Source organism: Hyphomicrobiales bacterium (assembly GCA_016125495.1).
Classification (GTDB): domain Bacteria; phylum Pseudomonadota; class Alphaproteobacteria; order Rhizobiales; family RI-29; genus RI-29.
Window position 1 is genome coordinate 1 of sequence record WGLQ01000011.1, and the last position, 114,242, is coordinate 114,242.

Annotated in this window: 101 protein-coding genes; 49 read left to right on the top strand and 52 right to left on the bottom strand. The window is 67.5% G+C overall.

Annotation, left to right across the window (positions count from 1 at the left end):
- Together GC150_09965 and GC150_09970 are read right to left on the bottom strand one after the other, a co-directional pair.
- Positions 1–374 (bottom strand): ectoine hydrolase DoeA (locus GC150_09965; GenBank protein ID MBI1385224.1); only part of this gene is annotated, 374 nt, incomplete at its 3' end.
- A gap of 113 nt (positions 375–487) precedes the next feature.
- Positions 488–2,146, bottom strand: coding sequence for a choline dehydrogenase (locus tag GC150_09970; protein MBI1385225.1), 1,659 nt, complete (start codon positions 2,144–2,146; stop codon positions 488–490).
- 355 nt (positions 2,147–2,501) lie between these two features.
- Here GC150_09970 and GC150_09975 point away from each other — a divergent pair, with 355 nt between their 5' ends.
- The 3 genes from GC150_09975 to GC150_09985 all read left to right on the top strand — a co-directional run bounded on the left by GC150_09975 (position 2,502) and on the right by GC150_09985 (position 5,743).
- On the top strand, positions 2,502–3,617 hold the full coding sequence (locus GC150_09975) for a C4-dicarboxylate ABC transporter substrate-binding protein (protein ID MBI1385226.1): 1,116 nt from the start codon (positions 2,502–2,504) through the stop codon (positions 3,615–3,617).
- Positions 3,618–3,794: 177 nt separating this feature from the next.
- The gene (locus tag GC150_09980; GenBank protein MBI1385227.1) at positions 3,795–4,394 is read left to right on the top strand and encodes a TRAP transporter small permease subunit; all 600 of its coding nucleotides are present in this window, start codon (positions 3,795–3,797) and stop codon (positions 4,392–4,394) included.
- Positions 4,391–5,743 (top strand): TRAP transporter large permease subunit, encoded by a 1,353-nt coding sequence (locus tag GC150_09985; GenBank protein MBI1385228.1) that lies wholly within the window; start codon positions 4,391–4,393, stop codon positions 5,741–5,743. Before GC150_09980 ends, GC150_09985 begins: the two co-directional genes overlap by 4 nt.
- A gap of 116 nt (positions 5,744–5,859) precedes the next feature.
- Here the strand turns inward: GC150_09985 and GC150_09990 are convergent, their stop codons facing one another.
- Positions 5,860–7,197 carry a VWA domain-containing protein gene (locus GC150_09990; protein ID MBI1385229.1) on the bottom strand — a complete coding sequence of 446 codons (1,338 nt, stop codon included), beginning with the start codon at positions 7,195–7,197 and terminating at the stop codon, positions 5,860–5,862.
- Positions 7,198–7,272: 75 nt separating this feature from the next.
- On the bottom strand, positions 7,273–11,238 hold the full coding sequence (locus GC150_09995; protein ID MBI1385230.1) for a hypothetical protein: 3,966 nt from the start codon (positions 11,236–11,238) through the stop codon (positions 7,273–7,275).
- Positions 11,239–11,556: 318 nt separating this feature from the next.
- On the opposite strand from GC150_09995, the gene ispG reads away from it, so the two are divergent.
- Positions 11,557–12,837 carry a flavodoxin-dependent (E)-4-hydroxy-3-methylbut-2-enyl-diphosphate synthase gene (gene ispG / locus GC150_10000; protein MBI1385231.1) on the top strand — a complete coding sequence of 427 codons (1,281 nt, stop codon included), beginning with the start codon at positions 11,557–11,559 and terminating at the stop codon, positions 12,835–12,837.
- On the opposite strand, the gene GC150_10005 is transcribed toward ispG, so the two are convergent.
- The 3 genes from GC150_10005 to GC150_10015 form a co-directional block, all read right to left on the bottom strand.
- Complete coding sequence (locus GC150_10005) at positions 12,789–13,760, bottom strand: calcium/sodium antiporter (GenBank protein ID MBI1385232.1); 972 nt, start codon at positions 13,758–13,760, stop codon at positions 12,789–12,791. The two genes, ispG and GC150_10005, sit on opposite strands and share 49 nt — an antisense overlap.
- 280 nt (positions 13,761–14,040) lie before the next feature.
- Complete coding sequence (locus tag GC150_10010) at positions 14,041–14,364, bottom strand: hypothetical protein (protein MBI1385233.1); 324 nt, start codon at positions 14,362–14,364, stop codon at positions 14,041–14,043.
- A gap of 107 nt (positions 14,365–14,471) precedes the next feature.
- Positions 14,472–14,774: a hypothetical protein gene (locus tag GC150_10015; GenBank protein MBI1385234.1), complete on the bottom strand. Its 303-nt coding sequence runs from the start codon at positions 14,772–14,774 to the stop codon at positions 14,472–14,474.
- Positions 14,775–15,165: 391 nt separating this feature from the next.
- Here GC150_10015 and GC150_10020 point away from each other — a divergent pair, with 391 nt between their 5' ends.
- Positions 15,166–15,993 (top strand): hypothetical protein, encoded by an 828-nt coding sequence (locus GC150_10020; protein ID MBI1385235.1) that lies wholly within the window; start codon positions 15,166–15,168, stop codon positions 15,991–15,993.
- Between the two features lie 807 nt (positions 15,994–16,800).
- On the opposite strand, the gene GC150_10025 is transcribed toward GC150_10020, so the two are convergent.
- Positions 16,801–17,691 (bottom strand): polyprenyl synthetase family protein, encoded by an 891-nt coding sequence (locus GC150_10025; GenBank protein ID MBI1385236.1) that lies wholly within the window; start codon positions 17,689–17,691, stop codon positions 16,801–16,803.
- Positions 17,692–17,967: 276 nt separating this feature from the next.
- On the opposite strand from GC150_10025, the gene mtgA reads away from it, so the two are divergent.
- The 4 genes from mtgA to GC150_10045 all read left to right on the top strand — a co-directional run bounded on the left by mtgA (position 17,968) and on the right by GC150_10045 (position 21,933).
- Positions 17,968–18,714, top strand: coding sequence for a monofunctional biosynthetic peptidoglycan transglycosylase (mtgA, locus tag GC150_10030; protein MBI1385237.1), 747 nt, complete (start codon positions 17,968–17,970; stop codon positions 18,712–18,714).
- Between the two features lie 288 nt (positions 18,715–19,002).
- A complete protein-coding gene (locus tag GC150_10035) occupies positions 19,003–19,191 on the top strand; it encodes a 50S ribosomal protein L32 (GenBank protein MBI1385238.1) in 189 nt (62 codons plus the stop codon).
- A gap of 119 nt (positions 19,192–19,310) precedes the next feature.
- Positions 19,311–19,769, top strand: a complete 459-nt coding sequence (locus GC150_10040) for a hypothetical protein (GenBank protein ID MBI1385239.1) — start codon at positions 19,311–19,313, stop codon at positions 19,767–19,769.
- 172 nt (positions 19,770–19,941) lie between these two features.
- Positions 19,942–21,933 (top strand): EAL domain-containing protein, encoded by a 1,992-nt coding sequence (locus GC150_10045; protein MBI1385240.1) that lies wholly within the window; start codon positions 19,942–19,944, stop codon positions 21,931–21,933.
- A 31-nt stretch (positions 21,934–21,964) separates the two neighbouring features.
- Here the strand turns inward: GC150_10045 and phaR are convergent, their stop codons facing one another.
- Positions 21,965–22,699, bottom strand: coding sequence for a polyhydroxyalkanoate synthesis repressor PhaR (gene phaR / locus GC150_10050; GenBank protein ID MBI1385241.1), 735 nt, complete (start codon positions 22,697–22,699; stop codon positions 21,965–21,967).
- 286 nt (positions 22,700–22,985) lie between these two features.
- Here phaR and GC150_10055 point away from each other — a divergent pair, with 286 nt between their 5' ends.
- Both GC150_10055 and phbB read left to right on the top strand, forming a co-directional pair.
- Positions 22,986–24,170, top strand: a complete 1,185-nt coding sequence (locus GC150_10055; GenBank protein ID MBI1385242.1) for an acetyl-CoA C-acyltransferase — start codon at positions 22,986–22,988, stop codon at positions 24,168–24,170.
- 45 nt (positions 24,171–24,215) lie between these two features.
- On the top strand, positions 24,216–24,941 hold the full coding sequence (phbB, locus tag GC150_10060) for an acetoacetyl-CoA reductase (GenBank protein ID MBI1385243.1): 726 nt from the start codon (positions 24,216–24,218) through the stop codon (positions 24,939–24,941).
- Positions 24,942–25,040: 99 nt separating this feature from the next.
- Here phbB and GC150_10065 read toward each other — a convergent pair whose 3' ends face one another.
- Together GC150_10065 and GC150_10070 are read right to left on the bottom strand one after the other, a co-directional pair.
- Positions 25,041–25,445 (bottom strand): hypothetical protein, encoded by a 405-nt coding sequence (locus GC150_10065; GenBank protein ID MBI1385244.1) that lies wholly within the window; start codon positions 25,443–25,445, stop codon positions 25,041–25,043.
- 29 nt (positions 25,446–25,474) lie between these two features.
- Positions 25,475–26,245 carry a redoxin family protein gene (locus GC150_10070; GenBank protein ID MBI1385245.1) on the bottom strand — a complete coding sequence of 257 codons (771 nt, stop codon included), beginning with the start codon at positions 26,243–26,245 and terminating at the stop codon, positions 25,475–25,477.
- 17 nt (positions 26,246–26,262) lie between these two features.
- Here GC150_10070 and argH point away from each other — a divergent pair, with 17 nt between their 5' ends.
- The 4 genes from argH to GC150_10090 all read left to right on the top strand — a co-directional run bounded on the left by argH (position 26,263) and on the right by GC150_10090 (position 32,391).
- The gene (gene argH / locus GC150_10075; GenBank protein MBI1385246.1) at positions 26,263–27,747 is read left to right on the top strand and encodes an argininosuccinate lyase; all 1,485 of its coding nucleotides are present in this window, start codon (positions 26,263–26,265) and stop codon (positions 27,745–27,747) included.
- 100 nt (positions 27,748–27,847) lie between these two features.
- Positions 27,848–28,030: a hypothetical protein gene (locus GC150_10080; protein ID MBI1385247.1), complete on the top strand. Its 183-nt coding sequence runs from the start codon at positions 27,848–27,850 to the stop codon at positions 28,028–28,030.
- A gap of 173 nt (positions 28,031–28,203) precedes the next feature.
- Positions 28,204–29,478: a diaminopimelate decarboxylase gene (gene lysA / locus GC150_10085; GenBank protein ID MBI1385248.1), complete on the top strand. Its 1,275-nt coding sequence runs from the start codon at positions 28,204–28,206 to the stop codon at positions 29,476–29,478.
- A gap of 162 nt (positions 29,479–29,640) precedes the next feature.
- Positions 29,641–32,391: a DUF4175 family protein gene (locus GC150_10090; GenBank protein MBI1385249.1), complete on the top strand. Its 2,751-nt coding sequence runs from the start codon at positions 29,641–29,643 to the stop codon at positions 32,389–32,391.
- A 48-nt stretch (positions 32,392–32,439) separates the two neighbouring features.
- On the opposite strand, the gene GC150_10095 is transcribed toward GC150_10090, so the two are convergent.
- On the bottom strand, positions 32,440–34,065 hold the full coding sequence (locus tag GC150_10095; GenBank protein MBI1385250.1) for a hypothetical protein: 1,626 nt from the start codon (positions 34,063–34,065) through the stop codon (positions 32,440–32,442).
- Positions 34,066–34,255: 190 nt separating this feature from the next.
- Here GC150_10095 and GC150_10100 point away from each other — a divergent pair, with 190 nt between their 5' ends.
- Entirely contained in the window at positions 34,256–35,362 is a 1,107-nt protein-coding gene (locus tag GC150_10100) for a hypothetical protein (protein ID MBI1385251.1), read from the top strand.
- A 71-nt stretch (positions 35,363–35,433) separates the two neighbouring features.
- Here the strand turns inward: GC150_10100 and GC150_10105 are convergent, their stop codons facing one another.
- The 3 genes from GC150_10105 to GC150_10115 all read right to left on the bottom strand — a co-directional run bounded on the left by GC150_10105 (position 35,434) and on the right by GC150_10115 (position 39,204).
- Positions 35,434–36,408 carry a hypothetical protein gene (locus tag GC150_10105; protein ID MBI1385252.1) on the bottom strand — a complete coding sequence of 325 codons (975 nt, stop codon included), beginning with the start codon at positions 36,406–36,408 and terminating at the stop codon, positions 35,434–35,436.
- Between the two features lie 178 nt (positions 36,409–36,586).
- Complete coding sequence (gene hpt, locus GC150_10110; GenBank protein MBI1385253.1) at positions 36,587–37,162, bottom strand: hypoxanthine phosphoribosyltransferase; 576 nt, start codon at positions 37,160–37,162, stop codon at positions 36,587–36,589.
- 89 nt (positions 37,163–37,251) lie between these two features.
- The gene (locus tag GC150_10115) at positions 37,252–39,204 is read right to left on the bottom strand and encodes a DUF3426 domain-containing protein (protein ID MBI1385254.1); all 1,953 of its coding nucleotides are present in this window, start codon (positions 39,202–39,204) and stop codon (positions 37,252–37,254) included.
- A 219-nt stretch (positions 39,205–39,423) separates the two neighbouring features.
- On the opposite strand from GC150_10115, the gene ftsE reads away from it, so the two are divergent.
- The 6 genes from ftsE (at position 39,424) to GC150_10145 (ending at position 45,816) form a co-directional block, all read left to right on the top strand.
- Entirely contained in the window at positions 39,424–40,080 is a 657-nt protein-coding gene (gene ftsE / locus GC150_10120; protein MBI1385255.1) for a cell division ATP-binding protein FtsE, read from the top strand.
- Positions 40,081–40,324: 244 nt separating this feature from the next.
- Positions 40,325–41,176, top strand: a complete 852-nt coding sequence (locus GC150_10125; protein MBI1385256.1) for an ABC transporter permease — start codon at positions 40,325–40,327, stop codon at positions 41,174–41,176.
- A 104-nt stretch (positions 41,177–41,280) separates the two neighbouring features.
- Complete coding sequence (locus tag GC150_10130) at positions 41,281–41,940, top strand: YdcF family protein (GenBank protein MBI1385257.1); 660 nt, start codon at positions 41,281–41,283, stop codon at positions 41,938–41,940.
- 118 nt (positions 41,941–42,058) lie between these two features.
- Positions 42,059–42,850: a 1-acyl-sn-glycerol-3-phosphate acyltransferase gene (locus GC150_10135; GenBank protein ID MBI1385258.1), complete on the top strand. Its 792-nt coding sequence runs from the start codon at positions 42,059–42,061 to the stop codon at positions 42,848–42,850.
- Between the two features lie 123 nt (positions 42,851–42,973).
- Positions 42,974–45,118 (top strand): adenosylcobalamin-dependent ribonucleoside-diphosphate reductase, encoded by a 2,145-nt coding sequence (locus GC150_10140; protein ID MBI1385259.1) that lies wholly within the window; start codon positions 42,974–42,976, stop codon positions 45,116–45,118.
- A 203-nt stretch (positions 45,119–45,321) separates the two neighbouring features.
- Complete coding sequence (locus tag GC150_10145; GenBank protein MBI1385260.1) at positions 45,322–45,816, top strand: hypothetical protein; 495 nt, start codon at positions 45,322–45,324, stop codon at positions 45,814–45,816.
- A 56-nt stretch (positions 45,817–45,872) separates the two neighbouring features.
- On the opposite strand, the gene GC150_10150 is transcribed toward GC150_10145, so the two are convergent.
- Genes GC150_10150 through GC150_10160 form a run of 3 tightly spaced genes read right to left on the bottom strand, consistent with a single transcriptional unit; the run spans position 45,873 to position 48,647 of the window.
- Complete coding sequence (locus GC150_10150; protein MBI1385261.1) at positions 45,873–46,601, bottom strand: gamma-glutamylcyclotransferase; 729 nt, start codon at positions 46,599–46,601, stop codon at positions 45,873–45,875.
- Positions 46,561–47,550, bottom strand: a complete 990-nt coding sequence (locus tag GC150_10155) for a prephenate/arogenate dehydrogenase family protein (GenBank protein ID MBI1385262.1) — start codon at positions 47,548–47,550, stop codon at positions 46,561–46,563. Before GC150_10155 ends, GC150_10150 begins: the two co-directional genes overlap by 41 nt.
- Positions 47,547–48,647, bottom strand: coding sequence for a histidinol-phosphate transaminase (locus tag GC150_10160; GenBank protein MBI1385263.1), 1,101 nt, complete (start codon positions 48,645–48,647; stop codon positions 47,547–47,549). The genes GC150_10155 and GC150_10160 overlap by 4 nt, the downstream gene beginning before the upstream one ends.
- 256 nt (positions 48,648–48,903) lie before the next feature.
- On the opposite strand from GC150_10160, the gene GC150_10165 reads away from it, so the two are divergent.
- Together GC150_10165 and metW are read left to right on the top strand one after the other, a co-directional pair.
- Entirely contained in the window at positions 48,904–50,091 is a 1,188-nt protein-coding gene (locus tag GC150_10165) for a homoserine O-acetyltransferase (protein MBI1385264.1), read from the top strand.
- Positions 50,088–50,765, top strand: coding sequence for a methionine biosynthesis protein MetW (gene metW / locus GC150_10170; protein MBI1385265.1), 678 nt, complete (start codon positions 50,088–50,090; stop codon positions 50,763–50,765). Before GC150_10165 ends, metW begins: the two co-directional genes overlap by 4 nt.
- Here the strand turns inward: metW and GC150_10175 are convergent.
- Positions 50,749–51,540 (bottom strand): methyltransferase domain-containing protein, encoded by a 792-nt coding sequence (locus GC150_10175; GenBank protein ID MBI1385266.1) that lies wholly within the window; start codon positions 51,538–51,540, stop codon positions 50,749–50,751. The genes metW and GC150_10175 overlap by 17 nt on opposite strands.
- A gap of 112 nt (positions 51,541–51,652) precedes the next feature.
- Here GC150_10175 and gloB point away from each other — a divergent pair, with 112 nt between their 5' ends.
- Complete coding sequence (gloB, locus tag GC150_10180) at positions 51,653–52,474, top strand: hydroxyacylglutathione hydrolase (GenBank protein MBI1385267.1); 822 nt, start codon at positions 51,653–51,655, stop codon at positions 52,472–52,474.
- 260 nt (positions 52,475–52,734) lie between these two features.
- Positions 52,735–54,666 (top strand): NYN domain-containing protein, encoded by a 1,932-nt coding sequence (locus GC150_10185; GenBank protein ID MBI1385268.1) that lies wholly within the window; start codon positions 52,735–52,737, stop codon positions 54,664–54,666.
- A gap of 233 nt (positions 54,667–54,899) precedes the next feature.
- Here GC150_10185 and GC150_10190 read toward each other — a convergent pair whose 3' ends face one another.
- The 7 genes from GC150_10190 to GC150_10220 all read right to left on the bottom strand — a co-directional run bounded on the left by GC150_10190 (position 54,900) and on the right by GC150_10220 (position 60,403).
- The gene (locus GC150_10190) at positions 54,900–55,799 is read right to left on the bottom strand and encodes a 3-hydroxybutyryl-CoA dehydrogenase (GenBank protein ID MBI1385269.1); all 900 of its coding nucleotides are present in this window, start codon (positions 55,797–55,799) and stop codon (positions 54,900–54,902) included.
- A gap of 76 nt (positions 55,800–55,875) precedes the next feature.
- On the bottom strand, positions 55,876–56,814 hold the full coding sequence (locus GC150_10195) for an electron transfer flavoprotein subunit alpha/FixB family protein (protein MBI1385270.1): 939 nt from the start codon (positions 56,812–56,814) through the stop codon (positions 55,876–55,878).
- Between the two features lie 2 nt (positions 56,815–56,816).
- Positions 56,817–57,566 (bottom strand): electron transfer flavoprotein subunit beta/FixA family protein, encoded by a 750-nt coding sequence (locus GC150_10200; GenBank protein ID MBI1385271.1) that lies wholly within the window; start codon positions 57,564–57,566, stop codon positions 56,817–56,819.
- Between the two features lie 228 nt (positions 57,567–57,794).
- Complete coding sequence (locus GC150_10205) at positions 57,795–58,517, bottom strand: rhomboid family intramembrane serine protease (GenBank protein ID MBI1385272.1); 723 nt, start codon at positions 58,515–58,517, stop codon at positions 57,795–57,797.
- 100 nt (positions 58,518–58,617) lie between these two features.
- On the bottom strand, positions 58,618–59,211 hold the full coding sequence (locus GC150_10210) for a cob(I)yrinic acid a,c-diamide adenosyltransferase (protein MBI1385273.1): 594 nt from the start codon (positions 59,209–59,211) through the stop codon (positions 58,618–58,620).
- 91 nt (positions 59,212–59,302) lie between these two features.
- On the bottom strand, positions 59,303–59,482 hold the full coding sequence (locus GC150_10215; GenBank protein MBI1385274.1) for a twin transmembrane helix small protein: 180 nt from the start codon (positions 59,480–59,482) through the stop codon (positions 59,303–59,305).
- Positions 59,483–59,569: 87 nt separating this feature from the next.
- Positions 59,570–60,403: an SDR family NAD(P)-dependent oxidoreductase gene (locus GC150_10220; GenBank protein MBI1385275.1), complete on the bottom strand. Its 834-nt coding sequence runs from the start codon at positions 60,401–60,403 to the stop codon at positions 59,570–59,572.
- A gap of 74 nt (positions 60,404–60,477) precedes the next feature.
- Here GC150_10220 and GC150_10225 point away from each other — a divergent pair, with 74 nt between their 5' ends.
- The 4 genes from GC150_10225 (at position 60,478) to GC150_10240 (ending at position 63,849) form a co-directional block, all read left to right on the top strand.
- Complete coding sequence (locus GC150_10225; protein MBI1385276.1) at positions 60,478–61,641, top strand: cystathionine gamma-synthase; 1,164 nt, start codon at positions 60,478–60,480, stop codon at positions 61,639–61,641.
- 76 nt (positions 61,642–61,717) lie between these two features.
- On the top strand, positions 61,718–62,434 hold the full coding sequence (locus GC150_10230; GenBank protein ID MBI1385277.1) for a hypothetical protein: 717 nt from the start codon (positions 61,718–61,720) through the stop codon (positions 62,432–62,434).
- Between the two features lie 96 nt (positions 62,435–62,530).
- Positions 62,531–63,031, top strand: coding sequence for a hypothetical protein (locus GC150_10235; protein ID MBI1385278.1), 501 nt, complete (start codon positions 62,531–62,533; stop codon positions 63,029–63,031).
- An 11-nt stretch (positions 63,032–63,042) separates the two neighbouring features.
- A complete protein-coding gene (locus GC150_10240; GenBank protein ID MBI1385279.1) occupies positions 63,043–63,849 on the top strand; it encodes an SDR family oxidoreductase in 807 nt (268 codons plus the stop codon).
- 35 nt (positions 63,850–63,884) lie between these two features.
- On the opposite strand, the gene betA is transcribed toward GC150_10240, so the two are convergent.
- The gene (gene betA / locus GC150_10245; protein MBI1385280.1) at positions 63,885–65,543 is read right to left on the bottom strand and encodes a choline dehydrogenase; all 1,659 of its coding nucleotides are present in this window, start codon (positions 65,541–65,543) and stop codon (positions 63,885–63,887) included.
- Between the two features lie 110 nt (positions 65,544–65,653).
- A complete protein-coding gene (locus GC150_10250; GenBank protein MBI1385281.1) occupies positions 65,654–66,940 on the bottom strand; it encodes a hypothetical protein in 1,287 nt (428 codons plus the stop codon).
- A gap of 125 nt (positions 66,941–67,065) precedes the next feature.
- On the opposite strand from GC150_10250, the gene GC150_10255 reads away from it, so the two are divergent.
- Entirely contained in the window at positions 67,066–67,542 is a 477-nt protein-coding gene (locus tag GC150_10255; GenBank protein MBI1385282.1) for a hotdog fold thioesterase, read from the top strand.
- A 33-nt stretch (positions 67,543–67,575) separates the two neighbouring features.
- Positions 67,576–68,748, top strand: a complete 1,173-nt coding sequence (locus GC150_10260; protein MBI1385283.1) for an isovaleryl-CoA dehydrogenase — start codon at positions 67,576–67,578, stop codon at positions 68,746–68,748.
- A 49-nt stretch (positions 68,749–68,797) separates the two neighbouring features.
- On the opposite strand, the gene GC150_10265 is transcribed toward GC150_10260, so the two are convergent.
- From GC150_10265 to GC150_10275, 3 genes are all read right to left on the bottom strand, one after another.
- Entirely contained in the window at positions 68,798–69,229 is a 432-nt protein-coding gene (locus GC150_10265; GenBank protein ID MBI1385284.1) for a GNAT family N-acetyltransferase, read from the bottom strand.
- 126 nt (positions 69,230–69,355) lie between these two features.
- Positions 69,356–69,559: a hypothetical protein gene (locus GC150_10270; GenBank protein MBI1385285.1), complete on the bottom strand. Its 204-nt coding sequence runs from the start codon at positions 69,557–69,559 to the stop codon at positions 69,356–69,358.
- A gap of 20 nt (positions 69,560–69,579) precedes the next feature.
- Positions 69,580–70,746 carry a hypothetical protein gene (locus GC150_10275; GenBank protein MBI1385286.1) on the bottom strand — a complete coding sequence of 389 codons (1,167 nt, stop codon included), beginning with the start codon at positions 70,744–70,746 and terminating at the stop codon, positions 69,580–69,582.
- 290 nt (positions 70,747–71,036) lie between these two features.
- Here GC150_10275 and GC150_10280 point away from each other — a divergent pair, with 290 nt between their 5' ends.
- The 4 genes from GC150_10280 to GC150_10295 all read left to right on the top strand — a co-directional run bounded on the left by GC150_10280 (position 71,037) and on the right by GC150_10295 (position 75,420).
- Positions 71,037–71,378, top strand: coding sequence for a hypothetical protein (locus tag GC150_10280; GenBank protein ID MBI1385287.1), 342 nt, complete (start codon positions 71,037–71,039; stop codon positions 71,376–71,378).
- 162 nt (positions 71,379–71,540) lie between these two features.
- Positions 71,541–71,942, top strand: coding sequence for a rhodanese-like domain-containing protein (locus GC150_10285; GenBank protein ID MBI1385288.1), 402 nt, complete (start codon positions 71,541–71,543; stop codon positions 71,940–71,942).
- A gap of 252 nt (positions 71,943–72,194) precedes the next feature.
- Positions 72,195–73,724: a DUF4403 family protein gene (locus GC150_10290; protein MBI1385289.1), complete on the top strand. Its 1,530-nt coding sequence runs from the start codon at positions 72,195–72,197 to the stop codon at positions 73,722–73,724.
- Positions 73,725–73,812: 88 nt separating this feature from the next.
- Positions 73,813–75,420 (top strand): methylcrotonoyl-CoA carboxylase, encoded by a 1,608-nt coding sequence (locus tag GC150_10295; GenBank protein MBI1385290.1) that lies wholly within the window; start codon positions 73,813–73,815, stop codon positions 75,418–75,420.
- Positions 75,421–75,464: 44 nt separating this feature from the next.
- Here GC150_10295 and GC150_10300 read toward each other — a convergent pair whose 3' ends face one another.
- From GC150_10300 to GC150_10310, 3 genes are all read right to left on the bottom strand, one after another.
- Positions 75,465–77,153, bottom strand: coding sequence for an acyl-CoA dehydrogenase (locus GC150_10300; protein MBI1385291.1), 1,689 nt, complete (start codon positions 77,151–77,153; stop codon positions 75,465–75,467).
- 164 nt (positions 77,154–77,317) lie between these two features.
- Positions 77,318–79,168 (bottom strand): hypothetical protein, encoded by a 1,851-nt coding sequence (locus tag GC150_10305; protein MBI1385292.1) that lies wholly within the window; start codon positions 79,166–79,168, stop codon positions 77,318–77,320.
- A gap of 167 nt (positions 79,169–79,335) precedes the next feature.
- Entirely contained in the window at positions 79,336–80,226 is an 891-nt protein-coding gene (locus GC150_10310) for an EamA family transporter (protein ID MBI1385293.1), read from the bottom strand.
- 311 nt (positions 80,227–80,537) lie between these two features.
- On the opposite strand from GC150_10310, the gene speB reads away from it, so the two are divergent.
- Together speB and GC150_10320 are read left to right on the top strand one after the other, a co-directional pair.
- Positions 80,538–81,497: an agmatinase gene (gene speB, locus GC150_10315; GenBank protein ID MBI1385294.1), complete on the top strand. Its 960-nt coding sequence runs from the start codon at positions 80,538–80,540 to the stop codon at positions 81,495–81,497.
- Positions 81,498–81,662: 165 nt separating this feature from the next.
- Positions 81,663–83,681: a hypothetical protein gene (locus tag GC150_10320; protein MBI1385295.1), complete on the top strand. Its 2,019-nt coding sequence runs from the start codon at positions 81,663–81,665 to the stop codon at positions 83,679–83,681.
- A 39-nt stretch (positions 83,682–83,720) separates the two neighbouring features.
- Here GC150_10320 and GC150_10325 read toward each other — a convergent pair whose 3' ends face one another.
- Together GC150_10325 and GC150_10330 are read right to left on the bottom strand one after the other, a co-directional pair.
- Positions 83,721–84,617: a hypothetical protein gene (locus GC150_10325; GenBank protein ID MBI1385296.1), complete on the bottom strand. Its 897-nt coding sequence runs from the start codon at positions 84,615–84,617 to the stop codon at positions 83,721–83,723.
- Between the two features lie 34 nt (positions 84,618–84,651).
- A complete protein-coding gene (locus GC150_10330; protein MBI1385297.1) occupies positions 84,652–86,067 on the bottom strand; it encodes a hypothetical protein in 1,416 nt (471 codons plus the stop codon).
- Positions 86,068–86,456: 389 nt separating this feature from the next.
- Here GC150_10330 and GC150_10335 point away from each other — a divergent pair, with 389 nt between their 5' ends.
- Complete coding sequence (locus tag GC150_10335; protein ID MBI1385298.1) at positions 86,457–88,511, top strand: AAA family ATPase; 2,055 nt, start codon at positions 86,457–86,459, stop codon at positions 88,509–88,511.
- Between the two features lie 163 nt (positions 88,512–88,674).
- On the opposite strand, the gene GC150_10340 is transcribed toward GC150_10335, so the two are convergent.
- Positions 88,675–89,103 carry a L,D-transpeptidase family protein gene (locus GC150_10340; protein ID MBI1385299.1) on the bottom strand — a complete coding sequence of 143 codons (429 nt, stop codon included), beginning with the start codon at positions 89,101–89,103 and terminating at the stop codon, positions 88,675–88,677.
- Between the two features lie 223 nt (positions 89,104–89,326).
- Here GC150_10340 and GC150_10345 point away from each other — a divergent pair, with 223 nt between their 5' ends.
- Positions 89,327–90,274, top strand: coding sequence for a haloacid dehalogenase-like hydrolase (locus GC150_10345; protein ID MBI1385300.1), 948 nt, complete (start codon positions 89,327–89,329; stop codon positions 90,272–90,274).
- Between the two features lie 15 nt (positions 90,275–90,289).
- Here GC150_10345 and GC150_10350 read toward each other — a convergent pair whose 3' ends face one another.
- The 9 genes from GC150_10350 to GC150_10390 form a co-directional block, all read right to left on the bottom strand.
- On the bottom strand, positions 90,290–92,413 hold the full coding sequence (locus GC150_10350) for a hypothetical protein (protein ID MBI1385301.1): 2,124 nt from the start codon (positions 92,411–92,413) through the stop codon (positions 90,290–90,292).
- A 12-nt stretch (positions 92,414–92,425) separates the two neighbouring features.
- Positions 92,426–93,709 (bottom strand): AAA family ATPase, encoded by a 1,284-nt coding sequence (locus tag GC150_10355; protein MBI1385302.1) that lies wholly within the window; start codon positions 93,707–93,709, stop codon positions 92,426–92,428.
- A gap of 189 nt (positions 93,710–93,898) precedes the next feature.
- Positions 93,899–94,573 carry a 50S ribosomal protein L19 gene (locus tag GC150_10360; GenBank protein MBI1385303.1) on the bottom strand — a complete coding sequence of 225 codons (675 nt, stop codon included), beginning with the start codon at positions 94,571–94,573 and terminating at the stop codon, positions 93,899–93,901.
- 163 nt (positions 94,574–94,736) lie between these two features.
- A complete protein-coding gene (gene trmD / locus GC150_10365; GenBank protein MBI1385304.1) occupies positions 94,737–95,411 on the bottom strand; it encodes a tRNA (guanosine(37)-N1)-methyltransferase TrmD in 675 nt (224 codons plus the stop codon).
- A 38-nt stretch (positions 95,412–95,449) separates the two neighbouring features.
- The gene (rimM, locus tag GC150_10370; protein MBI1385305.1) at positions 95,450–96,139 is read right to left on the bottom strand and encodes a 16S rRNA processing protein RimM; all 690 of its coding nucleotides are present in this window, start codon (positions 96,137–96,139) and stop codon (positions 95,450–95,452) included.
- A 132-nt stretch (positions 96,140–96,271) separates the two neighbouring features.
- Positions 96,272–96,643: a 30S ribosomal protein S16 gene (rpsP, locus tag GC150_10375; GenBank protein MBI1385306.1), complete on the bottom strand. Its 372-nt coding sequence runs from the start codon at positions 96,641–96,643 to the stop codon at positions 96,272–96,274.
- A gap of 58 nt (positions 96,644–96,701) precedes the next feature.
- Positions 96,702–97,232 (bottom strand): GNAT family N-acetyltransferase, encoded by a 531-nt coding sequence (locus GC150_10380; protein MBI1385307.1) that lies wholly within the window; start codon positions 97,230–97,232, stop codon positions 96,702–96,704.
- Positions 97,233–97,234: 2 nt separating this feature from the next.
- Complete coding sequence (locus GC150_10385) at positions 97,235–98,791, bottom strand: signal recognition particle protein (protein ID MBI1385308.1); 1,557 nt, start codon at positions 98,789–98,791, stop codon at positions 97,235–97,237.
- 63 nt (positions 98,792–98,854) lie between these two features.
- Positions 98,855–99,499 (bottom strand): glutathione S-transferase, encoded by a 645-nt coding sequence (locus tag GC150_10390; protein ID MBI1385309.1) that lies wholly within the window; start codon positions 99,497–99,499, stop codon positions 98,855–98,857.
- Between the two features lie 242 nt (positions 99,500–99,741).
- Here GC150_10390 and GC150_10395 point away from each other — a divergent pair, with 242 nt between their 5' ends.
- Complete coding sequence (locus GC150_10395; GenBank protein ID MBI1385310.1) at positions 99,742–100,608, top strand: diaminopimelate epimerase; 867 nt, start codon at positions 99,742–99,744, stop codon at positions 100,606–100,608.
- Here the strand turns inward: GC150_10395 and GC150_10400 are convergent.
- A complete protein-coding gene (locus tag GC150_10400) occupies positions 100,590–101,267 on the bottom strand; it encodes a hypothetical protein (GenBank protein ID MBI1385311.1) in 678 nt (225 codons plus the stop codon). The genes GC150_10395 and GC150_10400 overlap by 19 nt on opposite strands.
- Positions 101,268–101,320: 53 nt before the next feature.
- On the opposite strand from GC150_10400, the gene mtaB reads away from it, so the two are divergent.
- From mtaB to GC150_10420, 4 genes are all read left to right on the top strand, one after another.
- A complete protein-coding gene (gene mtaB, locus GC150_10405) occupies positions 101,321–102,625 on the top strand; it encodes a tRNA (N(6)-L-threonylcarbamoyladenosine(37)-C(2))-methylthiotransferase MtaB (GenBank protein ID MBI1385312.1) in 1,305 nt (434 codons plus the stop codon).
- Positions 102,622–103,818 carry a signal recognition particle-docking protein FtsY gene (ftsY, locus tag GC150_10410; GenBank protein ID MBI1385313.1) on the top strand — a complete coding sequence of 399 codons (1,197 nt, stop codon included), beginning with the start codon at positions 102,622–102,624 and terminating at the stop codon, positions 103,816–103,818. The genes mtaB and ftsY overlap by 4 nt, the downstream gene beginning before the upstream one ends.
- Positions 103,818–104,549: a septation protein A gene (locus tag GC150_10415; GenBank protein MBI1385314.1), complete on the top strand. Its 732-nt coding sequence runs from the start codon at positions 103,818–103,820 to the stop codon at positions 104,547–104,549. The genes ftsY and GC150_10415 overlap by 1 nt, the downstream gene beginning before the upstream one ends.
- 161 nt (positions 104,550–104,710) lie before the next feature.
- Entirely contained in the window at positions 104,711–105,211 is a 501-nt protein-coding gene (locus GC150_10420; protein ID MBI1385315.1) for a MarR family transcriptional regulator, read from the top strand.
- A gap of 64 nt (positions 105,212–105,275) precedes the next feature.
- Here GC150_10420 and GC150_10425 read toward each other — a convergent pair whose 3' ends face one another.
- The 5 genes from GC150_10425 to ccmA form a co-directional block, all read right to left on the bottom strand.
- Positions 105,276–105,950 carry a DsbE family thiol:disulfide interchange protein gene (locus tag GC150_10425; GenBank protein ID MBI1385316.1) on the bottom strand — a complete coding sequence of 225 codons (675 nt, stop codon included), beginning with the start codon at positions 105,948–105,950 and terminating at the stop codon, positions 105,276–105,278.
- The gene (gene ccmD, locus GC150_10430) at positions 105,947–106,117 is read right to left on the bottom strand and encodes a heme exporter protein CcmD (GenBank protein ID MBI1385317.1); all 171 of its coding nucleotides are present in this window, start codon (positions 106,115–106,117) and stop codon (positions 105,947–105,949) included. The genes GC150_10425 and ccmD overlap by 4 nt, the downstream gene beginning before the upstream one ends.
- 16 nt (positions 106,118–106,133) lie before the next feature.
- Complete coding sequence (locus GC150_10435; protein ID MBI1385318.1) at positions 106,134–106,898, bottom strand: heme transporter HemC; 765 nt, start codon at positions 106,896–106,898, stop codon at positions 106,134–106,136.
- A 126-nt stretch (positions 106,899–107,024) separates the two neighbouring features.
- Positions 107,025–107,693, bottom strand: a complete 669-nt coding sequence (ccmB, locus tag GC150_10440) for a heme exporter protein CcmB (GenBank protein MBI1385319.1) — start codon at positions 107,691–107,693, stop codon at positions 107,025–107,027.
- Positions 107,690–108,379, bottom strand: a complete 690-nt coding sequence (ccmA, locus tag GC150_10445) for a heme ABC exporter ATP-binding protein CcmA (protein MBI1385320.1) — start codon at positions 108,377–108,379, stop codon at positions 107,690–107,692. Before ccmA ends, ccmB begins: the two co-directional genes overlap by 4 nt.
- 309 nt (positions 108,380–108,688) lie before the next feature.
- Between ccmA and acnA the strand changes: the two genes are divergently transcribed.
- The 4 genes from acnA (at position 108,689) to GC150_10465 (ending at position 114,167) form a co-directional block, all read left to right on the top strand.
- Entirely contained in the window at positions 108,689–111,406 is a 2,718-nt protein-coding gene (gene acnA, locus GC150_10450) for an aconitate hydratase AcnA (protein ID MBI1385321.1), read from the top strand.
- Positions 111,407–111,728: 322 nt separating this feature from the next.
- Positions 111,729–112,550: a DUF1223 domain-containing protein gene (locus tag GC150_10455; GenBank protein ID MBI1385322.1), complete on the top strand. Its 822-nt coding sequence runs from the start codon at positions 111,729–111,731 to the stop codon at positions 112,548–112,550.
- A 633-nt stretch (positions 112,551–113,183) separates the two neighbouring features.
- On the top strand, positions 113,184–113,564 hold the full coding sequence (locus GC150_10460; protein ID MBI1385323.1) for a DUF2794 domain-containing protein: 381 nt from the start codon (positions 113,184–113,186) through the stop codon (positions 113,562–113,564).
- 165 nt (positions 113,565–113,729) lie between these two features.
- Entirely contained in the window at positions 113,730–114,167 is a 438-nt protein-coding gene (locus GC150_10465) for a hypothetical protein (GenBank protein MBI1385324.1), read from the top strand.
- Positions 114,168–114,242: the final 75 nt, after the last annotated feature.

Consider the following 114,242-nt stretch of genomic DNA (forward strand, 5'->3'; position numbering starts at 1 on the left):
ATCTCGACACCGAGCCGCGCCGAGCCCCAGCCGCGCGACGCGATCAACCCGGCGAGGTGCTGCATGGGATGGCGCTCGGTCGACATGACGTAGTTGTCGGGATACTCGATCACGTCGGCGTCGGCCATCCAGACGGTTCGCAGCGCCCCCTTGGCGTCCATGCCACGGCCCCACCAGACGGGATCGCTCGCGAGCGACACCAGCACGCCCTGGTGCACGTAGAACGACCAGCCGTCGTAGCCGGTGAGCCAGGCCATGTTCGATGGGTCGGCGACGAAAAGGAGGTCGAGGCCGGCGGCCTCCATGGCGCGGCGGGTGCGCGCGAGGCGATCGGCGTATTCCGCGCGCGAGAAAGGCAGGTTGTCGGCTGACATTCGCGGGGCTCCCCGGTTGGCAAGTTGTCGGCTCAGCGTTGCAGCAGCATAGCCGGGTGAACGGCGAGCGCCAGTGGCTTCGGGTACCGTGCCCTGGCGGGGTCGCCAGACGCTCAGCCGGAACGCAAATCCTCGCGGATCATTTCGCTCGCCCTTTCCGCGATCATGATGGTCGGCGCATTGGTGTTGCCCGAGGTGATCGTCGGCATGACCGAGGCGTCCGCGACGCGCAGGCCGGCGAGGCCATGCACCCTGAGGCGCGCGTCGACGACGGCATGGCTGTCATTGCCCATGCGGCACGTGCTGGTCGGGTGGTAGATGGTCTGGGAAATCCGGCGGCAGGCCTCGAGCAGTTCCGCGTCGCTGCGAGCATCGGGCCCCGGCAACCATTCCTCGGAGACGACCTCGGCAAGCGGCGGGCTCGCAGCGATGCGGCGCGAGAGCTTGAGGCCGGCGACGGCGGTCTCCTGATCCATGGCGGTCGAGAGGTAGTTGGGCTCGATCAGCGGGTGGGAAAGCGGATCGGGGGAAGCCAGGCGGATGCGCCCGCGGCTCTCGGGGCGAAGCTGGCAGGTGGACGAGGTGAAGGCCGAGAAGCGGTGCAGACCGCGCCCAGGCTTGTCGGCCGAGAGGGGTTGGACGTGGAACTGGATGTCGGGGGCGATCAGCCCCTCGCGGGTGCGCGCGAAGGCGCAGACCTGGCTCGCCCCCATGCTCAGAGGTCCCCGGCGCGTCAGGGCGAACTGAATTCCCATGAGCATCTTACGGATCGGGTTGTTGACCTCGTCGTTGAGCGTGATCGGGCGCGCCACCTTGAAGACGGCGCGAACCTGGAGATGGTCCTGGAGGTCGCCACCGACGCCCGGCAGATCGCGCCGGGTCTCGATGCCGAGCCCGGCGAGATGGGCGCCCGGACCGATGCCGGACAGCATGAGGAGTTGCGGCGAGCCGATGGCTCCGGCAGCCAGCACGACCTCGGCGCGGGCGCGGACCTCGTGGCGGGTGCCCTCGCGGTCGCGGTAGACGACGCCGACGGCGCGGCCATCCTCGACCACGATCCGCTCGGAATGGGCATGCGTGCGCACCTCGAGGTTCGGGCGCGAACGGGCCGGAGCGAGGAAGGCGCGGGCCGATGAGCATCTGAGCCCGCCCCGGGTGGTCAGCTGGAAATAACCGACCCCGTCCTGACTCGCTCCGTTGAAGTCGTCGTTGCGAGGGATGCCGCAACGCTCGGCGGCGGCGATGAAGCGTTCGCAGATCTCGCGGCGGATGCGCATGTTCGAGACGGCGAGCGGGCCCCCCTTGCCATGGAAGGTGTCGGCGCCGCGTTCCTGGTCCTCGGAGCGCTTGAAGTAGGGCAACACGTCGTCGAAACCCCAGCCGACGTTGCCCATCTGGCGCCAGCGATCGTAGTCACTCGGGTGGCCGCGAACATAGAGGAGGCCGTTGATCGAGGACGAGCCGCCTAGAGTGCGGCCACGTGGCCAATCGAGGCGGCGGCCGCCGAGGCCCGGGTCCGGCTCGGTGCGGTAGCACCAATCGGTCTCGGGATTGTGCATCGTCTTGAAGTAGCCGACCGGAATGTGGATCCAGATATTGGTGTCCGGACCACCAGCCTCGAGGAGCAGCACGCGGAGGCGTCGGTCCTCGCTGAGGCGGCCGGCGAGCGCACAGCCGGCCGAGCCCGCACCGACCACGATCAGGTCGAATTCGCCGCCCGGACGCGCCGCGCCAGCCGCCCCGATCGCGCCGCTCGAATGCCCCTTCGCCATGCCTGCGGCCCCTGCTCGCTCGCCACCCCAAACCGCGACCATCCGGCCGACACCAGACCCGCCGGTTCGTCGGTCTCGCCGGCACCGAACGCATTCATGCTCCGGATTTTCTATTAAATTCAGCCAACTATCTGAATTCCCGTCATTCGGAGGTGGAGAGTAGCGCGCCAGCTGCATCGCATGCAACAAACCTGCGCGACCGGTGCGCGGCGTGCCTGGCGAGCAAAGCGGGTTGCCGGATTGCTCGACAATCGCCAGAGTGGCGGGCACTCGAGAACGAGCGGCGCCCCCTCGGACGACCGCTTACGCGAAACCGCCGCGCCAAGGCGGGCGGCAACTGGGAGGAGAAGACGAAATGAAACTTGCCAAGTCGATCGGCCTCGCAATCGCGGGGCTGGCGGTCGCCGGGCTGGCGGCGCTCGCGCCGGGCGCTGCGATCGCCAAGACCGTCATCCGCGTCCAATCGGTGATCCCGGCCAAGGCCGACGAGGTCACCATGCTCAACGATTTCGCCAAGGACGTCCTCGACCTGACGAACGGCGAGGTCGAGATCCAGGTGCTGCCGGCGGGCGCCGTGGTCGGCGTGCAGGAGACGCTCGATGCCGTCGATTCCGGCCTCATCGAGGGCGGTTTCGCCTGGACGCACTACTGGTCGGGCAAGCACCCGGCCGCCATGCTGTTCGGCTCGCCGGTTGCCGGCGCTGGCGTCGGCATCGACAACATCGCCTTCCTCTCCTGGTTCCTCTACGGCGGCGGCCAGGAACTCTACGACGAACTCTGGAAGGAAATGGGCGTCAACGTGAAGGGTCTCATGCTGCAGCCGGTCGGGCCCGAGGCGCTCGGCTGGTTCCGTGAGCCGATCAACTCGATGGCCGACTTCCGTAAGTATCGCTTCCGCACGCCTCCCGGGATCCCGGGCCAGACCTACAACGACATCGGCGTCGCGGCGGTGGCGATGGGCGGTGGCGACATTCTGCCAGCCCTCGAGAAGGGCACGATCGATGCCGCCGAATGGTGCTGCCCCAAGCCCGACAGCGTATTCGGCTTCCAGAAGGTGCTGAAGCACTACTACCTGCAGGGCCTGCACCAGGTGGTCGTCAACGCCGACATCTACATCAATGGTGATGTCTGGAAGAGCCTGACCCCACACCAGCAGCGCGCGATGCAGGTGGCGGCCAACGCCTCCCTGACGAAGTCGATGGCCTATCGCATCATCGAGAACGGGCGGGCCCTCAAGGACCTCGTCGACAACCACGGCGTCCAGCTCCACGACACGCCGGAGGATTACTTCAAGGAGTACATGGAAGCCGCCCGCCGTTCGCTCGAGAAGAACGCGGCCGAAAATGCGTTCTTCAAGAAGGTCTGGGAGAGCCAGCGCGACTTCGCCAACATCGCGGTGCCGTTCTGGGCCGGCTCGCAGCTCTCGAACGCCAACCTCGGGATGGCTTACGCACGCTCGCTCAAGAAGTAGGGATCACCGGTCGGGGCGGTGGCAGTGCGCCGCCGCCCCGCCGGCATCTCCGGCCGCGGCTCGCGCCATCTAGGCAGGGCACCCGGACAAGAAATCCAAGACACGCACCGTCCCGACCGGACACGCGCAGGGCACCGCATGGCGCGGTCCCTCCGAACGCCATGGGGGTAGCCGGGGATGAGCGGTCCCGACAAATTCTCCGACGAACTGATCGCGGAACGGCGCTCCGGCGCCCCCGGCGCACTGCCAGCCGATATGGCCCCCTGGATGGCTCGAACGATCACCGCGATCGACACCATCGTGTCGTGGTCGGGACGGATCGTCGCGTTCATCCTCGTGCCGATCATGCTCTCGATGGTCTACGAGGTGGTGGCGCGGAAACTGTTCCTGGCCCCGACGATGTGGGCCTACGACGTCAGCCGCATGCTGTGTGGTGCGATGTTCATGCTGGGGGCGGCCTATGCGCTGCTCAAGGGCGTACACATCCGCGCCGACTTCATCTACCGGGGATGGTCGCCGCGAAGCCAGGCGACCGTCGACGCGGCGCTCTACATTCTGCTTTTCTTTCCCGCCATGTGGCTGTTCTTCGACATCTCCTACGACTATGCCGCCAGGGCATGGATCCGGGGTGAGCGGAGCATGGACACGGCCTTCATGGCCCCCGTCGCGCCGGTGCGAACGGCCATGCCTGTCGGGGCGGCGCTGCTGATGCTGCAGGGCGTTTCCGAACTGCTCAAGTGCTTCTATGCGATCAACCGAAACAGGTGGCCGGCATGATGGCGATGGCTCCCGAGGTCATCGGCCTCATGATGATCGCGGTCATGCTGTTCGCGATCTTCGTCGGCTTCCCGATCTCCTTCACCCTGATCTTCCTCGGCATCGTCTTCGGGGCATGGGGCTTCGGCTACAAGCTCGTCGTCCACCTGATGACGCTGCAATTCAACAACGTGATGAACGAGCAGACGCTGGCCGCCGTGCCGCTGTTCGTCTTCATGGGCATCATGATGGAGCAGGCGGGGCTGATGGAGCGGTTGTTCCGCTCGGTCCAGCTCATGCTCTCGCGGACCAAAGGCGCGCTCTATATCGCCGTGCTGTTCGTCTCCACCATTTTCGCGGCGGCGACGGGTATCGTCGGGGCGTCCGTCACCATCCTCGGGATCATGGCGGCCAAGACCATGAACCGGTCGGGATACGACGTGCGGCTGGCCGCCGGCACGATCACGGCAGGCGGCACGCTCGGCATCCTCATCCCCCCCTCGATCATGCTGGTCGTCATGGGACCGGTGCTCGAGGTTCCGGTCACCGACCTCTTTGCCGGCGCCATCATTCCGGGGCTGATGCTGGCGCTCATCTACATGGCCTACGCGCTGATCCGCTGCTGGCTGGATCCCTCGCTCGGGCCGCCGCTGCCGGAAGAGGAGCGGCCGACGAGCATGGGGGAGGTTTTTCGCGAGTTCGTCCTCGGGCTCGTGCCGCCGTCGATGCTGGTCGCCTTCGCCCTCGGCTCGATCCTGCTCGGGTGGGCGACACCGACGGAAGGTGCGGCGTGCGGTGCGATCGGGGCGCTGTTGCTCACCCTCGCATACGGCAAGATGACGACCGGGCGGTTCTACGAGGCGCTCATCAAGACGCTCGAAATTTCGGTCCTCATCCTCTTCCTGGTCGCGGCGTCCAACTTCTTCGGGGCGGTGTTCTCGCGGCTCGGCACGCCGACCATGCTGACCGAGCTGCTGCTCGGGCTCGACGTCGACAAGTACGTCGTGCTGGCGATCGTGATGGCCCTCATATTCCTTCTCGGATGGCCACTCGAGTGGGTGCCTATCGTGCTCATCATCGTGCCGATCCTCATTCCGCTGATCGACAAGCTGGCGTTCATCGAGGGCGACCCACAGGCCAACCTCATGTGGTTCGGCATTCTCGTTGCCGTGAACTTGCAGACGGCCTGGCTATCGCCGCCCGTGGCGCTGTCGGCCTACTTCCTCAAGGGCGTGGTGCCGGAGTGGGACCTCAAGGACATCTATCTCGGGATGATGCAGTTCATGGTGCTGCAGCTCTTCGGGCTGGTGCTGCTCATCATCTTTCCCGAGATCGTGCTGTGGCTGCCGTCGGTCATCTACGGCAAGTAGGGATGTGAAAAAGGGCGCCCCGGCGGGGCGCCCTTGCTTGGATCTTCACCCTTTCGCTCCACCGCATCCCCGCCGCGGCGTCATCGGCGGGAACGGGAAAGGTCGGCGGCGCGTGATCAGTACGCCTGCTGCGTCTTCAGGCCGTGCTGGCGGGCGCGGAGGGCCTTGCGAGTTTTGTTCCACTCCTCGCCTTCGGAGGCGATCGCGGCGGAGTCGGCGCGGTTCTTCTCGGCGAGTTCGCTGAGCGCGGGAGCCGCATAGAGCACGGCGCCGGTCGCAAGCTCTTGCGCGTTGCGCTGGAGCAGCTCGCGAGCGGCCTCCACCTGACCCTGGTCACGCAAGCGCACGGCCTGCTCGCTCACCTCGTTGGAGACCTGGAGGACGACATCGGCCATGACGTCCTTGTCGAGGCTGGCCTCGGCCTCCGTCTCGGAGCGGGTCAGACGGCCGCGCACCTGGCTCGTCACGTTCTGTTCGCTCGCGCCGGCCGCGGTGCCGCGATAGCGGACCCCGACGTCGGCGATGGCTGCGTCACCGGCGGCGCCGTCGGCGGGCACCTCGAGCTCGAGCACGACATATTTCTCCTGGGCGCCGTAGAGCTGGTTGAGGCGCATGGTCACGCGGCCGCCGTCGATCTCGGCCTCGCGGCCGAGGACGCGCTTGGGGCGAAAGCCGGTGTGGCAGTTGATCTCGATGACGACGTCCTGGGCAACGACCGAGAGGACGTCGCCGAACTCCTGGTTGAAGATGCGGACGAGATCATCCTCCTTTTCCACGAAGGCGTGGTTGCCGTCCGAGTTGTAGGCGAGCTTGGCCATGAGGTCCTCGTTGTAGCCGAGGCCGAGGCCGATGGTAGTGACCGAAATACCATCCTTGACGGCCTCACGACCGAGGGCGCCGAGTTCGTCGGGCGTGCTCGGGCCGACGTTGGCGAGGCCATCGGAGAGGAGAATGACGCGGTTGACGCGGTTGTCGGCGAGGAATTTCTTGACCTGGGCGACGCCCTCGCGCGTACCGGCGTAAAGGGCGGTGCGGCCGGCGGCGGTGAGGCGCTTGATATCGGCGATCATCTCGGCGTGACCATCGACGCGGGTCGCCGGCAGGACGATGTCGACCTCGTGGTTGTAGGCGACGATGGCCGCGATGTCGCGCTGTTCGAGGCGCGACAGAGCCATGATCGCGGCCTCCTTGGCGCTATCGAGCTTGGCGCCCTGCATGGAGCCCGAGCGGTCGACGACGATGGCGACATTGACGGGCGTGCGGGCGGCCTCGGTTTCGGGGCGGACCCCCTCGAGGTTGATGCGAAGATAGATCGTGGTGGTCTTGCCGGGGACGACGGCCGACTGGCCGAGGCGTGTCTCGACCCGCACCTCGGCGGCCGAGGCCAGCGGGGCGAGGCCCGATGCGGCGGCCAGAACGGCGGCCGCAAGGCCAATTCTGCGGATTACAGCCATGCTGTTGGAGCTCCGGTTTCTACACGGGGAAGAAACAGATAGCCCAGGAGTGCGGCGGAAATGGGGGTGGGCTGATCAGCGGCTTCGGCGGGATTCGAGATTGATGATCTCGCCGTCGGCCGAGCGCTCCGGCTCCCTTTCGACGAACTCATGCAGGCGCGTCGCCGGAGGCAAGAGATCAAGTATGGCGTCGATAGTGCGATTGCCAACACCGCCGTTGGTCACGGTGTCAAAATCCTCAAGTAGGCCAGCCGACACGCGCGACATGCGGACGTCCTCGCCGTGGTTGGCAAAACGCGAGTCGGTCAGTACACGCTGCCGCGTCTCGTCGATGAAGGTCTCAAGTCGCAGAAGCACCCAGAACGGCAGGCGTTGCATGGTCTCATGCTTGAACTCGTCGCGGACCTCGGCGACATGATCGCCACCCGTCTTGCCTGCCGCGTTCTCGATCGCCGCAGCGAGCCGGGCTAATTCAACCTGACGCACGCTTTCGATCACATCGCGGCCGTCTCGTCGCTCGTCGAGGAAGGCATTAAGGCGCAATTCGACGTCTTCCGGTCCGGCGGACGCCGCCAGTGCATTGAGTCGGTGCTGCGTCACCTTGTTGTCGAGGCCGAGAACGGTATTCAGAATGGCCCCCATCGCCAGGCGGGCGTACTGACGCTTTCCCTCTTCCTGACGGGCGAGGGTTTCCGCCGGACTCGGAAGAGCCTTTTGTTCCTCGGGGGCGGCCAACGCCTTCCTTGCGGCGGTGCTCGGCGCCGGCAGGAGATCTGCTGCAATGCGGCGCATCTGGTTCTTCAGGAACTTGTGCTCGTAGTCGGCAATCAAGTCGAAGGTCGTTGCCGGGAACTCGTTCATATTGCCCGCAGCCACTCCCCTTGCTGTACCCTTGAGCCCGTCCGCGCGCACTTTGGTCAGGCTGCGGTAGAAGGCCCGGTCGACGACATAGATGCCGGAACTCAAGTGCGTTTCCGCGCCCGGATTGATGCTGCCGGGCACCGACGGGCGCTTGTGGGCGGCAACGTGTCCCTCGGCCTTGCCGACGTGGAGGAGATTACGCGCCATGTCGGCCAGACAATACTTCAGATGTTCAAAGGCACGTTTTAAATCCTCCTCAGAGTAACCTCCTCCTTCGCGATCTTTGTCTACAACCATCGCGCTAGCCGTCTTGGCAAGCAGAGGTTGGCGGCGCTGGCTCAACTCTTCGACGGCCTCGTTAAAGTAGACGACGTGAGTGAATTTATCGCTATGGTGACGGAACTCACTCGCGTCCGGGAGTGCCCTCATGAGGCGAAGGAGAAAATCGGCGTGCGTCGCCGGATTCGGCTGGGCGGCCTCCTCGATGATCACCGCGAGACGTTTGATTTCATCGTCGAGAACCCCGTGCTCCTCTTTCTTGACCCTGCGCTCGCTCTCACGCTCGATGCGCAGGCGATCCTCCTCGGAAAGCGGGAACTGGTGGTCGACGCTGGCGATGATTTTCCGCGCGCTCGACGTCTGGAGCTCGCTGCGCAACTCCGGATTGGTGACGTATTCGCGGTCGCAAATGAGGTTGAGCTGGCGGTAGAACGGACCCTTGACGTGGTAGCGGCCGTTGCCGTCGTCATGCACGAGGCCGAGGTCGGAGCCGGCCGTCAGGATGCGCGAGGCGGTGGCGCGCAGGCCCGTCGGAAGGCCCGATATATCCACCACGCCCATATAGGGTCCGCTCTCCTTGACCGGCTTGAAGTGATCGAGGACGAGGTGCGCATTGGCATAGCGCATGCGCCCGTTCTCGCCGAGAGCGGCATTGAACATCGTCTCGCGCATGGAAACGGTCATGCCGTCGTCGACCGGCACCTCGGCAAGCGGGGAGCGCATGACGTTGGCGCCGAAGAGCCCCGACATGAAGACCAGCGCGTCGACCGCGATGGCGATCGCGAGGGCCAGATAGGCGAGGTTGTTGCCGTCGTTGAAGGCGTTCGCGGTGACGACGAAGCGGTGCGCCTTGTCGTCGCGGTTGAGGGCGACGCGGTTGAGGAGGGTGCGGAATTCCTCCGTGTCGCCGCCGGGAAGGCCCGAATCCTGGATGCAGGCGTTGCCGTGGCGCAGCAGCGAGTTCGCGGTGCCGCCCGAGACCCGCTCGCCGGCCGCGCAATTCTCGCGGAAGGCGGCGAGGGCGCCATTGTAGTTGAAGACCTCTGAGGCCGCCTCGCTCGCTGCTTCGGGCTCGCAGTCGAGGCCCGAGGTCTGTTCGGCGAGGGTCGGGACCTGGCCGACGGCGACGCGCAGCGCATTGCAGAGCGCCTGGATGCGGTCGTAGGTCTCCTTGGTCGGGTCGCGGCGGAAGGTGGCGCGCTCGCGCTCGATCTGACGGATGCCTCCGGCCGCGTCGAGATCGTCGGCAATGTTGCTGCCGGCGTCGGCCTGGACGGTAGCAAGGCGCTGCTTGGCGGCGTCGATCTCGACGTCGAGCGCGGCGATCCGCGTGGCGATCTGTTCGAGACGGGCGTTGCGCGCGGCGCGCTGGTCGTCGAGGCGGCCGAGGTCGGCGACGATGGCATCGAGCCGGCGCTGCAATTCGTCCTGGTCGAGGCGCAGGCCGGCGAGGCGGTCGCGCAGCTCGCGCCACTTCGGCCCGCGGCCCGCCTGGCCGGTGCCCCGCACGCCCTCGGCCTCACCGCGCATGTCGGCCTCGGCCTTGATGATCTCCTCGCGCTTTGCGGCGAGGGCGGCCTCGATCTCGGCGCGGCGGGCTTGCGGACTTGCCGGGTCGGCGACGGCGGCGGCGGCATCGGGCGTTTGGGCGGCAAGCAGGCGAGCCTGCTCGGAAGCGAGGGTCACACGCTCCTGCTCGGCGCGCGAGATCGTCGTGCGCTCGGCGGTCTCGCGGGCGCTCTGCTGGCCGACGCGGTCCAGCTTCATGCGGGTCAGCTCTTCGGGCGCACGCTGCGCCACCCCGACGAGCGCCGAGAGGTCGGCATTGTAGCCCTGCCAGGCGCTGGAGGCGAACAGGCGCTCGACGGCCTCGCGCCGGCGCAGCTCGATACGCGCGCCGACGTCGGCGACGACGCCTGCGACATTGTTGCGTACGCGCAATTCGGCGGCACGCTCGCGCTCCTTCTCATCGAAGATGTGCGAGAAAAGGCTGTCGAACGAGAAAAAGACCGAGGTCGCCATGCAGGCCGCGAACATCAGCCAGAGCGGCAGGTTGGCGAGGATCGTCTTGATGCCCCGCAGGTACGGCAGGACGATATCGTCACTGAACGAGGTGGTGCCGAAGAGCCCGGCCAGGACGGCGACGCCGGCGAATAGCAGCAGGCGCTGGAGGTCGAAGCCGGCGCTGGCGTCGGCACTGAACCAGGTCCAGACGGTCGGTCCGCCGAAAAACATGGAATCGGCGAGCAAGGTGGCGCCGAGCACGGTCGCCCCGACGATGATCGCCCTCAGCCACCAGCGGCGCCCGACCGGCTGGGTGGGGCGGGCAAAGCCCTGCGCGAAACTCTCGCCGATGAGCCAGGCGGCGATCAACATCACGCCTTGAATACCGAACGTGATCAATAGGCTGAGAACCCAGTCCCCGGTGAAGTTGCGCATCCCGTCCCAGGTCGTCCAACCGGAGGCGAGCGAGAGCACGAGACCGGTCAGGCCGAGCAACACCAGCCGCCAGTTGGTCAGCACCTGGGTCGAGAAGATGCGCCACATGTGGCTGAAATGTCCGCTGCCCGAGAGGAGGCCCGGAAGGCCGAGGCGGCGGGCCATGACGGCCACGCTGGCAACCACGAGGAGGATCAGCAGAGGCGTGACGAGTTGGGGCAGGGTGGCCGCAAAGCTCGCCGCGACCCCTTCGAGGCCCTTGAGGGTCGCGGCCAAGAGGTCCTGCTCATGGCCCGCACCGGCAGGCGCGCTCGCAGCCGCCTCCGCGCGATGCGGCCAAGCGAGGGCCAGCGTCGCCACGACGGCCAACGGCCCGCGCGCCGGCATGCCCAGCCAAGCAACCGCGGCGCGGCAGGCCGCCAACCGCCTCGCTGGCGACAGTCCCTCTCTCAGAACAGACAATCCGAACCGCATCCGCACTCGAGGCCCCGCTTGTCGAGCAAACTAGCACAGCTAAATGAATACTACATCATTACGCGCGTGAACGCATGATGAACTCGGCGCTCCACCGGTCATCCAACAGCGATGGCCGCCCCTTGCGGCGGCAATGGGACCGCCGTCACAGTGATCTGGTATGCCATCGTCCTTCGGAAAAGGTCCGATGGCAGGTTGGTGCTCCGGGGCGGCCGGTCAGACGAAGCTTGACGCCCGGGTCCCGCACCTCCAGCTTTCGCGCCGAACCGGCCGTGCCGAGCCCCTCAGTCCGCGGAGCCAGCATCGATGACCCAGCACAATGTCATTCGTAGACCGACGACCGGGGTGCGGATCGGCAGCGTCACGATCGGCGCGGGCGCGCCGGTGGTCGTGCAATCGATGACCAATACCGATACCGCCGATGCCGCCCGCACGGCGGCGCAGGTGGCGGCGCTGGCGCGGGCGGGCTCGGAGATCGTGCGCATCACGGTCGACCGGCCGGAGGCGGCTGCCGCGGTGCCGCACATCAAGGAGCGGCTCGCCGCGATGGGCTGCCAGGTGCCGCTGGTCGGGGACTTCCACTACAATGGGCACAAGCTGCTCGCGGATCATCCGGCCTGCGCCGAGGCGCTCGACAAGTACCGGATCAATCCCGGCAACGTCGGCTTCAAGGCCAAGCGCGACACGCAGTTCGGCCAGATCATCGAGCGGGCGCTCGAATACGGCAAGCCGGTGCGCATCGGGGTCAACTGGGGCAGTCTCGACCAGGAACTGCTGACCCATCTCATGGACGAGAATTCGCGGCTGCCCGAGCCGCGCGACGCGCGGGAGGTGATGCACGAGGCGATCGTGCAGTCGGCGCTGCTCTCGGCGGACCGGGCGAATGCGATGGGGCTTGGCGACGAGCGGATCATCCTCTCGGCCAAGGTCAGCGCGGTGCAGGATCTGGTGGCGGTCTACCGGCTGCTCGCCAGCCGCTCGGGGCGCGCCCTGCATCTCGGGCTGACGGAGGCGGGCATGGGCTCGAAGGGCATCGTCGCGTCGAGTGCCGGCATGGCGATCCTGCTGCAGGAGGGAATCGGCGATACCATCCGCGTCTCGCTGACGCCGGAGCCGGGAGGCGATCGCACGCTCGAGGTGAGGGTCGCCCAGGAGCTGCTCCAGACCATGGGGCTGCGATCCTTCGTACCGATCGTTGCGGCGTGCCCAGGCTGCGGGCGCACCACCAGCACGGTCTTTCAGGAACTCGCCAAGCAGATCCAGGACCACGTGCGCGAGCGCATGCCCGATTGGAAGGTACGATATCCGGGGGTCGAGGAAATGAATCTCGCGGTGATGGGCTGCATCGTCAACGGGCCGGGAGAGTCGAAACACGCCGATATCGGCATTTCACTCCCTGGTACCGGCGAGGCGCCCTCCGCGCCGGTGTTCATCGACGGGCAGAAGGCGATGACGCTCAGGGGCGCCGACATCGCGCGCCAGTTCACCGAGATCGTGGAAGCCTACGTCGAGCGGCGCTACGGGGCAGGCAGACGCGATCAGGCGGGGGCGGCTCCCGCACTCGTCAACGAGAGCAAAACAACGTAGCCGGCGTAGGCGGCAAGCAGTGCGCCGCCCTCGAGGCGCGTCACGCGCCATCCGGTGACCGCAACGACGAGCAGCGCGGCGGTCGCGGCGAGCATCACCCAGACGTCGACTTGCATGATCTCCGGCGGGATGACGAGCGGCTGGACGACCGCGGTAACACCGAGAATACCGAGGATGTTGAAGATGTTGCTGCCGACGATGTTGCCGAATGCGACGTCGCCCTGACCACGCACCGCAGCCATCGTGGAGGTCGCGAGTTCCGGCAGGGAGGTGCCAACGGCGACCACCGTCAGACCGATCAAGGTTTCCGAGACGCCGAGCGACGCGGCAAGCTCGATGGCCGCGCGCACGAGGACATCAGCGGCCACCAGAAGGACGAGAAGGCCGATGCCGGCTTGCCCCAGGGCAAACAGAATGGGGCGGATCGTGGTCGAGGCACCCGACATCTCATTGGGCTCCGCAGTGCCGGCGCCCTCCACATCGCCACGCTCGTGAAAATAGGTCGCAACCACGTAGGTCGCGAGTAGCGCGACGAAAAGAAGGCCGACCGCGCGCCCCATGGAACCGGCCATCAACGTCAGACCGCAGGCAATCGTGACGGCCAGCAGCACCGAACCGTCGCGCAGCATGGCGCGCCGCCGCGTGACGATCGGCCGCAAGAGCGCGGCAAGGCCGAGGATGAGGAAGATATTCGCTATGTTGCTACCGACGACATTGCCGACGGCGATGCCGGGAGAACCTGCGGCGGCGGCCTGGATACTGGTGACGAGCTCGGGAGTGGAGGTGCCGAAACCCACCAGTGTCAAGCCGATCACGAGTGGGGAGATGCCGAGCCGGGCGGCAATGGCGACGGCACCGCGCACGAGCAGTTCACCACCGAGCATGAGGCCAGCCAACCCGAGACCGAGCATGAGGTAGGTCATCGCGAATACGTCTCCCTTCGGCCGGTGGCCATGCGAGGAAGTGCTGTCGGGAAGGGTCGTGCCGGATGGCGGAGGTTCGGCCGACGGGCGAGAACAATGGGCGGGGCACGCTACGGGCAGGTGCGTGTGATGGTACTCGGCGAACGTCGGCCAGAGCCGGCGCGCACGATCTGAAGGAAAAGAAATCAACGACTGGCCGAAGCGATCCGATCTTGCGCCGCCGCACTCCCCTGCGTCCGGCCCGGAGCCGCTCCGGCACCGCCGAGGCCCAGTGCGCAAGTCAGACGCCGGTGCCCTGCCCTTCCCACCAGGATGGCGGCTCGGCACCCTGGCGCAAGGCGACCTCGGCGCGATAAGCCTTTCGGAAGACAACGACGAAGAGAACCAGTGCCGCAACCACCGAAATCCAGTACGCGCCATGCTCCACGAGCGCTGGCAGGCCCAGAACATAGGCCGATGCCCAGATCGTCGCCTCGAGACAAATGAAGGGAGCGCCGACCAGGAACACCGTCGCCCCGAAGGCCGCCACGATCTGGCCAATACCGTCGCGCATGCCCGAAACCGAAACTCCAGGGAGTTCGGCCAGGCCAAGCTCGTACCACATTACCTTCCACTCCCGCGAAACCGGACGCCGAGGCTTTCCCAGGGTCCGACCATGAAACAAGCGACAAGTGGCCGGCGGGAAAGCCGCCGGCCACCCGGACCGTCAGATCAGCCGTTGCTCTCGACGACCTTGCCGTCCTTGATTTCCAGCTTCTGGTCGGAAGCCGCATTGAAAGGCTCGGTCGCAGTTCCGCCGACCACCTCGATGTCGCAGCCCGAGGCGCATTCGATGTCCAGAACCTCCCCGGGGGCGAGTTGCAGCTCGGTGGCGTTGCCGCTTTCCGTCACACGGATCGTCTGGGGGGACGTTTCCCTGTTGGTCAGGGTCAAAGCCTCGGCGCTCGTAGCAAGGCCAAGAGCCGCCGCCAAACCGACGGCAGCAAGGGTCGCGACACGCGTGTGCGTGCTCATGTCCGTTCTCCACTATCAAGGATTTTTTGCGCTCGCTGGTCGAGCGCCGCCCGCTGGCGCGGTCCGCGTCGGTCCCGAAAGACGATTACGACGGCAGCCGAGCCACCGTGCACGACTTCAATTAGTGAACCTCGGGAGAGTCGAACAGGGGGGCAAAAAAATTTCGGCTCGATCGCAATTCCGCCATCTTGGCGAAGGGCACGACCGAGACCCGAGGCTCTGTCGCTGGGACGACGGATAGTCGAATTCGTCACCGCAAGGGCGCGATGAGGCACCTGACGAAGAGGCCCGTGGCGCGAGGGATGCGGTCGCGGGCTTTCCACGGCCGGCGCATGGTGCTCAAATCGCCCGACACCATCGGCCCGGGCGAACGCTTTGAGGAAACAGCCAAATGAACCTCGATTTCTCCACCATCATCTTCCTTCTCTTTGCTCTCATGGCGCTTCAGCCGCTGCTGATGGGGCGCTGGTTCGCCATGCAGAGGGCGCGCGCGATCGCGGCGATCGAGAAGGCCCACGGAACCCGCGTCATCACGATGATCCACCGCCAGGAAAAGCGCAGCCTCTTCGGGATGTCGGTTTCCCGGCACATCGACCTCGAGGACGCCCAGACGATCATCGCGGCCATCAAGGAGACACCCTCCGACATGCCGATCGATCTCGTCATCCATACGCCCGGCGGACTCGTGCTTGCAGCCATGCAGATCGCACGCGCCGTCGAGGCGCACCCGGCGAAGGTGACCGTCTACGTGCCGGTCTATGCCATGTCCGGCGGAACGCTGATCGCGCTCGCGGCGGACGAGATCGTGCTCGGCGAGTTCTCCGTTCTGGGGCCGATCGATCCACAGATCGTCGGGCTGCCTGCAGCGAGCATCGTTCGCGCCCGTGACAGCAAGCCCGTCGAGCACGTGCTGGACCTCACACTGGTGCTGGCGGACGTCGGGGAAAAGGCGCTGGCGCAGGTCAAACGCGGAGCCGTCGAAATCCTGACGCCGCGGATGGATCAGACCACCGCCGAGGCCCTCGCTGAAAAGCTCGCCGGCGGGCACTGGACGCACGATTACGCCCTCACCTCACAAGAGGCCAACGCGCTCGGCCTGCCGGTGCGCACCGGAATGCCGACCGAGATCCTCGAACTCATGAAGCTCTATCCGCAGCCGGTGCAGCAGTCCGGCGTCGAATTCCTGCCGATCGACCTGCCTCGTCGCGGCATGCGGTAGGACGGGGTACCACGCCGCCCACAAGGCGCGCTCACCGTCGGCCGCGCGCAGAAGGTGCCGGGTCTCGGTGCGCCGACAGCACGCGATCCTCTCGGGTTTCCATTGTTCAGGGCGCTCCGTAGGCTCGGTGCCGCGGACGCGGTCAAAGGCCACCCAACGAGGACAGTTCAGCCATGTTGAGCGCTACCATCGCGAGCGCTTCCGCCCCCACGAAGTCCGGGAGGAATGCACAAACCGCCGATCGCATTGATTTGGCGTCCGGTGAGATCCGTGCGCCATTCTATCTCGACAGGAAGCGCGAGATCAGATTGCAGCATGACGGTCTCGCCTGGAGCGGGCGAAGCGGCGAACGCATTCTCGCGCTCCAGAACATCGAAACGATCCGGCTGTACGCGGTGCCCGGCCTGGGCGGTGTCACCCTCGCCTGCACAGTGGCCGGGGGCGGCGAGCGGCTCACGTTCATGCGCCTCGCTGGACAAGGGTTGGCGATCACATCGGGAACTGGACGTCTCACCTACCGCCAGTTCGTCACGGCGCTGCTCACCGAGATTGCCCGCACCGGGCGCAGGCCACGCCTCGTTGCCGGCGGAGGAATCTTCTGGTGGGTCTCGCTCGCCTGCGCCTTGCTCTATGTTCTTGCGCTGGCGATCAGCGTCCTACTCCTCATTGACGGCACGACGACGCTGCTCGGCGGTGGCGCGCTCGGCGTGCTCCTGGTCGGGCTGCGATCGCTCGGCGGGTGGTTCGGCACACTAAGGCGCGGTCTCGGGCGCACGTTCGCGGCGGCGTCGCCGCCGGAAGCGTTCCTCAAGAGCGACGACTGACCACGAAGCGCAGCGCCTCACCGAGCACCGATGCGCGCGGGCCAAAAGCGGAAAGGAGAACGCGCGCTTCCCGCTCGAGCCCGGTGAGCTCTTCGCGGGCGCCAGCGATGCCGAGCATCGAGACGAACGTTGCCTTGCCGGCGGCGGCATCCTTGCCGACCGCCTTGCCGGCGGCGGCGGCGTCGCCCTCGGCATCGAGCAGGTCGTCGGATATCTGGAATGCGAGCCCCAGAAGTTCGGCGAAGCGGGCCATGCGCAAGCGGTCGTCGGCCGCCGTGCCCGCCAGGACAGCGCCAGCCTCGACTGAAAATCCGATGAGTGCGCCGGTCTTCATCGCTTGGATCCGCGCGATCGATGAGAGCGTCTGCTCTCCGCCAGCCTCCGCCTCGAGATCCAGCTGCTGGCCGCCTGCCATTCCGCCCGCCCCGGATGCGACCGCGAGCAATCGCACCAGTTCGAGCTTGATGGCAGGGTCCGAGATCACTTCGGAGCTGGCGATGATTTCGAAGGCAAGCGACTGCAGCGCATCACCGGCAAGGATCGCCGTCGCCTCACCGAAGGCGACGTGGCACGTCGGACGACCGCGCCGCATCGCGTCGTCGTCCATGGCGGGCAGATCGTCATGGACCAGCGAATAGCAATGGATGAGTTCGACGGCGGCACCGGCCTCGAGGGCCGCCTCGCTCGAGGCGCCAAGCAGGTTGGCCGTTTCCAGCACGAGGAACGGGCGAAAGCGCTTGCCGCCGCCGAGCACCGCATGGCGCATGGCGGCCGCAAGCCGCTCGGGGGCTGAACGCAGCGAGCGCTCGAGCTTTGCCTCGAGAACGGCCTCGATGCGCTTTCCACAGGCCGCAAGGCGCGCCTCGAAGGTCATATTCGTGCCGTTGTGACTGGTCATCGAGTTCGGCATCCGTCGGGGTCTTGGCGGCGGGTATGCGGCCAGTCGACCTTGGCCCGCGCAGTTCGGTCGGCACGCGGTTCATTGCACCGGGTGCCCGCATGGCCATATCACGAGGCGGGTGAGACGACCACTTCGGCAGGTCGGGCCGCCTGAAATCAACGAACGAGATGGAGACGGCGCTGCCGCGTGCACGGCGTCCCTAGGCTCGACAAGGGGGCCAACATGGCTACTTCGCCTGTCGGCACAGCAATGACGAGTCGCCCCGCGGTGGTGGCCGCGACAGGGGCGGGGAGCAAGCCGGGGCGTCGCGCCTCCTGGCTCCGCACGCCTCACATCCGGCTGCGCGAAATGGCACGCATCGCCATCGTGCTCGCTGGCGTGCTCGTCGCCCATCATCTGGCGCTGGTGGCGATCTATCGTTTCGTCGATCCGCCGGGCTCCAATGCCATCCTCGCACACTACATCAAGACCGGCGCGGTGGACCACCGATGGGTCGATCTCGACGACATCTCGCCGAACGTGCTCAAGGCGGTGGTGATGGCGGAGGATGCCCGCTTCTGCCGCCACTGGGGGGTCGATCTCGTCGAACTGCACCACGCTGTGATGACGCGCGGTGGGCGCGGGGCCAGCACCATCACGATGCAGACGGCCAAGAACCTCTTCCTGTGGTCGGGTCGCAGCTACCTGCGAAAGGCGATCGAGCTGCCGCTGGCAACCGCGATCGATCTCGTCTGGCCCAAGCGCCGGGTGCTCGAAGTCTATCTCAACATCGCGGAATGGGCGCCGGGTGTCTACGGGATCGAGGCGGCCGCGCAGCACCACTTTTCGAAACGCGCATCCCAGCTTTCCGGTCGGGAGGCCGCGCTGCTCGCCGCGTCGCTGCCCAATCCGGCCGTGCGGGACGCCGGCGACGCGGGTCCGAGGACCCAGCGCAAGGCCGCGATCATTGCAAAGCGCATGGCGGCAGCCGGAAACTATGCTGGTTGCGTTCTCTGATCCGGCCCGACAACCGAGCCCGCAGGCCGCGAACGAGGTGCGCACCGGTGGCAGCGGCGAGCCAAACACCACATTGCACCCGTCGACGTCGGTTTCCGACGACGATTTCGCCATCGAGGGCCTAGCCTCGCGGACACGAAGCCATTATAAGGCGGGGCAACGCGGCCGGGCTCTGCCCGGCCCGATTTTTGTCGCTGAACAGATGACGAGGCCTCGCGACGCGGGGCCCGAGCGAACGATGAAGCCGGCGCCGCTGGCGGCGTTCGCGGTTGCGAGAGATGATTTGACATGGCCGTACCAAAGCGAAAGACGTCGCCGATGAAGCGGGGGCACCGGCGCTCCGCCGATGCTCTCAAGAACCCGACCTATGTCGAGGACAAGGACTCGGGGGAGCTGCGGCGACCGCACCATATCGATCTCAAAAGCGGTATGTACCGCGGACGCCAAATTCTCGAGCCGCAGGGCGACAACACCTGATCGGGGCCCGATCGGGCGCGGTTGGCGGCTCGTGACGAGTAGGGGTACGATCCGCGCTCGGCGTCGCCGGGCGGTTCGGGCCGTGAATTCGGGTTCGAGCCCGTCGTTTGGAGAACATCATGTCGCTCAAAGCCATCCCGCTTCTGATCCTGTCACTGATCATCTACAATGCCGTCATCCTGATCGGTGCGCCGGCGGCCAATCCGGCGACTGGCTTGACCGATGCCGATCTGACACCCGCTTATCAGGTGCTGCAGTCCGAGATCTTCCGCATCGGCATGCCGAGCGGCGGCTACTGGATTTTCAACACCGGCGACCTCATCTTGATGATCTCGCTCATTCTCCTGGGCATCGAGGTCATCAAGTCGACCTACACGCGCGGCGCCGGGCTCGCCGACCAGGCGCTCTCGACGGTGCTCTTCGTCATCTTCATCATCCAGTTCCTGCTGGACGACAACGCGGCGACGTCGACGTTCTTCATGCTGACGCTCATGGCGCTCATCGACGTGGTGGCCGGATCGATCATCGGCATACGCACGGCGCGCCGTGACATCGGCTTCGGCGTCGGTGACGCCTGAGACCGAGCCACGCGCCGGCCTCCTCGTCGCCGGAACGGCTTTCACGATTTCGAACGATGTGACAGGGGCCGTGGCAGCAGTCGCGGCCCTCGCATTTTCGAAACGGGATGCTGCCCATTGCTGCCAGGGCTCACTAGCTGCTTCTTAACCACCCCCCGCTTATGATGCCGGCATGAATGGTGCGTCGCGGCGGTTGCCTGCGCCGACAAGGGCCGGGCGCGGATCGTCCCCAGCGCGGCCCCGGCGTCGGTTCGTCCGAAAAGAGGCGCGCACGCGCCGAACGGTCGCGCACGCCAACCACGGCATCGGCGAAGGTGAGCCCGCTCGCATGGCAATCGATCGACTTCAATCGCCGCGCGCCGCTGCACCGGTGGCAGCCGCCAGCGCTCAGCAGACGTTTGCCCCGGCGCGGGACGAGACATCACCGATCGCGCAATGCCGGCCCCTCGACATCGGCGCCATCCTGCAATCGGTTCGCGAGACGGCCTACCGATGGGACATCGAGAGCGACCGGATCGTCTGGGCGACCAACGCGAGCGCGGTGCTCGGAGTCGATGCAGCGGCCAATCTGGCGACCGGCCAGGCACTCCACGCGCACATCGCCAGCGAACACGCCGGCGCCCACCACGAGGCGGTGACGAGGGCCCGCGCGAGCAGCGAGGCAGCCGGTGAGGCCACGGCCTATCGCTTCCAGATCCGATTCATGCCGCGCGGCCGTCGGCTGCACGACGAGATCTGGCTCGAGGACCAGGGCATGGCGTTCCGCGATGCGCACGGCCGCGTGGTGGAAGCAGCCGGCCTCATGCGGGTGATCGACGAACGGCGCGAGGACGAGCGACGGCATGGCGCGCTCGACGAGCGCGATCCTCTCACCGGACTGCTCAACGGGGCGCGGCTCAACGAGGCGCTCGGGTCGCTCATCGCGGAGGCGAGCGCAACCGGCAAGCCAGCGGCCTTCCTCATGATGGCCATCGACAATCTCGGCGCGATCAACGAGACCTTCGGCTTTTCTGCCGGCGATCACACGATCGCGGAGGTCGGACGCCGGATCGCCTCGCGCCTCAGGGCCGGCGATGCGGCCGGACGCTTTTCAGGCAACAAGCTCGGCGTGATCGTTCACGACTGCAACCTCTCGGCCATGCGCACGGTCGCCGAGCGTCTCATCGATGCCGTCCGCTCGACGCCGATCGAGGGGCCCGAGTGCCGGATCGTGGCTTCGGCGAGCGTGGGGGGCGTGATCCTGCCCGACTCGGCTTCGAATACGTCGGACGCGTTCGGGCACGCGCTGCATGCCTTGCACGGCGCCCAGCGCGGCGGCAAGAACACGTTCCGCGCCTACGTGCAGGGCGAGGCGCTCGAGCGCCAGCGATCGCGCAATGCCCGCGTCGCCGACGATCTCGTCGAGGCGGTGGAGAAGCAGCGGATGCGCCTCGCGCTGCAGCCGATCGTGTCGACCCGATCGCTGCAGCCGATCTTCTATGAATGCCTCCTGCGGATGGATCGCGACGACGGGACGACGATCTCGGCCGGCGCCCTGATGCCGATCGCCGAGCAGCTCGGCCTCTCTCGCCTCGTCGACCGGCACGTGCTCGAACTCGCGCTCGCCGAATTGCGCGCCGATCCCTCGATCGTCGTCTCGGTCAACGTCTCGGGCCTCACCGCCGTCGATCACGACTGGATTCTGGCGCTCGATCGGGAAACGTCGGGCGACCGGCAGATCACCAGCCGTCTCATCGTCGAAATCACCGAAACCGTCGCCATCGAGGACGTCGACAAGTCGATCGCCTTCGTCGACACGCTGAAAGAGCTGGGCTGTCGTGTCGCCATCGACGACTTCGGAGCCGGCTACACCTCGTTCCGCAATCTCAAGCTGCTCGGCGTCGACATGGTGAAGATCGACGGCTCGTTCATCGCCGGTCTCGCCAAGGCGCCGGAGGATCGCGTGTTCGTCGAAAAGCTCGCCGAGCTGGCGCAGCATTTCGGTGTCGAAACGGTGGCTGAGTGGGTCAGCGACGATGTGACCGCGCGCATGCTGACCGAGGTCGGCATCGATTACCTGCAGGGCTTCCACTTCGGCCGTCCGGTGCTCTGCAGACCTGGGTTCTCGGTTCGCGAAGCGGTCGAAGCGGGGACCGCCGAACCCGAGGTGCTGGCGGCGTCCTGAGCGACGGCGCGGTGGATGTCGGCGGCCCTGTTCAATCCTCGAGCCGGTCGAGCTTCTTCTGGATGGCGGCGAGCTGGTCGCGCAATGCTTTCAGCTCCTCGCTCGTGTCCGGGTCGCTCTTGGGCGACGGCTGTTCGCGCGATGCCTGACGGGACTGTGCAGCGGGGCGTGCGGCGGCGGCCGGCCGGGGGGCCGCTTCCTCGCGAACGGGCTCTGGCTGCGGCGTGGAGCCCGGGGCGAGCGGCGCGCCGAACGCGCTGAAGACCGAAAATGCCTTCTCGAACATCTCGAGGTTCTGCTGGGCCTGACGCTGGAAGGCCTCGATGGGCATGGCCGACAGCATCGGATTGGTCGCCACCGCCGAGCCGAATTGCTCGCGAAAGCGCTGCTGCTCGCGCGACAGGGTCGCCATCGAGATCTCTAGATAACGCGGGACCATTTTTTCCATGCTGTCGCCGTAGAAGCGGATCAGCTGGCGCAGGAAGTTGATCGGGAGCAACGTCTCGCCACGGCTTTCCTGGTCGAGGATGATCTGGGTCAACACACTGTGGGTGAGGTCGTCGCCCGTCTTGGCGTCGACGACCTCGAACTCGCGCTCGGCGCGGACCATCTCCGCCAGATCGTCGAGCGTGACGTAGGCGCTCGTCTCGGTGTTGTAGAGCCGCCGGTTGGCGTACTTCTTGATCCGCACGGGGCCGTCTTGACGGCCGGTGGACTTGGTCGACTTGCTCACCGCGGCCTCTCCCGATCGGGGAGACCGCCGCATGCCGCGCGGCCTCCTTTCGCATCGCAATATCAATAGCACAGTCATCGGTAATCGAAAGGCGATTGTCGCACGAACGTCATCGCGGGGCACGGGTCGCGTGCGTGTGCGGGCGACCGGGTCCATGCGGCGAGTGCGTCGGAGGTCTCGATTGCAGTGCGCAGTGCAGCATGGTTTATTCGCGCCAAGTGCGGTTCCGGGGCTCCGAGCCTCCACCGCGCCTCGCCGTCAACACCAGCCGACCCCGCCAGCGGTCCCCCCAGCGGTCGCCGGGCTCAGGAGGAGTTCCATGAGCAGCAGCTCGAACATCGTCATCGCCAGCGCCGCCCGCACACCGGTCGGCTCGTTCAACGGTTCACTCGCCAGCCTCTCGGCCCACGCCCTCGGGGCAACCGCCATCAAGGGTGCGCTCGAGCGCGCCGGCGTCGATGCCAAGGAGGTCGACGAAGTCATCATGGGGCAGATCCTGTCGGCCGGTCAGGGGCAGAACCCCGCCCGCCAGGCCGCCATGGCGGCGGGCTGTCCGCAGGAAACGACCGCCTGGGGCCTCAACCAGCTGTGCGGCTCGGGACTTCGGGCCGTTGCCATCGGCATGCAGCAGATCGCGACGGGCGATGCGCGCATCATCGTGGCGGGCGGCCAGGAGTCGATGTCCATGGCGCCGCATGTCGCGCACCTGCGTGAGGGCACCAAGATGGGTGACCTCAAGATGGTCGACACGATGATCAAGGACGGCCTCACGGATGCGTTCTTCGGCTATCACATGGGTAACACCGCCGAGAACGTCGCCAAGCGCTGGCAGCTGACCCGCGACGAACAGGACGCCTTTGCCGTCGCCTCGCAGAACAAGGCCGAAGCCGCCCAGAAGGCCGGGCGCTTCAAGGACGAAATCGTGCCGGTGACCGTCAAGACCCGCAAGGGCGACGTCGTCGTAGAGAACGACGAATACATCCGCCACGGCGCGACGCTCGACAGTCTCACCAAGCTCAGGGCGGTGTTCGACAAGGACGGAACGGTCACGGCAGGCAATGCCTCGGGGATCAACGACGGGGCGGCCGCGGTCGTGCTGATGACAGAAGCGGAAGCGGCCAAGCGCGGCATCGCGCCGCTCGCGCGCATCGTCTCCTGGGCAACCGCCGGCGTCGATCCGCAGATCATGGGAACGGGTCCGATCCCGGCCTCGCGCAAGGCGCTCGAGAAGGCGGGATGGAAAATCGGGGACCTCGACCTCGTCGAGGCCAACGAGGCATTCGCGGCCCAGGCCTGCGCCGTCAACAAGGACCTCGGCTGGAGCACCGACATCGTCAACGTCAACGGTGGCGCGATCGCCATCGGTCATCCGATCGGGGCCTCGGGCGCGCGCATCCTCAATACCCTCCTCTTCGAGATGAAGCGGCGCGGCGCCAAGAAGGGTCTCGCCACGCTGTGCATCGGCGGCGGCATGGGCGTCGCGATGTGCGTCGAGGCGATGTAGGCAGCCCCGGCGTCGCGGACAACGGATCTCAAGGGAGCGGAATAAATGTCGAGAGTTGCACTGGTCACAGGCGGATCGCGCGGCATCGGAGCGGCGATCTCCAAGGCGCTGAAGGCGGCGGGCTGCAAGGTCGCCGCCAACTACGCCGGAAACGACGAGGCCGCCAAGGCCTTCACCGCGGAAACCGGCATCAAGACCTACAAGTGGTCGGTCGCCGATTACGGCGCCTGCGTCGAGGGAATAAAAAAAGTGGAGGCCGACCTCGGCCCCATCGAGGTGCTCGTCAACAACGCCGGCATCACGCGCGATGCGCCGTTCCATCGCATGACGGCGGAACAGTGGAACGAGGTCATCAACACCAACCTCAATGGCCTCTTCAACATGACGCACCCGATCTGGCCCGGCATGCGGGACCGCAAGTTCGGGCGCATCATCAACATCTCCTCGATCAACGGACAAAAGGGCCAGTTCGCGCAGGCGAATTACGCGGCCTCCAAGGCCGGCGACCTCGGCTTCACGCGCTCGCTCGCCCAGGAAGGCGCACGGGCCGGCATCACCGTCAACGCGGTCTGCCCCGGCTACATCGCGACGGACATGGTGATGGCGGTGCCGGAGAAGGTCCGCGAGGGGATCATCGCGCAGATTCCGGTCGGGCGGCTCGGCGAGGTCGACGAGATCGCGCGCTGCGTGGTCTTCCTCGCTTCCGACGATGCCGGTTTCATCACCGGCTCGACGATCTCGGCGAACGGCGGACAGTATCTGGCGAGCTGACGACGCGGCGACCGGCGGCGCGTGCGCCAACGAACGGATAGCGAGGGCCGGTGGTTGCTCCACCGGCCCTCATTGCGTTGCCAGACATGGCGGCAGGGCTCAGCGCGACCGGCCGAACCAGCGACCGGCGAGCCAGGCGGGGATCAGGATCGCCGGTACGGTCGCCGCAACGAACCACGCCGGATGGGGAATCGCGACGATCGTCGCACCGGCGGCGGCGAGCATGACGGCGCCGACCACCCAGGCCGGCAGGGCGGCCTTGGAAACACCGGCGGCGAGCGCCCCGCCGACGAACGACGCCACGGACCAGGCGACCAGCACCGAAACGACCGCGCCGAGCGGGAGCGATGCGATCAGGCGATCGAGGTCGGCGGGATTGGACAGGTCGAAGCCCGCAGGCAGCGGAAAGAGCGTGTGCCCCACCCACTCGCCGAAGGCGACAAGAATGAAGGCAACCGCAACGCCAGCCAGAACCGCCAGGAAACCGAGCATTCGTTGCGACACCGTGGGTCCTCCCAGTCCGTCCCCATGCCTCAGGCGCCGCCACCGAGAGCAATTGCGGCCTTCAGCAGGGCCTGCGCCTCGGCATCGTCCCACTCCGCGGGCCCGACCAGACGGCCGAGTTCGAAGCCGTCGCGGCCGACCAGGATCGTGGTCGGCATGCCATAGGCCCCGACCGCCTTGGCGAGCTTTCCGGTCTCGTCGTGGTAAAGCTTCAATGCCTCTGCGCCGACGCGGGCGAGGAAGGCGGCCGGCTTTTCCGGAGGGCCGCGATCGATGCTCACCGCGACCACCTCGAACGCCTCGCCGCCGAGCGCCTTCTGAAGACGGTCGAGGCTCGGCATCTCGTGCAGACAGGGTGCGCACCAGGTGGCCCAGACGTTCACCAGGACGACCCGGCCCTTCCAATCGGCGAGGGTCACGGGCGCGCCTTCGCCATCGCGGAACGCGACCGCGCCGAGATCGTTCGGCACGCGGCTCGCGACGAATTTGACCATGCCGCCTTTGAGCAATGGCTTGAAGTGATCGGCCATGGCGGGGGTGCCGGCACGCGGCGCGCCGGCCTCTGAGACGGACGCCGCGGCGGTGGTCGGCGCGGTCGTTGCCCGAGGCGCGGTCACGGGGGGCGCGGCGAGGGAGGCGGCCAGTGTCACGGGCGCCTCGGCGCCTGGCGCCGACACGGCATCATTGTCGCCACCCCGCAAACTCACGTATACCGCCGCATAGCCAGCAACCGCGGCCGCTGCCGCAACCGCAAGCATGCCGAACAGGCGCCGTGCGCCACTTGGCGATGTTTGCGTCATCCGATCGAGCCTCCAGCATGAGCGCAGAGAAGTCTTCCGGCAAGAAATCGGCCGTCGCCGCTGCGAAGGCAAGCCCCGACCACTCCGGAAATGGTCGTCCGGCCGCCAGCAACAGCATGTGGGGCGGGCGTTTCGAAGGCGGTCCGGCCGCGATCATGATGGAAATCAACGCGTCCGTCGGCTTCGACAAGCGGCTTGCGCCCCAGGACATCGCCGGCTCCATCGCGCACGCACGCATGCTCGCCAGAGTGGGTGTGCTGAGCGGCGCGGAAGCCGACGCCATCGTCGCCGGTCTCGAGCAGATCCGGGGCGAAATCGCCGAGGGCCGCTTCCAGTTCAAACGCGAGCTGGAAGACGTGCACATGAACGTCGAAAGCCGGCTTGCCGAGATCATCGGGCCAGACGCCGGCCGGCTGCACACCGCCCGCTCGCGCAACGATCAGGTCGCGACCGACTTCAAGCTCTACATCCGCGACGCCATCGACCAGATCGACGCGGGCCTCGGCGACCTGCAGCAGGCGCTCTGTGAGAAGGCGTTGGCGCATGCCGATACGGTCATGCCCGGCTATACCCACCTGCAGACGGCCCAGCCGGTCACCTTCGGTCATCACTGCCTCGCGTACGTCGAAATGCTGGCACGGGACCGGGGGCGGTTCGGCGATGCGCGCCGGCGGCTCAACGAGTGCCCTCTCGGCTCGGCGGCGCTCGCCGGCACGTCGTTCCCGATCGACCGGGAGATGACCGCCGAGGCGCTCAGCTTTTCGCGGCCGACGGCGAACTCGCTCGATGCCGTCGCCGATCGCGACTTCGCGCTCGAGACACTCGCGGCGGCGACGATCGCGGGCATTCATCTGTCGCGCCTCGCCGAGGAAATCGTGATCTGGTCGAGTTCCGAGTTCCGCTTCATCCGGCTGTCGGATGCCTTCACGACCGGCTCCTCGATCATGCCGCAAAAGCGCAATCCGGACGCCGCCGAACTGGTTCGGGCCAAAGCCGGGCGGGTCGCAGCCAGTTTCCAGGGCCTCGTGATGGTCATGAAGGGCTTGCCGCTCGCCTATTCCAAGGACATGCAGGAGGACAAGGAAGCCACGTTCGAGGCGCTCGACAACTTCGCGCTGATGGTCGCGGCGAGCGCCGGCATGGCGCGCGACTTGGAGCCAGACGTGGCGGCCATGAAGGCGAGCGCGGCGCGCGGTTTCTCGACCGCCACGGACCTCGCCGACTGGTTGGTGCGCGAGGCAGGGGTGCCGTTCCGCCAGGCCCATCACATCACGGGACGGGCGGTCGCGGCCGCCGAGTCGGCCGGCTGCCGGCTGGATGAACTGGCGCTCGAGGCCCTCCAGACAATAGACCCACGCATCGACGAGCGGGTGTTCGGCGTGCTGACGGTCGCGGCGTCCGTCGCCAGCCGCACGAGCTATGGTGGAACCGCGCCACAGAACGTGCGCAAAATGGCGCGAGACTGGCTCGATCGGCTGGCGGGCGGAGCGGTGAGCGGTTAAGGGGATGATGGGGCGAGGCGCGTGATGGCGTCAACGATCCCAAGGTTTCGCGGGCGTTGCCCCCGGTGACGATGGCGAGCGGAGAAGCGAGAGAGCGAGGCTGACGGTGGCAATCCGGCGGATCAGCACGGTCGTGGCGCTTGCGTTGATCGCGAGCTTGGCGGCCTGTGGCGTAAAGGGTCCGCTCGAGCCGCCGGCTGGCGTCCAGAACGAATCCGCACCGCCCGACCAGTCCGGCACCAAGCCGCACCGGCCCTTCATCCTGGACGGTCTGCTGCAATAACGGCCGCCCGGTCCCGATCCGACGTGCTCCAGCAGCAGTGCGGGTCCACGCTCCCCCAAACAAATCAGCAATTCCGTCCGGCCTCTTTTTGCCCGATAGAAGCGACGCGGGATGCCGCCAGACTATGGTCCGGGCTCCGCGCCATCCGGCTCCTTCGCCTTCCGGGTCTCGACATGCACCACTTCCAATACCGCGACGGACGGCTCCATGCCGAGGATGTCGCGCTCGACACCATCGCTGACGCGGTCGGAACGCCCTTCTACTGCTATTCGACGGCGACGCTTCTGCGCCATCTCGAGGTATTCCGGCAGGCCGTCGCCGACCTCGATGCGCTCGTCTGCTACTCGGTCAAAGCGAACTCGAACCTCGCCGTGCTGCGCACCCTGGTCGCGGCCGGCGCGGGTATGGACGTCGTCTCGGAAGGCGAACTCATTCGCGCGCTCAAGGCCGGCGCTGCGCCCGAACGGATCATCTTCGCGGGTGTCGGCAAGCGGCGTTCGGAAATGGCGCTCGCGATCGAAGCCGACATCCACAGCTTCAACGTCGAATCGGAGGCCGAACTCAGGGCGCTAGCCAAGGTCGCCAGCGATCTCGGGCGCACGGCGCGGATCGCGCTCAGGGTCAACCCGGACGTCGACCCCAAGACCCACAAGAAGATCGCCACCGGCGGGGCCGAAACCAAGTTCGGCGTGCCCTACGGCGACGCGAGGCGCCTCTACCGGCTGGCGAGCGAGCTCGAGGGCATCGAGGTGGCCGGCGTCCACATGCACATCGGCAGTCAACTGACCGACCTCGCGCCATTCCGGGCCGCCTTTCGGCTGATGCGCGAGCTGATCCTGACATTGCGCGCGGACGGCCATGCAATCCGCCATGCCGACCTCGGTGGCGGCCTTGGCGTACCGTATGTTACAGGAAACGTCGTGCCGCCGCACCCCAGCGAGTATGGGGCGATCGTACGCGAGACGCTCGGTGATCTCGGGCTGCAGCTGGCGTTCGAGCCGGGCCGGATGATCGCCGCCAATGCAGGGATACTGGTCACCGAAGTGATCTTCACCAAGCCGGCTGCCGGCAAGTGCTTCGTGATCGTCGATGCGGCGATGAACGACCTCGTTCGCCCGACGCTCTACGACGCCCACCATGAAATCCTGCCGCTCGACGCAGCCAAGCTCGATCAGGCGAATGTGATCACGGATCTCGTCGGACCGGTCTGCGAGACCGGCGACTATTTGGCGCTCGGGCGGGCCATGCCAGCGATGGCGGCCGGCGAACGGCTGGCGGTGATGTCGGCGGGGGCCTACGGCGCGGTGCAGGCGGGCACGTACAACAGCCGCCCGCTGGTGCCGGAAGTTCTGGTCGACGGGGACCGCTGGGCCGTGGTGCGCCGGCGGCCGAGCCACGAGGAAATGCTCGAGTTGGAGAGTTTGCCGGATTGGCTCGAACGAGGCTGACCGGGCGCCGGGGCGATCATTTTCCAGCGAGCCGCATGACGCCAGCGTGGACAGGAACGTCGCGCGGGGCCACCATAGAAAGGTCCGAATGGCGCCCCAATGGCGTAACGTGGTCTTCGGCGCGACCGGCGCGGCGCCGCAACGGGAGCAGCAACAGAGACGATGGCCGAACATTTCCAGCAGGCCGAACGGGACCCTGACCTCGCCGGCCTCGAGCGCAAGATCCGGCTGAGCAAGTGGGCGCTCTTTTACGAGCAGCTCTGGCCGAGGCTGTGGCTGCCGATCGGCGTGTTGCTCGTGTTCGCCCTGGTGACGCTCGGTGGGCTCTGGAGCCTCATGGGCGGGGCGGCGCACCAGGCGCTGCTCGTCGGGTTCGCCGTGCTCGGGCTGGCCGCGCTGGTGCCTTTGATCCGCATGCGCTGGCCGGATAGGGCCGCCGCCATCGCGCGGCTCGAGCAGCACTCGGGGCTCGCTCACCGGCCGATCACCTCCTATGAGGACGAGATCAGCCCGGCGACGACCGGGACGCGCTCGAGCCTCCTCTGGCAGGCGCATCGCACGCGGCTCAAGGCCATGTTCGCGCGCCTGCGGGTCGCGCCTCCGCGCCCTCGGGTCGACCGCTACGACCCCTTTGCCCTGCGTGCGCTGCTGGTTCTGGCGACCGGCTTCGTCGCCCTCGTCGCGGGTGACGCCGCGCGGGACCGGCTCGCGGATGCGGGTCGGGTGGCGCCGACGCCCGCCGGCGTCGAAGCGCGGCTCGATGCCTGGGTGACGCCACCGGTCTATACCGCATCGCCACCGACCATGCTCATCGACGGCTCGGTGCGGGTCGCCACGCTCGAGCAGGGCGAGCACGCCGCCGATCTCGTCCGGGTGCCGGAAGGAAGCGTGCTGATCGTGCGGGCGATCGGCGGCGACCACGGCGCCTACCGCATGCAGATGCGGACAGGCGACGTCCGCGAGAACGTCACCATCGCTCCCAAGGGGTTGGAGGCGGCGGGCGAGGCAAGCGGCTCGGCGCCGGCGAACGGGGAGGGCGAAAAGCCCGCGGCGAGCACGCGATCACCGGCCCGCGACCTCACGGAATACGAGGTCAAACTCATGGCCGACGCCAGCGTCGTGATCTCGCATGGTGAGAGCGCGGTGCAGACATGGCGCTTCGTCGTCACGCCGGACGAACCGCCGACGATCGATCTCAAGGATCTGCCGCAGGTCAGCGCACGCGGCGCACTGCGGCTCAGCTATTATGGCAAGGACGACTACGGCATCGTCTCGGCCGAGGCCAATTTCGCGCTGAGCGACGAGGACGCGCCGAAAGTGCTGCCGGAGGGCTCCGAGCCTCTCTACGGTCAGCCGCCGCGCATGCAGCTCCGGCTGCCGAAGGCCAACCCCAAGGAGATCGACGGCACGGCCTTCCAGGATCTGACCGCGCACCCCTGGGCCGGACTGGGGGTGGCATTGTCGCTGGAAGCTCGCGATCAGGCGGGTAAGGTCGGGCGCAGCGGCGAGCACGCGCTCAAGATGCCGATGCGCCGTTTCACGAAGCCGCTGGCAAAGGCCGTGGTCGAGCAACGGCGCAATCTGTTCCTGGCACCAGACCGCCATCAGCGCGTCGCCGACGCCATCGATGCCCTGCTCATCGCGCCCGACAAGTTCACCGAAGACCTCGTCGTCTATCTGGCGCTGCGGACCGCATCCAAGCGGCTCCGCATCACCGCGCTTCCGGCGCCGCTCGAAGGCGGGCTCGGCAGTGACGCCGAGACGCTGGAGGCTTGGCGCGAGCGGCGTCAGGAACACTACGTGACGCTACGCAGCGTGGTCGATCAACTCTGGCAGGTGGCGCTCAGGATCGAGGACGGCGACCTTTCGGATGCCGAGCGAGCCTTGCGCCAGGCGCAGGAAAACCTGATGCAGGCGCTCGCCGATGGCGCTTCCGACGAGGAGATCGAGCAGCGCATGGCGGAACTGCGCGAGGCGCTGAACAACTTCCTCGAGCAGCTCGCACGTCAGGCCCACGAAAACCCCGATGGTCTGCCGCAGATGCCGCCACAGGGCAGCCAATCACTGTCCCAGCAGGACCTCCAGAAAATGCTGGACGACATCCAGCGGCTCTCGGAGAGCGGCTCACGCGATGCCGCCCAGCAGCTCCTCAGCCAACTGCGGGAAATGCTCGAGCAGCTGCAGGCGAACCGTGGCGGCCAGCAACAGCAGGGCCAGGGCAGCCAAGCGATGCAGATGCTGGAGCAGTTCGGCAATCTCATCCAGGAGCAGCAGCGCCTGCTCGACGACACGTTCCGGGCGCAGCAGGGCCAGGGGCGCGAGGGCCGAGAGGGCAACCAACGGGGCCAGCAGCGCGGGCAGGGCCAGCGCGGCCAGGGCCAGGGCGAGCGCGGCCAGCCGGGCGACCGTGGCCAACCGCAGGGTGAGGGCGAAGGCGAAGGGTTGGAACCCGGTGGCCTCGCCGAGCGGCAGGCGGAGTTGCGCCGACAATTGCAGCAACTGCTCGAGCAGATGCAAGGACTCGGTGCGGAGACGCCGGGCGCGCTCAACGGTGCCGAGCAGGCGATGCGCGATGCCGAGCAGGCGCTCGGCGGTGCGGATCTGCCCGGCGCGACGGATCAGGAGCAGATGGCGCTCGAGCGTCTGCGCGACGGGGCCCAGGAACTCGCCGAGCAGATCCTCGAGCAGATGCAGGGCCAAAATGGCACCGCCAATTCCGACACGGGTCGCGACCCGCTCGGGCGCCCGCAAGGGGCGCGCGGGCCGACACTCGGCGACAGCGTCAAGGTGCCGGACGAGATCGACGTGCAGAAGGCGCGCCGCATTCTCGAGGAATTGCGCCGCCGCCTCAGCGAGCCGACCCGCCCACCGATCGAACTCGACTATCTCGAACGCCTGCTGAAGCGGTTCTGAGAGTTCGGCGGGCGGCCGGGCAATCGTCAGGCCGAACAGCGCAAGCTCCTACCAGCTGGCAAGAGCACCGATCTCGTCGACCACGACATCGGTGTGGCGATAGAGGAGGGATTGGCCGGCGCCCTCGACGATGCGGCAACTGGCGCCCTCGTGCCCGCGGCACCAATCCTCGGCGAGGACGCGCGGCAAGGCGAAATGGCGGTCGCCCTGCAGGAAGCGCAGCGGCACCCGGCCACGCAGGCTCTCGGCCGCCGCGCTCCAGTCCGAGTACCAGAGCAATACGAGTTGGACGAGCCTTGCGCAGTCGGCATAGGCGAAACGGTAGTTGGCGATGATGATCTCGCGGAGCCGGGGATCGGCGAACTCGGCGATCGCATTGGTGTCGTCGCCATGGAGGAGTTCGATCACGTAGTCGGTCGCGGTTTTTCCTCTCGCCATGACGCGCTGGATGAGGCGCAGCGCGACCTCGCTCGAGAAGGGATGGCTGCGGGCCGTCGCAAAGAGCGTCGTGGCGCCGCGCGGCAGGAGATCCGCGGGCACCTCCCGGGCCGGCACCGTCGTGTCGATCGCCAGGACACCTGCAACGCGCCCCTGCTCGGCGGCGGCGAGATGGGCCGCGATTATTCCTCCTTCCCGGTGGCCGGCGGCGATGCAGCGAGCGATGCCGAGCGCGGCGAGCAGATCGCGATAGGCCGCGACGTGGCGGGCGATGAACGCGGCACTGTCGCGCGCGGCGACGTTCTCGAGCGGGAGCGGGGCGATCACCCGAAGGCCTGCCGCCGCGAACATCGCCATCCTTTCCGCGCCGATGGCGGGGTCCGTGGAGGCGTGGATCATCAGCACCGGCCGGCCGGCCTGCGCGCCATACTCGCGAAAGGCGATCTCGGCACCGCTCGCGAGCCGAACCGTGCGCACGCCCTCGCCCCGCAATTGCGAACGCGCCTCGATGCTGAGTGCCGCGATGGTGGAGATCAATTCGCTCTGGCTCGCCGCATTCGTCTTGCGCAGGATCTGCTTGAGCTGCGTGCGCACGGTGTCGATGGAGCGCCCGCGCCCCTCGGCGATCTCGCGCGCCTTGAGGCCCTGGTAGAGGCCCCTGACCAGTTCGACCTCCGTCTCCGTGAGGGAGAACGTCTCGGCAAGGCGCGCCTCGAGGCGCTCGTGCCAGGGCTGGCCGATGAGACGCACGAGGAGGAGGAGGCCGCCCTCACCCGAATAGGGCTCGATGGCGGCGAGCTGAGAGCGCCCGTCGGAGGTGATCGGCACGATCTGGGCCGCCCGACCAAGCGTGGAAGATAATGTACGGATCGCGGCGCGCACCGCCATCTGCACATCTCGGTCGAGGTCCTCTGAGAAGACGTCCGCGCCCGTCTCGAGCGAGAACAGCCGGGCCATCGGCTCGGTGATCGCAACGACACGGCCGGATGCATTGACCAGCATGGCGCCGGCCGGATGCTGCTGGCACAGATCGCCGACCAGCCCCTGGAGATCGTCCTCGGATCGCAGGAGGCCGGCAAGCTGCGTCATCATGCCGGCATTGCCGGAGCCGGAGGCGGCACCGCCCGGGGCGCCGCGCAGGAGGCGCTCGAGGCCGAGCACGGCCCGCAACGCATGGCCCAAGCCATCGGAGCGCTCGTCCTGCACGTCTGTTGCCCTCCCTCCTGCACTTCCCATGGATTGCGTGCGAGGCGGCCCGCATCGAGGTCGCCTCCAGCGCTCTCCGTCATCCTACCCCATGGATCGCCTCACTCCGTATACCCCATGTGGGGTATGCGCGGTCTCGCGCGTTCAGTCAGCAATCGAACGTGACCGTCGCAAGGTCACGCGGTCGCACACATAGAGGACTGAACAAAGGGAGGGTAAAATGAGTTGGCGCATTTTCGCGGGCGCGCTCGAAGCCAGGGATGCGGAGGGCATCGCCACCCTTGCCCACGTGGCATGCTCCAGGCCGCACGACAACGGGATGTGCCTTGCCCGTCTCCCAAAGCCAGCGACGTTGTTCATCGCGGCATTGATCGGGGGAATGGCCTTCGGTACGTCCATGCCCGCCTATGCCGGGCCAAAAGTCGAGACCGAAGTCTGCATGCATACCAGCGACTTTGCGAACGCCGGTACCGATGGCGACATATACGTCACGCTCTCCGGTGTATCGGGAGCGACGACCAAGAAGTTCGAAGTGGCCACCGGCAGCGATGACTTCCAACGGAACGAGTGGACCTGTTTCAAGCAATCGAATCAGGGTGGAGACTCGATCGAGGATGTCGGTCCCGTTGTGGTGGCCAAGGTCGAAACCTCGACCGACGACGATTATTGCATGAGCAGAATGTATGTCGCACGCTGGAGCGGGAACACTGTGCTTTCGAACAGTGTTTTTTTGTCAGACAATGACTACCGGGCATGCTTTGGCGACGACAGCGATTGGGGTTCGGTCAGAGAGAGAACGTTTAACGTCCAGAACCTCTCGCATTCGGGTGATGCGGCCTTGGTTGCAAAGGGGTCTTGGGTCCTCGTCGACAGATACACGGGACCGGGTGAGACGACCTTCGAAATGCAGCACAGTACGACCACGAGCAATTCAACCACAAATACGAAGGCTTGGTCGGTTGCCGTAGCGGTCGGTGTTACTGTGAAGTCGTCCTTCGCTGAAGCCTCGACCACGGTTACCGCCACGCGCGAGACATCAGAGGCGATCACCACCGCGCAGGAAATTGGGAAATCCGTGACCATTTCGCGAAACTGCAAGGTTCCTGGCGGCGGCAATGCGAACCTCGCCCTCTACCAGTGGACCCTGCAAATTCCGAATCATGTCCGCGGCGAAACCACGGTTCGATCCAATGCAGCCGTCTGTGCGGTAAATGCACCGGCGGGAAGCTGGACACCCAAATGCCAGCCCGGCTGTTTCGATCCGAGCGACGCTTCGCAACAGACCTGCCTCACGACATCCGACGAATGTCGCGTCCACGTCAGGTGAGATTTCTCCGATCTCTTGGCATAAAGCTCCGTCGGCCGGCGGCACGTCCGCCGGCCTCAGACCTCGCCCCCTCAATAGAGTTTCATGCCGTAGGTGATGGCGATGCCCTGGCCGGAGACGGCATTCCTCTCCTCCAGTGAGCGCAGGCCCTTGATCTTGAGGGAGCCGGCAAGCTCCGGCAGATCGATGGCGATGACCGGGCCGAGGCTGAGACCATCGGTGCGCCTGCCGTCCGGCGGCACGCGGAAGCCAAAGGCGCGGTCGTCCTCGATCTGCTTGCCGTAGAGGCCGGCGATGCCGATTTGCAGGCGGCCGAAGTGCTCCGTCAACGCGAAGTCGACCGTCACATTGTCGCCCGTGCGGTAGCCCGTCGCCTCGTTGGTGCGGTAGTTGTTCCAGTAGACCTTGGCGCTCAATTCCGTACCCTCGCCGAAAATGGCGGGTGTGGTGTAGGTCGCCGCCAGCATCGGCGCAACATCCCAGACATTGTTGCCTGCCGAAACGCCAAAGGTCGCATAGTCGACCGGGTCGTACTGGCCGGCCGGGATGACGAGGCCGAGGCCGATCTGCAGCGCGAGGCCCTCGGCAATCGGATAGGCGGTCGGCTCGGCGGAGGGGCGCAAGGTTCCGAAGAAGCGCGACCAGTTCACCTCGACGTAGGGGTCACCCCAGCCGTACGTGCACTTCCTCGGCAGGAAGACACTGAGCGTGCCGCACTCGCGAGCCCGGGAAACCGAGCCGAGGAGGCCGAAGCGGCCGCCCAGAACCTCGAAATCGGGAACGTAGAGAACGGCGAGCGCGGCGACCCCGCCATCGATCGAAAGCCCGTCCAGCAGGGGCACGAAACGGCCAGCGCCGTCGTAGAAATCCTCCGTCTGGCTGAAGGCGGCGATACCGGCGGCATAGAGACCCGGGGGCGGAAGCAAGGCCGATCCGAGGTCCGAGCCACCAGCGACGCCCGCTGCGCTGCTGCCTTCCGCCGCGAGGCAGGGAGCGATCGACGACGAAATCATCAATGCCGCGAGGGCCAGGCGTGAAACGAACATGGGCGGCCTCACAACGCGGAACGGATACGAGCACGCAGGTCGATCGTGAAGTGATGCACACTGAGCATCGGGGGCCAAGGGAATTGGCCGGCCGGATTATCCGAAATTCGAAAAATGATGTTCCGCCGCGTCCCGACAGCCACAGGCCGGGCACCATGCCTGCGACGATCGCTGGCGCTCAGCCACTCGCCCGCTCGACAATGCGGCCGACGAAGGGGAGTTCCCGGTAGCGGTTGGCGAGGTCCATGCCGTAGCCGACGACGAAGACATCGGGGCACGCAAAGGCGCGGTGGTCCGCCTCGATGGCACCGGCGCGCGGCACGGGCTTGTCCAGAAGCACGCACGTGCGCACGCAGCGGGCGCCGCGCGCCAGGATGTGACCGCGCGCGAAGGCGAGGGTGCGGCCCGACTCGAGAATGTCGTCGATGATGAGCACGTCGCGCCCTGCTACGTCCCGCTCGATATCGCGCAGCACCTTGACCCGGCCGCTCGAGACCGTTGCGTCGTGATAGCTCTGTAGTGTGAGAAAATCGACCTCCGGAGCCATGCCGGCGCGATGCAGTGCGCGCAGCAGATCAGCCGCGAAAACGAAGCTGCCCTTGAGGATCGCGACCACCACCAGATCGTCGAGGCCGGAACGGGCGATCTCGCCCGCCAGGCCCTCGATCCGCTCGGAAATCCGCTCCGCGCTGAATATCGTCTCGACCACGCGCCGCTCGTCCAGAACCAGCAAGGCGGCTCCTCCATCGATCATGCCCAGAATCCGAGCCGCCGACATACAGCCTAAACGCGCCGCTGGGAACGTACCCGTGAAGCGGCCGGGGCACGCAAGGCGAGCCGCCGTCAACCGGCCGGAGAAAGTCGCACATCGACGCTGCGGGCAATGCCCGGTGGCACGGGAATTCGCATTGCGAACGGAACGCCCTTCCCGGCCGGTATGGTGAGGTTTTCCAGACGCTGGGTCCAACTCGAGACCTGGTTACCGGACTCGTCGCGGACCAGGAATTCCAGCGTCGGACTGACGATCGGCGCCTCGGTGACGTTGACGAGGCGGCCCTGCACGACAGCGACGCCCGTGTTCACGGCGCGGTGCCAGTTCACCTTCAAGGCCCCGATCCGCAATTCCTCAGCGGGCAAGGCGAGTTGACCGACGGCAGCGTAGAACTTGCGCATGCCCGGAAACCGCTCCGAAACCTCATCCGGATAGAGGGCGATGACGGTGCCGGCACCGCCCGCGACAGCCAGGAGCAAGAGCCAACCGAGCGTCAGGGCGATGAGGGCGAGCGGCGAGCGGCGCGAAACCGAGCGACCGGTCTTGCCAAGGATGCGGGCGTTGGCGCCGAAGTCCTCATCGACCTCGAAGTCGCCACCGAAGGGCGGGCCTTCCAACTCGGGGTCGGACGGATATTCGCCCTCGTAGCGCCGGTTGCCGTCGCCAACGTCGGCGTGCGGTCCGGCCGGAGCGCGGGCCGAGGGGCGACCGTCGATGTCATCGAGCGACGGTTCACCGGGCTCGATCGGCTCGTGCCATCGCGCGGCGCGGCCAGTGCGCGCGCTCGGGGCGGCCCTCGCGTGCTGGTCAGTCAAACGCGCCGGGACGATATCGGATGGGGAGAGACCAGCGTCCGACCGTCCCGATCGGGGGCGGTCGTCGTCGTGTTCCTCGAGGTCGGGGTCGTCATCTTCGTGGTGGACGGGGAAACCGTTCGCTCGCGCCTGCACGGCGCGGGCATTGGCGGCGCGCTCGGCGAGCCGTGGGCCGCGGGGCCGCTCGAAGCGCGGAGCCACGGGAGCTTCGCCCGCATCCGGTTCCGGCCAATCGTCTCCTGTCCGATCGTCCGGCTCGTCGCTGAAATCCTCGTCGTGATCCTCGCGGGACTCCGGGCCGGCCAGAGAGGGCCGTGGCGGCGCCGGTCGCGGGCCGGGCCGGGGTGGTGACGCTCTGCCTTCGTCCGGGCCATGCCGAACGGCAGCGACGGGGCCGACCGGAGCCGCGGGAGCCGGGGTTTCGCCAGAAGGAGGCGGACCGGCGGCTGGTTGCGCGCTGGCGGCCCGGGGGGCCGGCGGTGGCGCCGCGGCGGGTTGGCCTTCGGACTCTCGAAGGGCCAAGCGGGGCTGGTCCGGTGCCGGCTGCGGCGGCGACTTGCGGGCTGGAGCGGGCGGTGCCTCATCGATGGCAGCGGCGGCCCTGGGGGCCGGCGGCGATGGAGGGGCCGGCGGGGTGCGATCGCTGCCGGCGGCCTCGCCGGTCAGCTGAGAGGGCTCGACCGAAGGCGCGCCGACAGCCGGCGCGACGGTCGCGGTGACACCCGCTTCGGGCGAAGGCGCGGCCTTTGGAGACACGGGCGCCGGTGGCGCGGGCGGCGCCGAAGTGGTCACGACCGGCGAGGGCGCGTCCTGCACCTGGCGAGTTGCATCGACATTCGACGGCGCTTCGTTCCTGCCCACAGCGTCGGCGCCGGCCGGCGCGCTCGCTTCTTGCCCGGCGTCTTCGCCGGGGTACTCGCCCTTGCCTCGCGCACTGGTGTCGGTCGGCTGGCGCGGCTCGGGCTCACCGGAAGTGGCGGTCGCGGGCCGATCGTCGGTTCCAGCACGTGCGCCAGCGTCATCCCCGGAAGCCGATGCCGGCGCTTGGTTTTTCGGCGCGACGGGTGCTGTCGGCGGGGTTTCACCCGGCGCGAATGGAATGGGCTTCCAGACGTGCGCACACTCGGTGCAGCGGACTTTGCGCCCGACCAGCGCGTCGGCGCTCTCCACCTCGTACTGCACGCTGCAGCTCGGACACTCGATCAGCATTGTCTCGTTCTACCATCCACTCCGATCGCTCATAAAATAACCAAGAAATTGGAACGACAAAGGCGAAATGCCGGAAAAGCGATTCGTCGCGCCGCCCGGCCCGGCGAAAGAGCGGGCGGGATCGGGTCAGCGGATCGATTGAACCGGAAGAGCGGCTCGCACATAAGGGTGCCGGACGTCGGGCTGGGCAAGCTCGCCCGCCAGCAACGAGGTGGACCGTTGATCCGATTGCAGAACGTCGGGCTGCGCTATGGCCGGGGGCCGCACATCCTCAGGGATGTCGACTTCCACCTGCTGCCCGGCTCCTTCCATTTCCCCACCGGCCCGTCCGGGGCCGGCAAGACGACGATCCTCAGGCTGCTGTTCATGTCGCTGCAGCCGACGGTCGGGTCGGTGCACCTGTTCGACACCAACGTCTCGCGCGTGACGCCCGCAAAGCGCGCGCAACTGCGCCGTCGCATCGGGATCGTGTTCCAGGATTTCCGACTGCTCGACCATCTGACGACCTGGGAGAACGTGGCGCTGCCGCTGCGGGTCGTCGGAAAACGGGTCAGCGAATACCGCGAGGATGTCACCGACCTCTTGCAGTGGGTGGGCCTCGGCGACAGGATGCATGCCTATCCGGCGGTCCTTTCGGGTGGCGAGAAGCAGCGCGCCGCCATCGCGCGAGCGGTGATCGCCAAGCCGGAGCTGCTGCTCGCCGACGAGCCGACCGGCAACGTCGACCCGCAGATGGCGCGCAGGTTGTTGCGACTGTTCGTCGAGCTCAACCGGCTCGGCACGTCCGTCATCATCGCAACGCACGACTATCAGCTCATGCGCCAATTCAAGGCGCCGCGATTGGAGTTGCACGAGGGCCATGTCCGAATCATCTGACCGCCGGATTCCGCCACCCCGTCCCGTGCCGCCACGGTCTCCCGGAACGCGCCCGGCGAACGAACCCGAAGCCGTGCCGATCGAGCCCACCGTCATCAGCAGCCCGCGCGGCGAGCAGATCGACGAGCCGCTGACCGCCCGGCCGGAGGACGAACTGGTCAGCGAGCCGCGCGCCAGCGGACGCGCGCCAGCCTTCCAGACCAGCACCGGCATCGTGCCGGCCGGCTCGGTGACGGGTCGCTCGATGACCCTCGTGGTCTCCATCATGTGCTTTCTCGCGTGCCTGACGGCCGGCGCCGTCTACATGGTCAACCAGTCGGCCTCGGCCTGGATGCAGAACATCGCGAGCGAGGTGACCGTACAGGTCGAAACGGTCGGGGACGGCGACGTCGAGAAGCGGGTGACGGAGGTTGCCTTCTTCCTCGCGCGTGAGGCCGGCGTCGAAAGCGTGCGACCGCTTTCGGCCGAGGAATCCCTCGCCCTGCTCGAGCCCTGGCTCGGCAAGGGGGCAGGACTGGAGGCGCTTCCGGTGCCGCGCCTCATCGCGTTGCAGCTCGAGCGTCGCGCGCCGCCGGACCTCGACCGCCTGTCGGCCACGCTCGCCGAGCGCTTTCCTGGTGTCGCACTCGACGATCACAGGCAGTGGCAGCGCCAGATCCGAACCGTCACGCGCTCGCTGGCGCTCGGCGGTCTCGCCATCCTGCTGCTGGTCGGTGCCGCGACCACCGCCATCATCGTATCGGCAGCCAAGAGCGCGATGGCATCGAACCGGGAGATCGTCGAGGTGCTGCACTTCGTCGGCGCAACCGATCGGTTCATCGCGCACGAATTCGAAAAGCACTTCCTGACGCTCGGCATTCGTGCCGGGATCGTGGGTGCGGGCAGCGCGATGCTGGTGTTCCTGCTCATGCCCTGGCTGGTGCAGATGCTCGGCGGCGGCAGCGTCACCATGGCCGAGATCAATCGACTGGTCGGGGCCGGCGTGCTGGACCTGCCGGGCTATTTCCTGTTGGGCATCATCGTGGTCATCATCGCGGCGCTCTGCATGCTGACCTCGCGATATGGCGTGTTCGGCATCCTGCACAACCGGCCATGAGCCAGGCGGGCGGCAATTAGTGGAAATCAGCTGTTCTCGAATGACATAGGTTGAGGGTAACCTCCGAGCCGACCACGCTGCCACGGAGAGAGAGGCCAAGCGGGATGTGGCCGGCCTTCAAGTTCATGTTGCGCACCCTGGTGCTCACGGCCGTCGCGCTCTGCATCGGCTTCGTTGCGTTCGTCGCCATGCTGAGCCGCGAGCCGCCGGGCTCCATCGGAACCGCCGATGGGATCGTCGCGCTAACCGGGGGCAAGGACCGGATCGCGGTCGCCGTCGGCCTGCTGGCGGCGGGAAAGGCCAAGCGCCTGCTCATTTCCGGTGTCAATCCGCGAACCACGCAAGGCGACCTCATCCGCGTGCTGCCGGCGGCGCGCCGGCTGTTCGTTTGCTGCATCGATATCGGCTACGATGCCCAGGACACCCATGGAAACGCAAATGAAACGCGCGACTGGGTGCGGCGCGCAGGCTTCAGGCGGATCATCGTGGTGACCTCCAGTTATCACATGCCGCGCAGCCTCGCCGAACTCGGCCGCGCGCTGCCCGGGGTCGAATTCGAGCCCTATCCGGTGGTCGCCGGCGACATCGCGATCGACGAATGGTGGCGCGACGGCCAGACGGCGCGTCTGCTCGTCGTCGAGTACCTGAAGCTCTTGCCGGTGATGGTGCAGGTCGCGGTGAGCCGGTTGACCGGCTACGACGTTGCCGCGCTCGGCAGCAGCCTGTGGTCCAGCTGGTGGACGACTTCCGGCGCGCGCGTCTGATCGGCCCCCTATCGGGCGAACCTGCGGCGGCGGCGGCCGTCGCGGACGAACCCTGGCGGTCGGGCACCGACGCGGCTAGTCTCGGCGCCGGGTCCGCAACATCAGCCGCGAGGCCGCAATGCCCGTCGACGTCGAGCCCGAGGGCCTCCTCGAGCGCGCTCGCGCCATCGCTTTCACGATCACCTTCTATCTGGTGACCGCCCTTTTCCTCATCCTCGGGGCGCCGCTGTTGCTGGCGCCGCGCCGGGTGGCAGCGTTCGGGCTGCGGGCCCATGCCCACGCCATCGTCTGGCTGATGCGCCTGCTGGTCGGAACGCGCCTCGAGGTACGCGGCCGCGAGAACCTGCCGGAGGGGCCGGCGCTCGTTGCGGCCAAGCACCAGAGCGCCTGGGACACGATCGGCCTCATTCCGCTCTTTCGCGATCCGGCCCTCGTGCTCAAGGCCGAATTGCTCGCGATCCCGGTCTACGGTTGGTTCATCCGCAAGTTCGAGATGATCCCCATCGACAGGACCGGAGGCGCAGCGACCCTTCGCGAGATGATCGCGCGGGCGCGGGGGGCCATCGACGATGGCCGGGACGTCCTCATCTTTCCGGAAGGCACGCGCCAGCCGCTCGATGCCCCATTCGAGACCAAACCGGGCGTCGTGATGCTCTATGAGCGCCTCGGGGTGGCATGCGTGCCAGTGGCCCTCAATTCGGGCGTCTTCTGGCCGCGTCGCGGGCTGCGGCGACGGGGCGGGCGGCTGGTGGTCGAAATCGGGCGGGCGATCCCGCCGGGGCTCGGGCGGGCGGAGTTCAACGGGGCGCTCGCCGAGGCGATCGGGGCGGCGAGCAACAGGCTCGTCGTCGAGGCGGTCGACGGGGCCGTCGCGCAACCCGTCCAGGCCTCGGCCGACCGGACTCCGTGAACGCGTGCACCACACAATTGTTCTTGTAACGTTTCGAGAACATTGCTTGACTCGAACGACCGACGGGCCTAGCTTGCATCGGACGGCTTTGGTCCCAGAGGGTTCGACGTGGTACGGCAAGTGATGGACCTCCCGCAGATTTCGCACGACATCTGGGCGCAGAAATACCGGCTGACGTCGGCGATCGACGGGCGCCAGGAAGGCTCGATCGGCGAAACGCACGAGCGGGTGGCCGGGGCGGTCGCACGGGCGGAGGCACCGGGTGTCCGGGTTTACTGGCGCGGGCGCTTCCGCGAGGCGCTGGAGCGGTTCGAATTCCTACCGGGCGGACGCATTCTGGCGGGCGCCGGCAGTGGGCGGCGGGTCACGCTCTTCAACTGCTTCGTGATGGGCACCATCGCCGACGACATGGCGGCCATCTTCGAGGCGGTCAAGGAAGCCGCGCTCACCATGCAGGCCGGCGGCGGAATCGGTCAGGATTTTTCCACCCTCAGACCGTCCGGGAGCCTGGTCGAGGGGGTCGGGGCCGACGCCTCCGGGCCGATCGGCTTCATGGACGTCTGGGACGCGATGTGCCGCACGATCATGTCGGCCGGGGCGCGGCGCGGCGCCATGATGGGCACTCTGCGGTGCGATCATCCCGACATCGAGGCGTTCGTGGATGTGAAGGCCGATCCGGCTCGGCTCAGGATGTTCAATCTCTCCGTCCTCGTCAGCGATGCCTTCGTGGCGGCGGTGCGCGAGGATCGGGACTGGGACCTCGTGTTCGACGGCCGGGTCTATCGGACCGTTTCGGCCCGGGCGCTCTGGGACCGGATCATGCGGGCCAACCACGCCTATGCCGAGCCGGGCGTCATTTTCATCGACCGGATCAACGAGGAGAACAATCTCGGTTACTGCGAGACGATCACGGCCACCAACCCGTGCGGTGAGCAGCCGCTGCCGCCCTATGGGGCGTGCCTGCTCGGCTCGATCAACCTCGCCGCGCTGGTGCGCGAGCCGTTCGAGGCCGGGGCACGGCTCGACGAGGGGCGGCTCGACGAATTGACCGAGACCGCGGTGCGTTTCCTCGACGACGTCATCGACGTCTCGGCCTATCCGCTCGCCGTGCAGCGCCTCGAGGCACGCCAGAAGCGGCGCATCGGGCTTGGCGTTACGGGACTGGCCGATGCGCTCGTGTTGCTCGGACTGCGCTACGATTCGCAGTCCGGTCGGGAGACCGCGGCGCGCTGGATGGCGCGGCTGCAGAATGCCGCCTACCGCGCGAGCGCCCATCTGGCGAGCGAGAAGGGCACCTTCCCGCTCTATGACCGGGAGTCGATCATGGCGCGGCCCGGCGTCGGGCGCCTTTCGGGCGAAACGCGCGACCTCATCGCCCGGCACGGGCTGCGGAACGGGCTGCTCACATCGATCGCGCCGACGGGGACGATCTCGCTGCTGGCGGGCAACGTCTCGAGCGGGATCGAACCGATCTTCCGGCTGAGCTATGCGCGGCGATTGCGCGAAAGTGGCGATCGCGTGCGGGTCGAGCACGTCGAGGATCACGCCTACAGGGTCTGGCGGCTCGGCGGGCGGGCGGGCAGGCAGCCGGCCCTCGCTGGGGCGACGGCGGAGGGCGCGGCGGGCGAGGGCGTGCCGGCGAAGGGCGTGGCGAGCGAGATCGCGGGCGGCAGCGGCCGGCCCGGACAGCGCCATGTCGGTGTGAGCAAGGCTGGCGCGAGCGAATTGCCGGCGGCGTTCGTTACCGCCGAAGAACTCAGTCCGCGCGACCACCTCGCCATGCAGGCCGCGCTGCAGCCCCACGTCGACAGTGCCATCTCCAAGACCATCAATTGTCCTCGCGCGATCGACTTTGCGGACTTCAAGGACATCTATCTGACGGCGCACGCGTCCGGTCTCAAGGGCTGCACCACTTTCCGGCCGAACGAGGTCACCGGCAGCGTCCTCTTCGCCGAAGAGTGTGGGGCGCCTGGGCTCGCGGCCAAGGACGCTGGGCCTCCCGCTCGTGCCGCGGCTGGTCCGAGGCGGGGCACGCGCAAGGTCGGCGCGCGCGGACGGGGGCCTTCCCATTCGGCGGGCGGGGCGATGGCGACGCTGGCCGCCGAGGCGTCGCCGTCGAGGAGCGCCGGACGGCCCGCGATCGGAGCGGCTGTCGACGAGGGCGGCGGGCGGCTCGACGAGGCGTGTCCGGAGTGCCGGGGCGCAGGGTTCATGAGCCGGGACGGATGCGGGTTCTGCCCGGATTGCGGCTACTCGCGCTGCGGTTGAGGCCGTGGCGGCGGAAGGCGTTGGCCGGCGAGGCCCCGAAACCGGCAATGGCGACCAGCGACCCGTGGCAGCGCTCGATCCCGCGAAGATGAACGAATATTACACCAAGGGCCATAATTCCGCTGGAAACTCTGGCTATTCCATTGCCTTGTCGATGGCCACGAACGGTGGCTCACCGACGGGGCAAAACGGGGCCGACGGACATGACAGCTCAGATCGCCGATCTGCACATCGCGCCGGTGGTCCGCCACGAGACGATGGCCGGGGCGTCCGGTCGCACGTACACGGTCCGGGTCTACCGCCTCAGGGATCTGCCGGCGATCGAAGGCGGCGTCTTCATCGCACTCGACGGCGACGGCCGGGCGCTCTTCGTCGGTCTCGCCGAAGAGACTTGCGCAACCCACAATCTCGCCCGCATCCGCTATGCCGCCGCCTCACTCGGTGCAACCGAGGTGGCGTTGCTGACGCCCGTGCGTTATGCCCGGAGCGCCCGCGTTCGGAGGTCCAGCGCCGAGGCCAGCGTGCGCCGGGATGTTCCCGGCACGCTTCGGGGACAGGCCGGGGCCAATCGCCTCGCAGCCAGTCGGAACTGGCGGCTCGAGGGTGAGCGGCTCGTTGCAACCGACCTCGAAGCCGGCTGCCTCGGCACGATCGGGGCGAGCGCGCCGCGCCTTTCGCCCGCAGCGATGGCGCTCTGAAGCGCGAGAACGTCCGAACCCAACTCTCCAATGCGTCCCCGGCCCGAAGTCGGCGCTCATCGGCGCTCGATACGCCGCCGGTAATTCGCCTTGATCTCGGCGAGGCCGCGCAGCGGGCGCGGACGCGCCCAGGAGGGCGTCGACAGGCGCAGCATGCGATGCGCCCACGAACCACCCCCGCCGTCATCACCGCGCCGCACGGCAAGACCGCGCGGGCTCGACGCCAGACGCGCCACCAGCCGCTCCAGCGATCGATCGCGGACACCGCATTCGGCCAGATGGCGCGCGGTGGCGAGTACATAATCCGTGTTCGCCCCCGAGCCACCGACGGAGGCGCTGACGATTGCATGCTGGACATCGAGCGGGAGCCGGCCGGCATACTGGCGATGCGTCGGATCGACGACGAAGGCGATGGCGTGCACGTGGCACGGACCTTCCGCGCCCGTGCCGAGCAGCTCGAGGTGGACGCGCTTCTGGCGGTAGACGCCGGTCACCTGCTCGCGGGCCTGGAGATAGGCGAGCACTTCGCGCGCGTCGGCCGGGGCAACGAAGAACGCCATGCCCTCGGTGGTTCCGCCGCGATCGAGCCCGAAGACGAGGCCGGGCCGCTCGCGCGTTCCGCGATGCACCACGGAGTAGACGCAGAGCGCGCGGTGGTGGCCAAAAATGCGGGCGCGCCTCGCCTGCTCGAAGGCAAAGCCTGGATTCCACATCAGCGAGCCATAGCCGAAGACCCACATGCCATCAGCTCCGGCCACCCTCTCGGGGCTGGCCAGTCGCGCCATCGTCCGCCACCGCGCCGAGACCGAGGCGGCCGAAATCCGGAGCGGCGGTGTCCTGGCCGGCCTCGATGATGGCCTTGCGGATGGCCCGTGTCTCGGTGAAGCGCTCGAGCAGGCCGTTTCCGTCGCCGCTGCGGATCATGCGCTGGAGCGCCGACAGGTCCTCCGAGAAGCGGCCGAGCATCTCGAGCACGGCCTCGCGGTTGTTGAGGAAGACGTCGCGCCACATCACGGGATCGGAGGCGGCAAGGCGCGTGAAATCACGAAAGCCGGAGGCCGAGAATTTTATCACCTCGGATTTGACCACGGCCTCGAAATCGGACGCGGTACCGACGATGTTGTAGGCGATGAGGTGCGGCAGGTGACTGGTCACCGCGAGCACGAGGTCGTGGTGGGCGACGTCCATGGTTTCGACCTTCGAGCCGAACGCGGTTACGAGCGCAGCGAGGCGGCCGGCGGCCTCCTCGCCTTTGCCGTCGAGCGGCGTCAGGACCCACCAACGGCCACGGAAAAGGGATGCAAATCCGGCTTCCGGCCCGGAATGTTCGGTACCGGCGATCGGATGGCCGGGGATGAATATGGCGTGCGCGGGAACGTGCGGCGAAACGTCGCGCGCGACCGAGGCCTTGACCGATCCGACATCGGTCAAGATGGCGCCCGCCCCGAGCGCGGTGGAAATCTCGGCGGCGACGGCACCGCAGGCCCCGACCGGCACGGCGAGAACGACGAGATCGGCGCCGCTCACCGCCTCGGCGGCACTCTCTGCCACCGCATCGACGATCCCGAGTTCCCGGACCATCGCGCGCACGCCCGCATCGCGGTCGTAGGCGACGAGCGAGCGCGCACCACCGCACTCACGCGCCGCCCGCGCCACGGACGAACCGATGAGGCCGACGCCGATGATCGCGATGCGCTCGAACACCGGCTCGCCGAGCCTTTCCAATCCGCTCATGAACGATCACCCGGCGCGGCGCGCGCAAAGCGCGCGAGAGAGGCCAGCAACGCCGCGTTCTCGGCGGCAAGGCCCACCGTGATGCGTAGCGCGTCCGGCAGGCCGTAGCCCGCGACCCGGCGGACATAAATCCCATCGGCGCGCAAATGCGCGTCGGCGGCCGCGGCGGTGCGACCGCCCGCGGGATCGAAATGCGCGAGAAGGAAATTGCCGACGCTCGGCGTCGACCGGATACCGAGGGCATCGAGCCCCGAGACGAGGGTGGCCATGGCCTCGGCGTTGGAGCGCAGGGAACGCGCGACGTGCTCACGGTCGCCGATGGCGGCGATGCCGGCCGCGATCGCGGCAGCCGAGATGTTGAAGGGACCGCGAATGCGGTTGAGGACGTCGGCGACGCCGGGAGGACAATAGGCCCAGCCGAGGCGCAGCGATGCCAGACCATGAATCTTCGAAAACGTCCGCGTCATCACCGTGTCCGGCGTGGTCGCGACCAATTCGATGCCGGCCTCGTAATCGTTGCGCTCGACATACTCGGCATAGGCCGCGTCGAGGACGAGAAGCACGCCCTCGGGCAGTCCGGCGCGCAGGCGTCGCACCTCGGAGACGGGAATGTAAGTTCCGGTCGGGTTGTTGGGGTTGGCGAGGAAAACGACGCGCGTTCGCGGCGTCACCCTTTCGAGGATGGCGTCGACGTCGCAATGAAGCTCGCTCTCCGGCGCGACCACGGGGCGCGCGCCGTTCGCCAGCGTCGCAATGCGGTAGACGAGAAAGCCGTGCGCGGTATGAATCGCCTCGTCACCCGGCCCGAGGTAGGCATGAGCGATGAGGTTCAGCAATTCGTCGGAACCGGCGCCACAGACGATCCGGTCTGGATGGAGGCCGTACGCGGAGGCGATCGCCGAGCGCAGAGCGCGCGCCGAACCGTCGGGATAGCGCGCGAGCGTACCTTCCCCGGCGTGATAGGCAGCGACCGCAGCCGGGCTCGGGCCGAGCGGGTTCTCGTTGGCCGAAAGCTTGATCGCATCCGGCCCCCCGCTCTCGCCCGGAACGTAGGGATCGATCTCGAGAATGCCCGCCTTGGGGACCGGACCCACCATCTCATTTCCTCCAGACCTCTTGCCGTCCCGAAACGCCTTCGCGACCGGCCAGGACGGCGCCCGCGACTGATTAAGTCGGGCCCGACGGGAAAGCAAAGAAAACGTTGACATTCAGCCCGCCGTGGCTTTGCTTCCACGCTTCGCGGTGGACCGGGCGGCGTCATTGCCGACCATTAGGCTCGCGCGGACGTCGAGAGGCCGGGCCTGCCGGCCGCCCTTCGGGGGCAACGGAATGACCATCGATAAAGCAAGCAGAATGCTCGATGAGAACGCGCACGAGCCGACCACCCGAGACGGCACGTTCACGGATGCCGACGGGCTCGCGCTCGATTGCGGGCGGCGACTCGATAGCTACACGCTCGCCTACCAGACCTACGGAACGCTGAACGTCGAGCGCTCCAACGCCATTCTCGTCTGCCATGCGCTGACGGGTGACCAGCACGCGGCATCGCGGCATCCGCGAACCGGCAAACCGGGCTGGTGGAGTGAGATGATCGGTCCGGGCAAGTCCGTCGACACGCGTCGCTTCTTCGTCATCTGCGCCAACATCCTCGGCGGCTGCATGGGCTCGAGCGGACCGAGCAGCATCGATCCGGCGACGGGGCGGCACTACGGCCTCGGTTTTCCGGTCATCACGATCGGTGACATGGTCCGAGCGCAGGTCCGCCTCCTCGATCACCTCGGCATCGACCGCTTGTTCGCCGTAATCGGCGGCTCGATGGGGGGCATGCAGGTGCTCGACTTCGCCGCCAAGCACGGCGCGCGCACCTTCTCGGCGCTCGCAATCGCAACGGCCGCCCGCCATTCCTCGCAGAACATCGCCTTTCACGAGGTCGGCCGGCAGGCGGTGATGGCGGACCCGGCCTGGCAGGGCGGCAGCTACCTCGAGCGCGGCGAACAGCCGCGCAAGGGCCTTGCCGTGGCCCGCATGGCGGCGCACATCACCTATCTCTCGGACGAGGCGCTGCACCGCAAGTTCGGGCGCAACCTGCAGCAGGGCGGCGCCGTCGGCTTTTCCTTCGATCCAGATTTCCAGGTCGAAAGCTACCTGCACCACCAGGGGTTTCGCTTCGTCGACCGGTTCGACGCCAACAGCTACCTCTACATCACTCGGGCGATGGACTATTTCGATCTCGCCGGGGAGTTCGGGGGAACGCTCGCCAATGCCTTCAAGAAGGACACGCCACGCTTCTGCGTCATCTCGTTCACCAGCGACTGGCTCTATCCGACGCGCGAGAGCCGGGCGATCGTGCAGGCGCTGACGGCGGTGGCGGCCGACGTAAGCTTCGTCGAAATCCGCTCCGACAACGGCCACGACGCCTTCCTGCTGAACGAGCCCGACCTCTTTGCGACGGTGACCGGCTTTCTCGAGGCCGGCGCGCGCATGCTCAAGATCGCGCCCGCCGGGCAAGAGGGCGAACGGTCGGGACAGGGCCGGCCATGACGCAAGGTGGGCAACCGGCTGGGAGGCGGGTGCACGGTGCGGGGGATCGATCGATGCAGATCGCAAGTGCCAAGCGGCGCACGGACCACGACATCATTGCCGATTGGGTCAGCCAGGGGGCGCGGGTTTTGGACGTCGGATGCGGCGACGGCGCGCTGCTCGAACTCCTGGCGGAACGACGGGCGGTGGTCGGGCGCGGACTCGAACTCAGCCGGGAGGGCGTGACCAAGAGCCTCGCCGCCGGCCTCTCGGTGATCCAGGGCGACGCCGACAGCGACCTCCAGAACTACCCAGACGACGCCTTCGACTTCACCATCCTCAGTCAAACCATCCAGGCGACACGCGCGCCGGACAAGGTGGTCGGGCATCTCATGCGAATCGGGCACCGGGCCATCGTCTCGTTCCCGAACTTCGGACACTGGCGGGTTCGCGCCCAGCTCGGATTCAAGGGGCGCATGCCGGTCAATCCGAGCATTCCCTACGAATGGTACGATACGCCGAACATCCACTTCTGCACGCTGCTGGATTTCGAGGACCTCTGCCGCAAACTGAACGCGCGCATCGAGCGAAAGGCGCTATTGGACGAGTTCGGACAGCCGATCTCGGGGGTCGTGCCCTCCTTCATGCACAACCTCATGAGCGCGTCGGCCATCTTCCTCATCGCGCGGAGCTGAGCGCCTTGCCACACCGCGCCCGAGGATCGAGGGCGCCGCGCGCGCCAGCCGTTTGGCGCGCGCCGAAGGGACGCAACCGTGCACCTCGCGCCAGGGCCGTGGCCGGCGTTCCCCGCACAGGGGCGATGGTCTGCTTTTGCGCTTCCGCCAGAACGACCCCCGTGAAGGCCGGCCAGAAGCGTTGGCCGAGCCGCTCCCACGTCGGAGCGGAGCCGCGCACCAGCGACCAGCGGAGCGGCGGAAACGCCAATGCCGACGACCAGGACACCGGTTCCAGCAGCGCGGCGCGCAAGAGCCGCTCGAGCTGGCCACGGCTGTACGGCCGGCCATGGCCGAAGGGCGTCGAATCGAAACTCGCCCAGAGGCCGGCACGGTTCGGCACCACGAGCAGGATGCTGCCCTCCGGCGCCAAAACGCGCCAGAACTCGCGAAGCAGTTCGTGCGGCGCCTCGGTCATCTCCAGGCCATGCACGACAAGGATGCGATCGATCGAGGAATCCGCGATCGGGAGTTGGTGATGGGCCGACAGTAGCGTGGCGTGCGGCGGCTCGGGCGGCCAGATGACGGCGCCCTGCTCGGCCGGCATGACGGCCGCCAGCGTGTGCGCCTCCTCGCGGAACATGCCGAGATAGGGCGTGGCGAAGCCGTAACCGACCACGCGCTCGCCGGCGACACTGCGCCAGCGCGTGCGGACCCGAGCCCCGATCAGCCGCGAAACCGTGCGACCGAGCGGCTCTTGATAGAAGGCGATCAACTCGCTCACGTCGACTTGCATCGCGCCTCCCCCAGAGGAATAGCTCGGCCCGGCCAACACGACGCGCCGCCGGGGCCGCCGCGACGAGGTGACTGCCGCCAATCCGCCAGTGGGTTCAAGCGATCCCGAGCCCATGCTAGGCTGTGGCTCACTGCATGCCAAGCCAAGGGAGAGCGGGACCGTGCCGCAACTCGCCGTTCACCAGTTCACCTGCCGGGGCGACAACTACTGCGTGCTGGTCCACGATGCCGCCAGCGGGGCCACGGCCTCGATCGATGCGCCCGAGACGGCGGCCGTGCGCAATGCGTTGGCCGAGACGGGCTGGCGTCTGACCCACATCCTGACGACGCATCACCATGGCGACCACGTTGCCGGTAACCTCGACCTAAAGGAGGAGTGGGGGTGCGAGATCGTCGGGCCGGCCCGCGAGCGCGAACGCATCCCAGGAATCGACAGGGCGGTCGGAGAAGGCGATACCATCCGTTTCGCCGGGCACGACGTCGCGGTCATCGACACGCCGGGCCACACCAGCGGCCATGTCAGCTACCATTTCGCGGCCGCCGGGCTGGCGTTCGTCGGGGACACGCTCTTTTCGCTCGGCTGCGGGCGCCTCTTCGAGGGAACCGCCGAGCAGATGTGGTCCTCGCTCTCGAAACTCGCAAAGCTGCCCGAAGAGACCCGTGTCCATTGCGGCCACGAGTACACGCTCGCGAATGCGCGTTTCGCGCTCACCATCGAGCCCGGCAACGCCGCTCTGGTGGCCCGGGCGCGCGAAGTGGAGCGGCTGCGTGAACAGGGCCGGGCGACGCTGCCAACCACGATCGGGTTGGAGTTGGCCACCAACCCGTTCCTCAGGGCCGGCACGAGCGATGAAATCCGCGCGCGCCTCGGCCTCGAGACGGCGCGCGATGCGGACGTTTTCGCGGAAGTTCGCCGGCGTAAGGACGCAGCCTGAGCAGCCGCCCTCGTGGGTGGATTCGGGCGTCGGTGGGGCGGCGGCGGCGAATCAGTGGCCGGATCGGGGCCTCGGTCTCGGGGGTGAGCAACGGTTATCCCCGTTGTTCGGGATGTCGAAAGCGCTTGCCACCGAACTGATTCTGCACTCCTTTTTCGTTTCGATGCCGAGTGTGGCCTGAGCCGTGCTTGCTGTGTTGCCGTGGCATTCCATAAGGTCGCGGCAATGTTTCAAGTCGGGGCGAAGCGGGGTAATCCAAAATGAGGAACGGGGCTTCGGGACCGTGCCTGAGTGCGGTATTCGTAGATTACGACAACATCTATCTTTCGCTGAAGCGCAGGAACGAAGAAGTCGCCAAGCGCTTCGCCAAGGACGCCCTGCACTGGCTCAAGGAGATTGAGAGCGGACGGCTCATCACGCCCACGAACGGCCCTTCGCCGATGCTCGACCGGCGCATGGTGATGAACCGCTGCTACGGTAACCCCGTGCCGCGGCGCAACAGCCGCGACAACTCCACGGACATGAGTTCGTTCCCGTTCATCCGGCACCACTTCCTCAGGGCCGGGTTCGAGATCGTGGACTGCCCGCCACTGACCGCCCAGCTCAAGAACTCGTCGGACATCCGGATGGTCATGGACATCCGCGACTTCCTCACGCACGACACCTACTTCGACGAGTTCGTGATCCTTTCGGGCGACGCCGATTTCACGCCGGTACTGCACCGCCTCAGGGCCCATGCGCGGCGAACCGTGATCTACGCCAACGAATTCACCGCCACGCCCTATACGGCGATCTGCGACGGCGAAATCCGCGAGGAAGCGCTCATGGCGCTGCTCATGGACGGTGCCGTTCCCGAGATCACAAGCCAGCCGGTCGAAGTCGAGCCGGTGGTCTCCGTCAACGCACGTGACGCGCAGCGCCAGGCGATCGTCGCCGAGGTGGTGGATCACATCCGCCATTCCGATTCGGCCGTGCCGATCGAGACCCTCGCCGACCGGGCGCAGCGGGCGCTCGGCTACGAAAAGACGATCGGGACGGGTTGGGGTGGCCACGGCGCCTTCCGCACGTTCCTGATCGAGAACCTGCCCGCCGAAATCCGCCTGACCACACAGCCGCCCTACCTCGCCTTCGAGCCCGGGCGGCATGCCGACCCCGAGGCACAGCCTGCCGCCAGCCCGGCGAATGCCGGGGCCCCTGCGTCGCCGCCCGCGCAACCGCGCGTGGACGCCGTACCGGTTTCGGCACCCCGGCCGCCCGAGGCCGCGCGTTCCGAGCCGGCGAAGTCGGCCCCTCCCGCGACCGGAGCGAACAACCCGGCGGGCGGTTTTGGAATGCAAGGCTCGCGCTTCGACGTTCCGCCTTCCCAGCCGACGGGGGCCGTACCGCCGCCGCAGCGGCCGCAAGCGGCCTCCGGCCAAGCGGCGACGGCACCGGCGCCGAGCAGCGCGGCGGTGCCACCATCACAGCCGGTGCGAAACCAGAGTTTCGATGCCAAGGCGTCCATCACGCGGATTCACGAGGCTTGTCAGGCACCGGCTCTCTCGCCGGCACAGTATGGGCAGCTGTTCGAGGCGCTCGCCGCCGAAATCAAGGCGAGCGGGCTCAATGGCGCCCAGACGATCACGAACATCATGAACCGTGCCCAGGCGGTGGGCCTTACGGTGCGCCGCGACGACGTTCGTTTCGTGCTCGACGTCGTGAGCGAAGCGGACCCGTGGTTCGAGCAGGGCGCGTCGGCCGTGCTCTTTGCCGGGCGTTTCCGGAACTTCGTCGTGGCCCGCTGCCGGACGCAGGGACTGACGCTCTCGGCCCAGGAGATCGATCTCATCGATGCCTGGTTCGCTGGTGGCGCGCTGTCGCGCTCCGACACGCGGCCGAGCGAGCCCGTGCGTGCGATGCCACCCCAGCAGCCCGCGGTCGATCCGGTCGGCCAGAGCGGCGGCTATGCTCCCGTTCAACGCACCGCCTCCGGCAATCCGCAGGAGCCCCATCAGGGCGAGCCGTCGCGACGGGCGAACGAAGAGGAGGTCGACCGTTGGTGGACCCAGGAAGAGCGCCGGCAAGTTCCCGAACGGGCGAGGCCGGCCGCTGCTCAGGGCTACGGCGGTGCTGCCTATGGCGAGCCGGAGGATCTTGCCTCGGCCGACTTCGGGCAGATGCCGCGCATCGTGCGCTCGCAGATGGGGCAGTGACCAGGGCGAGCCCGTGCGGCCTGCGCGCGGGGCGGTGGCAGGAGCCAACGAATGGGGTGGGCGCCGGAAGGGGCCCGCCCCGTTTCCGTTTTCGGCGGAGCGGTACATCCTGTCGATGGCCGGGGAGGAGACCGCGGCTTTCTCAGGCCCGAATTCGTGCCCCTGGCGAGCGCCGGATGCGGCGCGATCGACCCGAGCAGGTTAGCTGTGATGGTTTGCGGCAGTCGAAGCGGTCAGCGCGTCGGAACGGGCGTCTCGCCGCGATAGTCGTAGAACCCGCGCTGAGTCTTGCGTCCGAGCCAGCCGGCCTCGACGTACTTCACGAGGAGCGGGCACGGGCGATACTTCGAATCCGCGAGCCCTTCATAGAGCACCTGCATGACCGACAGACAGGTGTCGAGACCGATAAAATCGGCGAGTTCGAGGGGGCCCATCGGGTGGTTGGCGCCGAGCTTCATGGCGCGGTCGATCGCCTCGACGCTGCCGACCCCTTCATAGAGCGTATAAACCGCCTCGTTGATCATCGGCAGCAGGATGCGGTTGACGATGAAGGCCGGAAAGTCCTCGGCCACCGCCGACGTCTTTCCAAGACTGTCAATGAAGGCGATCGTCGCCTGGAACGCCTCCTCCTCGGTCTGGATGCCGCGAATGACCTCGACGAGTTGCATCAGCGGCACCGGATTCATGAAGTGCATGCCGATGAATCGCTCGGGCCGATCGGTTACCGAGGCAAGGCGCGTGATGGAGATCGAGGAGGTGTTCGAGGCGATCAGCGCACCCGCCTTCAGGCTGGGGCAGAGCTTGGTGAAAATCTGTCGCTTGACCTGCTCGTCCTCGGTGGCCGCTTCGATGACGAGATCGACGTCGGCGAAATCGGCATAGGAGCCAGCATAGGAGATGCGTGCGACAGCGGCGGCGGTCGCAGCCTCGGCGACGAGCCCCTTGGCGGCCTGTCGACGCATGTTGCGCTTGATGGTTTCGAGTGCCGCGTCATAACGCTCGCGGGTCAGGTCGTTGAGCCGGACTTCGTAACCGGCGATCGAGGCGACATGGGCGATACCGTTGCCCATCTGGCCGGCACCGATGATGCCGATGGTGCGGATATCGACGGGTCCTTTGGGGCGGTCGCTCATGTCCTATCCATTCCCAACGGGTATTCGGCGAGAGGCCCACGTCCACCGACCGAGCCGGCGAACGCGGGCCGCCGCGTCATGCCACCTTTTTCAACTCGGCCTCGAGTTCCGGCAAAGCCTTGAAGAGGTCGGCGACCAAGCCGTAGTCGGCGACCTGGAAAATCGGCGCCTCCTCGTCCTTGTTGATCGCGACGATCACCTTGCTGTCCTTCATGCCGGCGAGATGCTGGATGGCCCCGGAGATGCCGACAGCGATGTAAAGGTCGGGTGCGACGACCTTGCCGGTCTGGCCGACCTGATACTCGTTCGGTACGAAGCCGGCATCGACGGCCGCGCGGCTCGCGCCAACGGCGGCGTTGAGGAGGTCGGCGACGCGCTCCAGCAGAACGAAGTTGTCGCCCGATTGCATGCCGCGACCGCCCGAGACGACGATCTTGGCGGACGCCAGCTCGGGGCGATCCGAGCGGGACAATTCCTCGCGCACGAACGACGAAATCGCGATCGGGGCCGGCGCCGAGGCCGTCTCGACCGGCGCCGAGCCACCTTCCTCGGCCGCCGCGAAGGCGGCAAACCGGACCGTGACGACGCGCTTGCCGTCGGTCGTCTGGACGGTCTGGATGGCGTTGCCGGCATAGATCGGGCGCTCGAAAGTGTCGGGCGCCAGCACGGCGGTGATGTCCGAGACCTGGCCGACATCGAGCAGGGCGGCAACGCGCGGCACGATGTTCTTGGCCGAGTTGGTGGCGGCAGCGACGAGGTTGTCGTGGCTCGACATGAGCCCGACGACGAGGCTGGCCATCTCTTCCGCGAGATGCCGCTCGAGGTGCGCGGCTTCCACGAGGATCACCTTGGCGACCCCCTCGAGGCGGGCGGCCGCATCGGCGACCGCGCGGCAGCCGTTGCCGGCGACCAGCACATGCACGGGCGCGCCCATGGCGCGGGCGGCGGTGAGGGCCTTGGCGGTGGCGGGATTGAGGGCCGAGTTGTCGTGCTCGGCGATGAGAAGGGTTGCCATGGTCAGATCACTCCCGCCTCGTTACGCAGCTTGGCCACCAGTTCCTCGACGCTCGCCACCCGCACGCCCGACTTGCGGGCCGGCGGCTCCACGGTCTTGACGATGCGCACGCGCGGCGTGATGTCGACGCCGAAGTCCTCCGGGGACTTGATGTCGAGCGGCTTCTTCTTGGCCTTCATGATGTTGGGAAGCGCGGCAAAGCGCGGCTCGTTGAGGCGCAGGTCCGTGGTCACGACGGCCGGCATGTCGAGCGCCACGGTCTGCAGGCCGCCGTCGACCTCGCGCGTGACGTTGAGCTTGCCGCCCTCGACGGCGATCTTGGAGGCGAACGTGCCCTGCGGCCAGCCGAGCATCGCGGCCAGCATCTGGCCGGTCTGGTTGCAGTCGTCGTCGATCGCCTGCTTGCCGACGATGACCAGTCCCGGCGCCTCGGCTTCGGCGACCTTGCGCAGCAGTTTGGCAACGGCGAGCGGCTCGACCAACTGATCGGTCTTGATGAGAATGCCGCGGTCCGCCCCCATGGCAAGGGCCGTGCGAATCGTCTCCTGCGCTTTCTCGGGCCCGATGGACACCACGACGATCTCACTGGCCGCGCCAGCCTCCTTCAGGCGGATCGCCGCCTCGACGGAGATTTCGTCGAACGGGTTCATCGACATCTTGACGTTCTCGAGCTCGACGCCCGAGCCGTCCGCCTTCACCCTGATTTTCACGTTGTAATCGACAACGCGTTTGACCGGCACCAGTATCTTCATCAACGAGTGGCTCCCAGACGCCCGTGCATCGCGTCTTCGCTGACCGCCCCACCAGGTCCACACCGCGCCCACAATCACCCGGCCCACGGGACCGAAATGCCCGAGCGACAGGCCTTTTGTTGCACGTGCGAAGAACGCTCGCGAACCTAGCTTCGCGGTTTGTTACAAGTCAATGTCGCATTTGGCGCCCGCACCGATGGTGACGGGACCGGAGCGACCGACCTTCAACTACACGACCCCACCCGGACGGTCGAACAGCGGAACGCCACGACGGCGCATGAAAACGACAAGGATCGCGCCGGCAACGAGCCCGCCGACGTGCGCCCACCAAGCCGTCTGATCGCGGGCGATGCCGGTCTCCAGCACCGAGGCGTAAGCCTGCACGAACTGAAACAGGATCCACGCGCCGAGCGCCCAGAACGCCGGGATAGAAAGCGGCAGGACACGCGCGACGAGCACCCAGAGGTGCACCCGGGGATGAAGCATGAGATAGGCCGCGACGCAGCCCGAGATCGCTCCGCTCGCCCCGATGAGCGGCACTTCCGAGCCAGGCATGACATAGGTGTGCAGGAGGCCGGCGAAGATGCCGCACAGCAGATAGAAAACGAGAAAGCCGAAGTGGCCGATCGCGTCCTCGACGTTGTCACCGAAGACCCAGAGGAACAGCATGTTGCCCCCGATGTGCATCAGATCGCCATGCAGGAACATGTAGCTGACGAGCGTCCACAGCTCGGGAACGGGGATCGCATCGAAGCGATCGGCGATCGGCGGGCCGGCAAGCACGTCCGCGACGAGTTCGCCGGGCACGACCGCGAAGGACGCCGCCACGATCGGGCTGACACCCGTCGAGGTCAGCACGAAGATCACCACGTTGAGCGCGATCAGGCCGATGGTGACGTACTGGAACGGAATGACTTTCAGTCGATTGACGTCATGGATCGGCAAGAACACGGCCGCTTGCTCCCTCGATGCCGGGCTCGGACGGGGCCACGATAGGCCCATGCGCCGCTTTGCCCCCGATACCTCCTGGCCCGCCCCCCCTATAGCGACCTCAGGCGCCGTTGTCGCGGGTCTTGCCGGGCACCCAGAGCGTATCACCCGAGCCCTTGGCGTTCACGTAACGGCTGGCCACGAAGAGGAAATCGGAGAGTCGGTTGACGTAATGCAACGCCGCCTCACCGACCGTCTCGCCGGGCTGATCGGCCAGCTCGACCATGCGCCGCTCGGCGCGCCGGCAAACGGTGCGCGCGACATGGAGATGAGCGGCAGCGAGGGTTCCGCCCGGCAGCACGAAAGAGCGCAAGGGCGCGAGGTCGGCATTCAACTCGTCGATCTCTCGCTCGAGGCGGGTCACCTGTCCGGCCAATACGCGCAACGGCTCATAGGCGAGCGGCTCGCCGGTGTCGGGCGTGCAGAGGTCGGCACCGAGATCGAAAAGATCGTTCTGGATGCGCAGCAGCATGGCCGCCAGGGTCGGCCACTCCGCCTCGAGGGTGAGGCGCGCGACACCGATAGCCGCATTGGCCTCGTCGACGGTGCCATAGGCCTCGATGCGCGGATCGTACTTCTTGACACGCCGACCGGTACCGAGACCGGTTTCACCGGCATCGCCGGTGCGGGTGTAGATCTTGTTGAGGACAACCATGACGGGGCTCGCAAGCTCGATTGAAGGGATGTGATGGGATCGGACCGCCGCTGGCGCCGGTGGCCATGGGTTGCGCGGCCCAGGGCGCCGTTCAGCGACCCGAAACGAAAAGGGCCAGCATCAGCAGCAGGATGGCGATGAACTGGAGGCCGACGCGCCAGCGCATCAGCTGCTGGCTGAGGTTGGCGCTGCCGTTGCGCATCATGTTGTAGAGCCCCATCAACAGGACGATGGCGACGGCTCCGACGGCAACGGTCGCAACGGTGCTCATGAACTCTCCTGTGCTGGCGGCGTCACGATCGGGCGGCATCGCGGCGATCGTATGGAACTGCGGCCGGTTCCAGGCAGCGCAGACCGGTCAGGAACGCGCCAGGATGCGGTCATAGATCATGCGCGGCATGTAGCACTTTGCATAGGCCGCGAAATAGGTGGGGAAGGTGACGTAGTAGCGCAGCTTCGGGCGTTCGGCCTCGAGGGCATGAACGAGCTTGGCCAGCACGGCCTCGGGCGGCAGCTTGAAGCGCTGGTTCCCCCCGGCCTCCATGGCGGCGAGCCGTGCCCGATAGCGCTCGGCATGCGGCGAGGAGGCAATCGCGATGTTGTCGCGCAAGGCCGCGAGGGCGGTCGACAGGAAGCGGCTCTCGATGGGGCCGGGCTCGATCAGCGAAACGGAGATGCCCGTGCCCGCCAGCTCGTGACGCATCGCATCGCTCAAGGCCTCGAGAGCATGCTTGGAGGCGTTGTAGGCGCCCCGATACGGTGGCGATATGAAGCCGAGGACCGAGGAGCACTGCACGATGCGGCCAGTGCCGTTGGCCCGCATGGCCGGGATCAGACGGCGCGTCAGATCGTGCCAGGAAAAGAAATTGACCTCGAACTGATCGCGAAGCAGCTCAGGCGTCAGGTCCTCGACCGCCCCAGGCTGGCCATAAGCTGCATTGTTGAAGAGACCGTAGAGGCGGCCGTCTGTGAGTTCGAGTGCGCGCTCGGCGCAGGCCGCGACACTCGCGGGATCGCGCAACTCGAGGGCGATCGACTCGAGGCCTTCGGCCGCGAGGGAAGCGAGATCGGCTTTGCTTCGGGCCGTGGCGAGAACCCGCCAGCCGCGGTTGCGAAGGCCGATGGCGGCGGCGCGGCCGATGCCGGTGGAGCAGCCGGTGACGAGGACGGAACGGTCGGGTGGCTTGGTCATGCGCGCGGTGTATCGCCAGCGGGCGGGCTTGGCTAGAACCGTTGCACGAGGAGGCGTCCAACGGAGACTGGGCGATGACAGGTGGTGGCGGCAAGAGCACGAAGGGCTGGAGCATCGAGAGCATGGCCGCTCAAGGCGGCGGTGGAAGTGATCCCGTGACCGGTGCCGTGGTATCGGCCATCGACATCTCGACGACCTATCTGCGCGATCCCGACGGGGGGTATTCGAGCGGCTATGCCTACGGGCGCGCCGACAACCGCACTGTGCGCCAGGCAGAGGCGGTGATCGCCCGGCTCGAGGGGGCACAAGGAGCACTCGTCTTCGGCTCCGGCATGGCGGCGGCAACGGCCCTATTGCTTGCACTGGAGCCTCCGGCGCACGTGGTGGCGCCCAAGGTCATGTACTGGGCGCTCCGGTCCTGGCTGGTCGTGGATGCGCCACGGCACGGGATCACGACGACCTTCGTCGACAATCACGTCGAGGCGCTCGAGGCGGCGGTTCGCCCGGGCGAGACGCGCGCGATCTGGCTCGAGACGCCGGCCAATCCACTCTGGCAGGTTTGGGACATCGCGGCCGCCGCTGACGTCGCCCGTCGCGCGGGGGCGATCCTGGCGGTCGATTCCACCGTGGCGACACCGGTCCACACCCGGCCGCTCGTGCTCGGCGCCGACGTGGTCATGCATGCCGCGACGAAATACCTCAACGGGCATTCCGACGTGATCGCCGGCGCACTGGCTTTCGCGCGGATGGATGGGCTCGGCGAACGCGCTGCGCATCAGCGCAAGGTGCTCGGGGCCGTGCTCGGACCACGCGAGGCGGCGCTGCTCATCCGCGGTATGCGCACGCTATTCGTCAGGGTGCGCCGGCAGTCAGAGACCGCACTCTGGCTCGCCGAACGTCTGGCGCGCCATCCGGGCGTCGCCGAGGTGCTCTATCCGGGACTCGCGGGCGACCCGGGGCACGAGGTGGCGCGGCGTCAGATGCAGGGCGGCTTCGGCGGCATGCTCTCGATCCGGCTCAGGGGCGGCGAAAAAGCGGCGATCGCGGCGGCGGCCGGCGTCCAGCTCTGGCAGCGGGCAACCTCGCTCGGCGGCGTGGAGAGCCTGATCGAGCACCGCGCCAGCATCGAAGGGCCGGATACGCCCTGCCCAAGCGACCTCCTTCGGCTGAGCGTCGGGCTCGAGGACGGCGAGGACCTGCTGGGCGACCTCGTTGCGGCGATCGAAGGCGCCATCTGAGCCGCTCCGCCCAACGGCGGTCACTTTCGGGCGTCTCAATCGGTTCCGGTGGGTTGGAAGGGACCGGGGGGACGACATGGGCATGGGTGCGTCGAAGTCAGGCGAGGCACAGGGCGCCGTCGAAAGCAACGCCGAGGTGGCACGGAACGCCTCATCGTCGGCGGGCGGCTGGATCGCGGCGGCGGTTTCGGCGGTGGCGCTCGTCTTTTCCGCCTTCAGCCTCTACGAAAGCACCTTCAAGCAGGCCGACCTCAGGCTCTTCGTCTCGCCGGTGATCGAGTACAGCCATCCCGGCAGGGGGCCGTTCGAGGTGTTCCAGGTGCCGATCACGATCGCCAACCGGGGGGCGCGAGCGGCGACCGTTCTGGCCGTCGACCTCGATGTCGAGAACCCGGCGACGGGCGAGCGCAAGCGCTTCTATGGCGCCTCGATCGGCAAGTGGCGCGACGCCAACCAGGGTACCACGCCGCTCTTTACGCCGATCGCGGTGGCCGGCAACGCAGCCTTTTCGGGCGAAATCCTTTTTTACACGCGGCGTGGCGAGGAACTCAATCGCGTGACCAGCCAGGAGGGCGGCACCTACCGGCTGAGGATCAGCGCCCGGACCACCGCGAGCAGTCCGCTCGCCATCGTCGGGCAGGACGAGGAGAACGGCCTCATCTGGACCAGCGTCGAGATGGAAATGGTCGAGCTCGACTACCGCGCCTTCAACAACGGTGGGACGCTGGCGCTCTATGACACGGCATTCAAGGCAACGGCGGCGACACCACCCAAGACTGGCGATGGAAACTGAACCGCCCGCCCCGATGCACTTGCGGTGTTGCATTGCCCGCGCGGTCGTGGCCCGATAGCGGCGACCATCCGTCGAGCCAACATCGGGAGCCCTTCCATGCGTTCCAATCTCGGGCGATGCCTCGCCATGGCCTTCGCTTTCATCACGGGAGCGTTCGCTCTCGCGCCCGCCGCCCATGCCCGCTGCAACGAGCTGCGGCTCGAACGGTTCCTCGAAAGCCGCTTCTTCCGCCTGCCGGCCGAGCGCAAGATCCAGCGCTATGCGGACGAGATCCTGCGCTACTACGACGACCGCAACATCTCGAGCCGCGCCGTGCTGGCCAAGATGCAGGACTGGGAGGACCGCTGGCCCGACCGGATCTACAAGTTCATGCACATCCACGACTTCGAGGAGACCGAGGATCGCAGCGCCTGCCGGGTGACCTTCGACTACAAATTCCTCGCCTACAGCGACGAGCGCGATCAGCTCTCGGCCGGCGTCGGGCGCACGACGCTGGTGCTCGCCGATCTCGATTTCGACGAGCGCATGCGGATCGTCGCGGAATGGGGCAGCGTGCTGTGTCGCGGTGTGCGCGCCTTCGAGAAAGGGCGCTGCTGATGGCGAGTGGCATGGCGGCGGGTCCGTCGCAGGGCCGACTCGCCGGCCATACGGCCATCGTGACGGGGGCGGCCTCGGGGATCGGGCGGGCGATCGCGATACGCTTTGCGGCGGAGGGCGCCTTCGTGCTCGGCTGTGATCTCGGTCGTGAGCCGCGCGGCGGAGGGCCGGCGACCGATGACGTCATCCGCGCTGGAGGCGGTGCCGGCGAACTCGTGATCGCCGACGTTTCGCGGTGGGAAGACGTCGCCGGCCTCGTCGCACGGGTCGCCGACGCGCACGGCCGCCTCGACATCATGGTCAACAACGCCGCGATCGGCGAAGGCGGGCGGCTGACGGAGACGAGCGAGGAGGTTTACGACCGGGTCATGGCGGTCAACCTCAAGGGCGTCTTCCTCGGCTGCAAGGCGGCGGCGCTGCAGATGCTGGGCCAGGAGCCGCGCGAGCACGCCGGCCAGCGCGAGGTGCGCGGGCGCATCGTCAATATTTCCTCCCAGCACGGCATGATTTCCTCGCCCGGTCACCTCGCCTATGGGGTGAGCAAGGCGGGCGTCGTCTACATGACGCGCCAGATCGCGGCGGACTATGCAAGGGACGGCATCGTCTGCAACGCCGTCGCGCCGGGGAAAATCCTCACCGACATGGGCGGCTTCGTGCCGACCGAGGCGCAGCTCGCCTATTCGCGGAGCCGCACGCCATGGCCGCGCCTCGGGCTCGCCGATGACGTCGCGAGCGCAGTGCTGTTCCTGGCGAGCCCCGAGGCCACCTACATCACCGGCGAGAATCTGATGGTCGACGGCGGCTGGATGGCGAGCTGAGGCAGGCGGGCGCCGGTGCGGGCCGGCGCTGGCGGTCAGCGCTGCGACGTTTGCCAGTTCTCCGCCACGTAGAAGGGCGCGTTCGAGGGCGCCAGTGGATCGCGGCCGCGGATCGCGTCGGCCATTTTCTCACCGATCATGATGACGCTGGCATTGAGATTGGCGGTGATGACGGCCGGCATGATGGAGGCGTCGACGACGCGCAAGCCATCGAGGCCGTGCACACGTCCCGAAGGATCGACCACCGTGGCCGGGTCGTCGGCGCGACCCATGCGACAGGTGCCGCAGGCGTGGTAGGCCGGCTCCACCGTTCGGCGGATGAAATCGTCGAGTTCATCGTCGGTGACCACGTCCGGTCCCGGAGCGATCTCGACGTCGCGGTAGGGATCGAAAGCCGGTTGCGCGAATATCTCCCGCGTGAGGCGGATGCAGGCGCGCATGTCGATCCAGTCGTCCTCCTGCGACATGTAGTTGAACAGGATGCGCGGCTTGTCCTCGGGCGCGGGGGAGCGCAGGCGCACCCAACCGCGGCTCTTGGAGCGGAAGGGACCGATATAGACCTGGTAGCCGTGGCGGTTCGCGAGCTTCTGGCCGTCGTAGGAGACGGCACCGGCCATGAAGTGGTACTCGGCGTTGGCGTAGCGAACGCCGGCCCGGGTGCGGATGAAGCCGCAGGACTCGAAGTGATTGCTGGCGCCGAGGCCGTCCTTGAAGAGCACCCAGCGTGCGCCGATGAGAAAGCGCGACCAGAGCCCCATCCGGCCGTTGAGGGTGATCGGCTGCTTGCAGGCGTGCTGGACTCGCACCTCCATGTGATCCTGAAGGTTTTCACCGACGGCCGGCAGCGCGTGGCGGACCTCGATGCCGTGGGAGCGCAATTCCTCAGGGTTCCCGATGCCGGAGAGTTTCAGGAGCTGCGGGCTGTTGATGGCGCCGCCCGCCAGGATCACCTCACGGCGGGCCCGGGTGTGCACCTCGCGCCCCGCGCGGCGATAGCGGATGCCGGTGGCACGGCGACCGTCGAACGTGACGGCGGTGGCGAGGGCGTGCGTTACGAGGCGGATGCTGCCACGCCGCATGGCCGGCTTCAGGTAGACGTTGGACGCGCTCGCCCGCCGGCCATGGCCCACCGTGCGGTCCATGCGTCCGAAGCCCTCCTGGCGATAGCCGTTGTAGTCCTCGGTGCGCGAATATCCGGCCTGGACGGCCGCCTCGACGAAGGCGCCATAGAGCGGGTTGTCGCAGGGCCCGTTGGTCGTCGCCAGCGGCCCGTCGCCGCCGCGATATTCATCCGCACCGCCGGAAAAGCTCTCGGCCCTGCGGAAATAGGGCAGGACGTGGCGGTAACCCCAGCCGGTCGCGCCGCTCTCCTCCCAGCCCTCGAAATCGAGCGGGTTGCCGCGCACGTAGACCATGCCGTTGATGGACGAGGAACCGCCGACGACCTTGCCGCGCGGGCAGTTCATGCGGCGCCCGCCGAGATGCGGTTCGGGCTCGGTCTCGTAGAACCAGTTGTAGCGCGGCATGTTCATCGGGATGGCGAGGGCGGTCGGCATCTGGATCCAGATGCTGGTGTCCGAACCGCCGGCCTCGAGGAGGAGAATGCGCGTGCCGGGCTCCTCGGAGAGGCGGGCCGCGAGAACGCAGCCTGCCGAGCCGGCCCCGACGATCACGTAGTCGTATTCATCGGTCATGGAATGCCGCCATTCCCCAAGCGGTCGACGCTCGTCGCGCGAGACTGGCACGAGGGCCCGGCGGCTCGCAACACCGGACCCGGGGAATCGAGCGACCGGTTGCCCGCCGGTCAGCTCGAGGGGACGTCGAGCTTGCGGGTCAGGTTCTCGAACTCGCGGCGCAACTCCTGGTCCTTGAAGATCTGCTCGAAGCCGGGGGCCTCGAGCTGCTGGATCGCCTCGAAGGAGGTGGCGGCGTCCTTCATGAGCTGGCGGAGCTGGAAGCTCGCCTCCACGGTCTCATAGGTGTTGTCGGCGATCCTGAGGTCGCGCAACGCCTTCATGCGGGCATTGGCGAGCTGCTCGCGCTGCTGGAGCAGGTAGCGGCGGTAATAGGCCGCGACGTCGCGGGCGAACTCCTGGCTCCGCAGGTTCGATTCGAGTGCGCGCTGCTGGTCGGGCCGGTTGCGCTCGGCGAGCAGGCGGCGCGTCTCGCGCATTGTCTTCTTTATATCGCCCTCGATGGCCTCGAGGCGCGGCAGGTACATCGTGTCGATCTTGCCGATGAGCGAATCCTGGGCGTGCACGAGCATGGCAAAGAGGGCCGCGTGCATGGCGAAATACTTGCGAGCCGCCGCGACGTTGTCGCCGGACGCGCGCACGAGCTGGCCGAGCTGCTCGTCGATGATCTTGGCGGCGTTGAAGGTGGCGACCAGCTTGACCAGATCGCTCGAGAGCACGCTGTCGAGCAAGAGGTCGAGCTGCTCGGGCGACATCTCGATGCCGGCGGCGCCGAGCGAGGAATGGATCTCGACCTTCGACTTGGCGATGTCGTCGTGGTTGGCCTGGATGCGCGCCTCGAGGTCGGCGATCTTTTCGCCGAGCGTTGCGACGGTGTCGGCGAGGATGCCGGGAAGCAGCGAATCCTTGGGCGCCGTCAGCTGCTTTTCACGCAGCGCGACGATCTGCTCCTCGATGTCGCGAATGTTGCGGCGGCGCTCCTCGACCGTCTTCTGCATGTCGACGATCGGCACGTCGGTGACGATGCCGAGGGCGGAATCGAGCAGCTGGCGGATGCGCTTGTCGCGATCCTCGCGCGTTTCGGTCCAGATCGGCGTCACCAGGAAATCGTCGTTCGAGGGCAGCTTGCGGGCGTCCTGGCGCTCGCCGGCGACATCGCGCAGCACCTCGTCGATGGCGCTGAGGAGCTGGCGGGCGCGCTCGTAGTTGGCATCGCCCGTGCGCGGGTCCGGCGCATTCGTCGGCGGGAGTTCCTCGACGGTCGCGGGGCTCTGCTGTTGGGCCTGCACCGGCTCGGCGAGGCCGGCGGGCAGCAACAGCGAACCGGCAAGGAGCGCGGCATGCGCCAGCGAGCCTGAACGACCATAATTTCCGGCAATGCCGAACCAATTCCGCATGATCGGGCCTCCCGCCTTCGACAACTCTGCAATATAGGATCATTGAGGCGTTTCGACGATCCCTTGCAGGAAATGAACCGTTCGGGCGCGCCGAGACACCTTCGTTCAATGGAAGGGTCAGGACGATGAGGGGCTACGGCGGCGATGGGGCAGGCGATATCTTCGAGCCTCGCGACCCCGATTTCGAGCTGCGGGTGCGCCGGAGCTTTGCCGCACAGGCCTTCATGGGCCATCTCGGGGCCGAACTGACCCTCGTTGCGCCCGGCGCGGCCGATATCGCGATGGCCTTTCGCCCCGAATTGACCCAGCAGCACGGTCATTTCCATGCCGGCACGACGACGGCGATCGCCGATTCGGCGGCCGGCTATGCCGCGCTCTCGCTCTTTCCGGCCGGCACGGGCGTGCTCACCGCAGATTTCACGATGAATCTGCTGCGGCCCGCCGGCGGCGTGCGGCTCGTTGCCGAAGGCCGCGTCATCAAGAGCGGTAGGACCATGACCGTCTGCCGGGGCGACGTCTTTTCCGAAGCGGCGGACGGGGCGCGCCGGCACGTGGCGACCGGGCTCTTCACAATGATGCAGCTGGCGGGCATCAATGACTGAGGCGCGCGCGGCGATACCCCAAGGAGGACGCCCATGATCCGCAACGACCTGCCCATGCTCGATTTCGACCTCGGCGAGACGGCGGAGATGCTGCGCGAGACGGTGCGTGGCTATGCAGCCCGCGAGATCGCACCGCTCGCCGCCGAGATCGACCGAAGCGACGAGTTCCCGCGCCAGCTCTGGCCGGACATGGGCGCGCTCGGGCTGCACGGCATCACAGTGGAGGAAGAGTTCGGCGGCTCCGGGCTCGGCTATCTCGAGCACTGCATCGCCATGGAGGAGGTCTCACGCGCCTCGGCGGCGGTCGGGCTCAGCTACGGCGCGCACTCCAACCTCTGCGTCAACCAGATCCGGCGCAACGGCAACGAGGAACAGAAGCGCCGCTACCTGCCGAAACTGATCTCTGGCGAGCATGTCGGCGGGCTCGCCATGAGCGAGCCGGGGGCCGGCTCCGATGTCGTCTCCATGAAGCTCAGGGCCGAGAAGAAGGGCGACCGCTACGTGCTCAACGGCACGAAATTCTGGATCACCAACGGGCCGGGCGGCGACGTCATCGTGGTCTATGCCAAAACCGACCCTGCGGCCGGCCCCAAGGGCATCACCGCCTTCATCGTCGAGACCTCGATGCCCGGCTTCTCGGTCGCCCAGAAGCTCGACAAGCTCGGCATGCGCGGCTCGAACACCGGCGAACTCGTCTTCACGGACTGCGAGGTGCCGGCCGAGAACGTGCTCGGCACGGTGGGGGGCGGCGTTCGCGTCCTGATGTCGGGGCTCGACTACGAGCGGGCGGTGCTGGCGGCGGGGCCGATCGGCATCATGCAGGCGTGCATGGACGAGGTGCTGCCCTATGTGCACGAGCGCAAACAGTTCGGCCAGGCGATCGGCGAGTTCCAGCTGATGCAGGGCAAGCTCGCGGACATGTATACGACGATGAGCGCCTGCCGGGCCTATGTCTATGCGGTGGCGAAAGCCTGCGACCGCGGCCAGACGACGCGCAAGGATGCGGCCGGCGCCATCCTCTATGCGGCGGAAAAAGCGACCTGGATGGCGCTCGAGGCGATCCAGGCGCTCGGCGGCAACGGCTACATCAACGATTATCCGACCGGCCGGCTATTGCGCGACGCCAAGCTCTATGAAATCGGCGCCGGGACGAGCGAAATCCGCCGCATGCTGATCGGCCGCGAGCTCTTCGCCGAGACGGCTTGAGGGTGGGGCCGAGGCGGCTCGAAGGAGGGGAATGGGGCGGTGCCAGCCCCTAATCCTCCAACTCCCAGTCGTAGAGCAGGAAGGGGCGGGGCGGCTCGCCGTCGGGGACGGCCGCAAAGCAGGCCTGGGCGGCGGCATTGTCCACCTCCGTGCCGAGCCAGGCGTAGGCACAGCCACGCTCGCGCGCGATCTCGACGAGGGCGCCGGTGAGGCGCCGGCCGATGCCCTTGCGCTGGAAGGCGGACGAGACGCCGACTTCGTTGATGAACATCTGCGGACGCTTGTCGGGGTGGAAATACTCGAAGGCCGAGGCCATGCCGACGACGAGGCCATCGGCGATGGCAACCACCATGAGGTGGCGCGGGTCGGCGAGGAAGCGGGCAAGCTCGACCGGGTCGATCGGCCCGTCGAAGACGTCCGGGTCGAGGCGATCGAGGCATCCGGCGTTGCCTTCGTCGAGGCGGAGAATGCGAACTGTCATGAACGATATATAGCGCAAGGCCCTGGCCGAAACACCAACCGGGTGACATGCAAAACCCCGCCCTCGTCAGGCGGGGTTCTGAATTCAGGGCCCTTTGTTCACCAAGCGCCCCGAAGGCGATGTGGCTCAGGCCTTCGAGGGGTCGTCCTTCGCTTTGTCGCCGCCGATGGTCAGGATGTCGACCCAGTTGCCGGACGCATCACGAACCAGGATGCCGCCCTCGTCGAGGTCGACGCCGAAGCGATTGGCGCGTATGCGGCGCCGTTCGTCCATCGGCGAGCGCCCGAGTGCTCGCGCCGTCTCGTCGCCGGGCTTCCTGCTGTCGGACATGTTCACCTCCTTGTCCGCGTTCACGTCCGCTTGCGTGCCGGGGTCTTGGCGAGCCGCGCCTCGAGGGCGGCGATGCGCTCCTCCTGGCGGATGGCGTGGAGCGTCAACTCCTCGATGCGCGCGAGGAGACGCATGGAGAGATCGGCCAGTTCGACGCCATCGCGCTCCATCTCCGCACCCGCCGGCATGCCGGGCAGATGACCGTTCGCGCCGATGAAGTCGCGGACCTCGGCGAGCGGGGCCAGCCGGTGGCCGGCCTCGAACACGTAGTCGGCCGCCTTCAGCGCCTTACCGCCGAGCTTGATCTCGCCCTTCTCGCCGATGATCTCGACGGTCTTCTTGCCCTCGGCGTCGAAAGCGCGCAGGGCGCCGGAATGGGCCTCCAATTCGACGCGCATGCGTCCGTCCGACGTCGTCAGCATGATGTCGCCGTCGTGGCCGTTGCCGCCGCAGGTGATGTTGCCGAACTCGCCCTCGAGATTGATGGTGAGGCCGCCCTTGGCGTCCAGCATGCGGATGTTGGCGTTGTGGCCGTTGCCGCCCATCTGGATCGCCGCGTCGCCGCCGTCGATGTGGATGGTCTGCTGGTTCTTCTCGTCGAGCATGGCGATGTCGCCCTGGGCGCCGTTGCCACCGAGCAGGATATTGCCCTCCCCGCCGTCGAGATGGATGGTCTGCAGGCCCTTGACGTGGAGCAGCGTGATGTCGCCCTGGGTGCCGTTGCCGCCGAGCGTGATGTTGCCCTCGCCACCGTCGATGTGCACGGTCTGCTTGAACTTCTCGTTGAGCAGCGAGATGTCGCCCTCCGCGAGATTGCCGCCGAGCGTCAGATTGCCATCGCCGCCGTCGAGGTGAACGGTCGGCTTGCCGCGCCCGTTGAGCAGGACGATGTCGCCCTGGGCGCCATCGCCGCCGAGGGTGATGTTCGCCTCGCCGCCGTCGATGTGGAGGGTCTGTTTTCCATCGGTGTTCAGCAGCGTGATGTCGCCCTGCGAGCCGTGACCGCCTGCAATGAAGTTGGAATTGCCGCCGTCGATCTGCACGCAGAGCTGACTGTCCGCGTTGTGCAGACGCACGAGGCCGTTGGCCCCCGAGCCACCGATGTCCATGGTGCCGGCTGGGACCGCCGAGGACTTGCCACGGGACTTCTTCGACTTGCCTTCCTGATCGCCATTCGACTTCGACATGTCACTCTCCGTTTCGATGCGCGCCCGTCGGTCGGCCTCGGGCTCGATGCTGCTCCTGGATCCGCCACTGCGCCCGACCCGTCGGCGGCGCGGCGCACAGGCATCGATCTAAGGCGGCTTCATTGCTCTTTGTAGACGGAACACCCGAAACCGGACGCAGAAATCGATCACTAGCGTTTACCACCTCGGCCGCCGCGATGGCGCGAAGGCCAATGGTGCGGTCACCGCAAAATCGCCTTGAAGGGCTTCTAGCCGCATGCGGCATAACTCAGTTTCCTATGAGGCATCCCATGCGATCCAACTCAATCGGCAGCGGCGTCAGAGCGGCAATGGCAGCCCTCGTCCTCGCGGGAACCGGCACTCTGGCCATGACGACGACGACGACGCCAGCCCAGGCCATCCTCAGCCAGTACGGCTGCTACAAGGTGGTCGGCGCTTCGAGCCTCAACGTGCGCAAGCGGGCCTATTCCCGCTCCCAGGTGGTCGGCGTGATCAGCCGGGGCGAAGTGGTCGGCAAATGGAAGCGGTTCTGCGCGCTGCGTGGCTTCTGGTGCCCGGTCGAATCGTCATCGGGCATCACGGGATGGGCGGACAAGCGCTTCCTCGCGGAAGTGAGCTGCCTCGGGCAGTAGGACCGAGCCGGTCGGAACCGGTGGTGTGGGTGTGAACCCGCCCGGTTCCGCCGGCACCGTCGCCGAGCCTGCCGAAGCCATTGCGCCGGATCGCCATTTGCTTCATCGGAGGGGTGGCCCGGCGCGGTGTCGCGCCGCGCTCGAACCGGTTCGGGGGATCGAATGACGAATGCACCGAGGCTGACGTCCCAACAGCTCGTCCAGGAGGCGCGGGCGCGCATAGAGGAGATCAGCGCCGAGGACGCCGTGCGCATGCATGGCCGCGACGATGTGGTCTTCGTCGACGTGCGGGACGTGCGCGAGCTGGCGCGGGAGGGCTGGGTGCCGGGCAGCTTCCATTGCCCTCGCGGCGTGCTGGAATTCTGGCTCGATCCCGAGAGCACCTATTTCAAGCCGATCTTCGGGGAGCCGAAGCGCTTCATCTTCTATTGTGCCGCGGGCTGGCGCTCGGCGCTGGCAACCGACACGGCCCAGCGGATGGGCCTCGGGCCCGTCGCCCACGTCGTCGGCGGATTTGCGGCCTGGCGAGCCGCGCAGGGGCCGACCGAACGAAAGGACGGCTGACGCCAGCACTCCGGGCCAGCGGCAATGGCCGGGGCAGTCGCGTCACGCCGGAGGCGCAGACCAGTGGATTTGCCCGCGTTTGCGAACTCCATGTGTTGTTACCAATTCCTTAAGCTGCAATAATCCAGGCCGATCCCTGGCACGGGTCTTGAACAGCGCTCGCCATTACTGGCCAAGCGGCAACGTGCCAACCATATCGCGGGGCAGATTGCACGTCGCCGAACCCCGGCCGGTTCGTACGCAAGGGGCGATATGATGAAACTTCAACGGCTTCGTTGCGCGGGCGCACTGGCGCTCAGCGCTGTTCTAGTGGTTGGCTGCACGCCAGAAGGGGACTTCACAAAGGCGCCCCTCGAGATCGTCGACGAGTCGCGACCCGCCCCCATCCTGACCAATGTCTACGTGGCGGCGCCGACCGATGCCGCCGCACTCGGCGCGGCCGTCGAAGAGGCCGTACCGACGGAAATGGTGAAGGTGCGGCAGTGGGTGGCCAAGGCGGCCTGCGTGCAGCGCGGCAACCGGCGCCGTTGCGGGAACGTGCTCGTGGAAGGCGGCATCCGCCGTGCCGGGGCTGCCACCTTCGAGGCCGCCGGGCGCTCGTTCATCGTGCGCGTGCCGCTCTCCTATGCGTTCGAGCTGAGCGGCAGCGGGCCGGCCGGCGATCTCGCGGACACGGTCACCGGGACCATCGGGGCAAGCGCCGAATTCGACATCACGCTCGCCGAGGGTGGTCGCATCGAGGTCTCACGCAGTCCCAGGATCGCCTATGAAGGGGCAACCAAGGTCGCTGTGTTCGATGGCTCGCTCGATCTCACCGGACGCCTCAAGGCGGGGCTGGAGTCGCGGCTCAAGACGCTCGGCGCGGAACTCGAACGGGCCATGGATCCGAGCCCTGCGCGCGAGCTTCTCGCAGAGGCCTGGCGCCAGCTGCACTATCCGGTCCGGGTCGCCGAGAACGAGGAATTGTGGCTTCGCGGCGCGCCGCGTGCCGTCCACTTCGCCGGCCTCCTCGGGTCGGGTTCCTCGCTCGGAGTGCGTTTCGGCATCGAAACACCGATGACCACTTTCGAGGGTGAGCGTCCGCTGCCGCTCATCCCCTTGGCGCTGCCCGACATCCAGGCCGAGCCGACCACCGAGATCGGCTCGCGGCTGACGCTGCCGGCAAGGCTCGGCTACGAACGCCTCGCCGAGCGCTTGGCCAAGACGCTGCCGGTCGGCACGCGGCTTTCGCCGCAGGACGCCGAGGCCGGCCGGAAGATCGACATCGAGGTCGGCCAGCACCGGCTCTTTCCGGCCGGCGGTCGCCTCGGGCTCGAGCTGTCACTCGAGGTCGAACTCCAAGGCGACTGGAGTCCGCGCAAGGGTCGCGCCTATATGGTCGGGTTGCCGCGCGCCAACGCCGAAACGGGTCGCCTCGAACTTGCGTTCGCCGAATACACGGCTCCCGTCACACGCCCCGATCTCTTCGTCGGCGGTCGCTTCGTGCTGCCTGAGGAGCCGATCCGCGAGGCGTTCGCGAGTGCCCTCGACCTCGATCCGTCACTGGCGTTCAGCGATCTGCTGTCGGATGCCGCCGACCGCTTCACCGTCGGCCTCGGTGCCGGACTGCTGCTCAAGGGCACGTTCGAGCGGATAGTGGTCGAACGTGTCCAGCCGGGACAACAGGCGCTCGAGTTGACCGTCGTTCTGGTGGGCGATCTCATGGTGAGCCCCGCACGCGCGGCGAACGCCGAAACGGTCGCCGCAAAGCGCGATGGCACCACGCAGGGGACGGCGAACTGAGCCGTGCAACGCGGGAATTCCCGTCGATCGTGATCGGATGTAGGTGACAGGGCACAAGCTCGGCGCAAGCTGCAGGCAAGGAGCCGCCATGTCCCGCATCGAGACGAAGATCAACCGCCGCTCGCCGGAATTCGCGCGAAACCGCGACACGATGAAGCAGCTCACAGAGGAACTCGACGGGCTGCGCGCGCTGGCCGCGCTCGGCGGCGACGAACGATCGCGCCAACGCCACGTCGCGCGCGGCAAATTGCTGCCGCGCCAGCGCGTCATGCGGCTGATCGACCCCGGCAGCCCCTTCCTCGAGCTTTCGCCGCTCGCCGCCAACGGCCTTTACGGCGGCGACATCCATGGTGCCGGCCTCATCACCGGCATTGGCCGGGTCGCCGGGCGGCGGGTCATGATCGTCTGTAACGACGCCACCATCAAGGGCGGCACCTACTATCCGATGACGGTCAAGAAGCACCTCAGGGCACAGGAGATCGCGCGCCAGAACCGGCTCGCGTGCATCTATCTGGTCGATTCGGGCGGCGCCAACCTGCCGCACCAGACGGAGGTTTTTCCCGATCGCGAGCACTTCGGGCGGATCTTCTTCAACCAGGCGCGGATGTCCGGGGCCGGCATCGCGCAGATCGCCGTGGTGATGGGCTCGTGCACGGCCGGTGGAGCCTATGTGCCGGCGATGTCGGACGAGACCGTCATCGTGCGCAACCAGGGGACGATTTTTCTCGGCGGCCCGCCGCTGGTCAAGGCCGCAACCGGGGAGACGGTCTCGGCCGAGGATCTCGGCGGCGCCGTCGTGCACACCGAACGCTCGGGCGTTGCCGACCACATCGCGGAGGGCGACGAGCATGCCCTCGAGATCGCGCGGCAGATCGCGGCGACGCTGCCCGCCTCGGACAACGGCGACCTCGACATCGCGGAGGTGAACGCGCCGGCCTATCCGGCGAGCGACCTCGATGGCATCGTTCCGGTCGGGCTCGCGACGCAGTACGACGTTCGCGAAGTGATCGCGCGCCTCGTCGATGCCTCGCTCTTCGACGAATTCAAGGCGACCTACGCAACGACGATCGTCACGGGCTTTGCCCGCATCGAGGGCGTGGCCGTCGGCATCATCGCCAACAATGGCATCCTCTATTCCGAGAGCGCTCTCAAGGCCGCGCACTTCATCGAACTCTGCGTGCAGCGCAGGCGGCCCATCGTTTTTCTCCAGAACATCGCCGGGTTCATGGTCGGTCGCCAGTCGGAGGCCGGCGGGATCGCCAAGGACGGGGCGAAAATGGTGACGGCGGTCGCGTCGGCGGACGTGCCCAAGATCACGGTGGTGATCGGCGGATCGTACGGAGCGGGCAATTATGCCATGTGCGGGCGGGCCTACGAGCCGCGCTTTCTCTTCATGTGGCCCAACGCGCGCATCTCGGTGATGGGCGGGGAGCAGGCAGCGAGCGTGCTGGCGACGGTGCGCCGTGACAACATCGAGGCGGGTGGCGGAGACTGGAGCGCCGAGGAGGAAGAAGCCTTCAAGGCACCCATCCGCGAACAGTACGAGCGCGAGGGCCATCCGCTGCACGCCACGGCCCGGCTCTGGGACGATGGCATCATCGCGCCCGGCGAGACCCGGCGGGTTCTGGGCCTCGCGCTCGGCGCGACGGCCGGCGCGCCGTTCGGCGAGACGCGCTTCGGCGTCTTTCGCATGTAGGCAGAGGCACCGGGGGGCCGCAGGCAGGCGGACGGCCCCGAGGCTCAATTCCTCTCCTCGAGGAGGCGGCGGGCGATGACCTGCGCCTGGATCTCGGCCGCGCCCTCGAAGATGTTGAGGATGCGGGCGTCGCAGAGCACGCGCGAGACCGGATATTCGAGCGCGAAACCGTTGCCACCGTGGATCTGGAGGGCATTGTCGGCCGCCGCCCAGGCGACACGCGCGGCGAGCAGCTTGGCCATGCCCGCCTCGAGATCGCAGCGCCGCCCCTGATCCTTCTCACGTGCGGAGAAATACGTGATCTGGCGGGCGACCATGACCTCGACCGCCATCATGGCGATCTTATCGGCAACGCGCGGGAAGGAAATGATCGGCTTGCCGAACTGAGCGCGTTCGCTGGCATAACGCAGCGCGAGATCGAGCGCCGACTGGGCGACACCGACGGCGCGCGCCGCGGTCTGGATACGGGCCGCCTCGAAGGTCTGCATGAGCTGCTTGAAACCCTGCCCCTCCTCACCACCGAGGAGGTTTTCGACCGGCACCTCGAAGCCGTCGAAGGAAATCTCGAACTCCTTCATGCCGCGATAGCCGAGCACCTCGATCTCGCCACCGGTCATACCGGCGGCGGGGAAGGGATCGGCATCGGTGCCGCGCGGCTTTTCGGCCAAGAGCATCGAGAGGCCGCGGTAGCCCTTCTCATCCTGATTCGTGCGCACCAGAAGGGTCATGAGGTCGGCGCGGACCGGATGCGTGATCCAGGTCTTCTGGCCGGTCACACGGTAGACGTCGCCCTCGCGCAGGGCACGGGTGCGCAGGGAGGCGAGGTCGGAGCCGGTGTTCGGCTCGGTGAAGACCGCCGTCGGCAGGATCTCGCCCGAGGCGATGCGCGGCAGCCAGCGCGCCTTCTGCTCATCGGTTCCGGCCCCAAGGATCAGTTCGGCCGCGATCTCGGAGCGCGTGCCGAGGGAGCCGACGCCGATATAGCCGCGCGAGAGCTCCTCGGAGACGACGCACATCGATTCCTTGCCCAGCTCGAGCCCGCCGTAGGCTTCGGGGATGGTCAGCCCGAAGACACCCAGCTCGCTCATGCGGGCGATGATCTCGAGCGGGATGTAAGCATTCGCGAGATGCCAGTCGTGGGCGTGCGGCAGCACTTCGGCGAGGCAGAAGCGGCGCATCTCGGCACGCATCGCGTCGTAGGTTTCGTCGAGGCCCGCATCACCATAGGTCAAGGCACCGTCGCTCGCGACGATGAGTTCGACGAGGCGGGCGCGCTGCTCGGGCGTGTTGGAAGAGCGGACCAGCCGCTCGACGGCCGGCGCGCCGAGGGGGCGCGCGTCGTCCGAGGTAAGCCCCAGGTCGTGGAGGCGCACGATCTCGCCCTGGGACATCGGGATGCCACCCGAAAGCTGGGCGAGGTACTCGGCCGCCGCGATGCCGGTGATGAGTGCCTCGATCTCGCCGAAACGGCCCTCGGCGTTCATCCGTCGCGCGTAGCCCGTCATCTGGCGCAGCGCCTCGACATAGGTCGCGATCCAGGCGAGGCCATGGGCGGCCCGCTGGTGGCGGTCGAGGAGGCCAGCGTCGGGGCGGCCGTCACGCGCAACGAGGCTCAGCACCCGCTCGCGCGCGCGCGCCAGGACTTGCTCGGCCGCGGAAACCGCCTCGCCGAGGTCGTCCAGCAGATCCGGGACCGCGCCTCCGCTCCGGGTCGCTCGGCTCGCTGCGCTCATGGTCCTGTCTCCCTCGCCTTCGCTCGCGCGCCTCCGAGGCCCGCACGTGCGGTCCGCGCAAGTCCTCGATACGGCTCCGAAAGCTCATATGCCGGGTCGCCGCCCGCCGTCAGCCACAAACTATGTCAATGGGGACGAATGGCGAGTCGTCAGGGTCTCACCCATCAGAGGCGCTCATCCTCCGGCCCGCGCAGGGCCCGGATGAACCGGCGAACGAGCCCCACCCGCGCCCGCTGGCGCGAGACCACCATGGGCGGGCTCGGCTGCGGTGGTAGTCCGGACTGGCGGCGCACACTGTCGATCCTGCTGTTGTCGTCGAGCCGCTCGGCGTGGCGGACGATGGTGACGGTTGCCTCGCCGACCTCGCCGCGCAGCATGGCGCGACCGTCGGGCTCCTGTTCAGCGCGGGTGGCGGTGGGGCCCGCTCCGCGCAGCGCCGGAGAATCCGTTCGCCTGGGCACCACGTTTCCGGAGTTCAACGTCGTGCCAAAGGCCGACCGGGAGGTCGGCTGCGCCGTGCGGTCGGGCGCAACGGAAGCGGCGGCTGGCAGGCCGGACGTCGGACCGGGCTCGCGCCGCTCCGCGATTTCCTGCGACCGGGCAACGGATTGCCCGCTCGGCGGCGCGGCCGCCGAGGTGGTAGCGGTCGTCGGCACCTCCTCCAGTGCAACGTCGGGCGCGGCGTCGGAAGGTTCGACCATCCACTCATCAGCAAAGACCACCCGGACTTCGTCATCAGCCCGCGCTTCTTCTGCAGGCTCATCCCAAGTCGTTTCGACAGCGGCGGTTTCGCCAGAGGGAGCCCGAGGCACCGCGACCAGGTCCGCATTGACGATCGATGCGGCGGCCACAGCGGCGCTGACGGCTGCGCTCGTGGGCCGATCGGACGGCACCGTCGGCGTTGCTCGGTCCGGATGCGGTTCAACTTGCGGGGTCCCGACCGCCTCGAGCGGTTGCGCATCGGGCCGCGCAGCCTCTGCGGGCATCTCGAACAGATCCGATAGGCGTGCTTCGATCGCGTCTTCGCCGTTCGCCGCGGCCAGAGCGGCAAGCAGCGCGGCACCGCCGGCCGGGCGGATCGCCTCGGGGGCGAGCGGGGTCTCGAGCCAGCGCGCGGGCGACGGTGCCTCGACAGCGACCTCGGCATCGGCCACCGCAACAGGTGCAATGGCATCCGATCGGCTGGCGGGCGGCGATTCGGACGGGGCGGCGATCGCCGCAAGGCCGTTCGGCGCCGGGACGACGGCCACGGGCTCGCGCGGGGTGGTGGCGAGCCGCACCGAAGGCTCACCGTCCGGGCGCGTCACGAGCCGGATCGGCGGGCGCCGGTCGAAATCCGTCGCTCCGCCCGCCGCCAGGATGGCTGACTGTTCAATCCAGCACTCGCGGGAAATGCGCGGGCCGAGGCCGAGGGCGCGCCCAACCTGCAACACGTCCTCGTGCCGCCAGCGCGCGATCGAGGCGAAGCGGTCGATCCCGAGATCAGCGAGCGCGGTGGCGAGGGCAGGGTCGATGCCGCGAATGCGGGTGAGATCGTCGGGAAGCGGCGTCGAGACGGTCGGGGGTGGCGCGGCCGCGACGGTTGGATCGATGGATTGCGCGATCGGCGCGTGGCCAGCGGCGTCCGCGGCGGCATCCGCCAGTGTGACATGGATGACCGGGACGGCCGGGTCGGCCTCGTCAACGCTCGCGGCAGGGGCCGGGCCAGACGAGGCCTCTTCGACGGCGGAGGGAGCAACTTCGTTCCGCAGGCCGACCACGACCCTCGGGCGTTCGAGAACGGCAACGGCCCGATCGAGCGCGACGAGGCGGGCATAGGACCCGACACTCGACAATTCGGCGACCAGGCTGGAGCGCAGGCGCTGCGGGTCGACCGCTTCGAGCGCCTCACCCGCCCCCTCGCGCGCGTCCAGCTGATTGAGCGCCCGGTAGGCCGCAAGCCGCGAAAGCTCCTCGGCGAACTGCCGGCGCGCCTTGCGCATCCGGCCCAGCAGCTCCTCGATCCGTTGCACCATCGTGAGTGCGCCCCATTCCAGTCCTTGCCGCCGGGCCCATTGTTGCGCCCCATTGCGGCCATTTTAGAGACCGTTCGGCCCGTCGCCCGCCCTTCCGGCAGGCGGCGCACCACTAGGTCATGGCGCAAAAAACGGGCCAGAACGCACGACCCCGGCAATCCCGATGCTCAAGTCGCGCGCTGCGGCCGGCGGCCTACCGAGCCGAGCAGAATCGAGGCGACCACCAGGGCCATGCCGAGAAGTTGCATCGGCAGCAGTCGTTCGCCGAACAGCACCGCCGCCAACACCGCCACGACGACCGGCACCATGTAGAACAGCGTCGCAACCTGGGAAACCGCGTTGCGGCGGATCAACTCCAACAGCAGCATGATCGCCCCGATCGACAGCACGATGGTCAACCAGCCGAGCGCCAGAATGAACTCGCCGGTCCAATCGATCCGGCCGGTCTCGAGTGTGACGGCGGCGAGGCCCGTCAGGCTCAGCGCGCCGAGGTACTGAAAGAGCGCGCCCATCCTCAGGTCGGCGGCGGCGGGAAATCGCTTCTGGGCGATGGTCCCGAGGGTGATGCCGCAGAGCGAGGCAATCGACGCGGCGAGCGTCGCCGGCGTGATCCCATCGGCCATCGTCGCGGCGCCGGCGAGCACGCCCGGCCCGAGCACGAACGCGATCCCGAGGAGTCCGAGCACGATGCCCGCGATCTGGCGACGCGACAGCGCCTCGCCGAGGAGCGGCACGGCGAGGGCCGCGGTCAGTGCCGGCTGAAGGCTGGCAACCAGGGCCGAGACACTGGCGGTGAAGCCGTTGTCGATCGCCCAGTAGACACCGCCGAGATAGACGCCGTGGATCGCCATGCCGATGACGAAGGCATAGACGGCGACCTTGATACCCGGCCACGTCAGGCGCAGCGCCAGGACCACGACGAGCAGGATGGCCGCGACGATCGCGAAGCGGAGAGCGAGGAAGGTGAAGGGCTCGGCGTGACCGAGTCCCGCCTTGGCGCCGATGAAACCCGTCGCCCAAAGGCAAACGAAGATGGCTGGCACGAGGCGTAGGAGCATAACTCGGGCCTGTCGGTTGGGGCCTGTCGATCGGGACCGGCCGGCGAGATCGGGCGATGCGGCGATAGGCGCGGTGGGGAACTGGCGGGGCGACCGGCGAGCCCTTCCATCTGCCACAGCCGCCGGCACGCGTCACATGCAATATCGGCGGGGGTGCCGGGTGCCACCGGGATGGCTCGCGCGGCACGACGTCGTGCCGGGCCGCGCCAATGGGTGAGCCGCGCGGCGCCGCGATGGACCGGCGGGTTGGCTTGGCTCGGGAAACTGCTAAGTCTATTGGCCGATCGGACAGCCTCGACGGGTGACACACCATGAGCGGACACGGCTATCAGAAGGGGCGGCTCGACCTGCCATTCGTCGGCATCTCGACCTTTGGCAAGAACCCCTATGTCGGCGACTGGTCGGCGATCGAGGCGGACGTCGCCGTGCTTGGCGCACCATTCGATTTCGGCACCCAGTGGCGGGCCGGCGCGCGGTTCGGGCCGAGGGCGATCCGCGAGGCCTCGACGCTCTTTTCGTTCGGCCACGCGGGCGCCTACGACCACGAGGACGACGTGACATATCTCGAGGCGGACAAGGTGCGGATCGTCGACATCGGCGATGCCGACATCGTGCATACCGACACCCTGAAGAGCCACGCCAACATCGAGGCCGGCGTTCGGGCCATCCTCTCGGCCGGCGCGCTGCCGGTGGTGCTCGGCGGCGACCACTCGGTGAACATCCCTTGCATCAACGCATTCTCGGACGAGGAGCCGATCCACGTGGTGCAGATCGACGCGCACCTCGACTTCGTCGACGAGCGACACGGCGTGCGCTACGGGCACGGCAACCCGATGCGCCGCGCCGCCGAAAAGCCCTACGTCACAGGGCTCACTCAGATCGGCATCCGCAACGTCTCCTCCACGGCGCGCGAGGGGTACGTAGCGGCGCGCGAAATGGGCTCCGACATCCTCTCCGTCCGCCAGTTCCGCAAGCTCGGCGTCGAAGCCGTGCTCGCGCGGATTCCCGCGGCCAAGCGCTACTACGTCACAATCGACATCGACGGGTTCGACCCCTCGATCGCACCGGGTACCGGCACGCCCTCGCACGGCGGTTTTCTCTATTACGAGGTGCTCGAGCTGATGGCCGGGCTCGCGCGTCGCGGGCACATCGTCGGGCTCGATCTCGTCGAGGTGGCACCGGATTACGACCACACCGGCACGACGGCGATCCTGGCCGCCCAGATCCTGCTCAACACGATCGGGCGCGTCATGCATGCGCGCCAGCGCTGAGGTCGAACGGAGGCGGCCAAGTCACCCCGACGGGGCACGGGGGCCGCTGAGCGTTCCATTGAGGTCACGAAAGCATGTATACTGGTCGAAGACCGTCGCCCCGTCGCGACGCGGCGGCCCGCGCCCAATGAGCAGACCGACAAGCTGAATGAAGGCCAAGACAAAATGACAGCCCGAGTCCAGCGCCGCCTCGCCGCCGTGCTCGCCGTCGACATGGTCGACTATTCGAGCCACATCGAGGACGACGAGTTCGGCACCATCACCCGGTTCAAAGAGGTGGTGAACACGATTTTCGTGCCAAATCTCAGGGAATTCAACGGCCGCATCGTCAAGACGATGGGCGACGGCCTGCTGATCGAGTTCCAGAGCGCGGTCGATGCCGTGGAATGTGCCATCGAGGTGCAAACCGAAATCGCCCGCCGCAATGCCAAGCTGCCGGCGCGCGAGCGCTGCGAGTTCCGGATGGGTATAAACCTCGGCGACATCGTCATCGATGGTGACGACATCCTCGGTGACGGCGTCAACGTCGCCTCGCGGCTCGAGACTCTGGCGCCGCCCGGCGGGCTCGTCATTTCCGACATCGTCTATCGAAACGTGCACGGCAAGATCGAGGTGCGCTTCACCGATCTCGGCACACAGAACCTCAAGAACATCGCCAAGGCGATCCAGGCGTTCGTTGCCGTGCTCGACGAAACGACGCCGACGAGGGCGACCAACGCGATAGCTGGCGCGGCGCGCGAAGACAGCCTTGCCGCGCGGCTCGACGAGGCGCAGGCAGACCTCGAGGCCGACGCGTCGCGCAGACCGCCAGATGAGGACGATGGGCCTTATGAGGACGAGCCCATGGACGGGCGCCACACCGGCACCACCGACCAGCGGGCCGCGCCGCCACCGCCGCGTGGCCGTCATGCGCAGCCCTCTCGCTTCGGTAGCGGCCTCGCCACCGGTAGTGCGATCGGACTCGCCGGAATCGCGGCGGTTTCGCTTCTCGCCTGGTGGTTCTGGCCATCGATGATGGACGACGGCGACCGCGGTGGCCGTGGCGCGGGCGCGATCGTTGCCGAACGAGGCACCGCGCCCGGGCGGGAGGCGACCACGCCGGCCGGCGCGACGGGCAATCGGGCGAGTGAAAGCCCGTCTGGCACGCCAGCGTCCGAGGCTTCCGGCGCCACTCCGGCCGCCCCTGGAGGCGCACAGGGCGCGGGCCGCACGACGAACGCCGGCGCACCCGGCGCCAATGACCTCGGCGCGGTCCCCGGGCTGCCACCGGGGCTCGCCGGCTCGACCACGCAGGGCACTACCGGAGGGGCGAGCGGCAGCAACACGGGGCGCGCGACTGTCCAGGCGCCTGCGACGGTGCCTCCGGCCCCGACGACCAGTGCGCCATCGATTGCCGCACCTGCCGACAACCGCCCGCAGAACGGCACGGTCGCCGACGGCGACGAGTCACAGTCCGGCAGTACGGGTACGCAGGGTGGGGATGCCCAACCGGCCGTCGACGGCGGCGCCCGGACGGTGGCGAGCGCCGATGAACCGCGTGGCGGGGCGACCGGCACGACCGGCGGCGAGACCGACAGCGCGAGTGGCTCAACGGGCGAGGGCACGAGCGATACGGCGAACACGCAAGACGCCACGGCCGCGACCGACGCCAATGGCACGCAGACCGATGCCGCGAACCAGCAGGCCGAGGCCAGGGTGAGCACGGCGTCATGCCGACGTCAGCACGCCGGGAACATCGTGCGGCTCGGCGGCGGGGCGGACGACGACGGCCGCACGCCAAACAATGCCGCCTGCGCCGAGGGTCCGGTCTACATCGCCGATACCGCGGGCGGCTGGCGTTCGGTGGAGATGGACGGACAGCCGCTGGTCGCGCGCGACGTGCACAGCACGGTCTCGGCCCGTGGCCCGCTTCTGGTGGCTCTCGACACCCAGAACCACCTCGTCCTGGTCTATTCGCGCTCGCCCAGCCGGATCGTGACATCCGGCGGTTCTCGTAACGCCATCGTCGCTCAGGACCGCGATGGCCGGCCGATGAAGGTGGCCTCGATCCGCCGGCTGGCGGCCGGGGGCAACATTTCGTGGGGTGGCACGCTGCAGCTCGAAGTGCGCACGACGGACGGGCGCAACTGCTCGATCGCGGCGGGACCGGACGGCCTCTTCACCTGGCGCGGTTGGTCCTGCTGATCGGGGGTCCGGACGCGCGTTCGTCCGTCGGTGAAGCGCTCAGGTGGCATCGCCGGCACGGGGCTGGGCGGGCAACGGCCGGGCCTTGCGCACGGGCGGCGGGGCGGCCATCGCCTTGGTGGCCAACCGCAAATCTCGCAATTCCTCGCCGGTGAAGACGTAGAGATCGCGCTTGGACGTGCGCATCGCGATGGTCCAGACACGCGGGTCGACACCCATCTCCACCAGATAATCCTGGCAGACCGCGCTGATGCGCTGCGCCTCGGCGAGCCCGTCCTGGAGACTGCCGATCGCGGTCGCGGTCGTGTAGACCTGATGCACACCGATCCAGGCGGCCTCACTGGCGACGCGATCGATGCCGCCGGCGAACGCAAGCGGACAGGAACTCGCACAATAGCCATTGTCGGTCACCCGTGTGGCCAGACCACGCTTGCGGATCAGTCGACCGAGTTCCAGGGCATCGCGCACCGAGCCGCCCGGCGAGTGCAGAACCAGTGTCGTGACACGGCCGGGGTTGGCTTCGAGAAAGCGCTCGAACTCGCTCGCGGCACCCGGTTCGATGCGTCCGATGGCGGTCGCCCTGCCCTCGGCGCCGAGGTAGAAGGCGAGCCGGCGCTCGAGGTTGGAATCGTCCTGATCGGTCGGCACACCCGGCAAGACGGGGCGCGCGCGATCGCGGCGCACCGGCGCGCTTCTCGGCAGGTAGGGGCGAAGCTGATCGCTCGGCGCCGAGGGATCGAAAACGGTCGCAGGCCCGTCGTTGCGGCGGGGGTCAACCCACTCGGCCGATCCCTGCTCCATCAACATCCGCACATCGAGGTAGAGAAACGCAGCGGTGCCAACGACCATCGCGACGAGCAGACCGCGAAGGAACAGCTCCTCCGGCAGCCGCGAGAGCAATCGCTCCAGACGTCCGGGTGGGTCGTCGTTGGTCATCATCGCCGCATCCCCCGCCTCAAGGCACGGTCTCCTATGCTGGCCGGCCAGCGGGTGTCTTCAGGGCCGCGACGTTACCGTGCTCGCTAGCGGACGGCAGGGCCTCGACATCGTCGCTGGATGGCGCGGCAAGGCGCGCGCGGCCGGTTGGGACTTCGGCGCCCGCAGCGGGCCCGCGCGCCGGGTCGGCTTCGTCGCGGCCGACGGGAGCGGCCAGATCGCCGCCAACGGGCTCAGGGCGGGCGAGCGGCACGGGGCTCGAGATCTGCGCAACGCCATGGGCCTGGATCTGCGAATAGAGCTGCATGGCACGCAGCATATCCTGAGCGGTGAAGGTGTTGCCCTCGAGCTCGTTGCCTTCCTCACGGCGTATCGCGGAATGGACGCCGCAGAGGATGAGGATCAGCACGGCAGGCATGAGATCGATCGAGATCGCGCCGGCCCAGCTCGGCAGGAAATCGCCCGCATAGCGCAGCACGGCCTCGGGCGTCGACAGCGGCGTGAAGCGGATGACGCGGGCAGCGGGGCGCGCCAGGATCTCGTCGGCCGCCTCGGAAAGTGCGCCGGCCTGGGCTCGCACGGATTGCTCGACGCGGCCGACCACCTCCGTCTGGCGGGAGGCGAGGTCGGCGCTGCCGCCGCCAGCGACGGGGGCGATGAAGGTACGGGCAAGGTCGTCGGCGGTGCGCTTGACGGCAGGAGCGATGGAGGACTGCTGCAAAGCTGCGATCACACCGGACAGCGCAACGGCCTCCTCGCCGAAGGCGTCGCTGCGAGCCTCGATGGGACCTGGGGCGGAAACCAGCTTGCGCATTTGCGCGAGGTGGCGCCCTCCCTGCTCATAGAGTGAGCGCACCTGGGAGCGGCTCTCGTCGACCTGCTTGGCGAGATTCTCGAGCTGGCTGGACATCTGGGTGAGGAGCTGGACGACGGTGCCGCTGCCGGACGTGCCCGTCAGCGCGCCGGAGCGACGCTCCTCATCGGCCAGGCCCGCGAAACGCTGTGTCGCCAGCGTGATGTCCGGTAGCAGACTCTGGGCGGCGAGCGCGTTGTTGTTGGCGGTGTCGAGGCTCTGCTGATAGTCCTCGATGGCGTTGGCGAGGTGCTGCTCCAGCGCCGCGCCTCCGGCCAACGCCGCTGCATTGAGCCACGACGACATGGCAACGATCATCAGACTGCCCAAGACGGTCGCGAACCACAGCACGCGGCGACTCGCGTCGCTGCGCACATGCGGCAGCAGACGCATCAGGTAGGACCAGAACGCATAGATGCCGACGGAAACCGCAGTCGAGTAAATGACCGCCCCGTAGAAGACGATCTCGGCGGTGCCGTTCAATAGCCCCCTGACGCCGAGGTAGGTATAGACGCCGCTCGCGAGCGCCAGCACGGCCAATGTGACGCGCGTCGTCGTTTCGAGGCGCGCCAAGCCGCTGCGCAGGATATGTGACATCTCGCTCCGCCCTCGCTCGGTGCCGGAAACGTCCGCAATCCGCGCCGCGCCAACGCGACAGGCGCGAGCCGCTGCCCGCATCCTGCGGAATCACGTCGACATTAGGCAACTATTGTCGCGGAATGGTGGCAACGAGCTTGCAGCCGTGCAACCGGATTGCATCGCCACCCGCAGATGGACGGTTGACTCCGAGCCCCTCGGCGCCCAACTCTTGCCTTCTACTCGGACTAAGTCTCCGAGGTTGGATCAAGCGAAAGCCCGAAGCGACGTTCCGACTTGGTCGTCCCGGCCCAGTGTGCGATCGCGTCGCCTTCTTGCGGCGGGCTGGTCCTTGGACCGCTGCCGCTGTCGCGGCCGGCGGTCCCGCGCAACTTACCGACGGGACGGCCATGTACCTCACGGATGAAGAACGGGGCCTCATTGCCCACTACGCCATGAAAGTCCTCGAACAACGGGGCACGGCACAGATTCCGCTGCGTCCGCTGCTCGGTTGGCTCGCGGAGCGCTCCGGTGTGATCGGCATCCATCAGCCGGCGGCCCTGATGCGCCTGCTCAGCACCAATTCCTCGCGCCAGAGTCAGCAGGAAAAGCTGCGTCAGGCGTGCGAGCAGCATTTCGCGAAGCTCATCGGCGAACTTGCGCTCGTTGCCGAACCGGCATCGCGAAATTCATCCCTCGGGCGCAACATCGCGTACCTCGCCAAGGCCTTCCGCATCGGCTCAGAGGGGGCGGCGGTGCTCGAGGTGTTGGCCCACTACACCCGTCAAAACTCCTTCGAGAGCCTCGCCGACGTGATCTCCAAATCGGCGCGCGAACTCGAGCCTGCGATCGCCATCCTTGCCGGCATCCCGGTGGCCGAGGTGCGGCGCATGCTCGGTCAGGAGGGCACGCTCGTCGGCTGCGGCCTCGTGCAGATCGCGAGCGGCAGCGACATCTCGGGACCGGGAGGCAAATACCTCATCCCCGAGCGCATCAATGAAAAGCTCGACGAAACGTTCGCACGCTATCCGGAACTGCGTCAGGCGATGCTCGGCACTGCCGAGCAATCGCGGCTGCTGTTCGCCGACTACGACTACATGGCGGACGCGCGCGACCTCATGTGCCAACTGCTGGCGGGCGCGGCCGAACACCGCGAGATCGGCGTCAACATCCTCATCCACGGTCCACCCGGCACCGGCAAGACCGAGCTGGCCCGCGTGGCGAGCCGGCGCAGCAAGATGGCGCTCTATGAGGCCGGCGCGATCGCCGAGGACGACGACGAGGACTGTGTCCGGATCAACGATCTCGCGGTGATGCTGAAGCTCACCTCCAGCCAGGGTCGGGCTGCGGTGCTGTTCGAACGGGCCGAGCAGGTCGACTGGGACGACATCGTGCAGGGCTGCAAGCGAGGCGGCATCGAGCGCCTCATGGGCCAGAGCCCCGTGCCGATCATTTGGACCGCGGACGACATTTCGGCCCTGCCGAGGCAAATCGTGCAGCGCATGACCCTGGTCGTCGGATTGCTGGTGCCGCCGGCGAGCCAGCGTGCGCGCATCCTCAAGCGGATGGCCCGGCGCCACAAGGTGCCTCTCTCACCGACCGAACTCAACGATCTGGCCGAGCGCCTCGAGGCGCCTGCGATCGTCCTCGAGAACGCGATGCGCACGGCCAAGATCTCGTCGCGGGGCGCTGATGCGGTGCTCACGGCCGCAACGAATGCGCTCGAGGCCGTCGCCATCTCGAAGTCCGGACCGTCGCGCGAAAACCCCGGATACGAGCCGGCGCTCGTGTGCATGAAGTATCGCAACGAGGCCGATGCGCTGGCCGCCCTGCCCGATCGCCTCGCCGGAGCCAGCCGGCTGGATTTCTCGCTCTGCCTTTCGGGACCGCCCGGGACCGGCAAGTCGGCCTACGCCCGCGAGCTGGCCCGTCGGCTGGGCCTCGAAGTCGTCCAGAAGCGGGCCTCGGACCTGCTCGGCTCCTACGTCGGCGAAAGCGAGAAGCTGATCGCGGGTGCCTTCGAGGAGGCCCGCAACAAGGGCCTGTTCATGATCTTCGACGAGGCCGACAGCCTGCTGCTCGACCGCAGCGGGGCGGTTCGCTCGTGGGAGATCACGCAGGTCAACGAGATGCTGACCTGGATGGAGGATCACGCCTATCCGATCTGTTTCACGACCAACCTCATGGACCGGATCGATCCGGCGACACTGCGCCGATTCACGTTCCACTTCGAACTCGATTATCTCGACCGGGTGGCCATCGCCCATGCGTTCCGCACGTTCTTCGAGATCGACAAGGCGCCGGAGGCGGCGCTCGCGATCGGCAACCTCACGCCCGGTGATTTCGCCCTGGCGCGAAAGCAGGCGAAAATTCTCGGCAGCTACGGACATCCGGAGCGGGTGCTGGAGCTGATCGAGCGCATCGCGCGCACCAAGCCGGGTGCGCGCGGTCGGTTCGGGTTCTGAGGCGGGTTGTCGATAGCCTCGCAAGCGAGGCCAGCGAGCAGGCGAACCGCGCGGGCGCGAGGCGAGGGCAGAGACGCAAAGGCCGGATCGGGCGTCTGTCGCCCAACCCGGCCCTGCGCACGGGTCCGCGGACCCGCTTCCCCCCAGTGATCGAACCCGCAGCTCAGCGATGAACGACGATGCGCGAGGCGCCGGCGCCGTGGCGCTGAACCAAGTGGTAGAGCCTGGCTGCGTTCGAGGTGTGCAAGCGCACGCAGCCGTGCGACGCCGGGCGGCCGAGCTGGCTCACGTGGCTGGTGCCGTGGACGGCGTAGCCACCGCGAAAGAAGATCGAATAGGGCATCGGCGACATGTTGTACTTGCGCGAGTAGTGCATGCGCGCAAGGCGCTTGGGCGTGTAGCTGCCGGTCGGTGTCACATAGCCGCGACGGGCAGTGGAGACCGGCCAGACATGTTGCAACGAGCCGTTGACGTAGACCCGCATCGTCTGGGACGAGAGGTCGATCTTCGCGACGACGCCAGCCTGGGCGCTGAGCAGTGGCATGGCGAGGAAGAGCGCGAAAAACGTACCGAACAGTGAGAAGCGACGCATCATGAAAACCCTGGTTACGCGGAACGGAGCCCTACCATTAACCCTGACGGCTTAAGGCGACGTAAGCCATCCGGCGTGAATCCGCGATCAGAATCATAGGCATCGTTGCTGAATTGAAACACGGTCAACGGGCGGTTCCCAGATGCGCGGGAATGGGACGCCGACCGGCCGGTCCCGCTCGAGGGCAGCCGGCGCGGCCAGGACAACGGGTGAGGAGACGAGGATGTCCGGAAAGAACGCCAGCAGTCGCCGGGCACCGGAGCGGGTGGAAAAGCTCCAAGGCACCGGCACGAGCTATCCAAAGCGAACGATCGCGCTCGTCTACGATTTCGACGGAACGCTCAGCCCGAAGCCGATGCAGGAGTACGGCTTCCTTCCCAAGATCGGCGTCGAGCCCAAGGCATTCTGGGCGGAGGTCGAGCGCAAGGCGGCCGAGGACGTGGCGGAGGGGCTCATCGTCTACATGCATCTCATGTACAAGAAGGCCAAGACGGCGGGCGTCGAGATCAGGCGGAACGACCTCGTCGCGCTCGGCGCCGATGTCGAATTGTACGCGGGCGTGGATGGCTGGTTCGACGACATCGACAAGTACGTCGCCCTGCGCGCTGAAACGCCGGTCGAGGTGCGCCACTACCTCATCTCCTCGGGCCTCAGGGAGATCATCGAGGGCACGCGCATCTTCCGCCGGTTCCACAACGTGTTCGCCTCGGAATACTACTTCGAGCCTTACGAGCTGCCCTTCCCCAAGCGGGTCATCACCGACACCTCGAAGACGCAGTACCTCTTTCGGATCAACAAGGGGGTCGAGGATCTGCGCCAGACCATCAACAGCCACATGCCCGAGGGTGAGCGCCCGATACCGTTCTCGAACATGATCTACTTCGGCGACGGCGACACCGACGTTCCGTCGATGGCAGTGATGCGCCAGAACGGCGGCTATGCGGTCGCCGTGCACGGGCCCGGCGAAAGCGCCGTCAAATGCGAGGGCCTCTATCGGGCGGGTCGGATCGATTTCTACGCACCGGCCGACTATCGCAACGGCTCGACCCTGTTCCGGCGGACCTGCCTGCTGCTCGACCGTGCGCTCGCCGACATCCGGGTGCGTGAGGAGCGCTGGAGCATCGAGCAGGAACTGGCAAAGACGGGTGCGGCCGCGAACGCCCGCGCCTGATCCCGGGCCGCGACGTCAGGGAAGGCTCACGAGCCCGTGGCCCCGCATCGCCTCGAAGACCGCGTCGGCGATCGCTGCGTGACCCTCGGCGCTCGGGTGGAAGGCACCGCTGTAGGCGCTGAAGCGCGTCAAGTTGAGGATCGTCGTGCCGAGCGAGCCTTCGTGCAAATTGACGGTGAGGAAGGCATCGTTCGGCGTGCGGAACCAGCGACGCCGGGGGAGATAGGGTCGGTAGGCGCTCGGGCGGAAGGGCTGCCACTGGAGATCGGGGGCGGTGCCGAGAAAGCCCGAGGAAACGCGCGCACGTGGCGTCGGCTCGGCAGCGGGCGCGGTTGCCGATTCGGGCACGCGGGCAATGACGGCCCCGGCGGGCCTGCGACGGCGCGGGAATGGAGCAAGGTCCGCCACGACGTCGTCGGCCCATCCGCCCCTGGCGCAGAGGCCGCGATCGGCGAACACTTCGCGGTGCGCGTCCACGAAGGTCCATCCCGCACGCTCGGCCGCCCGGGCCATGATCGCCTGGAGTTCGTCGCGCGCGAAGCGCTCGGCGGCGGCGGCGCGGGCGGCATCGAGCCGGTACATGTTCGTCACGTCCATGCCGCGCGCACCGCTGGCGCAGAGCTCACCGCGTTCGTCGTGCGCCATCGGCGGATAGGCCGTAAGGTGCACACGGCGCGGATCATCGACGTGGAGCACTTCGCGGATGGCCTTGGCGAGGCTGGCGTAGTTGGCCGGCAGCGCGCGGGCGAGATTTCGGGCGCCGGCGAGTGAGATCTTGAAGGTCTTGCCGGCGGCGGCCGCGAGCGAGTCCAGGATCGCGTCGTTGGCGATCGCGGCCGAGGCGACCAGGCGGCTGAAACCGGCGTCGTTGCCACCCACGGAGAGCAGCAGCACGTCGATCGGCCGGGCGCTCGAACGCGGGCAGACGTAGAGGCTTTCCGTGATCGTGCGCGCGCCGGTGGCCCCTTCCGGGTCATCGTGCACGGCGAGAGGATAGCCGCCGGAGAGCGCGAGCGGCCAACTGGAGCAGAGAACCTGAGAGACGATGCTGATCTGTGAGAGTTTCACCGTCTCGCCGGCGCGGGCCGGTTCGACACCACTCCAGGCGCGGAACAGTCCATCGACGATTTCGGCCCCCGTGCAGGCCACGCCGACGTAGGTGACGGCCGTGCGACCGCTCGCGTCGCTCAGCGCCAGGTGCAGCGCGAGCCGGACGTGCTGGGAATACAGCGAGCGGTGGCAGGGGCGGTGCAGCCAGCGGGCATCGGCGGCAAGGAAGCCATCGTCGCTGGTGCGGGTCCAGTCACCGATCCGGGGCGGATAGCCCTTGAAGGTTTCGTCCTGCGGGTCGTAGTCGAGGACCCGGTTGTCGCGAAAGCGAACCGGAACGTCCGGGTTGCCCTCGCCGGAGGAAAACGAGTCGCCCATGCCGACGACCATGAGATCGCGAACCCGCACTGTCTCCTCGGCGAGAACCTGCCCACCCTCCTCGATACGCACGGCAAGACCCGCCGGGTAGGGCAGCTCGAGGCGGTGCATGCGCGAGCACTCGGCGTCGAACGGCGGGCGATCGCCGAAGGTGAAGGTGCAAAGGCCACCAGCGCGGGACTGGTCGACGTAACGCAGCTCGACCATGTGGGAGGTCGGGTGCGCATAGTCCGAGCAGCGCTCACGCCGGTACCAGCAGGCCTCCTGCGCGACCCGATCCGACAATTCGGGGCCGTCGCCGAGGATGCCCTCCGCCCAGCCCCAGCCGCCCGACCAGCGCGCCAGACGTTCCTCGAATTCATGCACGCCCGGCGTGCGGCCGAGCTCGGCACGCTGCTCCTCGAAGAGCCGGCGCAAGCGCTCGGTGTCGGCAGGGTCGCGGAAGAATCGGAAAGGGTTTTCCAGGCGCCACGTCAGTTCCCCTGCCGCCACCGCGGGTACGACCCCGATAGCGAGCGTGGCAGGCAGTATCGTGAGCAAGGCCAGGAGGATACCGGCGGCCCGTCGCAATGCGCCCGCACCCGTGTGGCGGCGCCCCGACACCGCCAACATTGCCCCTTCGAGCCTGCCCAAGCCGTCGCTCACCGTGCGCCCTCCCCTCGAGACGATGTCGGGGCCCATGATGCCGTCGGTGGCGGGCAAGGTAAACACGCCGCGTTCACCTCAGGCGAGTTCCGGAAAGACCCGACGGTAACGTGTGGCCGCCGGGTCGAAGATGACGTCGGATGGTTTCAGCGGCCGCGCCATGACGAGACCGTCGAGCGAACGGCAGCGCGAGAGCGCCACATAGGTCTGGCCATGACTGAACGTGCCGCGTCCGAGATCGACGTAGACACGGTCCAGCGTCATACCCTGCGCCTTGTGGATCGTGAGCGCCCAGGCGAGGCGCACCGGGAACTGGCGGAAACGGCCGGCCACCGTTTCGACGACGCGGTCCTCCCTCTGGTCATAGGCGTACTGGACGTTCTCCCAGACCTCGGGCTCGATCTCGTATTCCTCGCCCTCGATCTCGATCGAGAGTTCGTGCTCGCCGACGGCGGTGATCGTGGCGAGGGTGCCATTGACCCAGCGCCCTTCGCTGTCGTTGCGCAGCATGACGACGCGCGCGCCCGCCTTGAGCACCAACGTGCCATCGGTCGGGTAGGCGCCCTCGGCGAATTCGCCGACCACCATCGCCTCGAAACTCTGGGCGCGGCCGGGCAGGCGCTCGAGGAAGCGCTGATTGATTTCGTGAGCTGCGGCGTTGGTGGGGGTGAGCACGACGTAGCGGCTCGGGTCGGAGAGTTCGCCGAGGCGGGCAACGCGCTCGTTGAGGATCGCGGCGGTCTCGTTGTCGACCTCGCCATCGCGCAGACGGTTGAGCAGGCGCACGAACACCTGCTCACGCTGGCGAAAGACCTCAGAGAGTTCCAGGCGCGGAACCTCGTTGCCCTTGAAGACCGGTGCGTCGAAGAAGTAGGGGCCGCCGTAGGTCTCCTGGAAATAGTGCTGCATCTCGCCACCCTGAACGATCGGGGGGAGCTGGTGGGGATCGCCGAACATCGCGATCTGAACGCCACCGAACGCTCGATCAGGGCTCTTGCGAATGGCCCGCAGCGAACGATCGATGGCATCCATCAGGTCGGCGCGGACCATTGAAATCTCGTCGATGATGAGCAGATCGAGGCGGCTCAGCACCCGCGCATAGCGGCCGGTGCGGATCATGTCGGGCGTGATCAAGCGGGGCGGAAACGAAAACAGCGAATGGATGGTCTGGCCGCCGACGTTGACGGCGGCAAGGCCGGTCGGGGCCGCAACGGCGGTTCGCAGTCCCGAGGTCTCGCGCAACAGGCGAAGCAGCGTCGACTTGCCGGTGCCGGCGCGGCCGGTGACGAACAGGGAGCCGCGCCCGCGCTTGACGAGATCGAGTGCGCGATCGAATTCCGGGGTGATCTCGATGCCGGCCACAGGCTCCTCGCTGGTTGGAGACCTCGCAGGCTAGAAGCTTTGCGCCGGCAGCGCGAGGACGACCGGGGACCATCAACAGGCAATCGGGCGCTGCACGTTGTCCGCGGGCCCCCGCACAACGGAAAAGGGCGGCCACCAGGGCCGCCCCTCGAAACCGTACCGTTCGAGCCGCGAGCGCCGTGCCGGCCATCAGGCCTGCTTTGCGGCCTCGTCGCTCTCCTCGGCGGCGGGAATCTCGTGCACCGTCGCGGCGGCCACCAGCGTGCGTGCCTGGCCGATCCAATCCTCGCGCTCGACGCGTCCCTTGAAGTTGAGGCGCTCGTCGAGGATCGCGATGTCCTCGTCCGAAAAGTCCGCGATCTGCTGGAACTGTGTCACGCCGAGCTTGTTGAGGCGGGCCTGCAATTCCTCGCCGACGCCCTTGATCAGTGTCAGATCGTCGGCCTGCCCCTTGGGCTTCTTGAAGCCCTTCCAGTTGTCGGCCTGCGCCAGCTTCTTGCCGCGCGCGTCCGTGCGCTCGGCGATGCGGGCGGCCTTGCCGCGGCGACCGCGCAAATAATAGAGCTTGGCCCGCCGGACCTTGCCCCGACGAACCACCTCGATCGATTCGATCATCGGGGAGAGCACGGGGAAAACGCGCTCGACGCCTTCGCCATAACTGATCTTGCGGACCGTGAAACTCTCGTTGAGACCGCCGCCGGAGCGCGCGATGCAGAGGCCTTCGTAGGCCTGGGTGCGCTCGCGCTCACCTTCCTTGACGCGCACGTTGACACGCACGGTGTCGCCCGGGGCGAACTCCGGCACGGGGCGCAATTCGAGGAGTCTGGCGGCCTGCTCGGCCTCGAGCTGTTGGATAATGTTCATCGATCTGCCATCCGGTTCTTGGGACGGGACAGAGGAGCCTTTCAGGCAAGTGGACCGGCCATGCGCAGCGGTCGCTGCAAGCACCCGGGCCAAACGGCTCGTGTAACCCATCGTTGTTCTGGGATCGCGGCGTGATACAGCGAAAGCCGTTCGTTGTCGACCTCTAATCGCCGTCGCCGGCCGCCGTGCGGGTCCGGGAAAGGAGATCAGGTCGGCGTTCACGGGTGATGCGTTCGGCCTCGGCACGGCGCCAACGGGCGATGGCGCCATGATCGCCGGAAGTGAGCACCTGCGGAATGGCGCGATCCTCCCAGAGCGCGGGGCGGGTGTACTGCGGGTATTCCAGAAGACCGCCCTCGAAGCTTTCCTCGCCGCCCGAAGCTGCATCGCCCATTACGCCCGGCAGGAGACGGACGACGGCATCGAGGAGGACGATCGCCGCCGGCTCGCCGCCCGAAAGCACATAGTCACCGACCGAGACCTCCTCCAGTGCGCGGGCCTCGATGACGCGCTCGTCGATGCCCTCGAAGCGGCCAGCGACGATGAGCAACCCGCCCGTCGACGTTGCCAACTCGCGCACCATTGCCTGGTCCAGCGGGCGACCGCGCGGCGACATGAGGAGGCGGCGGGCGGTGGGCATACGGGCAAGGGCGGCATCGATCGCCGGTGCGAGCACATCGGCGCGCAGCACCATGCCGGCGCCACCACCCGCGGGCGTATCGTCGACGCTGCGGTGGCGACCCAATCCATATTCGCGCAAGGCAAGCGTCTCGAGGCTCCAGCGGCCCTCCGCGAGGGCGCGCCCGGCGAGCGAGTGTCCGAGCGGGCCCGGAAACATCTCGGGAAAGAGCGTGACGACGATGGCGCGAAGAGCGCTCACGAACCGTCCTTTCCGGCGGGAGCGCGCGGCTTGCGGTCGGCGCCACGGCCGCGGTTCGAATTCGCCTTCGTTGGGCCTGCGGGTGGGGCGGAGCCGAGCCCTTCCGCCTCCCCGGTCGCCTCCGGTGGTGCCGGCCCGGATGCTTCGAGAAGGGCCGGATCGGCCAGCACGAGCCGGCCACCCGCGACATCGACCAGCGGAACCGCCGAGCGCGTGAAGGCAACGAGCGCCGTCTCGCCACGGCCCTGCGGGCGCACCTCGAGGAGGTCCCCGGCGCCGAAATCGTGGATCGCCGCCACCACCCCGAGCGGCTCGCCGTCCGGCCCCACCACCCGGAGTCCGATGAGGTCGGCGTGATACCATTCCTCCTCGTCCGGCTCCGGCAGGCTCGCGCGCGGCACGCAGAGCACGACGCCGCGTAGCGCCTCGGCCGCGTTGCGGTCCGTGACGCCAGCAATCGTCGCAACGAGGCCCTTGCCGGTCGGGCGCACGCGTCGGAGCTGGAATGTGCGCGCGCCGTCACGCTCGCGCAGCGGGCCGTAGCCGGCGATGGCCTCGGCAGCGGCCGTGTAGGACTTGATGACGACCTCGCCCCGAATGCCGTGCGCACCGGCGATATGTCCGAGGGCGACGAGACCGTCGCCACCGGCGTCACCCTGGCGGTCGTCTGGCGCGCGCGCGCTCATCGCCCCGCTCCACGTACAGCGGCAGCGGCGCACTCGTGCGAGCGGCGCAGCCGATCGCGGCACGGACCGGAGCACGACCTTGCGAGCCGCAGGGGCACCCGCATCGCGCGTTCCTTTCCGCACTCAGGCCTCTCAGCCGGCGGCCTCGGCGGCCTTGGCCTTGGCGTCTTCCTCGGCCTGGCGCCGTTCAGCGAGGCGCTCCTGCGCCTTCTTGCCGGGCACCGCCTTTTGCGGGTTGTTGCGGGCCGGACGCTTGGCGAGACCGGCAGCATCGAAGAAGCGCAGGACGCGATCGGTCGGGGTCGCGCCGACAGCGAGCCAGTGCTTGGCGCGCTCGGCATCGATCACGACGCGCTTTTCACTCTCCTTCGGCAGGCGCGGGTCGTAGGTCCCGATCCTTTCGATGAAGCGGCCATCGCGCGGCGAGCGGCTGTCGGCGATCACGATGCGGTAGAACGGAGCCTTCTTGGCGCCGGCGCGGGCGAGACGGATTTTCAGTGACATCTATTCTTCTCCATGGTGTTCGTTGGCAGGAAAAAATGGGAACCGGATCGACCGGAGCCTAGACGGCGAGAGCGCCTGGGCCCGGATGGCGATGAAGCCAGAGTGGAAAGCCGTCGACCTCGACGAGCCGCTCGCGCCTTGCCCCGAGACGCTCGGCGACGCGCTCGGATCGTGGATTGTCGGCGGCGACGAGGCTGATCAGTGTCGTGAAGCCGAGAACGTCGTAGGCGAAGGCGCGCGCCCGCGCGGCCGCCTCGGTCGCGAGGCCGCGGCCCTGGGCCTGGCGAACGAGCGTCCATTGCAGTTCCGGCTCGGGCTTGCCGAGCGCGAACGAGACGCCCGACCAGCCCGCGAAATGGCCAGTCTGCTTGTCCTCGAGCGCCCAGACTCCATAACCGCGCATCGCCCAGTGGCCGATGTAGCCGGCGACCCGGCGCCAAACGCCGGACGCCCTCTCCGGACCGCCGACGTAGCGTGAGGCCGCGCCATCGGCGAAGAATTCCGCCATCGGGGCGACATCGGCCTCGCGCCAAGCCCTGAGGCGCAGGCGCTCCGTCTCGAGTTCGGGGATTGAAAGGGTGGATGCCATGGTCACCGCTTCTTGCCCTGGCCACCCGGAAGGCCGGGCAGGCCACGACCGGCGCCGAGCCCCGGCAGACCAGGCAATCCGCCTCGGCCACCGAGGCCAGGGAGCGCGCCTCCCGATTTGCCGAGCAGCGCGCCGAGCTGGTCGGCGGAAGGAATTCCCCCACCCGGGACAGGCGGAACCGCGCCCTGGGGCGGCGGCGCGACCGGCCCCGGCGCAGCCATCCCGAGGCCGCCCATCATGCGCCCGAGCATGCCCGGCTTCTTGCCGATCTGCTTCATCATGTCGGCCATCTGGCGGTGCATCTTGAGCAGGCGGTTGATCTCCGCGACGTCGGTTCCAGAGCCGGCCGCGACGCGCTTTTTCCGCGAGGCGTTGAGCAGCTTGGGGTTGCGCCGCTCCTTGACGGTCATCGAGGAGATGATCGCCTCCTGGCGCTTCAGCATGCCCTCGTCGACGCCCCCGGCGGCATCGATCTGCTTTTTCATCTTCCCGATGCCGGGGAGCATTCCGAGCACACCGGACATGCCGCCGATGCGCTTCATCTGCTTCAACTGCTCGGCGAGATCCTCGAGGTCGAATTCGCCCTTGCGCATCTTGCGCGCCATGGCGTTCGCCTTCTCGGCGTCGATGGTCTCGGCAGCACGCTCCACGAGGGAGACGATGTCGCCCATGCCGAGGATGCGGTTGGCGACTCTCGAGGGATGAAAATCCTCGAGCGCGTCCCACTTCTCGCCGGTGCCGAGCAGCTTGATCGGCTTGCCCGTGACGGCACGCATGGAGAGCGCCGCGCCGCCCCGTCCATCACCGTCGACGCGCGTCAGCACGATGCCGGTGATGCCGACCCGGCTTTCGAAGGAGCGCGCGACGTTGACGGCGTCCTGGCCGGTCAGGCTGTCGGCGACGAGCAGCGTCTCGTGCGGCCCGGCGACGTCGCGGACCTCGACCATCTCGGCCATCAGCGCATCGTCGATGTGCGTGCGCCCGGCGGTATCGAGCATGACGACATCGTAGCCGCCGAGCCGGCCCGCGTTCATCGCACGCCTTGCGATCTCGACCGGCGTCTGGCCGGCGACGATCGGGAGCGTCGAGACACCGGTCTGCTCACCGAGCACGCGCAACTGCTCCTGGGCGGCCGGCCGACGGGTGTCGAGCGAGGCCATCAGCACCTTTTTCTTCTCACGGTCGGTGAGGCGCTTGGCGATCTTGGCGGTGGTGGTGGTCTTGCCCGAGCCCTGCAGGCCGACCATCATGATCGCGACCGGAGGCACCGCCCGCAGGTCGATCGGCTCGGCCTCGGCGCCGAGCATGGCGACGAGTTCGTCATGGACGATCTTGACGACCATCTGGCCGGGCGTGACCGACTTGATCACGTCGAGGCCGACGGCCTTTTCCGTCACCCTCTTGATGAACTCGCGCGCGACCTCCAGCGAGACGTCGGCCTCGAGGAGGGCGCGGCGGACCTCGCGCATCGCCTCGTCGACGTCGCTCTGTGAGAGTACGCCGCGGCGCGTCAGCTTGTCGAAGACGCCGGAGAGCCGCTCGGAAAGGGTTTCAAACATCGGTCGTCGGGTCCGTGGTTGGTCGGGGCGCCAGCGCGCCGCCGAAGCTCGGGCCGGTTACGCTCAGGCGCCCGGCACCTTCATGGAATCGAAGGGGATCATGACGTGCTGCTGGTAGGCGGGGCGTTCCGCCAGGGCACCGTACCAGCGCTCGACATTGGGCAGTGCCGGCCGGGCGATCTCCAGGTTGTAATAGCGATACATCAGGGCTCCCGTCGCGATATCGGCCACCGTCAGTTGGTCGCCGGCGATGAACGCGCGGTCGGCGAGCACGCCATCGAGGACCGCGAGGCGCGATGCCGCGCTCTGCATCGCCTGTTCGATGGCCACCATGTTGCGCTCGCTCGCCGGCGTGCGGATGAGGCCGAGGAACAGCGAGACGATGATGTCGCGGTATATGGTGGTGATGGACCAATCCATCCACTGGTCGGCGGCCGCGAAGGCACCGGGCGCGATCGGCGCCAGGCTGCCGGACCCGTAAGCACGCGCGAAATGGCGCACGATGGCATTCGATTCCCAGACCACGATGCCGTTGTCGTCGATGACCGGGATCAGGCGATTGGGGTTGAGGCGGCCCATTTCCTCGGTGTCGAGGCCACCGAACGGGCCGCCGACGTCGATGCGCTCGTAGGCAAGCTCGAGTTCGCCGAGCGCCCACATGACCTTCTGCACGTTGATGGACGTCGCGCGTCCCCACACCTTGATCATTCCGCGACACTCCCCGAGCACCGCGACGCTCGCGCCGCGACGGACAAACACCAACAGCGTCCGTGAGCGATCCTCGCCGACGGACGTTCGTCTCCCGACCTCCCTGGACCCGATGTCCGTTGTGCCGTTCGACGGATTTGCGACCAATGCCATTGATTGCCGGCGCATAAGGGGGCAAATGGTGGCTCGTGTCAACAGGCGCCGCCCCCGGCGGGCGGGTGTGCCGGCGCGGGAATGGAGCGGTGACCATGGGCGGCAATCTGCCGTTCGCCAAGATGAACGGTCTCGGCAACGACTTCGTCGTGTTCGACGCGCGGCGCCGCGCGATCACGATCGACGACGAGGCGGCCGCGCGCATCGCCGACCGCGAGCGTGGCATCGGCTGCGACCAGCTCATCATTCTCGAGCCCTCGCCGATCGCCGACGTCTTCATGAGAATTCGCAACAACGACGGCGGGGAGGTCGACGCCTGCGGCAACGCCTCGCGCTGCATCGCGCTGATGCTGGCCAAGGAGAGCGGGAAGGCGCACGCCACGATCGCAACGAATGCCGGCGTCCTCGGTACGACCGCGAACGCGGATGGCACGGCGACGATCGACATGGGCGTGCCGCGCTTTGCCTGGCAGGACATCCCGCTCTCGGAGCCCTTCGCCGACACCCGTTACATCGAACTCGAGGTCGGGCCGCGCGGCGCGCCGATCATGCATTCCCCGAGCGTCGTCAACGTCGGCAATCCGCACTGCATTTTCTGGGTGGACGACGTCGATGCGATCGAACTCGACCGCATCGGGCCGGTGCTGGAGCATCATCCGCTCTTTCCCGAGCGCGCGAACATCACGGTCGCCGAGCGCACAGGTCCGGACGCACTGCGCATTCGCGTCTGGGAGCGTGGCGCGGGCTTGACGCGCGCCTGCGGCACGGCAGCCTGTGCGACGGCGGTCGCGGCGGCACGCAAACGCCTCACCGGGCGCACGGTGGTTGTCACGTTGCCGGGCGGACCGCTCACCATCGAATGGCGCGAGAGCGACGACCACATGCTGATGACCGGAGCGGCCAGCCTCGATTACGAAGGCTCACTCGATCCGGCCGACTACGGCGTTCGCATCTGATCGCGCCCGGCGGCGAGGGGAGCGGTGGCGGTTCGCCGTGGTCCCGGCGGACCCTCCGCCGTCAGGAGCAACGGATCCTGGCGCAGGTAGAAGACCGGTGTCGGCGTGACATCGGTGATCGCGAAGTCGACGATGAGCACGCCGCCCGGATCGACCGAGCCCTGGCGCAGATGGATGCGGTCGTAGGGCTCGGCCCGCCAGCGAAGCTCGGCGAAACGATCGGCCGCGAGACGCACGTCCTCGAAGCGCGCGAGCTGGTCGAACGACAAGCCGTCGCCGTGCACGCTCGCCTGGCCACGAATTTCCTGGAGTTCGAGGTCGAAGCCTTCCCAGGCGCGGCCGGTGGCGTTTACGATCACCTTGCGCACGCAAATGCGGATCGAGTCACCGACGAAGGCATACCCCGTCGGGGTGCGATGCCGCCTTATGACGATCGTCGCCTCGCCCGGTCCATAGAGGCGCTCGTGAATGACGAACGGATCGTCCGTAGTGCCCGTGCCGGTGACGCCGAGGATCTCGAAGCCGCCCAGTTCGTCGCTGAACGTGAAATCGCCGACCCGGAAGCTGGCGGCCGCGGCTGGCGCGAACCTTTCCACCGCCGCAAGTAGCGCAAAAAGGCCGGCGCAGAGGCTTGCGAGGCGCCGCGCGAGACGTCCCATCGGGGCCCATCGCCAAGCTCGCAGACCGACCGAGTGCATGTTAGAGAGCCCGCATGACTGATCCCACCATCATGACCTTCGGCTGCCGGCTCAATGCCTACGAGTCCGAGGTGATGCGCGCGCACATCACCGGGACCGGGCTCGGCGACACCATCGTCGTCAACACCTGCGCCGTCACGGCCGAAGCCGTACGCCAAGCCCGCCAGGCGATCCGCAAGGCTCGCCGGGAGAACCCGAGCGCACGCATCATCGTGACAGGCTGCGCCGCGCAGATCGACCCCCGGCAGTTCGCCGAAATGGACGAGGTCGATCACGTTGTCGGCAACGCCGAAAAGCTCGAGCGCGCGACCTTCGAGGCACTCGCCGGTGGAACCGCGGCGCAGATCGTCGTCGGTGACATCATGCAGGTCCGCGAGACGGCTGGCCACCTCGTCGACGGTTTCGGAACGCGGGCGCGCGCCTACGTCCAGGTGCAGAACGGCTGCGACCATCGCTGCACGTTCTGCATCATCCCCTTCGGGCGAGGCAACTCGCGGTCGGTGCCGGCAGGCGAGGTGGTGACGCAAATCGGCCGGCTGGTCGAGGCGGGCTACCGCGAGGTCGTGCTGACGGGCGTCGACCTCACCTCCTACGGGGCCGACCTGCCGGGGCGACCATCGCTCGGAAATCTCACCCGTCGCATCCTGAAGCTCGTGCCGGGGCTCGCACGGCTGCGGCTTTCCTCGATCGATTCGATCGAGGCGGACGCGCACCTGATGCGGGCGATCGCGGAGGAGGAGCGGTTGATGCCGCACCTCCACCTTTCGCTGCAGGCCGGCCACGACATTATCCTCAAGCGCATGAAGCGCCGGCATCTGCGGGCGGATGCGATCGCCTTCTGCCAGGAGGCGCGCAGGCTGCGGCCCGACATCGTCTTCGGCGCCGATCTCATCGCCGGATTTCCGACCGAGAGCGACGAGATGTTCGATGCCACGCTCGCCCTCATCGAGGAATGCGGGCTGACGCATTTGCACGTCTTCCCATTCTCGCCGCGCCCGGAGACGCCGGCGGCGCGCATGCCGCAACTGCCAAAGGCGGTGGTCCGCGAGCGTGCCGATCGGCTGCGGCGCCGCGGTCATGCCGCCCTCGCCGCGCATCTCGATGCGCAGGCCGGACGCACGCTCGACGTGCTCATGGAAACCGCCTCGCGCGGCCGAGCCCGTGATTTCACCGAGGTCGAACTCGGTGCCGATGTTGCGGCCGGCATCGATGCCGGCTCCATCCTGATGGCCGAGGTCACCGGGCACGACGGGGCGCGGCTCAGGGCGATCCGGCGCGATGCGGCTGGCCCGATGGTGAAGCGGGAGGCCGCCGAATGAACGAGAAGCCACAGAAGAAAGCGGGGCTCTTTTCGCGGTTGTTCGGTGAAAGCCAGCCGCGAGACGGCGCCCGCGCCAGTGAAGAAGCGCGACAGCGGCCCGCCGAGGAGGCGCCAGCGGCAGCGAGCGTGATTTCGGACGAAGGCGTTCCGGCAAGCTCCGATGAGAGCGGCGAGATCGTGGGGCGCAACGCCGATGCCGTGGCCGAGCTGGCGCCCGCCCCCGAGCAGACCGCGCCACAGCGCAAGAGCTGGTTCCAGCGCCTCACCGACGGCCTTGCCCGCACCTCGAGCCAGCTCGCCTCCGGCATCACCGGCCTCTTTACGAAACGCAAGCTCGACGCCGCGACACTCGAGGAACTGGAGGACCTCCTGATCCAAGCGGACCTCGGGGTGGAAACGGCCTCGGCGATCACGGAGGCGCTGGCCAAGGATCGCTTCGACAAGGAGATTTCACCAGAGGAGGTCAAGCGCGTCCTCGCCGAGGAGGTGCGACGGGTGCTCGAGCCGGTGGCCCGACCGCTCGTCGTCGAGGCGAGCCGCAAACCGCACGTCATCCTCGTGGTCGGGGTCAACGGCAGCGGCAAGACCACGACGATCGGCAAGCTCGCCAAGAAGTTCACCGAGGACGGCCGCAAGGTGATGCTGGCGGCTGGTGACACCTTCAGGGCGGCGGCGATCGAGCAACTCGAGGTCTGGGGCAAGCGCAGCGGTGTGCCGGTCGTCGCGCGTGCGGCGGGCTCGGATGCCTCCGGACTCGCCTACGAGGCGCTGGAAAGTGCCCAGGCGGCGGCGGCCGACGTGCTGCTGATCGACACGGCGGGCCGGCTCCAGAACAAGACCGACCTCATGGCGGAACTGCAGAAGATCGTGCGCGTGCTGCGCAAGCTCGATCCGACCGGGCCGCACGACGTGCTTCTGGTGCTCGATGCGACCACCGGGCAGAACGCCATGCGCCAGGCGGAAGTGTTCCGGGAAATCGCCGGCGTCACGGGTCTCGTCATGACCAAGCTCGACGGCACGGCACGCGGCGGCATTCTCGTGGCGATCGCGGCGCGGCATGCGATCGCGGTGCATGCGATCGGCGTCGGGGAAGGCATCGAGGACCTTCGGGCGTTCGATGCGAACGATTTTGCGCTCGCCATCGCCGGCATGCCCGGCGAAGCAACGCCCGGGGGAAAGAGGACGCAGTGATGACAACCTCAAAGGAGGCCGGTCGCCAGCGCGGCACCGAGACCGCCACGCCGGCCGCGAACGGTCTTGGCGATGGCCAACCGCACGAAGACGTCGCAAAGCAACTCGGCAAGCTGGCGCTGGAACTCGGGCCGCTCGTGATCTTCTTCGTGGCGAACTCCTACAAGGGCATCTTCTGGGCGACCGGCGCCTTCATGATCGCCACCGCCGTGTCGCTGACCACGAGCCGGCTCTGGCTCGGGCGAATCGCCGTCATGCCGCTCGTGACCGGCGTTTTCGTGATGGTGTTCGGCGGCCTCACGCTGGTGCTCAACGACGCGCTCTTCATCAAGCTGAAGCCGACCATCGTGAACCTGCTCTTTGCGAGCATCCTGCTCGGCTGCCTGCTGATCGACAAGCTGATCTGGAAGCTGCTGTTCGGCGACGTTTTCCGCCTGACGGATACCGGCTGGCGCAAGCTGCAATTCCGCTGGGGCATCTTCTTCCTCGTCCTGGCCGGATTGAACGAGATCGTCTGGCGCGGCCTCTATGGGGAGCCCTTTTCGCACTTGCCGCTGGTCGGGCACCGCTTCGTGGGCCTCACCGAAGCGGAACTCACCGACATCTGGGTCAAGTTCAAGGTGTTCGGCATCATGCCGCTCACTCTCATCTTCGCGATGACCACGCTGCCGGTGCTGCAGGCGCACGAACTGAAGGGCGAAAGCACGGCTGGCAAGGGCGAGAGCGCCTAGAGCCGGCTTCCTGCCAGGAGTTCCGGACCCGATCGTACAACGTTCGATCAATTCGACGTGTCACGAGTTGCCATCCACTGATCCGAACACCATGTTGTCCCCTATCTCTGCAAACGATCACGGACGCTGGTCCCGAATGGCCCAGCAAACAGGATTTGGGGATGAAAAAGGACCTGCCGGGCAGTTCACTTTCACGGTCGCCGGTGCATCTTCTCCACCGAGCCAGCCAACGGGCGGCCGACCACTTCACCGGAATCATGGGTCAGACGGAGCTGACGCCACGGCAATATGCCGTGCTGCTCACGGTGGCCGAGCACGAGGGCCTCAGCCAGACGGCGTTGGTCAGCATTACGGGGATCGATCGCTCGACCCTGGCCGACATCGTCCGGCGCATGCTGCGCAAGGGCATCCTGCAGCGCCAGCGGACACGGCACGACGCGCGGACCTACGAAATCCGCCTGACGGACCGGGGCGCTGAACTGCTGGCCGCCGCTCAGCCCGTCGCGCGCGAGGTCGACCGACAGCTGTTGTCCGAACTCTCCGTGAGCGAGCGCGAAACGCTGATCGAAATCCTCACACGGATCGTCGTTTCGCAGGATTCCGACAGCGGCCCGGCGGACCAGAAGCGGGGACGCGACGCGAACCGGGCGGCGGCGGCCTGACAGGCGCTGAATCGGCGACCGGCACCGCCCGAACGGATCGTTGCGGCAGGCTGGGCTTCAGGGTTCAGCGGGTCGCGGCGCCATTGGCCGTCGACGGGTCGGCAATCTCCCCCGCCTTCAAGCGATCGAGCAATGGCAAGAGCGTGCGGTCCAGATCCTGTGGTGTGATCGGCCCCACGTGGCGGTAGGCAATGTTGCCGCGCGCATCGACGAGGAAGGTCTCGGGCACGCCGTAGACGCCGAGGTCGATGGCCGTGCGGCCGCTGGCATCGACGCCGACACGTTCGAACGGGTTGCCGAGGCCATCGAGGAAGCGGCGTGCGTCCGCTGCCCGATCCTTGTAGTTGATGCCGTGCAATGGCACGCGCGAGCGCTGAGCCAAAGTCTCGAGCTGTGGGTGCTCGATGCGGCACGGGCCACACCATGACGCCCAGACATTGACAACGTGCGGGCCCGTCCCGGCGAGTTCGGCGCTGGCGAGGCCGGGCACGGGGGTGCCGGCGCGGTCCAATCCCTCGATCGCTGGAAGAACGAACTCCGGCAACGGCTTGCCGATGAGGACCGAGGGCAGCCGGCTCGGATCGCCGTAGCGCAGGGCGAATATGAAGACCCCGACCAGAGCCAGGAACGCGAGCAGTGGCAGGCGCGCGAGCCAGCGCCGCGCCGGCGTGGCGACCGGTTCACTCTCTTGCACACTGGCCCGGCGGGTCGTTTGTCCGGTCTCGATCCGAGGTGTCATGTGTGATCCTCGCGCTGGCCGTCATCGGGGCGGCGGCGCTCGAGCCGGTCGAGCTGACGCCGCAGGTGCGCGCGTTCCACCAGGAGCCAGACGAGGAGGCCACCAACGACGAGCGCCGTGGCCAAATAGGCGGCGATGATGAAAGCGGCGTGGGGTCCGAGATCCATGGCGGCTCGCCTCACCTCACGCGGTTCGGGCGCGGCTGGCGGCGCCCACCGAGGCCTCGGCCGCCCGCTCGACCTCGCCGAGCTGGAGCTTGCGGACGCGCCGGCGCATGACCTCGTTGCGCATGGCAATCAGGTGCATGGCGAAAAAGAGCAGCGTGAAGCCCGCAGCCATGACGAGCAGCGGCCAGAGGATACTCGGGTGGATGGTCGGCCCGTCGAGGCGCAGGACGCTCGAGGGCTGATGCAGCGTGTTCCACCAGTCGACGGAGAACTTGATCACCGGCAGGATGACAATGCCGACGAGCGCGAGCACCGCCGTCAGGCGCGATGCGATGATCTCGTCGTCGAGGGCCCGGCGCAGTGCAATGAGGCCGAGGTAGAGGAAAAACAGGATGAGCACCGACGTCAGACGGGCATCCCAAACCCAATAGGCGCCCCACATCGGCCGGCCCCAGAGGGCGCCCGTGACGAGGGCAACGAGCGTGAAACCGGCGCCGAGGGGGGCTGCTACCTTCGCGGCGACGTCGGCGAGCGGATGGCGCCAGACCAGGAACCCGAAACTCGATGCGGCCACCACCATGTAGCCCGCCATGGCCAGCCAGGCGGCGGGAACGTGGATGAACATGATGCGCACCGTCTCGCCCTGTTGGTAGTCGGCCGGCGCAACGAAGAACCCGAGGTAGAGGCCGATCGCGAGCACCAGCGCCGCCAGTCCGGCGAGCCACGGAAGCAGCCGGCCGGATAGGCGCATGAAGACGGTGGGGTTGGCATACCTGTGCATGGCGCTCACTTAGAGCCTTTGGCGGGCGTGCGCAAATCCGACTTGGCGCCGGGCGGTGGGCAGCCGACGGCACGCCACGCGGCCACCGTACCCCGCCGTTGGACATGCCCACGCAGGCATCCGCACTCACCCGAGCTGGAGTTTGAGTGCCGCGGCCGCCGCCAGCGGGCCGAGCACCAGACTGGCCAGCGAGATGGCCGCGAGAATGGCGAACGGCGGCCCGAAGTCGCCCGGTCCGACGAGCACGGCGTCGAGCGCGGAGACACCGAAAACGAGGGTCGGGATGTAGAATGGCAGCACGATCAGCGAGAGGAGCAGCCCGCCACGCGATACCCCGATCGTGAGGGCACCACCGATCGCCCCGATCGAGCTGATCGCGGGAGAGCCGACCAGCATCGTCGCAACCAGAGGTCCATACGCATTCGCCTCGAGGTTCAGCATGAGGCCGAGCAGCGGAATGGCGGCGATGAGCGGTAGCGCCGCGAACGCCCAGTGGGCCAGGATCTTGACCAGGGCAACGAGCGCGAGCGGATAGGGGCCGAGCGTCAGCAATTCCAGCGTGCCGTCGCGGGCATCGTCGTAGAAGAGGCGGTCGGCCGAGAGGAGCGCGGAGAGCAGCAGCCCGATCCAGAGGATGCCAGGGGCGATGCGGCCGAGCAGGTTCATGTCCGGGCCGAGGCCGAGTGGCAGGATCGAGACGACGATCAGCAGAAAACCGAGCGCGGTGCCGAGCCCGGAGCCACTCGCGAAGGCGAGCAGCACCTCGCGCCGAAGCAGTGCCGCCGTCGCCGTCACGATAAGAACTCCACGGGATGATCACCCCGACCGGCGGCCGAGGGCCGCAAAGTCGGACCGGTTCCCGGCCCGAGCCGGAGCGTGCGCGCGAGCCGTGAGCCGAGCGCCACGTGGGTGGCGGCCACGACGATGCCGCCGTCGTCGAGATGGCGGTCGACGTGTGCGGACAACAGACTGCGTCCGGCATCATCGAGCGAAACACTCGGCTCGTCGAGCAGCCAGAGGGGGCGGGGCGCGAGGGCGAGGCGTGTCAGACCGAGGCGCCGCTTCTGACCGGCCGAGAGATAGCCCGCCGGGACATCGGCGAGCGTTGCAAGGCCAAAGGTCTCGAGCGCATCATCGAGGGTGGGCGGCGCCATCGCGTCCACGGGCGCCGATGGCCGGGCAAGGTAGCGCTGCCAGAAGCGCGCATTCTCTCGAACGGAGAGGCCGGCCTTGATCGCGTCGGCGTGGCCGACGTAGTGCACCAGTTCGCCGGGTTCGAGTTCGCCGGCAAGGCCCGGTTCGATGAGTGTGACTTTTCCGGCAGCGGGCGGCAGAAAACCGGCGATGGTACGCAGAAGCGTGGTCTTTCCGGCGCCATTGGGCCCGACGAGCTCGAGACCCTCACCTGGCTCGAGGACGAGCGAGAGGCCGGCGGCCAGCACGCGCGAGGCGCGCGCGATCGCGAGATCGTGCAGTTGCAGCAGCGCCCCGTGACGCGGCCCCGCGCCGACCTTGGCCATTAGACCGAACCTTCTGATTTCAATTCTTTTTCCGCAATTCCTCGGTCCAACCTGGGGCACAATCGACCGGCGGGCATGCGACGAAACGCGAAGCGCCGAGCCTCTTGGTCAGCGGCCAACTCCGCTATATAACTTGTGCATTGCAACCAACGCCAGCGCGAAACGATCGCGCGACGGCGGGGCCGCGCGGCGTCCGCACGAAGGAAGCGAACGCGTGGCCGTCCGGCACTCCGGCGGCGCGGTCGACAACCGAGCGAAGGAGAGCCGACCTTGAGCCTTGCAACCGCAGAGTCGATCGACAGCTTCAAGTGCCGCACGACGCTGAGTGTCGCGGGACGCAGCTACGAATACTTCAGCCTGGCCGAGGCCGAGCGCAACGGGCTCGCCGGGATCTCCCGACTGCCGGTCTCGCTGAAGGTGCTGCTGGAGAACCTGCTGCGCCACGAGGACGGCACCACGGTCACGCGGGCCGACATCGAGGCTTTCGCCGAGTGGCTCGCGACGCGCACCTCGGTGCGCGAGATCGCCTATCGCCCGGCGCGCGTGCTGATGCAGGATTTCACCGGCGTGCCTGCGGTGGTCGACTTGGCCGCAATGCGGGACGCGATGCGCGCGATGGGTGGGGATCCGACCAAGATCAATCCCCTCGTTCCCGTCGACCTCGTGATCGACCATTCCGTCATGGTCGACTATTTCGGCACCGGGGACGCCTTCGAACTCAATGTCGAGCGCGAGTACGAGCGCAATCGCGAGCGCTACGAGTTCCTCAAATGGGGCTCGGAGGCGTTCTCCAACTTCCGCGTGGTGCCACCCGGAACCGGCATCTGCCACCAGGTGAACCTCGAATATCTCGCCCAGACCGTCTGGACGAAGACCATCGTGCGCGATGGCCGCGAGGTCGTGCAGGCGTTCCCGGACACCTGCGTCGGCACCGACAGCCACACCACCATGGTCAACGGTCTCGCCGTGCTCGGCTGGGGCGTCGGCGGCATCGAGGCCGAGGCGGCAATGCTCGGACAGCCCGTCTCGATGGTGATCCCCGAAGTGGTCGGCATGCGCATGACGGGCCGACTCGCCGAGGGGGTGACGGCGACCGACCTCGTGCTGACCGCGACACAAATGCTCCGCAAGCTCGGCGTGGTCGGCAAGTTCGTCGAATTCTTCGGGCCCGGTCTCGACAATCTCTCGCTCGAGGACGAGGCGACGATCGCCAACATGGCGCCCGAGTATGGGGCGACATGCGGGTTCTTCCCCGTCGACCGCGACACCATCGCCTACCTGAAGGCGACGGGCCGGCCAGCCGATCGGGTGGCCCTCGTTGAAGCCTACGCACGCGCCCAGGGGATGTACCGGGAGGCATCGAGCGCCGAGCCGATGTTCACGACGGTGCTCGAACTCGACCTTTCGAGTGTCGAGCCCTCGCTCGCCGGACCCAAGCGGCCACAGGACCGCGTGGCGCTCAAGGCAACGGCAGCGGGCTTCGGCAAATCGCTCGAGGGCGAGTTCGGCAAGGCCGGCGAGGCGGGCAGGCGGGTCGCCGTCGAGGGTCGTTCGCACGATCTCGGCCACGGCGACGTGGTGATCGCGGCAATCACCTCCTGCACGAACACCTCCAACCCATCGGTGCTGATCGCGGCCGGTCTCGTTGCACGCAATGCTCGCGCCAAGGGGCTGACCGTCAAACCCTGGGTGAAGACGTCGCTCGCTCCCGGCAGCCAAGTGGTGACGGACTACCTCGCCAAAGCCGGCCTGCAGGACGACCTCGATGCGCTCGGGTTCAACCTCACGGGCTATGGCTGCACGACCTGCATCGGGAACTCCGGCCCGCTGCCGGACGAAATATCGACGGCGATCCAGAAGAACGACCTCGTGGCGGCGGCGGTGCTTTCGGGCAATCGCAACTTCGAGGGGCGCGTCAATCCGGACGTGAAGGCCAACTATCTCGCCTCACCGCCGCTGGTTGTCGCCTATGCGCTCGCCGGCTCGATGCAGCGCGACCTGACCCGCGAGCCGATCGGCACCGGGCGCGACGGCGCGCCGGTCCATCTCAAGGACATCTGGCCGACCTCGAAGGAGATCGCGGAGCTGGTGCGCACATCGATCACCGCCGAGATGTTCGAAGGGCGCTATGGCGACGTCTTCAAGGGTGACGAACGCTGGCAGGCGATGAGCACCAGCGGCAAGGCCGCCATGACCTACGGCTGGAGCGGCAATTCGACATACGTCCAAAACCCACCCTACTTCGAGGACATCTCGCTCATCCCGGGCGAGGTCGAGGACATCGAACGGGCGCGCGTGCTGGGCCTTTTCCTGGATTCGATCACCACCGACCATATTTCTCCAGCCGGCTCGATCAAGGCCAGCGGCCCGGCCGGCAGTTACCTCGTTTCGCACCAGGTGCCACCGCGGGAGTTCAACTCCTATGGCGCACGGCGCGGCAACCACGAGGTGATGATGCGCGGCACCTTCGCCAACATCCGCATCAAGAACCAGATGGTGCCTGGCGTCGAAGGCGGGGTGACGGTGCATCAGCCCTCCGGCGAGCGGCTGGCGATCTACGATGCCGCGATGCGCTATCGGGCCGAGGGCGTGCCGCTCGTCATCTTCGCGGGCAAGGAATACGGGACCGGCTCGAGCCGCGACTGGGCCGCCAAGGGCACGCGGCTCCTGGGCGTGCGGGCCGTCATCGCGCAGTCGTTCGAGCGCATCCATCGTTCGAACCTGATCGGGATGGGGGTGCTGCCACTCGAGATGCGGGACGGGGAATCCTGGCAGTCGCACGGCATCACCGGCAACGAGGAGGTGACGATCCGCGGCCTCGCCCAGCTCGCGCCAAGAGCGGTGCTGCCCGTCGTCGTCAGGAGGGCGGACGGTCGAGAGAGCGTGATCGAGGCGCTCTGCCGCATCGATACAGCCGACGAGATGGCCTACTACCGCAACGGTGGCATTCTGCACTACGTGTTGCGCAATCTCGCAAGAGCCGCCTGAATGGCAACCTGATCGGCGGTCGGGGCCAGTGCCTGGCGGCGCGGCCCCGACCGATCGTCGGGGCCTCCCTTGCGGTTTTCACCGTGAATTGAGTGGCAATTGATGCCAGGGCGACAATATCGTCCGGCATCCGGCGGTCGATGGCGGCGGTCGGAGAAGCGTTGACGGGGCAGGCCGGCATGGGCACCTCGCCTGGCATCGGTCCAGGCTCGGCAAGGCCTTCCGTGTCGCGCGCATTCGGCACCGGACCGCGCCAGACCACCAGCGCGTCGGGGATCGGCGTCCCGGCGGCAAGGAACCGCCATCGGCGCGAAACAAGAGGATGGGCAGCACGATGGTGACCGGGACATTGGTCGGCCCTGGAGGGCAAGCCCGCGGCAAGCGTCTCCTCGGCCTTGCGGGGATGGTCATCGGCATCGCGTGCGCTCTGCTCGCCTCTGGCGCGGTTGCCGGAGAGCGCCATGTCGAGATTTCAACGGCGCCGAAATCGCTGATCGAACTCTTCACCAGTCAGGGCTGCTCCTCTTGTCCGCCAGCGGATGCACTGCTCGAGCGCTATGCCGAGCGCGACGACCTCGTGGCGCTGACGTTCCATGTCGATTATTGGGATTATCTCGGCTGGAAGGACACCAACGCCCGACCTGAATTCAGCGAGCGCCAGCGGGCCTATGCGCAGCGTCGGGGCGACGGCATGGTCTACACCCCGCAGGTCGTCGTGAACGGCATTGCCCATGCCGTCGGCAGCAAGCGCGAAGCCATCGATGCCGCGCTGGAGCAGACGGTGGCCGGGATCGCGGCTCAAAGGCAGATTCTGTCGATCGAGATCGATGGCAAGCGCCTCAAGTTGACAAGGGCTCCAGGTGAGGCGGGTGGCACGCTCGGAGAAGTCCGGGTGTGGCTGGCGCTCGCCAGCAGGAGGACGCTCGTCGATATCGGGCGCGGAGAGAATTCCGGGCGAACGGTCACCTACAATCATGTCGTCCGCGATCTGGTCGAACTCGGCACTTGGGCGGCCGGGTCCGATAGCTTGGAAGTCGAGACCGCACGGATGGGCGATGGCGTCGACGGTTGCATCGCCTTCGTCCAGGACGCCGATGGCGCGATCCTCGCGGCGGTCGATCTCTGGTTGCCGGGCCGCTCCTGAGACCACGCGCGAAGGTGGCCGCCGGAGCGGGTTCGTGCTTCGGTGACCGGCGAATACCGGATCATGGCCGCGCCGAGAACCTCGCGCGGCTGCCGATGGGTCGGCCCTCGAGCCTGGAAATCAATCGATGTCCTGATGGGAGCGAATGCGCTCTCGCCGCCGGGACGCCGCCCGCAGCGGGCGGATCGCACGTGCGCGATGGCCGGAGCGATCGAGGTCACCCAGGAGCAACCCGCCCTCGCGATCGAAAATGGTTCGGCGCAGCTCGCGGAGAGAAGACTCGGGGGGACTTTGGGGGCAGAGACCGAGACTTGCACCGAGCCACGCCGAACCACGATGCGATCCTGCAGCACGACGATGGCGGCGCTGCGGAGGCTTGGTGGCAATTTCGTGATCAATGTTGCAGTTTGTTACGTTCATCGTGATCGCAACGCGAAAGCCGCCATGGGCTTGAATTCTCGGGCGCCAGATCAGAACATGACAAGAGGATCACAGCAGGAGGCGCCGTTGAGCGACAGTGAGCCAATACCCGAGGGGGCCGAATCACTGGCCGGCCAAGTCATCGAACTGAAGCCGTCGAGACCGCTGACGCCGGCCAACAACGGGGCGGGGCGCGGGGAACTCGATCGGGCGATGGCGCAAGGCGGCGGGCGGCGCGCCGGCGGCGCGGCGGCGGGGCCAGCAGTGGGAATGCCCCTCGGGGGACACGCCAACTATGTCTCGTTCTCGCGGCGCGAACTCGGCCAAGTGCTGAACCTTTACGGGCGAATGGTCGCCACGGGGGAATGGCGCGACTACGCGATCGACATACTGCGCGATACGGCCGTGTTCTCGATTTTCCGGCGCTCCAGCGAAATGCCGATCTACCGGATCGTGAAGGATCCCAAGCTCTCGCGACGGCAGGGGGCCTACAGCGTCATTTCGGCCACCGGCGTGATCCTCAAACGCGGGCACGATCTCGAACGCGTGCTGAGCGTGCTCGACAGGAAGCGCGTCCGGCTGATCGAGGGGTGACGTTCGACAGGGGCGCGCGCAATTCGAGGGCCGGTAACCACGGGGGCAGCGCTGGCATTGTCGCGGCTCACCGCTAGACTGGCGAAAATGGAGAGCGATTCGTCGTGGCACCATGGGGTGTCCAGCAGGCGGCTCAACGCTCGGCCGTGACCTCGGGTACCTCGGATGACGATGCGACGTTCGGCATCACTTTATCGTCGGGGCGATCAAGTGATCGTCTGCGCCAATCACCGCACGAGCGACGGCTTGCCGCTCGATGCCGAGCCGTTCGTCATGCTCACCGAACCCGTGACGGCACCAGACGTCGGCAAGGCCGTGTTGGAAGCGCTGCGCCAATTCCGGGAACTCGAAGGCAAAGCGCCGGAGAATCGCGATTTCCTCGCCTTTTTCGCCGAGCTGGCCGGCGTCGAAAGCTACCGGGTCTTCATGGCCGGAGCGCGCTTCTGCGCGATCGAGGAGAACGGCGGGGTGATCGCCTTCCATCCCATGGCCAACGACGAGGGTTCGTTCGATCCGGTCGCGGCGGTGGCCACGATTTCCATCGGCGCGGCGAGCGAGGCGATCGGGCGCGCGGCGCTCGGAGCGCTCGCCAAGGCGCGCTGAGGCTCCCGAAACGGCTCGCCGGTCGGCGCGATCCGGCCTAGGCAATCATCACGAAACATCAACGAAAAAGGCCCG

Excerpts from the sequence above, each read along its gene's own strand:
- GC150_09970 (MBI1385225.1), bottom strand. The coding sequence starts at position 2,146 with ATGGCGAAGGGGCATTCGAGCGGCGCGATCGGGGCGGCTGGCGCGGCG.
- GC150_09975 (MBI1385226.1), top strand. The coding sequence starts at position 2,502 with ATGAAACTTGCCAAGTCGATCGGCCTCGCAATCGCGGGGCTGGCGGTC.
- GC150_09980 (MBI1385227.1), top strand. The coding sequence starts at position 3,795 with ATGAGCGGTCCCGACAAATTCTCCGACGAACTGATCGCGGAACGGCGC.
- GC150_09985 (MBI1385228.1), top strand. The coding sequence starts at position 4,391 with ATGATGGCGATGGCTCCCGAGGTCATCGGCCTCATGATGATCGCGGTC.
- GC150_09990 (MBI1385229.1), bottom strand. The coding sequence starts at position 7,197 with ATGGCTGTAATCCGCAGAATTGGCCTTGCGGCCGCCGTTCTGGCCGCC.
- ispG (MBI1385231.1), top strand. The coding sequence starts at position 11,557 with ATGACCCAGCACAATGTCATTCGTAGACCGACGACCGGGGTGCGGATC.
- GC150_10005 (MBI1385232.1), bottom strand. The coding sequence starts at position 13,760 with ATGACCTACCTCATGCTCGGTCTCGGGTTGGCTGGCCTCATGCTCGGT.
- GC150_10010 (MBI1385233.1), bottom strand. The coding sequence starts at position 14,364 with ATGTGGTACGAGCTTGGCCTGGCCGAACTCCCTGGAGTTTCGGTTTCG.
- GC150_10015 (MBI1385234.1), bottom strand. The coding sequence starts at position 14,774 with ATGAGCACGCACACGCGTGTCGCGACCCTTGCTGCCGTCGGTTTGGCG.
- GC150_10020 (MBI1385235.1), top strand. The coding sequence starts at position 15,166 with ATGAACCTCGATTTCTCCACCATCATCTTCCTTCTCTTTGCTCTCATG.
- GC150_10025 (MBI1385236.1), bottom strand. The coding sequence starts at position 17,691 with ATGACCTTCGAGGCGCGCCTTGCGGCCTGTGGAAAGCGCATCGAGGCC.
- mtgA (MBI1385237.1), top strand. The coding sequence starts at position 17,968 with ATGACGAGTCGCCCCGCGGTGGTGGCCGCGACAGGGGCGGGGAGCAAG.
- GC150_10035 (MBI1385238.1), top strand. The coding sequence starts at position 19,003 with ATGGCCGTACCAAAGCGAAAGACGTCGCCGATGAAGCGGGGGCACCGG.
- GC150_10040 (MBI1385239.1), top strand. The coding sequence starts at position 19,311 with ATGTCGCTCAAAGCCATCCCGCTTCTGATCCTGTCACTGATCATCTAC.
- GC150_10045 (MBI1385240.1), top strand. The coding sequence starts at position 19,942 with ATGAATGGTGCGTCGCGGCGGTTGCCTGCGCCGACAAGGGCCGGGCGC.
- phaR (MBI1385241.1), bottom strand. The coding sequence starts at position 22,699 with ATGCGGCGGTCTCCCCGATCGGGAGAGGCCGCGGTGAGCAAGTCGACC.
- GC150_10055 (MBI1385242.1), top strand. The coding sequence starts at position 22,986 with ATGAGCAGCAGCTCGAACATCGTCATCGCCAGCGCCGCCCGCACACCG.
- phbB (MBI1385243.1), top strand. The coding sequence starts at position 24,216 with ATGTCGAGAGTTGCACTGGTCACAGGCGGATCGCGCGGCATCGGAGCG.
- GC150_10070 (MBI1385245.1), bottom strand. The coding sequence starts at position 26,245 with ATGACGCAAACATCGCCAAGTGGCGCACGGCGCCTGTTCGGCATGCTT.
- argH (MBI1385246.1), top strand. The coding sequence starts at position 26,263 with ATGAGCGCAGAGAAGTCTTCCGGCAAGAAATCGGCCGTCGCCGCTGCG.
- lysA (MBI1385248.1), top strand. The coding sequence starts at position 28,204 with ATGCACCACTTCCAATACCGCGACGGACGGCTCCATGCCGAGGATGTC.
- GC150_10090 (MBI1385249.1), top strand. The coding sequence starts at position 29,641 with ATGGCCGAACATTTCCAGCAGGCCGAACGGGACCCTGACCTCGCCGGC.
- GC150_10095 (MBI1385250.1), bottom strand. The coding sequence starts at position 34,065 with ATGGGAAGTGCAGGAGGGAGGGCAACAGACGTGCAGGACGAGCGCTCC.
- GC150_10100 (MBI1385251.1), top strand. The coding sequence starts at position 34,256 with ATGAGTTGGCGCATTTTCGCGGGCGCGCTCGAAGCCAGGGATGCGGAG.
- GC150_10105 (MBI1385252.1), bottom strand. The coding sequence starts at position 36,408 with ATGTTCGTTTCACGCCTGGCCCTCGCGGCATTGATGATTTCGTCGTCG.
- hpt (MBI1385253.1), bottom strand. The coding sequence starts at position 37,162 with ATGATCGATGGAGGAGCCGCCTTGCTGGTTCTGGACGAGCGGCGCGTG.
- GC150_10115 (MBI1385254.1), bottom strand. The coding sequence starts at position 39,204 with ATGCTGATCGAGTGTCCGAGCTGCAGCGTGCAGTACGAGGTGGAGAGC.
- GC150_10125 (MBI1385256.1), top strand. The coding sequence starts at position 40,325 with ATGACCCTCGTGGTCTCCATCATGTGCTTTCTCGCGTGCCTGACGGCC.
- GC150_10130 (MBI1385257.1), top strand. The coding sequence starts at position 41,281 with ATGTGGCCGGCCTTCAAGTTCATGTTGCGCACCCTGGTGCTCACGGCC.
- GC150_10135 (MBI1385258.1), top strand. The coding sequence starts at position 42,059 with ATGCCCGTCGACGTCGAGCCCGAGGGCCTCCTCGAGCGCGCTCGCGCC.
- GC150_10140 (MBI1385259.1), top strand. The coding sequence starts at position 42,974 with ATGGACCTCCCGCAGATTTCGCACGACATCTGGGCGCAGAAATACCGG.
- GC150_10145 (MBI1385260.1), top strand. The coding sequence starts at position 45,322 with ATGACAGCTCAGATCGCCGATCTGCACATCGCGCCGGTGGTCCGCCAC.
- GC150_10150 (MBI1385261.1), bottom strand. The coding sequence starts at position 46,601 with ATGGCGCGACTGGCCAGCCCCGAGAGGGTGGCCGGAGCTGATGGCATG.
- GC150_10155 (MBI1385262.1), bottom strand. The coding sequence starts at position 47,550 with ATGAGCGGATTGGAAAGGCTCGGCGAGCCGGTGTTCGAGCGCATCGCG.
- GC150_10160 (MBI1385263.1), bottom strand. The coding sequence starts at position 48,647 with ATGGTGGGTCCGGTCCCCAAGGCGGGCATTCTCGAGATCGATCCCTAC.
- GC150_10165 (MBI1385264.1), top strand. The coding sequence starts at position 48,904 with ATGCTCGATGAGAACGCGCACGAGCCGACCACCCGAGACGGCACGTTC.
- metW (MBI1385265.1), top strand. The coding sequence starts at position 50,088 with ATGACGCAAGGTGGGCAACCGGCTGGGAGGCGGGTGCACGGTGCGGGG.
- GC150_10175 (MBI1385266.1), bottom strand. The coding sequence starts at position 51,540 with ATGCAAGTCGACGTGAGCGAGTTGATCGCCTTCTATCAAGAGCCGCTC.
- gloB (MBI1385267.1), top strand. The coding sequence starts at position 51,653 with ATGCTAGGCTGTGGCTCACTGCATGCCAAGCCAAGGGAGAGCGGGACC.
- GC150_10185 (MBI1385268.1), top strand. The coding sequence starts at position 52,735 with ATGAGGAACGGGGCTTCGGGACCGTGCCTGAGTGCGGTATTCGTAGAT.
- GC150_10190 (MBI1385269.1), bottom strand. The coding sequence starts at position 55,799 with ATGAGCGACCGCCCCAAAGGACCCGTCGATATCCGCACCATCGGCATC.
- GC150_10195 (MBI1385270.1), bottom strand. The coding sequence starts at position 56,814 with ATGGCAACCCTTCTCATCGCCGAGCACGACAACTCGGCCCTCAATCCC.
- GC150_10200 (MBI1385271.1), bottom strand. The coding sequence starts at position 57,566 with ATGAAGATACTGGTGCCGGTCAAACGCGTTGTCGATTACAACGTGAAA.
- GC150_10210 (MBI1385273.1), bottom strand. The coding sequence starts at position 59,211 with ATGGTTGTCCTCAACAAGATCTACACCCGCACCGGCGATGCCGGTGAA.
- GC150_10215 (MBI1385274.1), bottom strand. The coding sequence starts at position 59,482 with ATGAGCACCGTTGCGACCGTTGCCGTCGGAGCCGTCGCCATCGTCCTG.
- GC150_10220 (MBI1385275.1), bottom strand. The coding sequence starts at position 60,403 with ATGACCAAGCCACCCGACCGTTCCGTCCTCGTCACCGGCTGCTCCACC.
- GC150_10225 (MBI1385276.1), top strand. The coding sequence starts at position 60,478 with ATGACAGGTGGTGGCGGCAAGAGCACGAAGGGCTGGAGCATCGAGAGC.
- GC150_10230 (MBI1385277.1), top strand. The coding sequence starts at position 61,718 with ATGGGCATGGGTGCGTCGAAGTCAGGCGAGGCACAGGGCGCCGTCGAA.
- GC150_10235 (MBI1385278.1), top strand. The coding sequence starts at position 62,531 with ATGCGTTCCAATCTCGGGCGATGCCTCGCCATGGCCTTCGCTTTCATC.
- GC150_10240 (MBI1385279.1), top strand. The coding sequence starts at position 63,043 with ATGGCGGCGGGTCCGTCGCAGGGCCGACTCGCCGGCCATACGGCCATC.
- betA (MBI1385280.1), bottom strand. The coding sequence starts at position 65,543 with ATGACCGATGAATACGACTACGTGATCGTCGGGGCCGGCTCGGCAGGC.
- GC150_10250 (MBI1385281.1), bottom strand. The coding sequence starts at position 66,940 with ATGCGGAATTGGTTCGGCATTGCCGGAAATTATGGTCGTTCAGGCTCG.
- GC150_10255 (MBI1385282.1), top strand. The coding sequence starts at position 67,066 with ATGAGGGGCTACGGCGGCGATGGGGCAGGCGATATCTTCGAGCCTCGC.
- GC150_10260 (MBI1385283.1), top strand. The coding sequence starts at position 67,576 with ATGATCCGCAACGACCTGCCCATGCTCGATTTCGACCTCGGCGAGACG.
- GC150_10265 (MBI1385284.1), bottom strand. The coding sequence starts at position 69,229 with ATGACAGTTCGCATTCTCCGCCTCGACGAAGGCAACGCCGGATGCCTC.
- GC150_10270 (MBI1385285.1), bottom strand. The coding sequence starts at position 69,559 with ATGTCCGACAGCAGGAAGCCCGGCGACGAGACGGCGCGAGCACTCGGG.
- GC150_10275 (MBI1385286.1), bottom strand. The coding sequence starts at position 70,746 with ATGTCGAAGTCGAATGGCGATCAGGAAGGCAAGTCGAAGAAGTCCCGT.
- GC150_10280 (MBI1385287.1), top strand. The coding sequence starts at position 71,037 with ATGCGATCCAACTCAATCGGCAGCGGCGTCAGAGCGGCAATGGCAGCC.
- GC150_10285 (MBI1385288.1), top strand. The coding sequence starts at position 71,541 with ATGACGAATGCACCGAGGCTGACGTCCCAACAGCTCGTCCAGGAGGCG.
- GC150_10290 (MBI1385289.1), top strand. The coding sequence starts at position 72,195 with ATGATGAAACTTCAACGGCTTCGTTGCGCGGGCGCACTGGCGCTCAGC.
- GC150_10295 (MBI1385290.1), top strand. The coding sequence starts at position 73,813 with ATGTCCCGCATCGAGACGAAGATCAACCGCCGCTCGCCGGAATTCGCG.
- GC150_10300 (MBI1385291.1), bottom strand. The coding sequence starts at position 77,153 with ATGAGCGCAGCGAGCCGAGCGACCCGGAGCGGAGGCGCGGTCCCGGAT.
- GC150_10305 (MBI1385292.1), bottom strand. The coding sequence starts at position 79,168 with ATGGTGCAACGGATCGAGGAGCTGCTGGGCCGGATGCGCAAGGCGCGC.
- GC150_10310 (MBI1385293.1), bottom strand. The coding sequence starts at position 80,226 with ATGCTCCTACGCCTCGTGCCAGCCATCTTCGTTTGCCTTTGGGCGACG.
- speB (MBI1385294.1), top strand. The coding sequence starts at position 80,538 with ATGAGCGGACACGGCTATCAGAAGGGGCGGCTCGACCTGCCATTCGTC.
- GC150_10320 (MBI1385295.1), top strand. The coding sequence starts at position 81,663 with ATGACAGCCCGAGTCCAGCGCCGCCTCGCCGCCGTGCTCGCCGTCGAC.
- GC150_10325 (MBI1385296.1), bottom strand. The coding sequence starts at position 84,617 with ATGACCAACGACGACCCACCCGGACGTCTGGAGCGATTGCTCTCGCGG.
- GC150_10330 (MBI1385297.1), bottom strand. The coding sequence starts at position 86,067 with ATGTCACATATCCTGCGCAGCGGCTTGGCGCGCCTCGAAACGACGACG.
- GC150_10335 (MBI1385298.1), top strand. The coding sequence starts at position 86,457 with ATGTACCTCACGGATGAAGAACGGGGCCTCATTGCCCACTACGCCATG.
- GC150_10340 (MBI1385299.1), bottom strand. The coding sequence starts at position 89,103 with ATGCGTCGCTTCTCACTGTTCGGTACGTTTTTCGCGCTCTTCCTCGCC.
- GC150_10345 (MBI1385300.1), top strand. The coding sequence starts at position 89,327 with ATGTCCGGAAAGAACGCCAGCAGTCGCCGGGCACCGGAGCGGGTGGAA.
- GC150_10360 (MBI1385303.1), bottom strand. The coding sequence starts at position 94,573 with ATGAACATTATCCAACAGCTCGAGGCCGAGCAGGCCGCCAGACTCCTC.
- trmD (MBI1385304.1), bottom strand. The coding sequence starts at position 95,411 with ATGTTTCCGGGCCCGCTCGGACACTCGCTCGCCGGGCGCGCCCTCGCG.
- rimM (MBI1385305.1), bottom strand. The coding sequence starts at position 96,139 with ATGAGCGCGCGCGCGCCAGACGACCGCCAGGGTGACGCCGGTGGCGAC.
- rpsP (MBI1385306.1), bottom strand. The coding sequence starts at position 96,643 with ATGTCACTGAAAATCCGTCTCGCCCGCGCCGGCGCCAAGAAGGCTCCG.
- GC150_10380 (MBI1385307.1), bottom strand. The coding sequence starts at position 97,232 with ATGGCATCCACCCTTTCAATCCCCGAACTCGAGACGGAGCGCCTGCGC.
- GC150_10385 (MBI1385308.1), bottom strand. The coding sequence starts at position 98,791 with ATGTTTGAAACCCTTTCCGAGCGGCTCTCCGGCGTCTTCGACAAGCTG.
- GC150_10390 (MBI1385309.1), bottom strand. The coding sequence starts at position 99,499 with ATGATCAAGGTGTGGGGACGCGCGACGTCCATCAACGTGCAGAAGGTC.
- GC150_10400 (MBI1385311.1), bottom strand. The coding sequence starts at position 101,267 with ATGGGACGTCTCGCGCGGCGCCTCGCAAGCCTCTGCGCCGGCCTTTTT.
- mtaB (MBI1385312.1), top strand. The coding sequence starts at position 101,321 with ATGACTGATCCCACCATCATGACCTTCGGCTGCCGGCTCAATGCCTAC.
- ftsY (MBI1385313.1), top strand. The coding sequence starts at position 102,622 with ATGAACGAGAAGCCACAGAAGAAAGCGGGGCTCTTTTCGCGGTTGTTC.
- GC150_10415 (MBI1385314.1), top strand. The coding sequence starts at position 103,818 with ATGACAACCTCAAAGGAGGCCGGTCGCCAGCGCGGCACCGAGACCGCC.
- GC150_10420 (MBI1385315.1), top strand. The coding sequence starts at position 104,711 with ATGAAAAAGGACCTGCCGGGCAGTTCACTTTCACGGTCGCCGGTGCAT.
- GC150_10425 (MBI1385316.1), bottom strand. The coding sequence starts at position 105,950 with ATGACACCTCGGATCGAGACCGGACAAACGACCCGCCGGGCCAGTGTG.
- ccmD (MBI1385317.1), bottom strand. The coding sequence starts at position 106,117 with ATGGATCTCGGACCCCACGCCGCTTTCATCATCGCCGCCTATTTGGCC.
- GC150_10435 (MBI1385318.1), bottom strand. The coding sequence starts at position 106,898 with ATGCACAGGTATGCCAACCCCACCGTCTTCATGCGCCTATCCGGCCGG.
- GC150_10455 (MBI1385322.1), top strand. The coding sequence starts at position 111,729 with ATGGGCAGCACGATGGTGACCGGGACATTGGTCGGCCCTGGAGGGCAA.
- GC150_10460 (MBI1385323.1), top strand. The coding sequence starts at position 113,184 with ATGGCGCAAGGCGGCGGGCGGCGCGCCGGCGGCGCGGCGGCGGGGCCA.
- GC150_10465 (MBI1385324.1), top strand. The coding sequence starts at position 113,730 with ATGACGATGCGACGTTCGGCATCACTTTATCGTCGGGGCGATCAAGTG.